We start from the raw sequence: 83891 nt of genomic DNA, 5'->3' as shown, positions 1-83891 counted from the left end.
ACCCGGCGCATGCTGCCTTCGGCGGCTACAAGAAGTCCGGGGTCGGGCGTGAGACCCACAAGATGATGCTCGATCACTACCAGCAGACCAAGAACCTGCTGGTCAGCTACGACATCAATCCGCTGGGCTTCTTCTGACCGCCAGCACAGCATCTGCTGCTGCATTGGCAGCAGGTCTCCGGCTCGCGGGATCGTGAGCCGGGCATGTACCCAGGGCGGTGCGCTCGCTCCGGCGCGCCGCCCCATTGCCAGGCGAGCAACCCTGTCCGGGTGGGTCTGCAGGCAGCCATGGGCCTGAACGGCAGCAGATCCTTATCGCAACGCGGCTTCGGCCGCGTTTTTTCTGCGCGCCGGTTGCCTGACCCCGGCGTTCCGCCGCTCGACCGTACCTACCAATGCCAGGCGAATCTCCTCCCAAAGTACCATTTGGCCACCTGCCTGGCGGGGGCTTAATGGGGTTGCCGGAATGCCCCGGCTGAATAACAAGAGGACCGCACCATGTGGACTAAACCCGCCTACACCGACCTGCGTATTGGCTTCGAAGTCACCCTGTATTTCGCCAACCGCTGATCGCTCCTGGCCCCGGCTCGACCGGGGCATCCCGCTGGTGACCCGTCATGCATATCCAGATTCTTGGCTCCGCCGCCGGCGGTGGTTTCCCGCAGTGGAACTGCAACTGCCGCAACTGCCGTGGCGTGCGCGCTGGCTCCCTGCGAGCGCAACCGCGCACGCAATCGTCCATTGCCATTTCCGATGATGGCGAGCGCTGGATCCTGTGCAACGCCTCGCCCGACATCCGCGCGCAGATCGAGGCCTTCCCGGCGCTGCAGCCGGCGCGCAAGCTGCGCGACACGGCGATCGCCGGCATCGTCCTGCTCGACAGCCAGATCGATCACTGCACCGGTCTGCTGACTCTGCGCGAAGGCTGCCCGCACGAGGTCTGGTGTACCGAGATGGTCCATCAGGACCTGACCACGGGCTTTCCGCTGTTCAACATGCTCAGCCACTGGAATGGCGGGCTGCAGCATCGCCTGATCGGCCTCGACGCCAAGCCGTTCAGCATTCCGGCCTGCCCGGCACTGAGCCTCACTGCCATCGCCCTGCGCAGCAGCGCACCGCCGTACTCGCCACACCGTGGCAACCCGCATCCGGGCGACAACATCGGCCTGTTCATCGAGGACCGGCGCAGTGGCCGCAGCCTGTTCTACGCCCCGGGCCTCGGCCAGGTGGACGAGCAGCTGCTGAGCTGGATGCGCCGCGCCGACTGCCTGTTGGTGGACGGCACGCTGTGGCGTGACGACGAGATGCGCGTGTGCGAAGTCGGCGACAAGCTCGGCAGCGAGATGGGCCATCTGTGCCAGAGCGGCCCGGGCGGCATGCTCGAGGTCCTCGAAGGCCTGCCGGCGGCACGCAAGGTCCTCATCCATATCAACAACACCAACCCGATTCTCGACCTCGACTCGCCCGAGCGCGCCGAACTGGATGCGCAGGGTGTCGAGGTCGCATTCGATGGCATGAGCATCACGCTGTAACAGGCCGATGACAACAAGACGGAGTGCCGATGAGCCAACCTGCCATGAGCCCTGCCGAATTCGAGCAGGCGCTGCGCGCCAAGGGCGCGCTGTACCACATCCACCACCCGTTCCATCGCGCCATGTACGAAGGGCGCGCCAGCCGTGAGCAGATCCAGGGCTGGGTGGCCAACCGCTTCTACTACCAGGTGAACATCCCGCTCAAGGATGCGGCGATTCTCGCCAACTGCCCGGATCGCGAGACCCGCCGCGAGTGGGTGCAGCGCATTCTCGACCACGACGGTGCCCCCGGCGAGGAGGGCGGCATCGAGGCCTGGCTGCGCCTGGCCGAAGCGGTCGGCCTGGATCGCCAGCAGGTGCTGTCGCAGGAACTGGTGTTGCCGGGCGTGCGTTTCGCCGTCGATGCCTACGTCAACTTCGCCCGTCGCGCCAGCTGGCAGGAAGCGGCCAGCAGTTCGCTCACCGAACTGTTCGCCCCGCAGATTCACCAGTCGCGCCTGGACAGCTGGCCGCAGCACTACCCGTGGATCGACGGCAGCGGCTACGACTACTTCCGCAAGCGCCTGAAGGAAGCGCGCCGTGATGTCGAGCATGGCCTGCGCATCACCCTCGAGCACTACCGCAGCCGCGATGCCCAGGAGCGCATGCTGCAGATCCTGCAGTTCAAGCTGGATGTGCTGTGGAGCATGCTCGATGCCATGAGCATGGCCTATGAACTGCAACGCCCGCCGTATCACACGGTGACCGAACAGCGCCTCTGGCATCGGGGGATCGCGCCATGAGCCAGATGATGACGGAGCCATCCATGACCGCCTCGATCCTGGCCAGCGTACCTGCCATCCGCCGTGGCTTTCGCCTGCAGTTCGAACCGGCCCAGGGCTGCCACGTGCTGCTCTATCCGGAAGGCATGATCAAGCTCAACGACAGCGCCAGCGAGATTCTCCAGCAGGTCGACGGCAAGCGCTCGGTGGCCGAGATCATCGGCAGCCTGCACCAGCGCTTCCCGGACGTACCTGGTATCGACGAAGACATCCTCGCCTTCATGGAGGTGGCCCATGCTCAGTTCTGGATCGAGCTTCGCTAAGCCGGACGTGCAGGTCGGGCCGCCGCTGTGGCTGCTGGCCGAACTGACCTACCGCTGCCCGCTGCAGTGCCCGTACTGCTCCAACCCGCTGGACTTCGCCCGGCAGGGCGCCGAGCTGTCCACTGCCGAATGGATCGAGGTCTTCCGCCAGGCCCGTGAACTGGGCGCTGCGCAGCTGGGTTTCTCTGGCGGCGAGCCGCTGGTGCGCCAGGACCTGGCCGAGCTGATCGCGGCGGCCCGTGGCCTGGGTTACTACACCAACCTGATCACCTCCGGCATCGGCTTGACCGAGGCGCGCATCGCCGAGTTCGCCGAGGCCGGGCTGGATCACATCCAGATCAGCTTCCAGGCTGCTGACGAGGAGGTGAACAACCTGCTCGCCGGCTCGAAGAAGGCCTTCGCCCAGAAGCTGGCCATGGCCCGTGCGGTCAAGGCGCACGGTTACCCCATGGTGCTCAACTTCGTCACCCACCGGCACAACATCGACAACATCGAGCGCATCATCGAACTGTGCCTGGAGCTGGAGGCGGACTTCGTCGAGCTCGCCACCTGCCAGTTCTACGGCTGGGCCGAACTCAACCGTGCCGGGCTGCTGCCGACGCGGGCGCAGCTGGAGCGCGCCGAGCGCATCACCAACCAGTGGCGCGACAAGCTGGCGGCGCAGCAGCACCCGTGCAAGCTGATCTTCGTCACCCCGGACTACTACGAGGAACGCCCGAAGGCCTGCATGAACGGCTGGGGCAACCTGTTCCTCGATATCACTCCCGACGGCACCGCCTTGCCCTGCCACAGCGCGCGGCAGCTGCCGGTGCAGTTTCCCAATGTGCGCGAGCACAGTGTCGAGCATATCTGGCGGCATTCGTTCGGTTTCAATCGCTTTCGCGGCGACGACTGGATGCCCGAGCCGTGCCGCTCGTGCGACGAGAAGGACAAGGACTTCGGCGGCTGTCGCTGCCAGGCCTTCATGCTCACCGGTGACGCCAGCAATGCCGACCCGGTGTGCAGCAAGTCGGCGCGGCATGACCTGATCCTCGCCGCCCGCCAGCAGGCCGAGGCCGCGCCGCTGGGGCTGGACGCCCTGCAGTTTCGCAACGAGAAGGCCTCGCGGATCATATGCAAGGCGTAGACGAGCGCGACCCCGACTCGATCTGGAGTGCCGAGCAGGCCGCTGCCGCCAGCGCCGACTTCGCCGAGCTGCAGGCGGCTCATGGTGGCCTGCTGTGGGTGGCCTTCGATCCTGAACGGGCGCGTTGTGGGCTGTTCTTCTGGCGCGATGGTGCGAGCCGGGAGCTGACGCCAGCAGGGTTCTCCGTGCGCAGCCGGGTCTACGAGTACGGCGGCGGCGCCTGCTGCGCCACCGATCAGGGTGTGGCGTTGGTCAATGAGGCTGATCAGCAGGTCTACCATCTGCCGCTGGCTCCTGCGCAAGGCGAGCCGCAGGCGCTGACGGCAAACGCCAGTTGCCGCTACGGCGACCTGTGCTTCGTGCCTGCCTGGCAGGCGCTGCTGGCGGTCGAGGAAAGTCATGAAGGCGATGCTGTAGTGCATCGACTGGTGCGCATCGGCCTCACCGGCAAGTGCGACGTGCTGGTGGAGGGCGCCGACTTCTACGCGGCGCCGGTGGCCGATGCCGATGGCCGGCGCCTGGCCTGGATCGAGTGGGACCGCCCCGACCAGCCCTGGATCGCCACGCGCCTGTGCCAGCGTGAGTCCGGCGAGCGCACCCGTGTGCTGGCTGGTCAGGCGGGGGATCGATCTCTGCAGCAGCCACGTTTCGACGCGCAGGGGCGGCTGTGGGTGCTGAGCGATCAGGCCGGTTGGTGGCAGCCGTCGTGCGTCGACGAGCGCATGACACTGGACGTCGCACCTGGCGATCACGCCGCGGCGCCCTGGCAGCTGGGCGGGCGCACCTATCTGGCGCTGGAGGATGGCGAGTTCCTGCTGAGCCGTTTCGAGCAGGGCACGGGCGTGCTGGTTGCCTGTGCGCTGGGCGCGAGCGCGACGGGGCATCACGCAGCCGGCGAGCGTCGGCTGGCCACGGGCTTCACGCGTTTCCGTGGCCTGAGCGCGGATGCCGAGTATTTCTATTGCATCGCCGCCGCGCCGGATCGGCTGCCGGCGGTACTCGCCATTCGCCGCTGCGATGGCGCCCCGCAGGTCCTTGCCGGTGGGGCGCAGCCCTTGCCCGCGCCGCTGCTTTCCCGCCCCGAGGCCCTGAGTTGCCCGGTGGGGCAGGGCGAGCAGTGCCACGGCTTCTTCTACGCGCCTGTCCCGGCCGTGACGCGTCCGCCGCTGGTGATCTTCCTGCATGGCGGCCCGACCTCCGCCTGCTACCCGGTATTCGATCCGCGCATCGCCTTCTGGACGCTGCGCGGCTACGCCGTGCTCGACCTCAACTACCGTGGCAGCAGCGGCTATGGCCGCGCGTACCGCCTGCGTCTGGCCGGTGGCTGGGGCGAGCTGGAGGTCGAGGACATCCGCGCCGCCATCGATAGCCTGGTCGACGCCGGGCGTGTCGACCCGCAGCGCGTGTTCGTGCGCGGTGGCAGCGCCGGTGGCTTCAGTGCGTTGCGCGCCCTGGTCGAGCTGCCGGCGCTGCGCGGCGGCGCCAGCCTCTACGGGGTCAGCGATCCGCTGGCCCTGCGCAGGCTGACGCACAAGTTCGAGGCCGACTACCTGGACTGGCTGATTGGCGACCCGCAGCAGCATGCCGAACGCTACCGCACGCGCACGCCCCTGTGGCAGGCCGAGCGCATCCGCGTGCCGGTGATCTTCTTTCAGGGCGCCCTGGACGCGGTGGTGGTGCCGAGCCAGACCGAAGCCATGGTCGAGGCCCTGCGCCAGCGCGGTTTGCCGGTCGAATACCAGCTGTTCGCCGAAGAACGCCACGGCTTTCGCCAGGCTGCCAATCTGGCCAGCGCATTGCGCGCCGAGCATGCCTTCTACCAGGGTTTGCACTGAACGCTGGTCGCATTGCATTAGCCGAGCAATGCAGTAGGCTGAGCGCCATCCATAACAAGAAACTTCAGGCCGTTGTATGAGCCACGATTTGAGTCAGCTGCGCAAGTTCGTTTCTCCCGAGATCATCTTCGGTGCCGGCTCTCGGCACAATGTCGGCAACTACGCCAAGACCTTCGGTGCGCGCAAGGTGCTGGTGGTTTCCGACCCGGGCGTGGTCGCCGCTGGCTGGGCGGGTGACGTGCAGGCGAGCCTGCAGAACCAGGGCATCGACTACTGCCTGTACACCCGCGTGTCGCCCAACCCCCGTGTCGAGGAGGTGATGGAAGGCGCCGAGCTGTACCGCAGCGAGGGCTGCAACGTCATCGTCGCGGTAGGGGGCGGCAGCCCGATGGATTGCGCCAAGGGCATCGGCATTGTCGTCGCTCACGGGCGCAGCATCCTAGAATTCGAGGGGGTGGACACCATCCGCGTGCCCAGCCCGCCGCTGATCCTGATTCCGACCACCGCCGGCACCTCGGCCGACGTGTCGCAGTTCGTGATCATCTCCAACCAGCAGGAGCGGATGAAGTTCTCCATCGTCAGCAAGGCCGTGGTGCCCGATGTGTCGCTGATCGACCCGGAAACGACGCTGAGCATGGACCCCTTCCTCTCCGCCTGTACCGGCATCGACGCCATGGTGCACGCCATCGAAGCCTTCGTTTCCACCGGCAACGGCCCGCTGACCGACCCGCACGCGCTGGAGGCCATGCGCCTGATCAACGGCAACCTGGTGGCGATGATCGCCAACCCGCACGACATCGCCCTGCGCGAGAAGATCATGCTCGGCAGCATGCAGGCCGGCCTGGCGTTCTCCAATGCCATCCTCGGCGCGGTGCATGCCATGAGCCACAGCCTGGGCGGCTTCCTCGACCTGCCGCACGGCCTGTGCAATGCGGTGCTGGTCGAACATGTGGTGGCGTTCAACTACAGTGCGGCACCGGAGCGCTTCAAGGTGATCGCCGAGACCCTCGGCATCGACTGCCGTGGCCTCAACCATGCGCAGATTCGCCAGCGCCTGGTCGAGCACCTGATCGCCTTCAAGCATGCCGTGGGCTTCCGCGAGACCCTGGGGCTGCACGGCGTCGGCACCTCGGACATTCCCTTCCTGTCCAGCCACGCCATGGACGACCCCTGCATTCTCACCAACCCGCGCGAGTCCACGCAGCGAGACGTCGAGGTGGTCTATGGCGAGGCGCTCTGACGAGGCGCTGGCCGGGCTGCTCGGTCTTGGCAGCCAGTCGGCGCGCAAGAGCCATTACCCGGAGCTGCTGGCGCGCCTGGAAGAGCTGGAAGTCGAGCGCAATCGCTACAAATGGCTGTTCGAACACGCCGTGCACGGCATCATCCAGGCCAGCCTGCAGGACGGTGTGCTGGCGGCCAATCCGGCGATGGCGCGCATGCTCGGCTATGACGATCCGCTGCAGGTATTGTGGGCACCGGACGACCTGGCCCGGCACCTGTTCGTCGGCGGCTTCGACGAGTTGGCGTTGATCCGCGACCGCCTGAGCCAGGGGCAGGCGTTGCTCGGCTACGAAACGCGCCTGCGCCGTCGTGATGGCAGCACCATCGACGTGCTGATGAACCTGTTGCTCAAGCCCGAGAGCGAAGGGGTCTTCGAGGGCTTCGTCGCCGACATCACCGAGCGCAAGCAGGCCCAGCAGCGTCTGCAGCTGCTCAACGACGAACTGGAGCAGCGCGTGGCTGCGCGCACCTTCGAACTGCTCGAATCCAACCGTAACCTGCAGCGCCAGATCGAAGAGCGCGAGCGCATCGAACTGGCCCTGCGCGAGGCACGCGATGCCGCCGAGACCGCCAATCGCAGCAAGGACAAGTACCTGGCAGCGGCCAGCCATGACCTGCTGCAGCCGCTGAACGCCGCGCGCCTGCTGATCTCCACGCTGCGTGAGCGGGCGCTGCCGAGCGCCGAGCACAACCTGGTCGAGCGCAGCCACCTGGCTCTCGAAGGCGCCGAAGACCTGCTGGCCGATCTGCTGGATATCTCCAAGCTGGATCAGGCGGCGATCAAGCCGGACGTCGACACCTATCGCCTGGAAGAACTGCTGGCGCCGCTGGCCTCGGAGTTCGAGGGCGTTGCCGGGGCCAGTGGTCTGCGCCTGCGCGTGCAGATCGCCGATTGCGCCGTGCACACCGATTTTCGTCTGCTGACGCGCATTCTGCGCAACTTCCTCAGCAACGCCTGTCGCTATACCGAGGCGGGCGGGGTGCTGCTCGGTTCGCGGCGCCGCGGCGACTTCGTCGAGCTGCAGGTCTGGGACAGCGGGCGGGGCATAGCCGCCGATCAGCTGGACAGCATCTTCCTCGAATTCAATCAGCTGGACGTCGGCCGCGCGGCGGAGCGCAAGGGGGTCGGCCTCGGCCTGGCCATCGTCGAGCGCATCGCCCGCATGCTCGGCTACCCGGTGCAGGTACGCTCGCAGCCGGGGCGCGGCTCGCTGTTCAGCATCCGCGTGCCGCTGGCCCGCCAGCATCCGCTGCGCCAGGTGCAGCCGGCGGCGCAGGCGGTGCTTGGCAATCCGCTGCCGGGGCGGCGCCTGCTGGTGATCGACAACGAAGCGGACATCCTCCACAGCATGGCGGCATTGCTCGGCCAGTGGGGCTGCGAGGTGGTCACCGCGCTGGATCTGCCCGAGGCGCTGGAGAACCTGCAGGGCAGGGCGCCCGAGGTGATCCTCGCCGATTTCCACCTCGATCACGGCGTGCTGGGCTGCGAGGTCATCCAGCAGTTGCGCGAGCGCTTTTCCCGGACGATCCCGGCGCTGATCATCAGTGCCGACCGCAGCGACGCCTGTCGTCACCAGCTGCAGGCGCTGGGGGCGCCACTGCTGAACAAGCCGGTCAAGCCGGGCAAGCTGCGCGCGGTGCTCAGCCAGCTGCTGCAGGAAACCTGAGCGGCGGCGGACTGGTGGTCTGAACCTGAGCGATTCGGATGCTGTCTATTGGCTACCTCATCCCTCAGGAGATAACCACAATGACAATTTCCATGAACCCCGCCATGCGTCGTCTGGCCGCTGTCACTGCGCTGTTTCATCTGCTGCTGGTCGCGCAGATCCCTGCGGCGAACGCCGCGATGATCGGCACTCAGGAGGTGATCGCCGAGCAGCAGCACCAGGTCGACCAGCAACAGCTGATGGCCATGCTCGATGATCAGCAGGTCAAGGACAAACTGGTCGCCATGGGCGTCGATCGCGAGCAGGTCGAGTCGCGTATTGCCAGCCTGACGCCGGCCGAACTGGCGCAGTTCAACCAGCAGCTCGATCAGGCGCCTGCCGGTGCCGGTGTGGTCGGCATCATCGTGCTGTTTCTGGTGATCTTCATCATCACTGATATGCTGTGCGCCACCAACATCTTCAGTTTCGTCAAATGCATCAATCGCTGATCCGCCTCTGCTGTATCGCATCCGTCGTTCTACTCGCAGCCTGCGCGCGGTCTCCGGTGTTATCGCCGGAGGCCCAGCGCCTGCCTGAACGCGTCGAGTTGACCGATGTGCCCTTCTTCCCGCAGGACGCCTATCAGTGCGGGCCGGCGGCGCTGGCCACCATGCTCAACCAGCGTGGCGTGCTGACGACGCCCGGTGCACTCAAGGACAAGGTCTACCTTCCCGGCCGCGAGGGCAGCCTGCAGGTCGAGATGGTCGCCGCTGCGCGCAACCATGAGCTGCTGGTCTACCCGTTGCAGCCGCGCCTGGAAGCGATACTGGCGGAGGTCGCGGCGGGCAACCCGGTGCTGGTGCTGCAGAACCTGGCGTTCGACTGGTATCCCCAGTGGCACTTCGCGGTGGTGGTGGGCTATGACCGCCGCGAACGCACGCTGGTCCTGCGTTCGGCCACCACGCGACGGCTCGAGGACAGCTTCACCAGCTTCGACAAGACCTGGGCGCGTGGCGGTCGCTGGGCGGTGCTGACGCTGCCGCCGGAGCGGCTGCCGGCGCAGGCCGACATGCACGCCTGGATGCAGGCGGCCAATGACCTGGAGCAGACTGGCAACGCTCAGCCGGCACGCCGTGCCTATCGCCGTGCGGCCGAGGCCTGGCCGGAGCAGGCACTGCCCTGGTTCGCCCTGAGCAACAGCCGCTATGCCGATGGTGACCGCAAGGGCGCCGAGCGGGCCTTGCGCGAGAGCCTCAAGCGCCAGCCCGACTTCGCCGCCGGCTGGTACAACCTGTCCCAGCTGCTGGGGGAGCGCAGCTGTGCGGGCGAGGCGCGCCAGGCCCAGGCATGCGCGCAGCGCCTGGCACCGCAGGACGTGCGCTTCGCCGCACCGCCAGAGGTCGCCGGTTCGGCCGGACAGTGCCAGGCCTTGCCGGCCTGTCCATGAGACAAACGAAAACGGCGCCCGAGTGCGCCGTTTTCGTCGATGGGCTGGATCAGACGCCCAGCTTGTCGCGCAGCGTGTAGTACCACGCGCCGATGGCACTGAACGGAACCTGGAACAGGCGGCCGCCAGGGAAGGGGTAGTGCGGCAGGTCGGCGAAGGCATCGAAACGCTCGGCCTGGCCGCGCAGCGCCTCGGCCAGCACCTTGCCGGCCAGGTGCGTGTAGGTCACGCCATGGCCGCTGCAGCCCTGGGAGTAGTAGATGTTGTCGCCGATACGACCGACTTGCGGCAGGCGCGACAGGGTCAGCAGGAAGTTGCCGGTCCAGGCGTAATCGATCTTCACGTCTTTCAGTTGCGGGAAGGTCTTGAGCATCTTCGGCCGGATGATGGCCTCGATGTTGGCAGGGTCGCGTGCGCCATAGACCACGCCACCGCCGTAGATCAGGCGCTTGTCGCCGGAGAGGCGGTAGTAGTCGAGCAGGTAGTTGCAGTCCTCGACGCAGTAGTCCTGCGGCAACAGGCTGGCGGCCAGCTCATCGGAGAGCGGCTCGGTGGTGATCACCTGGGTGCCGCACGGCATCGACTTGGCGGCCAGCTCCGGAACCAGGTTGCCCAGGTAGGCGTTGCCCGCGACCACGACGAACTTGGCCTTGATACGACCTTCCGGGGTGTGCACCAGCGGGTTGGCGCCGCGCTCGATGCGAATGGCCGGCGACTGTTCGTAGATCACGCCGCCGAGCGACTCGACTGCAGCGGCTTCACCCAGTGCCAGGTTCAGCGGGTGGATATGGCCGCCGCTCATGTCCAGCATGCCGCCGATATAGTTGTCGGTGGCGACCACTTCACGGATGCGCGCTGCGTCCATCAGTTCCAGCTGGGTGTGGCCGTAGCGCTCCCACAGCTTCTTCTGCGCTTCCAGGTGGCCCATCTGCTTGCTGGTCAGTGCGGCGAACACGCCGCCGTCCTTCAGGTCGCACTGGATGTCGTACTTGGCGATGCGCTCACGAATGATGCGGCCGCCCTCGAAGGCCATCTGCCCCAGCAGCTGGGCCTGCTTCGGGCCGACAGTGCGTTCGATGACATCGATGTCGCGGCTATAACTGTTGACGATCTGTCCGCCGTTGCGGCCGGATGCGCCGAAGCCGACCTTGGCCGCCTCCAGGATGCTGACCTTGAAACCGTTCTCCAGCAGGAACAGGGCAGTGGACAGGCCGGTGTAGCCGGCACCGATGATGCACACATCGGTTTCCACTTCTCCCTGCAGGGCGGGGCGTTGAGCGGCCTGGTTGGCAGAAGCGGCGTAATAGGATTGTGGGTATGCCGTGTGCGCCATATTGAACCTCTGTTCTTTATTTTTTACGAATGATCGGATGCTACCTGAGTTGCAAATAGCCGGCTAGTGGCTGTGCAAAATATTCAACGATCCTGCCGAACGTAAAAAATTGGACTATTTCAGTAAGTTAGCGAAAAAACTTGTTGACGCCCGAAAAGATCTGCGTAGAATGCGCACCCATCGAAGGCACATAGCTCAGTTGGTTAGAGCACCACCTTGACATGGTGGGGGTCGTTGGTTCGAGTCCAATTGTGCCTACCAAATCGATAAAAAGGGGTCGCCAAGCGACCCCTTTTTTATTGCCCGGATTTTTCGGGTGCTGCATCGCCTTTTGTGTTCTTTGTTGTTCGCGGCGGCTTGTCAGGGCTCAGGCTTTCTGAAAGCATCCGTACTCTTTACCTCCAGTGACTCTGGTTCGGTCTGGTTGGCCCTCGGGCTCCTGCCATTGTTAGGCAGATATACCGCCGAATCGCTTCCTGGCTCATCCCAACCCACGTGACCTTTGGTAGGGGTCACCACTAGGAGAGGAGGCGCCATGCCCATCATTACTCTTCCCGACGGCAGTCAACGTTCGTTCGATCATCCGGTATCCGTACTGGAGGTCGCTCAATCCATTGGTGCGGGTCTGGCCAAGGCCACCCTGGCTGGCAAGGTCAACGGCAGGCAGGTCGACGCCTGCGACGTCATCGATACCGATGCCACCCTGCAGATCATCACGCCGAAGGACGAAGAGGGGCTGGAAATCATCCGCCACTCCTGTGCTCACCTGGTTGGCCATGCGGTCAAGCAGCTGTATCCGAATGCCAAGATGGTGATCGGTCCGGTCATCGATGAAGGCTTCTATTACGACATCGCCATCGATCGTCCCTTCACGCCGGAAGACATGGCGGCCATCGAGAAGCGCATGGCCGAGCTGATCGACAAGGACTACGACGTCATCAAGAAGATGACGCCGCGCGCCGACGTCATCGAGCTGTTCAAGTCCCGTGGCGAGGAGTACAAGCTGCGTCTGATCGACGACATGCCCGATGAAACGGCCATGGGTCTGTACTTCCACGAAGAATACGTCGACATGTGCCGTGGTCCGCACGTGCCGAACACGCGCTTCCTCAAGGCGTTCAAGCTGACCCGGATTTCCGGTGCCTACTGGCGCGGCGACTCGAAGAACGAGCAACTGCAGCGCGTCTACGGCACGGCCTGGGCGGACAAGAAGCAGCTGGCTGCCTATATCCAGCGCATCGAAGAAGCCGAGAAGCGCGATCACCGTCGTATCGGCAAGCAGCTGGACCTGTTCCACCTGCAGGAAGAAGCGCCGGGCATGGTGTTCTGGCACGCCAATGGCTGGACTGTCTATCAGGTGCTCGAGCAGTACATGCGCCAGGTGCAGCGCGAGAGCGGCTACCAGGAGATCAAGACGCCGCAGGTGGTCGACCGCATTCTCTGGGAGCGTTCCGGTCACTGGTCCAACTACGCCGAGAACATGTTCACCACGGCCTCGGAAAATCGCGATTACGCGGTCAAGCCGATGAACTGCCCGTGCCACGTGCAGGTGTTCAACCAGGGGCTGAAGTCCTACCGTGACCTGCCGCTGCGTCTGGCCGAATTCGGTGCCTGCCACCGTAACGAGCCGTCCGGCGCGCTGCACGGCATCATGCGCGTGCGCGGTTTCGTGCAGGACGATGCGCACATCTTCTGCACCGAAGAGCAGGTGAAGAAGGAAGCGGCCGACTTCATCAAGCTGACCCTGGATGTCTACAAGGACTTCGGCTTCACCGACATCGCCATGAAGCTGTCGACTCGTCCGGCCAAGCGCGTGGGTTCCGAAGAGCTGTGGGATCGCGCCGAAGGTGCGCTGGCCGATGCGCTCAACGAATCCGGCCTGGAGTGGGAATACCAGCCGGGCGAGGGCGCTTTCTACGGTCCGAAGATCGAGTTCACGCTGCGTGACTGCCTGGGGCGTAACTGGCAGTGCGGCACCCTGCAGTACGATCCGAACCTGCCCGAGCGTCTGGACGCCAGCTATATCGCCGAAGACAACAATCGCAAGCGCCCGGTCATGCTGCACCGTGCGATCCTCGGTTCCTTCGAGCGTTTCATCGGCATGCTGATCGAACATTACGCCGGTTCCTTCCCGGCCTGGTTGGCGCCGACCCAGGCGGTGATCATGAATATCACCGACAAGCAGGCCGATTTTGCCCGCGAAGCGGAGAAAACTCTCAATCAAAGCGGTTTTCGTGCCAAGGTTGACTTGAGAAACGAGAAGATCGGCTTTAAAATCCGCGAGCATACCTTGCTCAAGGTTCCCTATCTCCTGGTTATCGGGGATCGGGAAGTCGAGACACGATCCGTTGCTGTGCGCACCCGCGAAGGCGTTGACCTGGGGTCAATGCCTCTCGAGCAGTTCGCCGTGCAGTTGCAGCAAGCGGTTTCCCGGCGTGGTCGCCAAGATTTGGAGTAAGAACTATTAAGCGTGATATGAGACAGGACAAGCGGGCCGCCCCCAAGGCGCCGATCAACGAAAACATTACCGCCCGCGAAGTGCGCCTGATTGGCGCAGATGGCGAGCAGATCGGTATTGTTTCGATCGATGAAGCATTGCGCGTGGCTGAAGAAGCCAAGCTGGATCTGGTAGAGATCTCGGCTGATGCAGTACCGCCAGTTTGCCGCATCATGGACTACGGCAAGCACCTGTTCGAGAAGAAAAAACAGGCTGCGATTGCCAAGAAGAACCAGCATCAGCAGCAGATCAAAGAGATCAAGTTTCGTCCAGGGACGGAAGAAGGGGATTATCAGGTAAAACTACGCAACCTGATACGTTTCCTTGAAGATGGGGACAAGGCCAAGGTATCTCTGCGATTCCGCGGCCGTGAGATGGCTCACCAGGAGCTGGGGATGGAGCTGCTCAAGCGGGTCGAACAAGACCTGATCGAGCTCGGCACCGTCGAACAGCATCCTAAGCTGGAAGGACGCCAGCTGATGATGGTCATCGCTCCCAAGAAGCGTAAATAACCTCCCGGGCACTGGCAGGCCTGATGGTTATCAGTTGTTAATGAATGCGGAGTACTAAACATGCCAAAAATGAAAACCAAGAGTGGTGCTGCTAAGCGCTTCCTGAAGACTGCTTCGGGTTACAAGCACAAGCACGCTTTCAAGAGCCACATCCTGACCAAGATGTCCACCAAGCGTAAGCGCCAGCTGCGTGGCAGCTCGCTGATCGGTCCGTCGGACGTCGCAAAAGTCGAGCGCATGCTGCGCGTTCGTTAATCGGTCAAGATACTTAGAGGTAATTACTCATGGCTCGTGTTAAGCGTGGCGTTATCGCTCGTGCTCGTCACAAAAAAATCCTGAAGCTCGCCAAGGGCTACTACGGCGCTCGTTCGCGCGTGTTCCGTGTTGCCAAGCAAGCGGTGATCAAGGCAGGCCAGTACGCCTACCGTGACCGTCGTCAGCGCAAGCGTCAGTTCCGTGCACTGTGGATCGCTCGTATCAACGCTGGTGCTCGCGTCAACGGCCTGTCCTACAGCCGTCTGATCGCTGGCCTGAAGAAGGCGTCGATCGAAATCGACCGTAAGGTCCTGGCTGATCTGGCAGTGAACGAAAAAGCGGCGTTTGCTGCGATTGTCGAGAAAGCTAAGGCCGTTCTGGCTTAAGTCCCCCGACAATCACCGGGTTCGCCCGGTGGCAACGTCAAAGATAGGGGAAGAGCCTTAACAGCTCTTCCCCTATTTCGTATCTGGAGTCTGTAAATGGAAAATCTGGATGCATTGGTCTCCCAAGCGCTCGAGGCCGTGCAACAAAGCGAAGATATCAACGCCCTGGAACAGCTCCGGGTTCAGTACCTTGGCAAGAAGGGCGAACTGACTGCCCTGATGCAGACCCTGGGCAAGTTGTCGGCCGAGGAGCGCCCGAAAGCCGGCGCCCTGATCAACACTGCCAAGAGCCAGGTGCAAGACGCCCTGAATGCCCGCAAATCCGTGCTTGAGCAGGCCTTGCTCGCCGAGAAGCTGGCGTCCGAGCGTATCGACGTGACCCTGCCGGGCCGCGGTCAGGCCTCCGGTGGCCTGCACCCGGTGACCCGCACCCTGGAGCGCGTCGAGCAGTTCTTCACCCATATCGGTTACAGCGTTGCCGAAGGCCCGGAAGTCGAAGACGACTACCACAACTTCGAAGCGCTCAACATCCCCGGCCACCACCCGGCGCGGGCGATGCACGACACCTTCTATTTCAATGCGAACATGCTGCTGCGCACCCACACCTCGCCGGTCCAGGTGCGCACCATGGAATCGCAGCAGCCGCCGATCCGCATCGTCTGCCCAGGCCGTGTCTATCGCTGCGACTCCGATATCACCCACTCGCCGATGTTCCACCAGGTCGAAGGCCTGCTGGTCGACGAGGGCATCAGCTTCGCCGACCTCAAGGGCACCATCGAGGAATTCCTCCGCGTGTTCTTCGAGAAGCCGCTGGGCGTGCGCTTCCGTCCGTCGTTCTTCCCGTTCACCGAGCCGTCGGCTGAAGTCGACATGCAGTGCGTGATGTGCTCGGGCAAGGGTTGCCGCGTGTGCAAGCAGACCGGCTGGCTGGAAGTCATGGGCTGCGGCATGGTGCATCCGAACGTGCTGCGCATGAGCGGCATCGACCCGGAAAAATACTCGGGCTTCGCCTTCGGCATGGGTGTCGAGCGCCTGGCCATGCTGCGTTATGGCGTCAATGATCTGCGCCTGTTCTTCGATAACGACCTGCGGTTCCTGGCGCAATTTCGCTAGCGCCGTGCCCTCGTCATCGAATTCGTTTAAGGAGAACAGACAGTATGAAATTCAGTGAACAGTGGCTGCTCGGCTGGGTCAGCCCTGATGTATCGCGTGACGACCTGGTCGCGCGTCTGTCCATGGTCGGCCTGGAAGTCGACGCCGTTCAGCCCGTCGCCGGTGCCTTCAGCGGCATCGTCGTGGGCGAGATCCTCAGCGCCGAGCAGCACCCGGACGCCGACAAGCTGCGCGTCTGCCAGGTAAGCAACGGCGGCGAGACCTTCCAGGTGGTTTGCGGTGCACCCAATGCCCGCGCCGGCATCAAGGTGCCGTTCGCCATGATCGGCGCCGAACTGCCGGGTGACTTCAAGATCAAGAAGGCCAAGCTGCGCGGTGTGGAATCACAGGGCATGCTCTGCTCGGCTTCCGAGCTGCAGGTCAGCGATGACAACAGCGGGCTGATGGAGCTGGCGGCCGATGCGCCGGTGGGCCAGAGCCTGCGTGATTATCTCGGCCTGGATGACGTGTGCATCGAGCTGGGGCTGACCCCGAACCGCGGCGACTGCCTGTCCATCGCCGGCCTGGCTCGCGAAGTCGGCGCCATGTACGGTGCTGCGGTCACGCCGGTGGCCATCGATCCGGTGGCGCCGGCGCATGATGAAGTGCGTTCGGTGGACGTGCTGGCCACGCAGGCCTGCCCGCGCTACCTGGGGCGCGTCATCCGCAACGTCGACCTGTCGCGTCCGACGCCGCTGTGGATGGTGGAGCGCCTGCGCCGTTCCGATGTGCGCAGCATCGATCCGGCTGTCGACATCACCAACTACGTGATGCTCGAGCTGGGCCAGCCCATGCATGCGTTCGATCTCGCCGAGATCAACGGCGGCATTCGCGTGCGCATGGCGGAAGAGGGCGAGAAGCTGGTGCTGCTCGATGGCCAGGAGGTCAGCCTGCGTGCCGATACGCTGGTGATCGCCGATCATCAGCGCGCCCTGGCCATTGCAGGGGTAATGGGTGGCGAGCACAGCGGCGTGAGCGGCAAGACCCGCGACCTGTTCCTGGAAAGCGCCTTCTTCGACAACATCGCCATCGCCGGCAAGGCTCGTTCCTATGGCCTGCACACCGATTCCTCGCACCGCTTCGAGCGGGGCGTCGACTCGCAACTGGCGCGCCAGGCCATGGAGCGTGCGACCGCATTGCTGCTGGAGATCGTCGGCGGTGAAGCCGGCCCGATCATCGAGGCTTGCAGCGAAGCCGACCTGCCGAACGTCGCACCTGTGACGCTGCGTGCCGAACGTATCAGTCAGATGCTGGGCATGGACATGGACGCGAGCGAAGTGGAGCGTCTGCTCACCGCGCTGGGTCTGGGCGTCAGCGCCCAGGGCGCCGGTCAGTGGCAGGTCAGTGTGCCGAGCCACCGCTTCGATATCAGTCTGGAAGTCGATCTGATCGAAGAGCTGGGCCGACTGTACGGTTACAACCGTCTGCCGGTGCGCTACCCGCAAGCCCGCCTGGCGCCGCAGGCCAAGGCCGAAGCGCGCGCCGAGCTGCCTGCGCTGCGCCGCCTGCTGGTCGCGCGCGGCTACCAGGAAGCGATCACCTACAGCTTCATCGATCCCAAGCTGTTCGAGCTCTTCGCCCCAGGTGTCGAGCCGCTGCAGCTGGCCAACCCGATTTCCGCCGACATGGCGGCCATGCGTTCGTCGTTGTGGCCGGGCCTGGTCAAGGCGCTGGAGCACAACCTGAACCGTCAGCAGTCGCGCGTGCGCCTGTTCGAGAGTGGCCTGCGTTTCGTCGGTCAGCTCGAAGGTCTGCAGCAGGAAGCCATGCTGGCCGGCGTGATCAGTGGCAGTCGCCTGCCGGAAGGCTGGGCCAACAGCCGTGACGGCGTCGACTTCTATGACCTCAAGGCCGATGTCGAAGCGCTGCTGGGCTATGCCGGTGCGGTCGATGCCTTCAGCTTCGTGCCTGGCGAGCATCCGGCCCTGCATCCGGGCCAGACCGCGCGCATCGAGCGAGAAGGGCGCCTGGTCGGTTTCATCGGTGCCCTGCACCCGGAGCTGGCCAAGACCCTGGGATTGGATCAGCCGGTCTATCTCTTCGAGCTGGTGCTGGCCGAGGTCGCTGCGGGCCGCATGCCGGCGTTCAGCGAACTGTCGCGCTTCCCCGAAGTGCGCCGTGACCTGGCGTTGCTGGTCGATCGCGAGCAACCGGCCGAAGCCGTGCTGGCGGCGATCCGCGAGACAGCGGGTGAATGGCTGACGGACCTCAAGCTATTTGACGTCTATCACGGTAAAGGCATTGATCCGCTTAGAAAAAGCCTTGCCGTCGGCTTGACCTGGCAACATCCATCGCGCACTCTTAATGACGATGAGGTGAGTACTACTACGCAAAATATCCTCACCTGCCTCGAACAAAGGTTCAACGCCACGTTAAGGAAGTAGCGTATGGGGGCTCTGACGAAAGCTGAAATGGCGGAACGTCTGTATGAAGAGCTCGGCCTGAACAAACGGGAAGCCAAGGAACTGGTGGAGCTGTTTTTTGAAGAGATCCGCCAGGCTCTTGAGCTGAACGAACAGGTCAAGCTTTCCGGGTTCGGCAACTTCGACTTGCGCGACAAGCGCCAGCGACCCGGTCGTAACCCGAAAACAGGGGAAGAGATTCCAATCACGGCTCGCCGTGTGGTCACTTTTCGTCCAGGGCAAAAATTGAAAGCCAGGGTCGAGGCCTATGCTGGAACCAAGTCATAACGACGAATTACCGGCAATTCCCGGCAAACGCTACTTCACCATTGGTGAAGTCAGCGAACTCTGCGCGGTCAAACCTCACGTTCTGCGCTACTGGGAGCAGGAATTCCCACAGTTGAACCCGGTCAAGCGGCGGGGCAACCGCCGCTACTATCAGCGCCAGGACGTGCTGATGATCCGGCAGATTCGAGCATTGCTGTACGATCAGGGTTTCACCATTGGCGGGGCGCGCCAGCGCCTCTCCGGTGACGAGGCCAAGGACGACACCACCCAGTATCGTCAGCTGATCAAGCAGATGATTGCGGAGCTCGAGGACGTTTTGCACGTCCTGAAGAAGTAAGGCCAAGAAAAAGTTGCCTTATTTCAAAAGCTTAATGTATAGTTCCTCCCGCTTTCGGTCACCCGGAAGCATCGTCGGGGCGTAGCGCAGCCCGGTAGCGCACTTGCATGGGGTGCAAGGGGTCGAGTGTTCGAATCACTCCGTCCCGACCAAAAAACCCTAAAAAATCCAGTCACTTAGCAGTGACTGGATTTTTTTATGGTTGATGATTTCAGGGTCTTCAGGATTTAGGGTCCGTATAGGGTCCATCGCCTGCTAGGGTCCGACTCCGGCAATCAGCGGCCAGCGATCATGCACCCATGCCTGAGCTTCAGGCGCTTCTGTAGTGATCACGTAGACCTTCTGTTGCTCACCTTCTCCAATCACCAATCCCTCTATCACCTCGCCCTTGGCCAGGTCGAACCAGTGGCTCACCTTGCTCTCGTCTTTTTCCATGAAACGTAGGGCAAGGATGCGGACACGCATCGGCCCGTACTTCTCCCACCTGCCTTCTTCGATTGAACTGAGCCTCGCCCAGCCGCCCTGCGGGCCTTTCCCAGGTTGTTCTCGACGCCGACCCCACGGCACCCACAAGACCTCCTGACCGAACTGCGCAACTGCGGCGTGCAGGACATTTTCGTCGCCTGCGTGGATGGCCTGAAGGGCTTCCCCGAGGCCATCGAGGCGGTGTTCCCGCACACCAGCGTGCAGCTGTGCATCGTGCACATGGTCAGGCACAGCCTGAACTACGTGTCCTGGAAGCGCCGCGCCGAGGTGGCGGCCGACCTGAAGCGGATCTACCAGTCCAGCACGGCGGACGAGGCGGAACTGCGCCTTGGCGAATTCGAGACCAAATGGGACGACGACTACCTGCCGATTGGTCAGTCCTGGCGGCGCAACTGGGCCCGGATCACGCCGTTCTTCGACTTTCCGCCGGAGATCCGCAAGGTCATCTACACCACCAACGCCATCGAGTCGGTGAACATGAGTTTGCGCAAGATCACCAAGAACCGGGGCTCGTTCCCCAGCGATGAGGCGCTGCTGAAACTCTTCTACCTGGCACTGCGCAACATCAGCAAGAAATGGACGATGCCGATCCGCGACTGGAAGGCGGCGCTGACGCGCTTTACGATCAGCTACGAAGACAGGCTGCCGCAGCAGTAACCCCAACCCCGGTTACACAAAATTCTGCACACCCTCCATTGAAGTGCTTGGACAGGCTGGCTCGAATGAGTCCTTCAAGCGCATCGCAAAAGCCGCTGGAAGTGACTGGCCGCTGCGCACTCACCAGTGCCGGCGAACCTATGCCCGTTGCTTCGTTGAGTCGCGGATGGGGCGCACCTCGCTCGTCTTCCTCAAGTGGCAGCTCAAGCACAGCAGTATGAGCATGACCCAGCTCTACGCCTCCAATCCGCTCCAGGATCTGACGCTGTTCGATGAGATCCTGCAGCAGATGACGGAGTTCAAGATCGACCTCATTGAGTCCTGGCTTGATGACCAGCCTTTGGCAGGTGGTGCCGGGAGCAAAATCGTTGAGTTGCGTGCGATTCCGGTCAAGGACAGGGCCGCCTTGCTGGCCCAAACGGCACCTCATGCGAACATTCGCGCAACCGGTCACGGATGGTGCATTGCCACTGAGCGTGGTTGCGGAGGCGCTGGGTTGTACGAGGCCACCAGGTGCCCTGGGTGCAAACACTCGGTGATCGATGAGACGTTTGCAGGCACTTGGCAAGGCATCTACTCCCAGCAACGGGAGCTAATGAAAATTGAGGACGCAGGGCCGGCAGTGAAACAGCGTGCAGAGCGCGACCTGCAGGTCGCCCTCGACGTGATCAATAGTCTTGGGTTGTCGCCGGATGACCAGGAGCTTGAGGAGGCTGTGAATGGCTAGCAAGTCGACCGAGCCGTCCAAGGGCCGCTCTCGCCCAAAGACTGCCGATGCGCTCAACAAGGTCATCGATAGGATGCTCGCCGGCAATGAGAAGCTCTCCATCTCCTCGGTCGCCAGAGCGGCAGGCGTCACCCCCGGGCTGATCCATAACACCTACCCGGCCGTGGCGGAGCGTATCCGCAGCCTCATAGGGAAATCGACGCGCGCTCAGCGTGATTCGAAGCACCAGGCGCTCATGAAGGAGAAGGATCTCAACAAAGCCCTCCGCGCAGAGAACAGCCTACTTCTGGAGGAGATCGCTCGCCTTGCCTCCGTGAATCAACGCCTCATGCTTGAGCTAGCACAGCTGAAAGGTGTTGCTCAAGGCAAGGTCATCGAGCTTGCGCCAAAACCAGGGGCAAAGTAGCTCCTGGGCATCACTCTGCAGTCCAGAGTTGATTTAGCCTGGTCGTGCAAGGGTGTACCGGACATTCTCTGACTACTCGATCAGCGGTAGCTTGACATCTCTCCGTTCGAAATCTAGTCTACCAACTAGTAGGTAGACAAACAGAGGGCATCACCATGCAGTTCAAAGGTCGCAAGCTTCTGGTAGTGGGTGGCACGAGTGGCATTGGTCTCGAAACCGCGCAGATGGTCGCCGAGCAAGGCGGTTCGGTTGTGATCGTGGGCAACCGCCCTGAGAAAGCCGAAGCTGCACGCCAACAACTGGCCGCCGTTGCCGGCGAAGACAAGGTCGTGGCCTATGCTGTAGATCTGACCGATTTCGCCAGCGTCCAAGCGCTGATCGAGAAACTGGCCGCAAGCCACAAGGACATTGATCTGATGGTCAATTCCGCGGGTATCTACTACCCGAAAGCATTCATCGAGCACTCGCTTGAGGATTACGACAACTTCCTGAATCTGAACCGCGCCATCTTCTTCCTAACCCGTCAAGTAGCGGCGGAGCTGGTAGCTCAGGGCAAACCCGGTTCGATCGTGAACGTCACCGCGGTAGCAGCCAGGCAGGCGGTCGAGGGTGTTCCGGCCTCGGCCTACTCGATGGCCAAAATTGGCCTGGACACCTTGACCACACACGCGGCAGCAGAGCTGGCCCAGCACGGTATTCGCGTCAACTCGGTCAGCCCGGGTATTGTGGAAACGAAGATCTTCGAGCGCTTCATCCCCGGCGATCAGTTGGCTGGTGCGCTGAATGACTTCAACAATTTCCACCCGCTGGGCCGTAACGGCACTCCGCGTGACGTTGCTGAGTCCATCGTGTTCCTGCTCTCCGACAAGACGTCCTGGGTGACCGGTGCTGTTTGGGACGTGGACGGTGGGGTCATGGCTGGCCGTAAGCAAGGTAAGTAAGATAACTGCGTAGTGGCCGGAATCGCTCTTTTCTGGTCGGGGCGATTACGGCAGGAGAAGTTATGGCACTGGCAACACGGGACGCGTTAATTCAAGCCGCTGAAGGGCTGATGCGCACTAAAGGGTATGCAGCGTTCAGCTATGCAGATCTTGCAGACGCGGTAGGTATTCGCAAGGCGAGCATTCACTACCACTTCCCTACAAAGGAAGACTTGGGGATCGCGATCGTCGAAGAGTACGTCTCGCGGGTGCAAGCCGAGTTCGAGCGAATCGAGATCAATCAGGCAGGTGCAGTTGAGAGGCTCAAGGCTTTCTTTGTGCTCTTCTACTCCAGCACCGAGGGTGGTCTGTTGCCATTGTGTGGTGCGCTAGCAGCTGAAATGGCTGCATTGCCCGACGGGCTTCAACGCCTGACACGACGGTTCTTTGATGTGCAGTTGTCTTGGTTGACCAGAGTGATGGACGAAGGCATTGCCGCTGGTGAGTTAGCCCGGGGGCGAGGGGCCAGAGAAAAGTCTTACTTGCTGCTCAGTATCCTTGAGGGATCGAGCTTCATCAACTGGGCCACCAGGGAAGGTGAGACTGTGAATATTGCTGTCATTCGGATGATCGCAGAGTACTGATCTCTGCCTACAACAGGGCCGATACGCGACCCGCGTCGGCCCTATTTTTGGCCGATCTTACCTATCAACTAGTAGGGTGGTAATCATGTCTAGTATGCCTAACTGGGAACAAACCATCACCGACGTCAGTGCCCGCCTGAAAGAGTTCGGCGCACATTCCCCCGACACCCTGCGTGGCGTGGCAATGCTCGGTAATGCAGGTAACAAAACCAATCGCCTTGATGCGAAGACCCGTGAGCTGATCGCACTGGCAGTTGCCGTTACCACGCGCTGCGATGGCTGCATTGCGTTCCATGCGGCAGAAGCCAGGAAGCTCGGCATTACCACCGAGGAAGTGGCGGAAGCTCTCGGCGTGGCCGTGAACCTGAACGCCGGTGCGGCAGTGGTTTACAGCACTCACGTCTTGGATGCGATGGATAGCAAACCTCAAAGCTGAGGTCCCTCCGCGGCTGATCCATACCAAAGTGCTCCGCGCCGCGATTGAAGAGCTTTCGAGTGATGAAGAGGCAATCAGTGCAACCAGCTGTTCGATTTCTGGCTGTTCGCACTGACAGGGTTATCGCCTTCGGGTGTTTCGTTTTTTTGATTTTTTATCCACGACTTTAAGAGGTTTTGAAAATGGACAAGCTTCTCAACGGTATCGACGTCGCTGCTCTGCAAGCCTTCGCACAGGGCGTTGCTGAAGATGCATCCAAGCGTCACGCACGCTTCAACGTGAAGACCAAGTGGGAGCATCAGACCCGCACCGTAGCCACCGTGAACCGTTTTCATCTGAGTGGTAACGACTACCCGCGTGACATCAAGATTGCGGCCGACGAGCCACTGGAGCTGCTGGGAGCAAACTCTGCCCCAAACCCGCAGGAACTGCTGATTGCCGCTCTGAACGCCTGTCTCTCCGTGGGCTATGTGGTGAACGCTTCGGTCATGGGCATCACCATCCACAACCTTGAAATCGAGACCGATGGTGAGTTGGATCTGCGCGGCTTCCTGGGCCTGGACGAGAGCGTCAACCCCGGTTTCGACGAAATCAGCTACGTCGTGCGCATCCACACCGATGCACCTGTCGAGAAGGTGGAAGAGCTACACCGCATCGTCACCAAGACTTCCGTGAATCTCGCCAACTTCTCCAAGGCCATTCGCATGGTGCCAAAGCTGGAAGTCGTTGTCGGCTAAGCCAGCCGATTGATTCAGGTATTCGTTTGAAGAGGTTGAATATGAAAAAGCTGTTTTCTCCATACAATCTGGACAGTCTGGAGCTGGCCAACCGGGTAGTTATGGCACCGATGACCCGCACCCGGACGGAAAACAATGTTCCGACCGAACTGACCGCGCTGTATTACGCGCAGCGGGCCTCGGCGGGCCTGATCATCACCGAGGGCCTGCCGATCTCCGACGAGGGACGTGGCTACCTGTATACCCCGGGAATCTACACGGACGAGCAAACCCGTGCCTGGCGAGAAGTGACTGATGCAGTGCATGCCAACGGCGGCAAGATCTTCGCGCAGCTCTGGCACGTGGGCCGCATGTCCCATGTGTCGCTGCAGCCAGGAAATTCTGCGCCGGTCTCGGCGAGTGCAGAGCCAGCAGTAGGTACTACTGTTTATGCTTGGGTCGAGCCTGGTCTCCCTGGCCCGGTCGCACCGAGTGTCCCCCGTGCACTGAGCGTCGATGAGATTCGCCGTGTCACCGACGACTTCGTTGCCTCCGCCCTGCGTGCGGTCGAAGCCGGCTTCGATGGAGTTGAGCTGATGGCCGCGAATGCCTTCCTGTTCGATCAGTTCCTGAGCAGCCAGATCAACACGCGTACAGATGAATACGGCGGATCGATCGAGAATCGTCAGCGCTTCTTGCTGGAGACCGTCGATGCCATTGCAGACGCCATTGGGAGTTTCCGTGTCGGCGTGCGCATCTCGCCATTCGGTCGGCTGTACGACCTGCGTCCCTACCCTGAGGAAGAGGCTACCTGGAAGAGCGTTGCAGCTGCACTGAATGAGCGCGAGTTGGCCTTCGTCCATCTCAACTACCAGCCAACACTGGATGCAGTACCGTTCCCGGAAGGCTTCTACAAGAGCTTCCGCTCGCTCTACAAAGGCACGGTTATCGGCGCCGGTGGCTTCACCGCGGAGCTGGCAGAGGCCGAGCTGCAGAACGGCAATCATGACTTGATCGCCTTCGGCACCCCGTACATCGCAAACCCAGACTTGGTCGAGCGGATGCAGAACGGTTGGCCTCTCGCACCAAGCGATCACTCCACCTTCTACGGCGTGATCGGGGCGAAAGGCTACACCGACTATGCGCCTTACCAGGAATAACCGTTTCGGCTGATCCACAGCGTAACTCAACTACTGAAGGTGTCTGGCTATGCCACTGGTAACTGTGAAAGGTATCGAAGGGGTTTTCTCTACCGAGCAAAAGGCCGAGATCATCAGCAAGATCACCGACGCCATGGTCTCTGTCGAAGGCGAGAAAATGCGTGGTGTGACCTGGGTCGTTTTTGAGGAAGTGAAGAGCGGCGACTGGGGAATCGGCGGTGAGCCCATCACCACCGAGAAGGTACGAGCTCTTCAGAACAGCTGATGGTGAAACTGGCCCGGCCTGAGCTTTGCGCGGGTCGGGCCAGCCAGCTCATTTCTTCGGCTTGTATACCTCTTTTTTTGCGTACTGGATCAACCAGTTCCTTGTTGACTCATTCGTTCCAAGGCGCTTCCAGCGCCTGTCGCCACATGGTGAATTTTCGTGCTGATAGGCGAAAAAAGTCGAAATTTGTTAGTCGGAAAAAAGCGTTATGAATCAGTGTGTTATGACCTACTAATTGTTAGGATCATTCAGATATAACTGTTGGCGCTGATGGAAAATTGACCCACCCTGCCGATTGAAATTTGACCCAGGGCGGATTGCTGATTTTGTTACCAGCAACTGTGGATAAGTCTACCAGCGCAGCTGCTTTTGAACCCACTCCCTCGCTGTCCCAGTTCAGCTGTTGAAGACCTGCCACATGCAGCCATGCAGCAGGCCGTCGTCGCCATGAAATCAGAACGGCTCATCGTCCTCCGGTTCCTGGCCGCCTTTACGCTTTCGCTCTCGTGATTTGATCTTGGCCTGGGCCGCCAAGCTACTGTGTTGCAGGCGATAGGACTCGTTACCGGTTTCGACGATGTGGCAGTGGTGGGTCAGCCGATCCAGCAGGGCGGTGGTCATCTTGGCGTCGCCGAACACGCTCGACCATTCGGCGAAGCTCAGGTTGGTGGTGATCACCACGCTGGTGTGTTCGTACAGCTTGGACAGCAGGTGAAACAGCAACGCACCGCCAGCCTGGCTGAACGGCAGATAACCCAGTTCGTCGAGGATGACCAGATCCATGCGCAGCAGTGTCTGGGCGATCCGCCCGGCTTTGCCGTCGTGTTTTTCGCGCTCCAGCAGATTGACCAGATCGACCGTGGAGTAGAAGCGCACGCGCTTGCCATGCCGGGTGATGCCGGACACGGCCAGCGCGGTGGCTAGGTGGGTTTTACCGGTGCCTGGCCCACCGATCAGCACCACGTTCTGCGCGGTGTCGGTAAAGGCCAGGCTGGCCAGCTCGCTGATCAGGCGTGCGTCGGCGCTAGAGGCGTTGAAATCGAAGCTGGCCAGATCGCGGTGCATCGGCAGCTTGGCCATGTTCATCTGGTGGCTCACCGAGCGCATGGCGCGATCTGTGTGCTCTTGTTCCAGCAGGTGTTCGAGCAGCCACTTGGACGAGGCTGTGTTCGACTCACCCTGTGCAGTTAACTCCGCCCAGGCCGTGGCCATGCCGTGCAGGCGCAGCTCCTTGAGTTCCGCCATCAAATCACGCATGACCGACCTCCTCGGCCTGGCCACGCAGGCGGTCGTAGCGCGCCGTGTTAGCGACGGGGGCTTCCTTGAGCGACAAGTGGGTTTCGACGCTGGGTGGTGGTTCGGTCGCGGCCAGGCGCGCCACGACATTGAGGATGTGTTCGGCGCTCAGGCTGCCGCTTTCCAGTACCAGCTCAACAGCCACCAGCACCGCATCGAGCCCGGCGACCGGTACGGCAGCCAGAACTTGCGCCATGATCCGGTCACCGCCGGCATGACGCCCCAGACCGTGCTTAAGCTGACGCAGCGGCGCCGGCAGATCAGCAAAGGGCGCGCCGTTGCGCAGCGCACCGGGCTTGCGTTCGATCAGCGGGAGGTAGTGCTGCCAGTCATAGCTGACCTGGTCGCGATCCAGCAAGCGGACATGGCTGGCGATCAGCGCGTCGTCAGCCACCACCTCGATTCGCGTCGGATACAAACGGCTGCTGACCCACTTACCCGCGTACTCACACGGCACCGAGTAGCGGTTGCGCCCGACGCTGACCAGGCAGGTACTGGAGACCCGCGCAGGCCGCTCGACGTAACCGTCGAATGGCGCTGGCACAGGCATCAGTTCAGCGCGCTCCAACTCCAGCACTTCGGCTACACTCAGCCCGCTGTATTGAGGGTGCGTCAGCTCGTTCCAAAGCGCGCGGCAGCGCTGGCCCAGCCAGGCATTGAGTTCCTCGAAGGAGTGAAACTGGCAGTCCTGGGCGTCTAGCCAGATACGCCTGCGGCTGTCTTGCACGTTCTTTTCAACGATGCCCTTTTCCCAACCAGCGGCGACGTTGCAGAAGTCCGGATCGAACAGGTAATGCGCGCACATCACCGCAAAGCGCGCATTCACCGCCCGGCCTTTGCCCTTATTGACCTTGTCGACGGCGGTCTTCATGTTGTCGTAGATGCCCCGGCGCGGCACGCCGCCCAAGGCGCCGAACGAGCGTGTATGGGCGTCAAATAACATCTCATGGCCCTGGCTCGGATACGCCACAAGCCAGAACGCACGGCTGGCACACAGCTTCAGATGTGCCACCTGCATACGCCGGTAAATGCCGCTGACCAGCAAGCCTTCCTCGCTCCAGTCAAACTGAAACGCCTCGCCAAGAGCAAAGGTCAGCGGCACAAAGGCCTGCGACGCCTTGCCCTGTCCCCCTCGCCAGGCACGGATAAACGCGGTGAGCTGGCTGTAGCCACCGTCATAACCTTCGGCTTTGATTTGCGCCAACAGCGCCTTGGCACTGCGCCGCTGTTGCTTGGGGCGCAGCGAATCGGCTTTTAGCGCCTGCTCTAGCGTGGCGTGAAAAGGGCTGAGTTTGTTAAAGATCGCGCGGCGTTGGTACACCGGCTGCTTGGCCTCAGGTGCTCTGACCCACTTGCGAATCGTGTTGCGCGCCAGCCCGGTGCGCTTGGCTATCTCATGCAGCGACAGCTTGTCGCGGAAATACATCCGGCGGATTTTGCCCATCATTTCCATACTGATCACCCTGTGTTCTCCTGCTCAATAATTGAGCAGAAGCAGTTGAACACCTGGGTCAGTTTTCAGTCGGCAGAACAGCCTCTACTGGGTCAGTTTTCTGTCAGCGGCAACAAGATATAACGACGGCTGCGTCATCGCTCGCACACGTGAAGCCAAGCAGCTTGGGATCGCTATGGGCGCTGCGTATTTCGAAATCCGAGAGGAGCTACGCCAGCTTGGCGTGCAGGCGTTTTCGAGCAACTACGCGCTATACAGCGACGTATCGAACAAAGTCATGCGCTGCATCCACGGCCAGGTGCCCGACATCGAGCAGTACAGCATTGATGAAGCATGGGCAGACCTAACGGGCCTTCAGGGCGATCTGACTGCAATCGGGAAAGCTATCAAAGAACGCGTCTGGAGCGAGTGCGCGATGCCCGTAGGTGTGGGTATAGGACATACCAAGACGCTCGCGAAACTGGCGAATTACGCAGCTAAGAAATGGCAGAAGGCAGGCGGGGTGGTAGACCTCACTGATCCCATTCGCCGCGACAAGCTGCTCCGGATTGCGCCTGTGGACGAAGTGTGGGGCGTCGGTCGCAGACTTACGAAGTCGCTCGAAATCATGGGTATCAAAACGGCCTGGGATCTCGCTCAAGCCGATCTAGCGATCATTAGGAAGACATTTGGCCGCGTTCTTGAACGAACAGCGAGAGAGCTACGCGGGGAAGAATGGCTGCGCATGCATCAAGCGCCGGATCTCAAGAAAGAGATCTGCTCATCAAAGATGTTTGGCACCAAGCTGCGGAAGATCGAGCCGATCCGAGAGGCTCTGGCGAGCTACGTCGCACGTGCCGCCGAGAAGCTGAGAGAGCAGGGCAGCCTGGCCGAGCACATGGTCATCAGCCTTCAAACCTCCGGCTTCGTCGAAGACCGGGAGCGCTACTTCAACAGCGTCCGCTGCATCCTGCCTCATCCTACTAACGACACCTTGCTCATGACCCAGGCCGCCACCCGTGCGTTGGAGCGCATCTTCAGGAAGGGCTACGCGTATTCGAAAGTCGGCGTTTTGCTAACAAACCTTTGCCCAGCAGATGGGTACACGCCGGATCTGTTTGCGGAGCCGCCTCGTAGAAATAGCGAGCGGCTGATGGCGGCTATTGACCAGCTCAACCAGAGGTACGGGAGAGGGGCTGTTCGTGTAGGGACGATCTGGCCAGGGGGCAGGGTATGGCAGATGAAGAGGGAGATGCTGTCGCCTTCGTATACGTCGAGCTGGCGTGAGCTGCCGAGGGCTGGCTAATCGCCTCGCCGCCCTTGCGGATCTGGATGAACAAGCAGAGACAGGAGGAATCGGCCGGTAAGCGCTTCGCCGATGCATAAATTGAACCGATTCAAGTATGCTGAGCACATTTTCAAGGAGCAGTTATGATCACTCCAATAGACGCCGAAAACCTAGTGAAAGCCAGCCAGGGTGCTTCTCTTCTCGCTGATGACCTCCGTAGTCTCGCCCAGTCGGCAGACCCTTTTCTCGCTGAGCTTGCTGTTGAAATGCTCAGAGCGGCAACAGAACTTGAGCTGAAGCTGAAGCGACTCACCACTGCGGTATCAGCATGACTAGTCTTATGTCATTGGATCACGTTGACTCCGTACGCCGCGAGGTCGCCCCAAAAACTGATCGAAAGCTGAAATCAGCTCTTGGTCAATTCATGACCCCTTCGAGCGTGGCACGATTCATGGCTAACATGTTTCCGGTCAGCTCTGTTGATACTTGCCGGCTGCTCGATGCCGGGGCTGGGGTTGGTGCGCTATCGTGTGCTTTTCTGGATCGCTGGAAAGCTGGTGATCATTGCTTCCAGCAGGTGGAAGCTACTGCGTATGAGATCGACGACAGGCTGAGGGCTCACTTAACCGATCACTTGGCTGGGTACGCTGGAGTAACTCCAAACGTCATTGCTGGCGATTACATTGAGCTGACGGCCAAACCGGACTTTGACTCTCCCGGCTACACGCATGCGATACTCAATCCGCCGTACAAGAAGATCAATACCGGTTCAGCGCACCGACTGGCACTGCGGAGTGTTGGCATTGAGACAGTAAATCTGTACTCGGCATTTGTTGCGCTTGCGGTCGCTCAAATGGCGCCAGGCGGGCAGATTGTTGCGATCATCCCACGGAGCTTCTGCAATGGTCCTTATTACAAGCCATTCAGGGAGTTTGTGCTTAAGCGCGCAGCTATTCGCCACATCCACTTGTTCAACTCGCGCAGCACTGCTTTCAAAGATGATGAAGTGCTGCAAGAAAACATCATCATCAGCCTTGAGTGTGGCGGCGACCAAAAGGATGTGACCATTACGACATCGACTGATGACAGCTTCAGCGATATCGCCAGTCATGTTCATCCGTTCAACAGAATCGTTTTTGAGGCTGACCCCGAGCGATTCATTCACGTGCCGACCTCGGCGGAAGAGGGCGCTATTGAGCGCTCCAGTGTGGTGTGCTGCTCTCCTGAAGAGGTTGGAGTAAAAATCTCCACAGGCCCGGTTGTGGGCTTCAGAATGCGATCCCAGCTCCGGGAGATGCCAGAACCTGGCACTGTCCCACTGCTATATCCGAACCACTTCAGTAGCAATGGCCTAGGTATCGTCTGGCCGGGAGAAAGCCGCAAAAAACCCAGCGCGATTCTGCGGAACGACGAAACAGAAAAGTGGCTATATCCGAATGGTTTCTACTGCTTGGTTCGCCGGTTCTCGTCGAAGGAAGAGAAACGCCGCATTGTGGCAAGGGTGCTTGACCCTAACGAAATTGGCGACAGTCCAATGGTAGGGTTGGAGAACTATTTCAATGTCTTCCATGACAAGAAAAAAGGGCTTCAGAAAGAGCTTGCGTACGGCCTAGCTATCTATCTAAACAGCACAGCCGTTGATCAGCAGTTCCGTAGATTTAACGGACATACCCAGGTTAACGCAACCGATTTGAAACTGATGAAGTATCCTGATCGCGATACTCTAATTAACCTCGGTTCCTGGGCGCTACAGCAGAATGAGATTACTCAGGAAAGTATCGATATGAAAATGGAAGAAACTTTATGAGTTCCAGGGAAGAAATGATCGAACAGGCTTTGCAAGTTATTGTGTCACTGGGGCTGCCAAGAGCCCAGCACAACGAGCGATCAGCTTTATGTCTACTTGCCATTTTGGATCTGACACCAGGCAAGTCCTGGAAGCAAGCATCGAACCCGTTGATCGGGATCACTCCGATCATGGATTGGATTCGAGATCACTTTGACAAGGACTACGCCCCAAACACCCGAGAAACCATTCGCCGCCAAACGATGCATCAGTTCTGCGATGCTGGTCTTGCGTTGTACAACCCTGATTTGCCCACACGCCCAGTGAACAGTCCCAAGGCTGTCTATCAGGTTGAACCATCGGCGCTACAGCTTCTAAGAACGTTTGGTACTGCGGGATGGCACGATGCTCTAGCTGAGTACATGGTTGAGCGCGAAACCCTTGTAGCTAAGTATGCAAAAGAGAGGGAGCAGAACATGATCCCGGTCGAGATTGCTCCCGGCCAGAAAATCAATTTGAGCCCTGGTGAGCACAGTGAGCTGATCAGAGACATTATTGAAAGCTTTGCTCCTCGCTTCGCCCCTGGCAGCGTTCTCGTTTATGCCGGTGATACCGGTGATAAAATGGGCTACTTCGACGCTGCGCTACTTGCCAAGCTCGGGGTTGAGGTCGATTCGCACGGCAAGATGCCTGATGTGGTTCTGTACTTCATAGAGAAGAATTGGCTGTTACTTGTCGAGTCGGTAACCAGTCATGGGCCGGTTGATGGAAAACGACATGAAGAGCTGGCGAAGCTTTTCAAAGGCTCTACAGCAGGTTTGGTATACGTCACGGCCTTCCCAAATCGAGCAGTGATGGGGCGCTATCTCGGAGTTGTTGCGTGGGAAACAGAGGTTTGGGTAGCTGATGCCCCGACGCACCTAATCCACTTCAACGGTGTGCGGTTCCTGGGGCCGTACGAGTAGTAAGGAATTATTGGGAGCCCGGCAATTTGCCGGGCTTTTCATTTGGGTTGAGTGACTAAACTTAACCAAGGCTCAGGTTGGATGAGCTTAGCTACGTCGATATTGAAAATGCCGTGTTTTTCTCGGACCTGGTAATTATCGTGTACCCACTCGCCAGATCCATAAAAACGCGCCCCTTCCATGAAACTATCTCGATCTATCCCGCCCAGCAACCACATGCGACGCTGATTGAAGTCGTAAGTCATGAAGAAAAAGTGGTCTATAGGTTCCTCTGCGTGTCGGGCTGTGATCTGCGCGGTATAGCCCTCACGAGGTGGTTTCTTGCGCTTCACCGTCTTCACGCCGATACGAACATTTAACGGGCTTATAAAATCCGGCTGGCCGGCTGCGTTATCGAGTATCCATTCGAAACCTGGGATGCCTGCATGGCTAATCCAAGATTTAAATACCCATTCCCCGAGGTCTCCTACCCATCGTAAATCGGAATCGGCCTCGATAAAGATATTTTTGTACTGGAGATCGCGTCGGGCTCGGAGTTGTTTTGCCCGATTTTCCTGTTGCGGATCAATTCCGACGGAAATCCAACCTTGCGGGTGGAGCTGCGAATTGCTCATGACTTCAGCCTTTGGTTGGCTGCTCTCTATTTGTTATTTAATTATATAAGCAGTTCAAATGGATAAGAGCCTAGAGATTACTAGGCTCTCTGAATTCGGATTACTGCACCCAGGATTCCACAGCCTCAGCACCGTACTGCTCTTTCCAGGCTTTCAGCACCTTGTGGTTCCCACCCTTGGTCTCGACGCGCTCTCCGTTGTTCGGATTAATGTAAACCTTTACAGCGCGTTCTTTGCGCTGGCCAGCTGCTGCTGGAGCGCGATCTGGACGAGCATGTGGGTCCAAGATGAGCTTTATTTCACGCAGCGAGAAGCTGTACTCAGCGAGCAAGCCACGCAGCTTTTGCTCGAACTCAATCTCTTTCTTCAGCTCGTTATCGTTCTTCATCGCATCGAGCTGCTTCAGCTGCTCAGCGAGCTGTGCTTCAAGCGCTTTGAATTCTGCGAGTTTGCTCATTGTTTTGTCCCCAAATTTTTTAATGGTCGGTGGTGAATTCGAGTGAGTCGAAGGCTTTGATTTTCTTTTCTACGGCGGTGCGGCGGGATTGTAGCTGAGAGTCGCTTAAGTCGGCTTGTGTTGCTTTGAAATCGCTGAGCAAGCCGGTCTCTACCTTGATTTGCTCTTCGATAACCGCGAGATCCAGCTTGAGGGTAACGAGCTGCGGGCTGTTTTTGTTGTTGATCTGAATGCGGAGGCGGGTGGCTTTGTCACGCAGGCGTTTGACGTAGCGCTGCTGGAGCTGAAGTAGGTCGAGGTCGCTTTCGCCTTTAGCGATTTCAGATCTGCAATGGTCGATTATGCTGGTGAAGTATGCGTAGCGTTCTTCATATGACTTTTGCGGTCGGCCAGACTCTTTCTGCTCTCGTTCAGGATCGAGATCTCGGCGCTTGTAGATCGCAATGTGCATTTGCTTGTCCAGCGTGCCGAGCATGTCTTTGCCAGGTCGGCCAACCGCTGTCTTGCCGAATCTGGCGCGCAGGGTTTCGATGTGAGTCTGCTCTTCACCGGCTTCCGCTTCCATCTCGCGCAGCTTCTGAAGCTCGTCGTCTCGCTCGATCTCGATGCGAGCTAGCTCTAGTTCCTTGGGCATTTTGGGCTTGCCTGGAGCCAGCTTTTTTTCGGAATCGGGCAGCGCATTCCACACCTCTTCAGTCATGCCTAATGGCCGAAAGAGATTGAGCTTCTGGCGTACAGCCTTTGCTTCGTCGCTCTTGCCCTGGTGCTCGAATTTCGCGGCTTCACGGGCGAAAGACATGCGTTGCATGAATGTACTGAGGAGGAGATGACGCTGGAGTTCGTCTTCTTCTGTCGAGTAGCCGGAGAGGCCTTCGATCTCCTGCTCAAGCTCCATGGTGTTCTCATGCAAGCGGGCCACCAGCCGGCGCTGCTTTTCGAGCGGACTGAGAGCGGGGCGGCCTTGAGATTTTTTCCTTGACGGAGCGTCATCCATGTGAATTACCTTGACATTTTCTATATTTTCCGGCATAATATTTGGCCCTTTGGAAGGGAATGTCAAGGATGACAATGGAGCTGTCAGGCAGCTCTCCCTGACCTGTGATGGGGCTGGAATTGGATGCCAAGCTCGATGGATCGGGCTTTCCAGTATTCGCGGCCTTTATGGACGAAGGTTGCGAGATCACCGGCCTTGTAATGGATTGCATGGCCATCGGTAAGGAACGGCAGAACACCAAGGAACTGGCGCTTGGAGCGCCAAATTTGCAGTGATGCTTTAGAAATACTGAAAGCAAGGGCAGCTTCTGCTGTCGTGAGCTTTGCTTGTAGATCAAGATCAGGAAGAGGAGCTTCTTTGAAAAGAATTGGAATGCGTGGGTACTCATGCTCCAGACGGGCTTTCGGCTTGTCTTTGTACGCGATTACGTCGTCTCTCTTATAAAAGATCTTTCCGCCCTGTTTGATGTGCGGAATAGGCTTTCCATTCGATTTAACTGTTCGAAGATTTCTCAGCGTTCCTACTGCAAGCTGGAGCATTGCTGCCGCTTGTGATTCGCTAACGTATTCTGCTGTTCTTGTGTTTACTTGCTCTTTAACAATGCGCATTTTTATTATTCTTTTTGTACTTGTCCATAACACTATTATAGCATAAAAGTAGTGTGTTATTGTTATGGTTAAGTTCTTTATAAATATTTTGCATCGCTTTAACCAGCTGCGCTGAAAGGGGCCACTGATAGTGGTTATCTGGCAGAGAGGTCAGGACACAACCGCTGGCTAATTTAGCCAAAGGCTGTTTTTGTAAATGTGATTGTCGGTCTGACCAGAAGTTAAATTTTATATATAAATAAACACGACTTTTGGTCAGCTGGTCAATGCTATTGACAATTTAATTTTTTAAAAATATTTGCACTTTTTTGGATTTAACGTTTAAGAGTTAAAAAATGGTGTTATTATAAAAATGTGCAAATAAGCACGCGCTTGCAGAGCGTAATAATTATAAAGGTATTCAAATGAACATTCTTTACAAAAACACCAAGCTGGAGCATGAGGCTAATGATATAAAAACGAAATACGTTTTTGTCGCTAGTGAAGATTTTAGGCTTGAATACGAAGTAAAAAAGGCACGGCCAGAAAATTTAGAAAATGTTGTCAGGTTCTACAAAGAAGAAAATAAAACAGTAATCGTATGTGTTACTGCTGGAACGTATGCTGAGCGAGTTCAGATCGCGCAATCGGCTAAAGCTGGTGTTCTCTTTGTCAATGAGTCTGCTCCTGAAGAAAGCGTATGTCTCGCCAGTTTGTCTGGTTACTCTAGTTACGAACTGGAAAAATTCGCAGCAGAAATTGGCGCTCAGATCGATATCAAGCGCTTCGTAATGAGCGTTGCTCGTGAAGTCCCATTCTCTATAGAAAGAGAGCATGCTCAAAAAATCGTTGCCCAAGCAGCTGGTTACGACTCTGACTCAGCGCTAGAGCTTCTCGATAAAGTGTTGGATAACGACATCATCAACCTCCAGCGCCTGAAGCAAGTCACATCAAGTGACCAAATTATTACAAGCAGGCTGAGCGCTAACCGTCCAGGGCCAGAAGCTACAGCAGAGCTATTGGCATACGCAGATAAAATCTATGCAGAAGGCGGTATTCACGTCCTTGAAGCAGGCCTGGGATTTGGTAAAACCCAGCACGCTATCCGTCCAATCATTCTGAAAGCTAAGGCTGATGCTAAGAAAACAACTATTCTAACTCACAGGGTCGCGATTTCTAGTTCATTCGATGACATCTGCGACAACTACAGTGACACGAAGATAGTGGGTAATGAAGACAAGCTCGACAGCCTATCTCTCGTAGTTAATTCGGCTAACCAGCAGCGTTTTAAGCTGCATACCGAAACGAGCGATGTGTTGATTATTGACGAGGGGTCGCAGGTGATTGCACACATCCTGCAAAAAGGATTTAAAGGCGACCGCCGTGGCGTGTTCCACGAGCTGCTAAAGCTGATCAAAGGGGCGCGTCTTGTTCTAATTGCCGATGCTTTTATAAGTAATATATTAATGAAATTCGTTGCCTTGGCTGGAAAGAAAATTCATTTCACAAGGGGTTCTGTTGATAATTCAAGTAATGAAATTGCTCTCGCTGAAGTGCATACAGCTCAGCGCATGATCATTGATGATGTAGCGGCAGGCAAAAAGCTAATGATCGGGCTCGACAGCAGAAAAGAAGCCGAAGCCATGGATTCATACATCTCAAAGCAACAGAAGAAAGTGCTGCTGGTTACTCAGAAAACACGCAGTCGTTCGGCAGTGGAAGATTTCTTTAAAAATCCAAATGCTGAAATTAAAAAGTATGATGCCTTGGTTTACAGCCCGTCGATGCAATCATCAATCAGTATCGTAGAAAAGCATTTCGATACGCATTATTGTCTATTCTTCGGTGTCATCGGTATTGACGACGCTAAGCAATTCACTCGTCGCGACCGTACCAATAACAAGGTTGTTGTTGGCGTTTCTCGCCAGGTGCGCATTCAGCTCGACAAAGAAAGTCTGATCAATGAGCTTTTTGCCAGTGATGATCATCTGTTTGACAGTATTGCTTTGCCTTTTTACAAAAATGACGCGAAAGAAAAAAATAACTTCCGCACCAATCTTGCTCTGAGTCTGAACTTTGATGGTTATAAGGTAACCAGAATCGAGCCATCCGCTGCTGACGAAATTGCTTTCACGACGTTTCAGAGCGAAAAGCGCGCAGTAAAAGAATACGTCATTAAGTCAACCATAATGGCTGCAAAAGAAATCGTTAACACAGCAAATTTCGAAGCTTGCGTAGAAGAAACAAGCGAAGAGCAGAGATTCCATAACGATGCTCTTTCGGCTGCTGAAATGCTTGGAAAAAGCGTCGCAGACTTGAATGAGGATGATATTGCATTTTACAAAGAGGGAAGCGGCGCTGCAAAGTTTTTGAATGCTCGTTGCTGCTTGCTTAACAACTTGGATTTCCACATGTTTGCTGAGTATGCGGAAAATGAAAGAGGCAGAGATTACAGATCGCTTGCCGGTCGTAGAGCTTTCTATACCAGATTTATGGATGCTTTAGGGATGGACAATGGAGATGAAATTCTTACTGACATAGCAATGAAACAGGCTGCTGAATTAGCCGTAAGGAATAAGGACTCGCTGATCGGTTACGGAATTTTGACAAAGAACGCTAAATGCAAAACTGCAAACGAGATCAACGCGACCATCAACGCTGTGCTCAAGTCAGTAGGATTGTCGAAAGTCAGAATTAGAAACGAAGGCGCATGGGCGTACAAGCTGTCGAAACCCGCATTTCTACGCATTATTTCGTACATTGACAGACGGCGCTATAAAGAGCTGGTGAATGGAAAAAATCTTGTAAAAGCTTTTAACGATCTGCCAATACTGATAATTAACGAAAATGCGTTGAAAAGGTTGAAAGAAAAAGAGGAAGGAAGCACTATTATCAATAAATAGTATAAAATATATGATATAATAATGGTGTAAGGGTGGTAAAGAGCCCTTGCACTCTGCAAGCAACACTGTAACGCCCCGCCTGGTTTATTCCATTATTCTTGGTGGGGTATTTTATTTGTCACAAAATAACCCACACTTAATGATTATTCTATATATTATATTCGATGGGCTATTGTAGGGATAGTTCCAGGGAAAATATGCAATCGCCATCTTAAGCGAAGATGACTTGATGCTGGATGTTAATGACATGTCGATGACTGAAAAGGGAAAAAGAGGGGTTGTCGACGCTCGACAGCTAATCGACATGTTGCGCGGGCGCTAAGGAAACGTGGTGATCGAAACTGTCGGTTACTTCCCTGGCGGCTGCTGTCTGGCGCCTTTAGTTTTGGTGAAGCAGCCGGCGTGGCTCGCGGCGTTATTGAGGCTCTTGAATTAGATTTTGCAATGCAAAGGCGCATCAGTAGCGGCACGGAATCACAGGTGATGATGACTACCTAGTGATCCAAGCGGCCCGCGATGTCAATCCCGCAGCGAACGTGCTGACGGGCCGGAAAGAAAGGACGGAAGACGCTTCAAAATGTGCCGAAAAATGCGTTCTAGTTCCTCGGCAAATTCAACCTGATATCGGACCTCCAGGTCGATGTATATGTATGCACTGATTATGGCGTTGCGATCACCGTTGAAGAGCTGAATGCGCTATCTAGAGCCCGCCAGATGGGCGATCTGAGCAACGACGACTACCACAAGCAGCTGAAGCGCCGAGGTATCCTGCGCGCTGATATCGACATCTCAGCGAACGATGCTCGACTGCTGCAAAAAGTGCCGTTAGCCAGCTGATCGAGGCGTGGACCATGGTCCAAATAGGCCAGGTCAGCGTTCGTGGGAATAGGGCGGTGGCCAGGGAAATGTGGACCGTGGTCCACCGAGCCCTGCCGCTGCGGATGACCCGAGAACCAAAGCCACACCCATATCGACACCCATAAATACACCCATTTCCGGAAATCCTTGTGTCATGGACCGTGGTCTAAAAAAGCCAGGTCAGAGGGTTGGAGTACAACGCAGAGGCCAGGGAAATGTGGACCGTGGTCCTACTTCTACGGTACTCCCGGCTCCAGGATTTATTGTCATCAAAGAAACCCGCCCATCCAGCAACCAGACTGTGGGGGCGATAGGGTTGGGCTCAAAAATGGCTGTTGATGACAAACACCAACTCCGCTGAATGGGGCCGGGGGTGGGCTTATTGGTTCTTGACGTCTTCAATGAGAGGCCACGGGTCTGTTACCTCTGTGTCAAAGTCTTCAAGAGTAATTTTTCTAGGCTCGTATTTGAACGGCACTGAAGACGTGGTGCTCAGCAGCGTTCTGACTGCTGCTAGGTGCTCTTTGGGAATGAGCATCATCTCAGCATCGAGACCCTCAACGATCTTGTCGAGTGTCCTAAGGCTTGGATTACCTGACTTCTCAATCTTCTCGTATTGCTGACGCTTGATACCCGCAAGCAGCAACATTGCTGAAGTCTTGATGCCAAGTTTTTCTCTGCGTTCCTTTATCTCTCTAAGCAGTTTGGTTCTCATTGTTTACGTCTCAACAATATTGATGACATAAATATAGCACTTTCCCAAAGAATTTTAATAAAAAGGAAGGGTGGTCGTTTTTGGCGGAAACTTGGTAGTTCTAAATTTGCATAAATTGCATGTCGTCAATATAATAAAAGTATGAACTAATAAATTAATTTAAAGTTCTAATCTTACAAGGAAAGAGTGTTATGGGTAATATGTTTGATGGGTACTATGTGGATGTAGTTAGAGATGGAGATGCTGTAGATATTTCGATATATCTGCTTGTTGATTGTCGCGGGTATGAGAATCGTTACAAAGTTGGGAGGCTGCTGTACTGGGTCGTTGATGGATGTCTAGAAGAAACACAGAGTAGTTTTAGTTCAGAGCTAGATGACGACTATGTAACCAAACTTTGTCATGTCGCATATGATGTCTGGGAAAAGATAGAGAATGATTATAATCCAGAGGAAGTAGAAGTTGAGGGTGAGGATGAAGAAGAGTCATCGTCTGGTGTTGAATTGACTGAATACTACTATTCATATGGCAGACGAATTTACTCTAAGAAACCGAAACTCAGGAAAAAAGTTCTAGATAAGATAGTTGAAGAAAATGCAGAGTGTAGCTTCTAAAATATAAAATAAATCTAGGTAATACGATGTTTATAGTTTTATTTGTGGTATAATAAGTTTATCTGGTAGGGGTAAAGGCTCATGGATGAGCCAATCGTCACGGATGATAAATTTGTAATCATGGGGGATTAACAATGATTGCAAGGAAGCAACACATAGGGGAGTGGATGCAAGGGCGGACTCAATCCAAACCTCATTACTTTAAGCCAACGGCTGACTCCGGCAGGTAAGGGAGCGGTGGTCAGGGAGGACAGCGTACGAAGACGACTAAAGAATGGCAATCGATGCTTGCTACTGCGAATGCTGAAGAGCAGAAGAAGTTGTTGGCAGCGATAGCTTCTAGTGAGTTGGAGATCACTCAATGATCGCAAAACTGCCAAAAGAACTTAAAGAAAAGATGAGTGATCCTGACTTTAAGAGAAATCAGGATAAGCTGCGGCTCAAACTTGAAGGGCAGCACATTAAACAATTCGGTAGAAATGTAAAATAACTAGCTGGCGGGTGTTCTCTCCCACCAATATTTTCAAGAGCTTGGGGCGCAAAGTGCAAAGAGGAAAGTAAGCTAAATCTTAGGTAAAGGAGTCAAAAATAATTACTATTGTAATTTATTAAGCTTGGCTTACACATGCACCGAGGTTGATCCTGCCGAACTAGCCGAGTCAGTCAAGGAGGCCGACAATGGTAATGACAAGCCTTGATTGGCATGGTGAGTCTCTCCAGACCGTGCGGCCCAACCGCGCCATAACCGCTGGCCCCATTCAGCTGCAAGCTGGTGTTTCTTTGTCGCCAACACAGCTGCTCCGGCCCGTCGCTGTGTATCTCTTATGCAAGTCTCTCATTCACGTTCGATTCTCCCGCGAAGGCGATGCAGCTGACTCTTGGTCTGCGCTCATCGATGCCCTTGCCGGCGCGGTGCTGGTCTGCGTTGCCGGTGAAAGGATTTCGGTGATGCTGATTGAGTCCATCAAGTTGTACTCTCCGAGTTGCTTTCGTCACAAAGGTTAGCAAGCAAGCTGGAAGCCAAGGGAGACGGGCGATTGGTTCGGTTTCCCCCAGAACCAAAAGCACACCCATTTACACCCATTTTTGGGGGGCTGCTTGGGTTGTGGACCATGGTCCACTTTCACCAGGTCACTGCGGCCGGGCCGTGGGAGAGGGGTTGGTCTATTTCGCCCATGGTCAAACTTCATCCGGCTCCGGGTTAGTTGTCATCAAAGAAACGCACCAATCCCCTGGGCGGTGCAGTGTGGCGATTGATTTGTACTCAAAAAGAAGGGTTGATAACAAACCCACACCAGCTCCGCTGAAGAGATCCAGTGGGTGTTTACTAGTCATCGTCACCTTCGATGAGCGCCCAGGGGTCAGCAACTCAATTGTCACAGTCGTCTAATGAAAGTTTATGGGCTCGTATTTGGCTGCTATGGTTTGTAACCGCCAGCATAGCCTCGATCTGGATCACCGTAACAGTTGATAAGAAACGAAGCGGCCCAATCCATCCATGTTTTTATTTGCTTAGTGCTTCCGCCTAGCACTCCAACTTTCATTCTCCTAGATTTTGAATCATAAATCTCATAGATAACAGATTTACCAAGAATTGCGGAAGCTTCGGAAAATTCTTTGAGTTTTATTCCTCGGGCGTCGATGAATTGTTCATTGTTGATTTCCAAGGTTGGTTGCTTGTGCAAGACAGATAGAGCTTTTTCAACTTCTTGCTCAATCGTTTCTATGGGTATTCGTTGAAAATCGGACCTTGTTTTGGCTCTCCATTTTCTCAAATCGGCTGGATTAACGCCCGGGCATTTACCTTTGTAGGCATGGCTTAGGCAGTGGTCCGCAGCTGCCACAATACTGAGTTCGTTAGTCTGTGGGTGACCAATTAGTTTGCAAACCTGACCGATACTGCTGCCTAGCCAATACTGCTCCGGTGGAAACCCAAAGCCTGGATCTCCCTGTTGATGGTGATCAACTATGACGTCGTGTAGGTTGAAATTATTCGAGCGGCATTCAACCCACACAGGTATCAAATCTTGATATTTTTTGAAGTTAATAGGATCTGCTACGTAAGCATTTCCAGCGTGAACGCGTCTTCCGTTTGAAAGGGCATAAGTGACTTCAAAATCATAAGATCGGCAAAGCCTTTCAATTGTAGCCATCTCTGGATCACTTGCGCCAAGTATAAATATGTAGCTCATAAGAATCTCCGTTGGTTAACGGAAACTTATGCTGATATTCGTTTTTAAGTTTTGCAAGTCTTTTTTGTGGGTTCTATCAGTTTATTCGGTTGCCTTTTCAGTAGGCAGGGGAGGTAGTTTTGCAGATTAAGTGTGGTAGTGAGTCTGTGATTGGTCTTGCAGAGGGGCTTTGCTTGGCGAGCCCTGGATTAACTAATGGTGATACCTAGTTTCGAGATAATTATTTGGACTTGAAGGGGGAGAGCCACTCCTTGAGTAGGTTCGACAGAGAGACCACTCCAGCCCCACGTGGCAAGAAAGCTGAAATAGCTCCGACTTCGTTCGTTCGAATGAACTCGGGATCACCAAGATTCTCTACTTCGCTTTCTCCTGGTAAAAGCAGAATGCAGCGATTGGGGTGTATGACGGTCTGACCACTTCGAAGACGAAGACTGTCATGGTATAGGTGAGCCGACTCCATTGCTTCCAGGATATTGCTCCTGCCGCTACGCCATTTAGCGTCGAGTATGAGTGAACGGCAGCAGGACTCGTTGTGCTCCACGATGACGATGTCAGGAACACGTTCGCGGGAGATACTCCAGCCACGCTTATTCGCGTGAGGAGCGGCAGCAGGAAACTTGGCCTGAAAAAGCACTTCCACCGCATGTCCGCTGCTAGTCTGAGCATGAAACGCGAGCTGTGCACCCACGACTTTTGATCTGATCGGTTCCAACTTGATGTTCAGCAGCTGCTCTAGGCAGACCATGACCTGGAGGAAACACCAGGTTTCGTAGATCCCCCATGAGGGGCTTACATGCAGCTGATCGAGTGATTGTTCACCCTCGATAGCTGAAGCCATTGCTGCACACCCGATTCGATAGGCCCGGTTGTACGCAGGGTGGGCTGCTATCTGAGTGAGGCCAGACGATCCGGTGAGGCCGGCTCTCACGGCGGTGAAAGGGTGGCGCTGGATCAGCTGGGTGACTTTTGTCTCCAAGTGGTCGAGCATTGCGAGTCGTCGAACGAGGCGTTTACGCTGTTCTTCCTGATCATTTCCGATCTGAAGAAGGGTGACTCGTCCCCGGATGGCCGTTACAGTTGCTCGAAATCGTTTCAGCAGGCAAAGCAGTACACGGTTAGCGGGTGTATCAACGGTGGGAGCCGAGGTCCACGCATGGACCTGAAAGGTGTCGAGTAACTCGACCGCTAACGAGTTGCTGTTGAGTAGAGCCGACAGCTGGCGTTCGCGCAGTGCAGTGGGGTGCAAGCGTCGGGCGCGTGCTAGAGGCAGCATCTGACGGTCGGCCGACAGTTTCTGATGCGGAGAGCGGATGAGGTCGGCCACGGTGGCCAAGAAAAGGTTGCCATATTGTCGAAGCCGGGCAAGCAGCACGTGGTCAGAGTGAAGGCTGGGACGGCCTGCGTTGCCAAAGGCCAAGGTGGCAGCTGACATGCCACCTAAGAGTGTTTGGTCGAAGGTACGAATCTCCGCAATCATCTCGGCGAATTTAGCGGTATCCGCCTTATTCGCCTTTGGGCTGACCTCTAAGCAATAGCTTGCTTGCGCGCCCGAGACATCGAGCACGTCAACACGCACCTGGCCGGCATAGAAACATGGGCGCCATTGGAACCAACCGGATGCCGCCAGAAGTTCAACATCATCGACGAACATCTGCTTTGTGGTTGGTGCTGGGCGGATGTCATAGTCAGTGTCTTCGTAGAAGCCGGTCGCCACCTCGCCAGCCGCGACCGCGATCCACTCCGCACTGTCCTCAACGCCTCGGCGGCGAACAGAAATCATGGCTTACCGCCAGAATCGCGCAGAGCCAGTCGCCACTAGGTCCTCTTGCATGCTCTTGACCTTCTGTTCGCAACGTTCCAGTCCGTGCTTGACCAGCACGGTGTGCACGGCATCCAGCGCGTGCTGAAAACGCTGGGAGGTTTCACCACGTAACTTGGGAAGAACTTTGGCATACACGACTTGGTCGAGTGCATTCAGATCGACTTGAGCGCTCGCATTTTGGAAGGCGAGATAGCTGAGCACGTCATCAATGGTCCTCCAGCCGAAATGCAAGCGTACGGGTTCCAACGCCTTAACCAGTTGTGAAAGCAGATCTTTCGCCGTTTGCTTTAGATCATCTGGGAGTGCGGTGGTTGCCCAGCCGGGGAAAGCGCCCACATCGATGTCCCAGAACTCCAGGGTGTAGGCCCGATCCAGGACCTTGTCAGAGAGGCCGTGAGTGGTTTCGTCCATGTTGAGGGTGCCGATGATCGCTAGGTTGGTGGGATAGCGGACCCGCATAGGTACGGGTGTGATGTCCTCACCTAACTGATGAAGGTCAATCCAGCCATTGGTTTCCATAGCCGACAGCACCGGTGCCAAGTACTGTTCCGGGTGCGACAGATTCATTTCGTCCAGGATGGCTACATATGGAGTTTCCGGATCTTCCGACGCCTGGATTAGCAGCTCAAGGAAGGGGGCACTCCGGTAATTGGCCTCCTGAAGCGGATTGACGTAGCCCAGTAATGGACTGGGGTCGTACCAGCCGGGCTGGACGGGAATGATGCGTATGTATGGCGATTCGTCGTGGGACGTGCCGTGGAGTGCATGCGCATAGTTCAACGCCAGTTGAGTTTTGCCAGAGCCAGAAATGCCGGTGAGTACGGCAAAGTGGCGGACCGGATGAAACCACAGTCCGGCATGTAGCTGGCTGACTAATGCAGGATCTAAGGACAGGCGATTACCTGACAGCGCCTGAAGGCGTATGTTGAGTTCGTTGGGGGTAGGTAGTTTTATCCCGCCCCCTGTCTCGACCTGTAGCTCCGCCACGGTTTGTGGGGGCTTAGGAAGGGACTCCAGCGGCCAGGTGACCAGTTCCGCCCAGCGCAGGCCTCGCTTAGATAGGTGCAGACGCTTATCGATACCTGACTCGATGACGCCCAGGTGATTTAGCCAGCCGATTAACGAGGAGGGCGCGAAACTTGTGGTCCAGCCCGGGTTGACGTCTTGCAGAAGCGCGATCAGTTCGGCTTTGGTAAGTGCGGAGATTCCTAAGGCTTTAACGACATGGTCGGTGCCCAAGATTCGGGTTAGGAGCTGGTCAGCCAGCTCATCGGGATCTTGGGTGTCCAGCAGATTAGTGCCGCGCGCGGACAGCCGGTAGGTATCCCCCTCGCGCCTGCATAAGTCGAAGTCGCGAGCGACCACGTTGATCATAGTGCCCACGCTGTTGGCAGCTAAATTCGGATTGTTTTGCTTCAGTAAGTCAGTGAACTCGTCGCGGCTCACGCCTTCATTCAGCTCGGGAAGCAATCCAAGCAGGGTCTGGAAGCCGCCGCCCAAGGAGGTCAAGCCTTTGCGGCGCAGACTGGCTGGAAAGGGTTTAAGGCCTAGCTCGGTTTCGTTCAGCGGTTCTGGGCTCTCCGGGGCGCTGTCGCTGTTGAGACGTTCGTACAGCAGCCAGGACAAGCAGATGCGTCGGGCTTGAGCTGTCGTGTCGTTCAGTGGCACAGGCTCTAGAACTGCATCGATGCGGGTACGAATGGAGCGGTGCATTTGCACTGGGTGGTCATGCCGGTTGCCACCCAATTCCACATGCAATTCTTTGAGCATGCCGACATTAGCGATCGTAGTGAAATGCGCCGGGTAAAGGGCACAGAGTACGCGGTTGAGCTTAAGGCGAGGAACACGATCACACAGCTGGCTGAGGCGACGTTGTAGCTCGTTGTAAAGCTCGATAAGGTGCGCCTCGGCCTCGGCGAGATCTTTCGGCAGCTGGGAGGAAACTGCGGTGGCAAACCAGTCCACGAAGGTCGAATCCGTCAGCGCTGGTTCTATCTTCACGTGACCGCTTCCGGCGGAGGCCACCGGGTTTTGATTCCACAGCCGGAGGAGAAACGAATATTCATGTATGCGGGAGGAAATCCCGCGCTGCACCTCGGCAAAAAACTGTTCCAGCTTGAGCGCCCAGGCTTCGACACTCTTCGATTTCAATGGTCCTGTCAGTAGGGCGTCCAGGTGCGCCTTCAAGGCGGCGTCACTTCCAACTTTTAGGCTCACAATATCCTCGGAATCGTCTGGCAAAATGGCATCGCGGAAGCATCCTAGGCTTCGGCTGGGCATACGACTAGTGGTTTTCGTTCTGAGCGGTTGAATCTTGGGAGTATTCCCGCCAGCTCTCAAGTGAAATGAGAGCTTGACAATTGATAATATATGATATAATATACAATTTAATCGGTGAGCAAGGATGAGACACTGGTCGTGAGGGTAAAAATACCTTCACAAACTGCCGAATAGGCAGTTGTTGCTGAAGGTGGCGTTCACTGCCGAATAGGCAGTTGTTGCTGAAGGTGGCGTTCACTGCCGAATAGGCAGTTGTTGCTGAAGGTGGCGTTCACTGCCGAATAGGCAGTTGTTGCTGAAGGTGGCGTTCACTGCCGAATAGGCAGTTGTTGCTGAAGGTGGCGTTCACTGCCGAATAGGCAGTTGTTGCTGAAGGTGGCGTTCACTGCCGAATAGGCAGTTGTTGCTGAAGGTGGCGTTCACTGCCGAATAGGCAGTTGCTGCTGAAGGTGGCGTTCACTGCCGAATAGGCAGTTGCTGCTGAAGGTAGCGTTCACTGCCGAATAGGCAGTTGCTGCTGAAGGTAGCGTTCACTGCCGGTTAGGGCAGGAGGGGGTGCATCCAGGATGGTTGTGCCCCTTTTTTATTTGCTAGAAAAAAGTGACTTGCTTCCAAACCTACCATAACAAAGCATTTCAATAAGCTGTGCGTTCTTTAGTTTGCTACCGGCATATTGTAAGGCCTTCTCAATGTTCCCTGCTGGATTCTGATTGAGTGATTTAATAGCATTGAGAGGCTTGTGTTGAGTTTCGAGATATTGCTCTAATTGTGCTCTAGATAAAAGTGATGAGAGATATGAAGTAGCCACACTACCAGCATTAATGTACGGTGGGCTGGCAGTGTGTCTTCCGTTATAAATATAAGACCAATATGTTTTGTCATCGAGATGGCTCTTTATAAGCTGTCCGAGCCGAGCAGTAGTAAAACGAACTGCTAGATTATTTGAGAAATAAGAAATTATTCCTCCTCTTAGTTCTCCGTCAAAAAAAGTTGGTCGACCATGGGAAAAAAAGACAGGGATTCCAGTGGTTTCTTGTAAATCGTGGGCTTTTTCTATTTCTATGGAGGTCGGATGAGGACCTTTTACTTCAAGATATAGATTTGCGTTAGGCAAATAGAAGTCGGGCTTATAAATACCGTGCCTTGTTAAAACCTGCTTTGGTTCATAAAGCCAGGCAATACCTAAAGCGTCAAGCATCGCAGCCCAGCGAGTCTCGGAGTAGGAGCGCATGTGATAGCTATTGTGATGAAATACAGTACGCCATTCATTCATAGAGTTATCTCAAGGATTTCGCAGTAGCTAGTCATTGATAGGTGTGGAAGTGTTCTGTCTTAATAGCGATACGTCGCGTCTGGTTTTTAAAATATAATCAATCCACTCGTTGTGGTTTGACGGCAAATAGATCATGCCAGAAACTCTTGTGATTGCAGTGTAGATTAGTGCAAGCTTTTTCGAGAAGCTTCTTTTGCTTGTTAGTGATGAGAAGTAATACAAGTCCTCAGATATTGCCAGTCGAGGCAATTCATAGTTCTTGCAAGAGAAAACAGTGGCTACAAGATAGCGAGAAGGAGTGCTTTGCATTAATTCATCTAACTCTGCGCAAGAGTAAAGTTGGGAGACACCAAATTTCGAGCCCACCTCTTCAAGCCATTTATCTACACGTGAGAAAGAGTCGCTCCAAGACATAGCTTGCCGCAGCTGCCCCCAAGTCTGATAGCCGGATATTGCTCCATGCGTCGGACGCTTGCCATGTACGAATAAGTTAAGGCAGTCTTCTATAAAGTCTTTAAATTGGCTGTTCCAATCAATTACAGCTACTGTCTTGTTTAGTTGGCGACTTTTGATGAGCCAATCAAAAATTCCCCATTCGTCGGCCGTCAAAATTACGCATTGATCTGGTGGGAATGAGCTTGGGTCATACTCTTCGACAACAGTCTCTTTGTTTTTGTCTGCCTGGAAAGGGTGGCTACGTGACTCTGGATAAGCTTCTACCAACTGATTGACATAATCGGTAAGCGAGGGGCCTGCTCGTAGTGATAAGGACATCTCACGATGACGTATGGATGCTTTGTGAGCTACGTACTGACCTTCTAAATTTTGCAAAGGGTCGCCCAAGGCAATAACTGGCTGTGGGGTCATATCAAGTATGTTGATCATTGGCTGGGACAAATCGTGACCTTCGTCAACGAGGATCACTTCTGACTGCTCAGGAATTTGTAGTCCAGCCAATGACATTTGCTTGATGCGGTGATAGCCGCGCACAGGAATGCATTCATCGCCGATCTCAAGGGGCGACATTTTAAACCAGAGTTTCGCCGACGCAGCGGCCACAATCTCTTGGTTAGCTTTAGAAAGGTAAGTGATGTAGTTCCGAGGTATGTGCTTGGTAGTAATTACTGAATCATCGGATTCACAAAATTTATACACAACCGCCCAACATAGCGAGGCCACCTGGGGGGGACTTAAATTCCCAATGGAACCAAACGCGAGCTGCTCTGCAAGCTTGTAATAATTAAGAGACACCCTTGAAGAGGTGACAAGATTGGCCTCAAGATTTTTGTTTCCTTTTGCGAGGACTCGCTCTGCCATGCTTTTGAACGTACTAGTCCAGATCTGACCCTTGAAACGCTTCTGAATGGGAAGGAGTTTGGCGCTAACATCCGCAAGAAAAAGAAATTTTCGATCCGGCATTAATTCCAGAATCTCTGCTAATACATAAGTTTTTCCTGTGCCGGCGAGGGCTTGGGCTTCGATTGATTCTTGCGGGTTTGCACGTACGGTATCTACAAAGCGCAGTTGTGGATCGCTCAATAGAACAATATGACCACTGGGTCTCCTGTACTCATGACGTATAGCTCCCGAAAATTTTGCATACTGCCGCGAGAAATCAAAATTCCATGATCCATCGGGGTGCAGAAACTGACGTTTATAAAGCGCATCGTGGTCCAGCAGACCCACTCCAGCCGCTGGAGCTAGAATAAGACCCGCTGTGAATGCCTGTTGTGAGTAGTCAGTGCTCAATACTGATCGCAAAGTGTCAGTTGAGTAACCAAGCAATTTAACGAAATTTCGTTCAAGCTCTAGTGAGCGAGTATTTTGTGAATGTAATTTCGGGAGTTGCTGAAGGAAAATGACAGCCGCAGCTTCGTATCGAGCTAGACTCGGAAAATCAGGAACTGTGCCGCTCGAAAGGGCGGCGCAGAAGCTTTCACTTAGGGGCAAGTACCAGTCCGGGCGATTCATAGCATTAGACATTGGCTCAAGAGGTGGCTCATCATGCCATTTCTAAGCTCGGAATACTACTGTGCCAACCTGTTGAGTAATACGCACTGATTGTGTTTTGTTCTTAGGCTAGCCTAAGGTAGTCACGGAATTCAGCTAAATGGTCTCATCAAGTAGAATACTTCCGCTATACAGTTTGATGTATAGGGTGAATTAGACAACATTAAGCTTGGGGTTTATCAGCTATTAAGCGGGAGTGGAGCAATATAGTGACAAAAAGGAAGGGGGTGGGTTCCCGTCCTCTTTATTGAGCGCGGGGGAAATAGTTATAGCTCAACAGTGGCTAGAGTTCGTACTGGGTCATTGAGCAAATTGCTCACAAGGTCGATTTTAGTGACCTGCATGACCACATATTTTATTTTGTAATCGTCATTTTTGTCTTGGGCAATTGAGTGAATAAAGCCATAGAGCTTGAAATTTACGTTCGCCGAATACTTGCCATTGTACTGGCTTATTTCGCGAGCAGCATCTTCTGGGATTTTTATGAGGTCAAAGTCCGATGCGTTTATAAAAGAAAGCTTGTGGTCAATGACGTCTGGGAAACGAATCGATCCGCGTTTGTATGGTGTAAAGTTATCTTCGTGTGACTCATCTTTGAAAGAATTGTTTGTTAAGAAACCCTGTCTCTCAAAGTCGTAGTCTCCAAGGCTCAAACCGCTAGAGATATCAATTGTAATATTCCTAACTCCCGAAACTTTAGAAATTTTATCATTCAAGATTGGTTTGATTAACTTGATGGTGTCTCTCTTAGAGAATTGATCTCCATCTCTGTATTTATCTATAAGGCTGGCTAGTTTCTTATCGCCCAGGTCGTCGCTTATTGGATATACTTTCGCGATAGCTGCTGCCGTATCAAACTCGCCATTGAAGTTATGCGCATAAAAATACAACAAATCCATTCCGCGAGTGATTTTGTAATAATCACCGTTAAATGAGCCTGTTTTCGGAAGTAATCGTACACCTAGGTCTTCCAATGATGGTTTAACAGGGGGCGCGAGAGATGGAGGAGTTTCTTGGTTTTGGGATTCGGTGTTTGCCGCTAGATTCGCACCTTGTTTTAGAGCGTCTTCATCTGAACAGCCAGTGATTAAGATACTTCCGAGTATAGATGCGCAAAGTGCTATGGCGCATTGAGTGTAGTTGGACTGCATTATGCTTTCCTTAAATGCTGTTTGTGGTATGAAACTAATGCTTAAAGACACAGACTGGTGTTTACACTGTCATAACCTTCAAGCTTGTATATATAGCCGACGGTTGACTTGTTCCCAAGAATTCCGTCTGTAGTGATTTTCACTTCTTGTGAGCCATGTAACTCGTTTAGTAGTCGGCTGCCTTGTGGAGCCTGTAATTCAGCTCTTTGCCAATCCAACGGCCAGCGCTCTTTAAATGCGGGTTTGTTATCAATGTAGAAAGTTAGATTGAACGTATCGTTTCTTCCATTAGCTAGCCCAAGCATATAAGGTAGCGCTTGTATTCGCATTGATCGCTCACCAGCAAAGCAATCAATTGTCATCCTGAATTTATCCTTGGTTCTGACTCCTAGGATGGTATAGGCTGGACTAGTCGCGGAAGAGAATATTGCTTTTTTTCCGGTACTTGCTTTGAAACCCTGCTCAGGTTTGATTTTCAACCAATTGCCGGTAATAGTTGCGCCACTGCTTTTGGCGTTAATTCGGCATGACGGTGCAGATTCGCGAGCCATGATTTCGCAAAAATCAGCAAACCCCATGGAAGGTACCAAAGCTAATATGCTTGCAGATAAAACAATAAAGTATTGGCGTACTGCTAGCATGTTCATCCCTTGTAGTTAATTGCAGTGTTATGCCAGGCGCTGTTTAATTCCATGGCGGCTCGTGCAAAATACTTTCTCTCGGTGCGTATCTTAATGATTTGCCCGGTCACAGTTACGAGCATCAGGACAGATGCCAAAAGGAAATAGTTCTTTACCATCTGTTCGCCACCACCTTTGTACATGGCTGGGAGCCAAGGAATGGCGCTCATTAATATCAAGAAGGCACTATAAGCCCTGTTTCCTTTCATTCTTTTGTAATTGCCGAGTATGTTCCCCCCGTTGAGAAAGAAATACGTGCCAGCGACCAGCCCGCCGATATATCCAACTACAGGTATGCTTAATAGTAAGGATACAAATGCAGCGCTTATAATTTCGGACGCTAAGCTCTTCTGATTGAGTGGGGATTCAACTGGGATGTCCCTAGAGCGCTTGAATGCAATAATCTCTCCGTGCAGAAAGGCTATTGCTATCTTTGCTCCTGGAACCAGAGGCATTTGAAAATTTGTCAATGTGACTTTAGCTACATTCTGCGTATTCAGATCTTTCAGCCAACCCAGTTTCGTATGGGTTGTATCAATTCCCTCGTAGTTACCGTGGACGTAGCTTGACTCGTCAGAGCTTAGAACTTCGTAAATACCTGTCTGTAATGCCATTTTTCACCAGATTTGCGTCATAAGCAGCTATCGAAAGCCATGCATCCGCTCTAGGTCCTCAGGGAGGGTTCCTTCGCCCTGGAGGAGGGGCTGGCGGTCTGCCATTAATCATTTCACAAACCTACTATGGGATAAACCCTTTTTGGGATAATCCTGGATTGGGATTACTAAAGCCGTCGTCCATCCTCACCGGCGACGCAGCTTTGACGTCTATCTACTCCGATTCATACCAGCTCTTGCTCGAGCTGCTGGTTACCGAACGCAAGACCTCAGGACTGACCCAGACTCAGCTCGCTGATCGCTTAGGCAGACCCCAGTCGTTTGTATCGAAGTACGAGCGCGGAGAGCGCCGGCTGGATGTCGTTGAGTTGCTCCAGGTATGTCGGGCGATAGGCGCCGACCCGCACCGGATTGTTCAAGTGCTTGTAGAGCGGCAGTCGCAAGGGTAGGGCCGGTAGGGAGGTACTGGGGCTCGTTCAGACCCTTTCCTTGAGGTCGTAGCTGACGTGGCACAGTCCGGGGGGGGCGGGTCACCAAGCCTCTGGTCGCTGGCGGCCAGAAGTAGACCTGCTGGTCACCTCTGAGGCCCACTAACCAGATCTGTCTGAGAGCGGGCTGTTGAGGTCACAAAAATGTGAAAGGCTGTTGGCTGGACACGCTGGTGGTGCTCATCTAAAGCGGTGCAGAACGGGAGTTTACCTGGCGGATTTCTATAGCCCCATCGGGCGCCCCTCGATAGATCCGGAATTGATGGTGCGTATGCTGGTCGTCGGCTACTGCTATGGCATCCTGCGGCCCTAGATACATCACATAGAAATTCACCAAGATTTGGAGTCTGAGTATATGAAGACTGTTTACCTGGATGAAACTCCCGCCGGCTACAGCATGGGAACCTCTCAAGGCGGCGGGGTCGTACAGGTTCAATATCGCGGGATTTCGCTCTCTTCAAATGGCAAGGATTTCATCAGAAAGGTCGAGGGATTTCCAAATAAAATTCTTCAGCTGGTAAGTGAGGACTTCCATGCTTCAGACATACGGTGCTTTGTAGCCATCATTCACGCCGATCTAAAAGTAGAAGTATATATAAATGAGCTGGAAATATATGGTGAGGCGCTGGCCGCGAAGAGTGTAAAGGCAGGCGAGCCGGTAAGAAAAAGCGATGTATATCACTTTCATAGGATTTCATTCAAGGATTTAGAGTTTCCTCCTGATAGCGCATATATTGTGATTCTTAACAATGGATGGGACAGAATCCTTTGCTATGATTTTGGTCCGATCAACGAGAAAGAAAATTACCGCCCAATAGACTATGATGTTGGCCGATTTATCGGCGCCGGACTTTCTGCATCTATTTTTTATGACATATTTGATTTAGATGAGAGCGAATGGGACAAAGTCATCTCCTCAGGATGGTTCCCTTTCTCATATCTTGGATATGAACAGCAAAAAACACTATTTGCCTACATAAAAGCAGGGTGGAACACTGACGAAATCGAGAAGACCATCGACGAACTATTTTGCAAAGGCAGTGAGGTATGGCTGGAGCAGATCGCAACCAATGAGAAAATAGCGCAGCACTACGGCATCATCGAAAGCGCGATGAAGTACCACATCAACAAGCAGTACGACGCGTCCATACACATTTTATACCCAAGGATTGAGGCACTACTGCGTGAAGACTTCATTCGCGCCAATCCAAGCAAAGAGGGACGCCGCCAAGAAGCACTCTCAGAGCACATTCCGACATCCATCACACAGCACACACACAGCATAACAAGATTATTTCCCGAGCAGTTCGGCGAATATATACGGGAGTACTATTTTAAAGATTTCAATGTTTCCTGCATGAGTGATTTTGTTAGCCGGAACACCCTCGGACATGGGGTCGCCACAGCCGCATCATTCACTCGAAAATCATCACTAATAGGCTTTTTGATTCTGGATCAAATTCACAGATATACTGACTTATCAAGCAAGCTTGAAATAAGAGGCATTGGTGAAATATGACCCCTATCTCCGAAATCCAAACTTTGTTAGGTGAAAGCCTACTGCAAGCTTCATTACAGCCTAACGCTCGCGTTCCTCATTACTGTATTCGCTTCGAAAGGCTTATTTTGGCCGGTAGCCGACCCTCACCCAGGGCAGCAATCAACCAGAAGAAAACATTTACCTAGGCTTCTTGTAGGTTACCATGGTATTCAAGCATTTGTCCTCCGCGTACGGGAGGACAAGGATGGTTAGCTCGCCCCCTCGGACGCGCACCGGCCATGTTCGACCATTCATGAACTACCGGCTCAAAGAGGAAAGCGAATGCTGCTTCGAGGCGCTCTATCCTACTAATGCAAAGCAATCGATGTAAGATACAGCACACTTGAGTCTAAAGGGATGCATACAGTGTTTAGGGGATTGCTAGAGCTTATCTGGTCGGTGGGCAGTACTTCAATTGAGGTCTATGAGTGGAATCAAGTCGACGTGCGGAAGAGGCGCCTGCCGAACGCCCCTAGACTAGACAAACTTTCTACCAAACACCGAGATTTATCATTCAGTGGATGCAGCCTAGCCCATGCAGTAGTAAAGGCTGACTACATGGATCGAAGAAATTTAACGATGCCTGGCTTAGGATTTCTCCTACAAGCTTGTAGCGTAATTGACTTTGATAAGTCGCCAATTGAACTCAAGTCGGGCGCATCAAAAGCGCTAAACGATTCTTCCCTATCAAGTATGTCTGGTCGAGTAGGCCAAGGTCTGGCCATCTTATATGGGCATAGACTGGGCTTAAAATTTACCGCTCACCTGCGCTCTCATGTCGAGTCATTACCGGCTGGGAATTCTGGACTGCTTCATAAGAACGAAGCTATGGCCGACTTTCTTTTCGCTGACGATCAGAAAACTGTAATCATCGAATCAAAAGGTAGTTTTTCCCTACGGGAAAACGATCCTAGCCCAATAAAAGCTGTGCTTAAAGCAGCGCTGCAAGATCAGGTTGATCCGTGGATGATTTACCTCCAGCCGACACCAAGTAATGGATATGTGACTTATTCATGCATTCGAGAAGCTGGCTCTGAGCCATCTGCGATGTTCGTCGTTGACCCCGAAGGAGGCAGCCTTGAATCTTCCGATGTTCCTCTTAGTGTCGAGCAGGTGATGAGGGAAAACTATGGTGCATGGCTTCGTGCAATGGGGATGACTGACAGTGCAGAGCGGCTGCTGAATTCACTATCTGATGTGAGGGGGGCAGTTGAATACAGTTTTCTGATTGTCGACGTTGAGGGTCGTAAATTTGCTTTCCCCGATGGCTCGCTCTCGTTTATGCCTTTCTACTACTCGCCGTGGCAATGGAAAGGAATTTGGATTGGGATTGGCCTCGACTTTTTGGTGCTTCAGGCAATTTCATCGGCTATTCAATCTAAGGACATTTTACTTCAGAAGTTGTTGGTTAGTTCTTCCGATATAAGGGAACTTAGCTATAGAAATGCCAGTGTTTTTCCTGACGGTTCAATATTTGGGCAGATTGAATTCGACGTAGTCGACTATGTGCAGGTCATGCTCTGAGCAGTTCCATCCCTGCTGCATCCAATAAATTTTGTATGCATCATTCAGTTTCCGCTCCCGGCAGATAGCGGCCCTCCACAACAGGCCGCTGTCGGCCAAAAGCGGACCCTGGCGGGCGGGCGCTGGACTGAGTTCGATCACTGCAATACTCATCGGGTAGACTAAGCGCTCGGTTTAATTCGCAATGGAGGCGAAGTGAAGATAAGAAGAATCGAAACCCTGAACTTCAGGGGGATCAAAAAACTCGCATGGAACCTACCTGATCAGCGCATCTTCTGCCTGATTGGCAAAGGGGACTCAGCTAAAACGACGATTCTCGAAGCGATTCGCTGTGCCTTCCACCCCCAGTGGAATCTCGCGTTCAATGACTCGGATTTTTATCTTTGTAAGACGGACGATCCGATAACGATTGAAATTCTTTTTGGTGATCTGCCAGATGAGTTCTGCTCAGCACAAAAATACGGCGCACATCTTCGAGGTTGGGACATAGCCGCGTTTAGCCTTCATGACGAGCCGGAGGACGATGACGAGTTGGTGCTTAGCGCCCGGCTTACAGTGGCAAGGGATCTGGAGCCAAAATGGAAGATCGTCACTGATAGAAACCCTGAGGGCGTTGACTTCAAGGCTGCGGACAGAGCAAAGGTAAATGTCGGGCTGATCGGTTCATATAGCGAGAAACAACTGACCTGGGCGGCTGGAACCGCGCTGGCCAGGATCACAGAGTCTGACAACCTAAGTGAATCTCTCGTGGACGCAACACGCGCTGCACGAAGTTCGCTCGATGGACAGCGTGCAGTTGCATTGAAGAGTTTTGATGCGGCAGCAGCCAAATCGGAGGGTGTAGCGAAGAGGCTTGGTGTTCCAGTCGACGACACATACAAGGCCCACCTGGACGTTGGCTCCATTAGCATTCGGGTCGGCGGACTGACGTTGCACGACGGTGAGATGCCACTACGCCAGCTTGGGCTGGGCTCTCGGAGAATGCTTCTTTGCGGCATACAAAAGGAAAACCTAGAGGAGAGGCACGTCACCCTCTTCGACGAACTGGAGCTTGGCCTAGAACCTCACCGCATTGCACGTCTGATCAAGCACATCAAAGGTGACGAAACAGGGCAGTATTTTTTGACTACCCATTCCCCGTCCGTCTTGCGCGAGCTGACAGTTGATCAACTTCACGTAGTTCACAAAATGGCCGGTGAAGTAAAGATAGTCGCCACGGTTGGTAAGGATCTTGATGGTTTGAACATTCAAGGTCAGCTTAGATCCAGCGCAGAAGCGTTCTTGTCCATGAAAGTAATTGTTTGCGAAGGCGCCACGGAAGTGGGATTCCTGCGCGGCCTAGATAATCATTGGATGAGATCTGGTCTTAATCCGTTCTCATACTTAGGTGCGGTACTGCTAGATGCTAACGGGGCAAGCAAGCTCAAAGGCCTCGCTACTGGCTTCAAAGCGCTTCACTACAATGTATGCGCTGTTGTGGATGGCGATGCACCGATACAGTTCTCACCTAAGGATGCAGAGGACTTAGGCAAGCAGGCCATTGAAGTGCTTATGTGGTCCGAACAGCTCGCCCTTGAACAGAGAGCAATGCTAGACCTGCCTTGGGTTAGCGTTCTCGCAAGCGTCAAGCTTGCCCAGGACTTGGGTTTTCCTGTACATGATAATGTGTGCTCGAAACTAGCCGTTGTACTCGATAAAGATGTCATGAACTGGGCTGAGTCAAACGACTTGCGCAAGGCTATCGGTAACGCAGCGAAGAGTTCGAATTGGTTCAAGTCCATCTCCGGTGGAGAAAGCTGGGTTGAAGTAATAGCTCCTGCTTTCGAGGATGCAGAATTCAGAAAGCGCGACTTAGGCATGAAGATTAGTCAACTCCGCGTATGGGTGGATCATGGATGACAACTTGCCCTTAGAGCTGGCGAACTTTAACGGAAAAGGCTACGTGATTGCCCCAGCGGGATATGGCAAGACGCATTTGATAGCTATGGCCGTCAAGGCTTCGATGCAACGACAATTGATTCTGACGCACACGTATGCAGGTGTTAATTCGATCCAGAAAAAAATGCAGACGTTGGCAGTGCCCTCATCGCGCTATCAGATTGATACCATTGCAAGTTGGTCGCTGCGGATGTGCCTGAGCTTCCCCAAAACTTCCAATTGGACGCAGGAATACCCAAACGGAAATGAATGGCAAAAGCTCTACGCGGCCTGTACCTCCTTGCTCGATAGGCCCTTTGTTGAGCGAATAGTTCGCAGTTCGTATTCAGGTGTATATGTCGACGAGTATCAGGACTGCTCGACTCAACAGCACCTGTTGGTCGAGGCTCTAGCGAGCCTGTTGCCTTGCCGTTTGCTAGGCGATCCCATGCAGGCAATTTTCGATTTTGCGGATCAGCCCGTGGATTGGGAGCAGCATGTCTATCCTAACTATCAAAAACTGGGTGAGCTAAGGACACCATGGCGTTGGCATTTAGCCGGCGCTGAAGAACTTGGAGACTGGCTCGACGGCGTTAGTAGGCGTCTTCGCGCCGGCGAAAAAATATCGATTCATGCGCCATTACCTAAAGGAGTCGAGAGGGTTGCGGTGGATCTGGAGGATTTCACCAACCCAGCGCGTCTCAACTTTTTCTACAAATTTCTAGACTATGAAGAAGCGGTGATTGCCATTTATTCGGGGGATCAAAGGTCCAAGAACAAGGCGCACAAGCTCGCGCAACTGCTCCGCGGTAAGTTCTCTAGTATCGAGGAGGTCGAGGGGAAAGACCTGTTCGGCTTCATCAAGAAGCTCGAAAGTGCGCCGACGCCGAGCAAGAAATTGCTCCTAGTCATCGAGTTTGCAAAAAAATGCTTCAACTCGATCGATGGAATTTTGACGGCTGCGACTAAGCGGGGGGAGGTCGCGAAACTGACTAAGGCGACCAAATACCCAAATGTCTTGGAAGCGGCAAACAACTTCCTTACTGAGCCGACGAGTCAAAAATTGTCGTACTTGATGGCGGCTATTCAGCTAAATCCGGAAACTTCTGCATATCGACGTGACCTGTTGAACAGGCTGGTGAAGGTTCTGCGTATACATGAAGAGAATAATGATTTAAGCCTCATGGAAAGCGCACAGCGTTTCCAGCGAGACTTCCGTCATGCCGGACGACCAATACGCCACAACAAACTTATAGGCACGACTTTGCTGGTCAAGGGGTTGGAATATCACCATGCGATCATTCTTGAAGCTGACGCCATGACACCGAAGGAACTCTATGTCGCGCTAACTCGCGGAGCCAAGAGCATCACGATCGTGAGCCTTAAGAGCGTCATTCCTACCTGATATTTGAGTCGGTCCATTTTTATGAACGCTCTCTGAACGTCCGCAATGGTCGACTGCTGCCGGCCGCGACAGGCCGGCGTCGACCCCAAGTAGCCGATAGGCACCAGCAGAAATCGGCCGACTTTGGTCGACTCCGTGGCATTCCCTAAGTCACGCAAGGTGTGGTGCTCGTATTCTTACACTCGGGCTTTGTCATTCCGTAGGGATGGCGGTTGCAGGAGCTGAGTACAGCCGCCGTTAAAAGACTCCATGATCTGTCTAGTTCTCGCGCCAAGGTGAGGATTCAAGTCCCTTCGGATCATAAGCCCAGTCTGATATAGGTACGACTCGCATCCTGGAAGGAACCGATTCGATCAAAGGAGAAGCCGCGTTCTTGCTGAGGTCGCCAAGCTTCAGCTGGACCCTCTCCAGGTTCGCGACATCCTCTGCTGTTAGGGATATTTCAGAGGCAGCAACTGCACTCTTTGGATCTGTCAATCCGAACACAAAGCGATAACGCTCCAATGAGTCGGCCTCTTCGGTTGAAAGCTTTAGGTTTTTTTTCAATACCCCAATGTCAGCCTTATCGAAGAGCAAGGCATTGCAGAACCTTGGACATGGGGGGCTCGGAAGAAATGGAAAGACATCACATCGACACTCGGTGGCAGCCGAAACAATCGATGAAATACCCAGTAGTAGCCCACCTACGGCAATCAATCTCACACTCATGATTTGCCCTCCTGGCGAAATATAACCCACCAAATCAAGTAAGCTGCAAGCCAGATCGAGCAAGCAATCACCCCCCAGAGCAGATAATTCAGCTGGGTTTCGTAGTGGGTGTTGATCTGGTCAAAAGCAAGTTGCTGAGCATCACCTTTAGTGAACAGAGTGGCAAGGTAGCTGCGTGCAAGCTCATTCCCCGCTCTGATAGAGATCAGTAAGGAAAACCACGCAAAGGCGAGGATGAAATAAAAGCTTCGCGCCCAGCGATTCCGGGGACTGAAATGCGATGATCCGATTACCACAGCAATTGAACCGCCCAGCATCGCCAGCGCCCAGGTAGTCAACTGCGCGGAGGTGGCTGCGACCTCCTTGAGCCCCGCCAAGAACGGTTCCATCTCCACCTCCCTGGTGGCAACCAGCTGGTCTCCTGAGGTTAGCCCCAGGCTAGGATTTCGCAATGTCACCACGCAGCGATCTTGTGAATGGCTGCTTGATGTCGATCCAGAAGGGGTGTGGCCCCTCTATTGCTTTAGGTGTCGAGCATGTCCCATTCATCTCCTAGTACCCAGCGGAGAGCGGAAAGCTTGCCGTTGAGCATGCCCCACTCAAAATCGTCCCAAGGGCCAGTGTCCTCGTACTGATTTCTCACCCTCTCAGCAGCGGCCAATGCACCTTTCCAGATGTGTTGGTGAATCTCACCATTGGAATTACGTTCAACTCCATCGGGGATGAGATTGATAGTTCCTTGCTCAATGTGGTGAGCGCGGCTCATATGCCTGTTGTACCAAACTTTATCGACCAGCTCGTCCATTGCCCCCAAGATTTCTTGTAGGCCGCGTGTCTGATCCTCCCAGGCCCAGTCGTACTCATAGTGGAACTCTTCGAGGTCGAGCAGAACCTCTACGGCCTGGCTTGTGGCATTGTAGAAATGGGTTTGGTCATCAAAGATTTCTGCAAAATCTTCGTGAGGTAAGCGGTGGTCTTTGGCTGAAAAATCATTGACGTTATGGGTGACGAACCGAAAGGAGTCGTACTCATCTGCGTGTTCTATCCGATACTCTTGGAATGCCTCAATAAGCACCGCGTCGGCAACACTATTTTTTTGCTTGTGGAACGGAGCCTTCTTCGCGATTGCACGCTCAGCTGCTTTAATTTTTGCCTTATCAGTTATTGCTACAACCAAAGCTGTGTCGAATAACCTCAGGACGCGCTTAACCGTGCCCTCGGTGGCTTCTGAAAGTATTGGCAGACGGTGATTCACGTCATCCAACGTCTGAAGCGCTACGTCCCTTCCGTCGCCGCCGAACGACTCAATGACACCTTTAACCACCCTGAATTCGTTCGCGAGGCGTTTGCGTGTGGCCTCGATCACCCTGTCTTTATTTCGCTCGTACTCAGTCCGTACCAAGTCGGGCAGCAGGATCTTGATAACGCCATCCTCGACTAGATGCTCTATCGCCGTGAGCATTGGCAGCTCTGACTTCTGGGATGAAATATCAAGCCATACGCATGTATCGAGCATTACCAGATGCATTGAAGCTCCTTTGGGGTTTCAGATCTCTATACTTGGCCTCGGCCAGAGACCCATTATGGTCTGCCCCAGTCATCTTGTGTGACTCGGGCAGGCGCCCATTGATGCGGCAGCAATTGGCCAATTTCTGCCTTTCAGGACCGGCAGCTGTCGGCTACAAGCGGACTATAAATTCCGAAAATGATCATCTTCGCGTTTGCACTGAGCTTCCGGCTTGCTGTAACGCTTAATCCACAGCAAATAGATGAGTATCGTGGAAAATAGAAGAACCTTTTTATGAACACACGCCGTGCTCAATCTGGCCTATCAGATTTAGTACATCAGCATTATTGGCTTCTACAGGCTTAACCCTTCCCAGCGCCAGTGCCGGTTTATTCAGCCAATTAATAGCCTCCGCTTCATTTTCGCCAAACAACTTAATAGCTGCTTCAAGAACTTCTTTATCTATCACTTTTTCTGCCACATCGTTCACCAGTATAGTTAATTAATATTAAATATGCGGTATAATAATAAAAAGCAACAGGATTTGCTATGTCTATCACTATAGAAGATTTCATCGTCGCGTTCGGAAGCGACTACATCCCGCTGAACGACCAAGGGCAGACGGATCAAGCCCAGGTGGACTGGGCTATCAATGCCGCTACGGGTACTGCGGATGCGTACCAGGCCGGTGATCTCATCTGTGTCGCACAAAGACCGGGCAACGAGCTTGGCTACACGCATACCGTCAATGTGATTGGCAGGTACAAGCTGCCAGTGCGTCCAGCAGGGGTGATGCTCAATGGCTGGTATTCCGGCAACAACGTGTCCAAAAGCTCGACGTACCAGATAAGGTGGTGCCGCCGCAGCAGCGATTACCGGGGCATTCTGCTCGACACCGACCCGCTTGACGTGCCGGAAGATGGGGTCACGTACAACGTGCGTTTGAAGCAGGGCGGCATCACCAAAGCGGTGAGTTATGGCGTAGATGGAAATGAGATTGACATGAGCGGATCGCTGATCCCGAAAGGTGAACTCTTAGTCGAGATCGAAGCAGTAGCAGATGCCGGAAATTCGATAGTGACAGATGTAGCCAAATTCAATATAACTGCTTGATATAAAAGGAGTTAATTGTCAATGTCATTTACACTTGAGAAGGCGCAGGCAGCACAGCCGAAGATTCTGGCGAACGGCATGAAGAGCTTCGATCACTTCAGAAATCTTGCCGGGAATCCGAAACTCGATGAGTTTTTTGTCGATGCCAATGCCTTGGCAGCCTTGCTGCCGGGGCTTCCGCTGGCAGGCGATTCAGCGCTAGAGAAGCTGTCGATGATCGCTGACAACAGCTACAAGACGTATGCCGTTTCTTTGAGCCGCTGGAACGAATGTGGCGCGCTTGATCGAAAAGCGGAAGTGTCGATTCCGCCAAGGATGAGGCGAGTTGATTTTTCAGGCTTAGCGCTCATTGAGGTCTGGGTAAAAGAGCCGCCGACTATCAAAGATATGTACGGCAATGTGGTTGTCGAACCAATGCATCTCGCTCTGACCTACAACGACCAGAAGCTCTTCTATGAAGAGCGAGTATCACTGGAACTCGGAAACATGCTAGAAGAGCTAGGCTACGAGTTCGAGAATCGCTGGTCCTGACCATCAATTTGATGGCCAGGCTGCTTCGATCACGTTGTCTTCGACAACTTTCAGCTTCACGCCGAATACCTCTCCAGCAGGCACCTGAATAGATATACCGGTTCTCTGGCTGACGAATGATTCGAGTTCGATCAGCTCGGCTTCCGTGATGCCTTCATTCACTGCACGAGCTGAGATCTTGCAGCATTCATCGAAAGCTTCGAATTCTTTGGTTGTCATGAAGTGATTAGCTGCTATGGCCATCGCTCGGCTCAGACGGATAGAAAAATCGCGTTCTTGAGATCTTGGGTGCATGATTAAGCTCCAACTACTTTAGCGAGAACTGGAGCGATTTTGGCTTCGTAGAGATCAAGATGTCGTTTGTTCATTGCTTCCTGTGCAGATGCGACGTTCTTGACACCTTTGTGCTCAGGCACCCAAGTGAACACGCCGATCAGTTCAAAGTCGAAAGTAAGCTTAATGGTTGTAAAAACATCATAAGTGCGAATCTTGAAGCTCAGATTGTAGTTGCTGGCTAGCTTAGAGAGGTGAATGTCTGAATAAAGACTAGAGCGTTCAGCTTTGAGGCTCTTAACCATTTTTTGAAGTATTGCTTCTGCTTTAAGTGTTATTTTAGTATCCATGCAATTTTTCCTTTTTTTGTTATTTTGTTTGCATAATTATATTATAACAGTATAAATTGCATTTTTAACATTGGCCGTTAAAATATTTAAAATAATATATAGGGACAGTAAATGAAAGCATTGGAAGAAGAGAAGGAGATGGCGCAGCAAGAGAAGCTGGATAAACTTAAAGAGTTAACAGCGGAAGAAGTGGAGCGGATTAATAAAGAGGGAGAGGCAGAGAAAACCAGGATATTAGAGAGATTTAATAAGAAGCCGCCACGAGGGCGGCGGGACTAGCTGAGTGATAGTTCGAGCCTTGGTTTTTCCGTTTCTTTTTCAAGAGAGTAGATTGGGCCAGGCGCGTCTTCTGGTGTATAGTCGATTTCGATTTTGCACCTGAAGATCGACAAGATTGCTTCGACTAGCTGCATTGCAGCTCTGGCCATTCTCAGTGCGCTCTCGTTCATGATCTTGAGTTGAAGCTGATCACGACGCAGTTTTTCTTGCTGATTGAAGACGTAGAAGAGCTTGTTGCCCTTTGTGTATGTTGGCTCCAGGATACGGCTTATAGCCGTACGTCGAGGCCGGTCAGCTTGTATGACAATGGCGAAAGTCTTTGTCCTCACTTTTGGTCTTTCGGTGCTGACGAAGAGCCCTCTGTGGGGTGTTGGTTGCGGTCCTGGCCGTTGCGCTGATTCTGCATCTCTTGTTCTAACAGCTTTCTGTAATTCTTGAAGCATAGATTCGTCATAGTGAATTCCTTCTCTTTTAATTAGATTTTGCCAAGTAAAACGCGATCTCTTAAGCTGGCGACCAGATATCGACTTCCCTTCGAACTTATAACTAATCCCAGTAGGCTTACCGGATTTGTCAGTCGTTAGTTCGACGCTAATTTGCGCTTTTTTCAGATGGGCGATGAAGTCGAGCATGTTTCCGCCGCGTTCTTGGGTACGTTCAAGAGCCGTAGCTACACGGGCAATGACTTTGTGCTTCCATGCGACATCCCCTGATTTCTGAGATGCTTCGACTTCATCACGGGTGAGGTTTACACCAAAAGTTTCGTGCGGCATCGGTACTACTTGTAGGCCGTATTCCTGCTCGATCTCTCTACACACGGCCATCAAGATCTCGTAGTCGTTGCTTTCTGAGAGCAGCTTGTAGTCACGCATGCTGATGCGGTTGGCGATTATGTGCATGTGCTGATGATCAGTGTCGTGATGCAGCATGCCGAAGAATTTATGGTCTTCTGTGTAGCCGAGTGCGCTCATTGTCTTATCCAGCACCTGCCGCCACTGGCTTGGGCTAAGGATCTCACCAGCAGCTAGGCTCAGTATGTAGTGCATGTGACACTTGCCCGAATCCTTCCCTGTAGCTGCTTTGCGTAAGTCGCATGGCATGTCCATTTCTTCAGTCAGTTCTTCAGGTGTTGAGCCAAATACGTTTCCACCAACAAATTCTACGTGCTCGCACTTGTGTTCGTGGCCTTTACCAAATACATACTCAACACGTGTTTTTGATGAGCCTTTTTCGTTTGCGAATTTTCTGGAGATCATGCTGATTCTCCCGTCATTGCTTTCATTAACAATTTTGCTTTGTGTGACAACTGCTCTCTCAGGATGGGCAGGTAGTTCTGATGCTCGGTAGGTGCGGCAAGGTATTTGTCGAGCAGCTGAACAGATGCGATAAGTACGCCATAAAAATTTTGGAGATTACCGGATACGATCCTTTTGGCCGGCAGTTCGCTGCGGAGTCCGGAACTGCGGAGGAAGACGGCTGGGCTATCGAACCCTTTCTCGTCCATAAGCTCTAGCAAGCGCTCATACTCTTCAGCATTAAGCGCGACGAGGATCTTGTTAGTTCTTTTCTTTGACTCTAGTAAGGCGGGTTTTCCCCTTTTGTTGTTTTTCATGATTTCACCTTTCTTATTATTATGGTTAATTGCTTTTGATTCTAATTGCGCAACACCCGCTGGGGTGTGAGCAGCCAGCGTATTAACGTTTACTACTTTGTCGATGAGGAACGAATAACGACTAAGTGGTAATAAGTTAATACATTGCTGGCTTAGAATTTCTTCTCTTAAATTGATTATATCACTAATTATTAACTTATTTTAATTGATCCATAACTTTTCGATTGATTGTTGAAAATATTTTTGCTAGAACAGATTGTTTTTATTGATTTGTTCTAGAGAACATTTTGCATGTTGTAAATCTGTTCTCTAGAGCAAATGAGGCAAGAAGATTTGTTCTAGAGAACAAGGAGTTAATTAAAATCTGTTCTAGAGAACATTTTTGCTAAGCTAATTTGTTCTAGAGAACAGATTGCTAAGTTTAGATTTGTGCTAGAGAACAAATCTTGTACTAGAATTCTGTTCTCTTTGTTAACACCAGCTTCGCTGAATGAAGCCAGTGGTAGCCTTGTTCGAGGGAGGAGTGGGGAAATGGACGTTCGAAAACCGGGAAGTCTGGGTGAGTTCTATATGGGCTGGCAGCAATACGCTGATGCGTTTCTTGTTGCATGCAAAGAATCAGGAGTGAAGCCGGCAGGGATTAAGCCTTCTAACGGCTATCTACGTATAGATTGCAGTGGGTTGCCCGAACACTTAGTCATTCTTGCTGATGCTGTAGAGCGAGCGACTGACGGTATATGTCAGTTTTGTGGTGCTACGAGCGCCATTGAACGAATAGAGCAGGGCTGGGTATGGAAGCTCTGCAAGCCATGCATCAATGCCAGGGGGCAGAAAACACGCCCTGAGTGCGTGCTGGATCACTGAACATTCAGGCCTGCCAAGCCCGACTTTTCTCAGTTAGCCACAGCCTTTTCAGGAACAACTTGTTTACACATTCACATAAGTGTACGCACATTGTTCTGCATGACCACCAAGCAACCACCACTGGATTTTTTAGCCGAAGGCTGTAAAAATATTTGACACAAGTGCCTAATTCTGAAATTTCTCGTTATTTGCATGTTATAATATAAGCATGCAAACATAATAATAAGAAGAAGAGGCTATTATGGAAGATGTAGAAAAAGGATGGCTATGGATAAGAGAGCTAAAGAATTCAGTATGCTTTTATCGCGTAGTGTTTGGTGAAAAGAGAGAGCGTGTTCTTGCAGTGCCGTACACTGAAGTAATGGCTCGTCAGCGCGAGATTCGCAATCACTTTAAAAGTTTGAAGAGCGCTGCAAAGCTAAATAAGTATTTCAGCACATTCGAATTCAGACACAAAGAAAAGCTCGTAGATAAAAAAGCTTATCTGACGCCGGCACAGATCATTGAAAACATGGTGTTGATCGAAGAGTCACTTGCTGAGCTAGTAAAAGCAGATCCGAAATGCAAAAAACCTGAAAACAGGCAGGCTGGCTATGAGACATGGCGACAATGGTCAAAGATCAGACCGTATCTCAACACTCTCGGCGGCTGGAACATCAAAGAATCTGACTCACAAAAGGCCCTTGGTTGGGGCACCGCAGGGAGGAGAAATCAGGGTGGACAAGAAACCTAACCGCACTGGCTTCCTCGCCGGCCAGCTCACATTTGGCGACGACTTCGACACCCTCGGCCAGGCCGAGATCGAAGCTGGCTTCTTCGGCGAGCCAGATCCCGCCCCCGCCACTGCATCCGAATTGGCAACAACAGAGGAGGAGAGCCAGCGCTGCCAGGTCTGTGGCTTCCCAGCCATCGCTGGCCACGTCCAGGGCGAGGTTAATGGTGAGCGATATAGTCTGCTGATCTGCCCAGGCTGCCTGAAGCACGCTGTTCTGTGTTTGAGAGACAGCCACCGGCAGTGCCGCCTATTTGATGACGATTTCGAGATTGAGGAGCTGTGCCGTTTTGGCAAGGCTCCAGAAATCCTGGAGGGTGAGGCCAAGGACTGGGAGCGGATGAAGCCAGTGGGGCGAGAGTTCGGAGCTGGAAGCGATGAGTAATATGCCTCGTCGCATCATGCGATTGAAAGAAGTTATGCATGTGAGTGGGCTTGGCCGAAGCTCTATCTATAGTTACATCGCGTCTGGGAGGTTTCCGAAGTCCAGGAAGCTCGGCGGCGGAATTGTTGGCTGGGACAGCTTGGAGGTTCAGCGGTGGGTTGATGCTGTGCTTGATGGGCAAGAATGGAAGCCGCTAGAGACTGATCTCGCTGTACAGAAATGAAAAAAGGCACCGGGTGAGGGTGCCTTTTCATAAGTCGGCGGCCATAGGACCTCCTTCCAGATTCTATCGAGATGACATCCAGTCATTCAGGTCGCTTAGCCTCCAGGCTACGCTTTTGCTGCCAAGCTGGACGCGTTTCGGGAATTTCCCGTCCTGCTCCAAGCGCCAGATCGTGCTCCTGCTGAGGCCGATCATTTCTGCTACCGCGCCGAATCTCAAAAATTTATCTTGTTGTTGTACCGCTACTGCTGCTCCCATCGTTGCCCTCCCTTTGGCATATAATATGTCATTAATTATATTGCTAGCAGTGGTTATGGTCAATAGCGTCCTGCTTTGTCAATCCCTATTTTTTACGTTCCAAGACGCCCAATAGGGATGACAAATGCATTGTCGGGCTGGAGGCTAGGCTCTATGCTGGCTCTTGCCGTTCGTCTGGTCTTTTGTAGTATTTTTTCACGAGACCAAGCATGCCAATCTCGTCGTCGGGCTCTCGCAGATAGTCCTTGTCCAGCTCTTTCAGGAACTCCTCTCCATCAGGGCCTGTGATTACAGAAAGCGCTTCGCTGAGCAGATACCATGCCCTCTTCATTTCTTTCTCATAATCGTGGTGATGGTAGGTTGCTTTAGTCTTGTTCCCCTCGGCGTGATTAAGGCATCGCTCAGAAACCTCGGTCGGAATGCCAAGCTGCTGCATGAGCGTTGAGCCTGACCGGCGAAGATCATGCGTTTTCCACTGTTGTCCGCCAACGAGGAGCGACTGTGTCTCAATCGTCCGGCCTGTTGCAGCCTCCTTCCCATCAGGGAGCTGGCGGTCGCGAGCATGGTTCGTTGCGGCTTTTCGGTTGATCGGTTTCTCGGGATCTCGGCCTGGGTAGCACCAGGCAGTTTGGCCGGTCAGAGTTTTCAACTCTTCAAATAGGCCGATTGAATAAGCGGAAAGATTTACGGTGATCTGGCGCCCCGATTTTGTGCGTGCAGCAGGAATGGTCCAGGTGCGCTTACCCCAGTCAAACTCAGACCAAGCAGCTTGACACAGCTCGTTAATGCGGCATGTCATTGAGATCTGAAGCATGTAGATGATGTGTGTCACACGATTGAGGCTAGATGCCCAGAGAGCTTGATTAAGCTCCCTTATCTCACGCGGGGTTAGTACACGGTCACGTGGCTTCGACGCCTTGCCGATGTCTTTCTTGCTTATCGCTTCGGCAGGGTTGACGCTGATCACCTTGCGTTTAACAGCAAATGCAAACATCTGTTTCATGTCACTGAAAATTGACTGAGCCATCCTGTTCACACCGCGTTCAAGGATAGTGTCGGTCACGTGATGAATTTCAGCAGCAGTGATGTCCTTCATCTCCATTGCTCCTAGGAGGGGTAGAACATCTTTTTCAAATTGCCGGCGCAGCTCTTTGCCGCCATCTTTGCGGCCCTTGGGCAGAGCTGATTTCATCCATCGGTCGAAGAAATCGCTGACCGTTACGCGAGAAGCCTCTTCTATTGCTTTTGCCTTGGCAGCTTCGACCTTGCGTTCTGCCTCGGCTTTCTTCTCTGCGACCGGATCTGCTCCACGAGCAACATCTGATTTCACCTGTTGCGCTGCCTTTCTGGCTTCGGTGACGGTGACTTCCGGGAAGAGGCCCAGGGGAAGTCTGTTTTTGACCAGATTTTCACCGGAGCCAACACTGTATCTCAGCGCCCAAGCCTTCTTGCCGCTTGGGTTGACGCGAAGCTGCAAACCAGGGATCTTGGAGTCGATCAGCTCGTACTGCTTTTCTTCCGGCTTCGCATTTCTGCAAAACGTCGCAGCGCGCTCAGCGTGTTCCGGAATCCTCTCTCTAGCCATGCCACCTCCGAGTTTATTGGAGGCTAATTCTAGGTTACTACCCCGCTATCTCCAAAAATAGGGTCCGTATAGGGTCCATTGGATGTCACGAAACCGGGTGATTCGTAGTGAAACAAGAATCTCCTAGAGCCTACGGTGCGCAGCCTTCTAGGCCCCGTGGCGCTTGGTCAGGATGGGCTTTTATGATCAGTCGTGAACAGATAGAAGCCTTGCATGGGGTGCAAGGGGTAGAGTGTTCGAATCACTCCGTTCCAACCAAATAACGCCAACGAAAACAGCCAGTTGAGCAATCACTGGCTGTTTTCGTTTTTGAGCTACGAGCATTCCTGGCGATTGAGGTGATATCCAGATCGACGCCGCTTCAGGTCAGATTTGCGTACTCGGAAAATGAGTCAGCGAGCGTCTGGCTGGCAGCAGACGTTGAAGGACGCAGGATAAAAACCTCGCCAGCAAGCGAGGCTATGACGGGGCCCTCAATCAACCGCTTCCTTGCGTGCCGGCGATAGCGAAAAGTCCAGGGCTTCGGCGAGCAGTTCCTGGTCGCGCTCGCCGGTGAGTTGACCGACCAGCTCCCACTGCTGGTCCAGTTCCTCGTTGATGGCTTGCATGCGTTCGATCATGCGTTTGGCAGACTTCTGCACAGTGGCGTCCTGGCTCTGCAGCTGATCGAAGGCCATGGCCGTCAGGGAGGCCGTCATGTGGGTCATGCTGCGAGCCATCAGGCCCAGTAGCTGCAGTAGCTGCTCTTCCTTGGCAGACATTGCGTGCTCCTATCGAGTCCAGGCTCCAGCTTAGCTGAATGGCCCGGAGTTCAGTTACGCATGTGTGTAAGCCTATTTCCATAGTTGAGGTACTACGTTGGCCCCAGTCTATTCGGACTTGTCTGGCGGGGCCGAGGTGTCCGAATAGCCCAGCCCTGATCAGCTCGAATCGACTCGCCGTGGATACGCGGTGTGCAGCTCTGCTTGCCGGCAATAGCGGCTCAGACCCGGCCTAGAAGGAGGCCAGCCTCTTTTCCATGGGCTGGAAAATCAGCCCGGCGAACTCGCCAACTTCGCCGGTCAGGATGAATCCATAGCGCTCGTAAGCTTTCACCGAAGACAGCGCAGCTCTCACCGTCAGCACGTCGCCTCTGGCATGTTCCATTGCCGCGTCGATCAGGCGTCTGCCGATGCCTTTGCGCTGGCAATCCGGCGCCACGAACAGCATCGCCACATGGCGTCCTTCCTTGAGTTCGATCAGTCCCGTCAGTGCGCCATCTTCCAGGCAGCCGAGCATGAGGTTGTCACCGGCCATGCGTTCGGCGAACGCCGATGCGTCTGCCAGCTTGCTGAAGGTCTCCACGCCCTGGGGTGGCAGCGAGGGCGCGACCGCCAGCATGAATGCGTCCATGCACAGGGTGCTGGCGCTGGGGAGGTCGTCGCGGGTCAGTTCACGGATCTGCATCCTGTTCATCCTTGTCCGGGCAGGTCTGGTTTCAAATACGGGGGCGCTGCTGGCGGGAAGCGGGGCTTGCTGTTCCCGGCGCCTTGCGATTGCGCTCAAGTCGACGTCTTGCCCGCCGACTAAACGGTGTAACGCCGTGCCTGTTCATCTATAACTCAGGGTAGGCATCTGGCGCGGGTATCCTGGCCAGGGCGCTTGTACGCAGATTGCACAGGCGATGGAGTATCGCAGCAACTGATCCTGCTGGTGGAACTAGGAGCGTTCGTAAGCAGTTCTGGTAGCCCCTTGTAGTGTCCCTCCCAAGTAGGAGTAATCGCATGGCTTTGGTCCCCGTTAGACTGTCCCAGCGCTTGACCCTGGGTTGCATCGTGCTTCTGATTCTCACCGCGCTGGCGGTGTTCTCGGTAATGGCCTTGCGTGGGCAGCCCCGTGTGGTAGCGGCCAGTGGTGAGCTGATCGAGCAAACCGGCAGCGCCATCGTGCGCCAGTTGGCGTTGCAGCTGGCGCGTATAGAGGGGGTGACGGCCAGCCTCGCGCATCTGGCCGAGGTGCTGCCGCGTGAGGAGGCGCTGTATCGCGATAGCCTGCCCAATCTGATCGACAATCAGGGGGACCGGGCGATCGCCGGTGGTGGCGTCTGGCCCGAGCCAAATGCCTTCAGTGACGGCGTCGAGCGCCGCAGTTTCTTCTGGGCGCGTGGGGCTGATGGTCGCCTGAGTTACTCGGACGATTACAACGCGGCAGACGGGCCTGGCTATCACAACGATGCCTGGTACACCGGCGCCCGTAGCAGCAAGCTCGGCCAGTGCCTCTGGTCGGAGGCCTATCAGGATGCGGTGACGGGTGTGCCGATGGTCACCTGTAGCGTGCCATACCAGCTGAGTGGCCGCTTTGCCGGCGTCGCCACGCTGGACCTGTTGCTGGATGATCTGGCGCGCTTTCTGACCGAGCAGGGCAAAGTCACCGATGGCTATGCCTTCGCGCTCGATCAGGCCGGCAACGTGCTGCATTTTCCGGGCATGACCGGCGGCAAGGGTGGCGCGATGGTCAAGTTCGCCGACCTGGCGCAGCAGCACGGCTGGCTCAAGCCGATTCAGGATGCGTTGAGCGGCGGCAGCGCCGGGGGCATTCGCAACATTGATCTCGAACAGGATGAGCAGCTCAACCAGGCCAGTCGCGTCAGTCTGTTCGTGATGCCGGACACCGGCTGGGTCATCGGCCTGGCGACGCCGCAGGAGCGGGTCACGGGCCTGGCCCATGCGCTGACCTGGGAAATTCTGCTGTTCCTGTTGCCCTTGCTGGCGGTGCTGCTGGCACTGGCCTGGCTGGCAGGGCGCAAGTTGATCGGCCAACTGGAGGAAACCACTGCGCAGATCGATTCGCTGGGGCGCGGCTCGGCCAGCCGTGATGTCGAGTTGAGCGTGGAGCGCGAAGACGAAATCGGCGCACTGCGCCACGCGGTCAACCGCTACGCCGGGCAGTTGCGCACCATGCTCCAGCGCATTGCCGAGGAAGCCGATCACCTGCAGGCCGAGGCCGCGCAGCTGGGCGGCCTGAGCAGCACCCTGGCGGGGCGTGCCGAACAGCAGCGGCAGGAGAACACCCAGTTGGCTGCCGCGATCACCGAGATGTCGTCGAGTGCGCAGGAGGTGGCGCAGAACACCAATGACTGCGCCGACACCGCGCAGAGTTCGTTGGTCGTCGTGCAGCAGGGGCAGCAGAAGGTTGCATCCAACAGTGCGGCGATCAAGGCACTGTCCACGGAAATGGCAGGTGCGGCCTCGGTGATCAGCCAGCTGGAGAAAGACAGCCAGCAGGTAGGGGCGGTGCTGGATGTGATCAAGGCCATTTCCGAGCAGACCAATCTGCTGGCCCTGAACGCGGCCATCGAGGCTGCGCGTGCCGGTGAGCAAGGCCGTGGATTCGCGGTGGTGGCCGATGAGGTGCGCACCCTGGCGGGCAAGACTCAGTCATCGGCCAATGAAATCGGCACCATGATCAGTGCGCTGCAGCAGGCGTCACGCCAGGCGGTGCAGGCGATGCAGGCGGGGGAGGCGCGCACGGAGCATGCGGTGGTCGAGGCCGAAGGCGCCGCCTCGGCGCTCTCCAGTTCGGTACAGAGCTTCGACGATATCTCCCAGCGCGCCCAGCAGATCGCCGTGGCGGCGCAGCAGCAGAGCCACGTCACTCAGGAGATCAACGAACTGGCGGTGCGCATCCACAGCATCAGCGAGGAGAACGCTCGCGATGCCCAGGCGCTGGATGAGGTCAGTAGCGCCATGCAGGCGCTGTCGTCCCGCTTGACCGGGTTGAGCCGGGGCTAGCCAGTCGCGTTTCGGGGCTCGGCGCCGGTCCGCAGCCCTGAAGCTCCGCCGAGCTTTCTGAAAAAAGCGCGACTTGGGCAAAGACCCTCTATTCTTAGAGTGATGCCACCTTAAGGGAATGGCTCAGCAGCGGTGGGCTGTCAGCAGTGATCGTCGGCATCTAGGGAAACGCGCTTCATTCGGGCAGCTCTTTCCTGATCGACAACGGTTCTGTGGCCTCGCTATTGGTACGTCCAGATGGACCAGATCCTATCCCTCCTGTCGGAAACCGTTCCCCAGGCCCGCTCCCTGGAACAGTTGGCTCGCCCTCTGCTGGCGCTGCTCGGCCAGCTCACGGGCATGGAGTCGACCTACCTGACGACCATCAACCTTGAACAAGGCTTTCAACGGGTCGAGATCGCCCGCAACACGGGGCCGATGGTCATCCCCGAAGGGCTCGTGGTGCCCTGGGCTGACACCCTGTGCAAGCGGGCTCTGGAAGAGAATCGTCCGTACTCGGACAACGTTGCGGAGTGCTGGGGCGATTCCGACGCCGCCCAGGCGCTGGGGATCAAGACCTACCTGAGTGCGCCCATCCGTTCCCAGGCCGGCCATGTGCTGGGTACGGTCTGCGCGGCAAGTTCGCAGCAGGTCGCCTGTTCGCCCAAGGTCGAACCGGTGCTGCGCTTGCTGGCGACGCTGCTGGGCTACTTTCTGGAGCGCGAGCTGCTGGTCGAGCAACTCCAGGCCGCCAACGCCGAGCTGGCCACGCTTGCCCTGATCGATCCTCTCACCGGCCTCGCCAATCGGCGCGCCATCCTGCGCGACCTGGAGCATCTGTATGCCCTGGCGCAGCGGGATAACAGGTACGTGCTGATCGGGGTCATCGACCTGGACGGGTTCAAGCTCATCAATGACGTCTATGGCCACCAGGCCGGCGACCACTTTCTCCGGGGCGTGGCCAGCCAGCTCAAGCGCAGCCTGCGCAACAGTGACAGCGTCGGCCGCGTTGGCGGTGACGAGTTCATCGTCATCGCCCAGGGCGCATCGCCGGAAAGCGCGGCCCTGGACCAGGAGCTGAGTAGCGCCGCCAGCCTGATGCAGGAGCGCCTGAGTCGCGCGACGATCGGGCGCTACCCGTTGGGCGATGGCGTGGAAGCCCTCGACTATCAGGGCGCAAGCGTCGGGGTGGCCGCCGTGATGCCCGCCGAGACCAGCGCCGAGGAGGCCATCATCCTGGCGGATGGCGAGATGTATCGCGTCAAGCAGCAACGCAAGCGTCAGCGCTCATAGGCGCGGCGCACCGAGCGACTCCTGCAGCCATCGCGCACCTTGTCCGAAAATGCTGGCAAACTTGCGCTTCGATTCTCGACAGGAGTTAGTCGATGTCCGTCAGCCCGGAGCTGTCGCCAGGCCTCATTGTGATTCACGGTAACCACCTCGAAGAGCTGCGTGCGCTCTCGGTGGCGTGGATGCGCCGCTATCCGCTGCGGCCGCTGGAGAATGAGGTGCTGCTGGTGCAGAGCAACGGCATCGCGCAGTGGCTCAAGCTGGCGCTGGCCGAACGCGATGGCTGCGGGATCGCGGCGGCGCTGGATGTCGACCTGCCTGCGCGCTTTCTCTGGCAGGCCTATCGCAGCGTCCTGGGGCGTGATGCGATTCCCCAGCAGTCGCCGCTGGACAAGGCGCCGCTGACCTGGCGCCTGATGCGTCTGTTGCCGCAGCTGCTGAATGACGACGCGTTCGCTCCGCTGCGGCGCTTTCTGGCCGATGACCAGGACCTGCGCAAGCGCTACCAGTTGGCCGAGCGCCTGGCGGATCTGTTCGACCAGTACCAGGTCTACCGCGCCGACTGGCTGGAAGACTGGGCCAGCGGCCAGGATCGTCTGCGCACGTCGCGGGGCGGCGAGCGCCCCCTGGATGACGCGTCGCTCTGGCAGCCCGCATTGTGGCGTGCGCTGCTGGCGGATGTCGGGCAGGAACACCTGGCCGAAAGTCGCGCCGGGGTGCACCCGCGCTTCGTCGCCCGCCTGGGGGAACTGGACAGCCGGCCTGCGGGCCTGCCCCGGCGCATCACGGTATTCGGTATTTCCTCGTTGCCCGCGCAGATGCTGGAGGCGCTGGCGGCCATGGCGCGCTTCAGCCAGGTGATGCTCTTCGTGCACAACCCCTGTCAGCATCACTGGGGCGATATCGTCGAGGACAAGGACCTGCTACGCCACGAGTACCGTCGCCAGCGGCGCAAGGGCAATCCCGCCGGGCAGATCGGCCTGTTCGACGAGGCGGAGATGCACCAGCACGCCCAGCCGTTGCTGGCCGCCTGGGGCAAGCAGGGGCGTGACTACATCAACCTGCTGGATCAGTACGACGAGCCGCAGCGCTACCGCGAGCAGTTCGAGCGCATCGACCTGTTCAGCCCCGCTGCGCAAGGCGGCCTGCTGGGCCAGGTGCAGAACGACATCCTCGATCTGCGCCCGCTCGAGGAAAGCCGGCGCATCTGGCCGGCGCTGCGGCCCGGAGAGGATCAGTCGTTGCGTTTCCACGTCGCGCACAGTGCCCAGCGCGAGGTCGAGGTGCTGCACGACCAGTTGCTGGACCGCTTCAGCAGCGACCCGAGCCTGCGTCCGCGCGATGTGATCGTCATGGTGCCCGACGTCAACACCTACGCCCCGCACATTCAGGCGGTGTTCGGCCAGTTCGCCAGCGACGATCCGCGTTTCATTCCCTTCACCCTGGCCGACCAGGGGCTGCGCGGCAAGGAGCCCATGGCGATCGCGCTGGAGCACCTGCTGCGTTTGCCGGAGAGCCGCTTCAGCGTCAGCGAGGTGCTGGACCTGCTGGATGTGGCGGCGCTGCGTGCGCGCTTCGCCATCAGCGAGGAAGCGCTGCCGACCCTGCGCCGCTGGCTGGAGGGCGCCGGCATCCGCTGGGGGCTGGACGCCGCGCAGCGCGAGACGCTTGGCGTGGGCCACGGCCTGGAGCAGAACACCTGGCGTTTCGGCCTGCGTCGCATGCTGCTGGGTTACGCGGTCGGGCGTGGCCAGGCCTACGCCGACATCGAGCCGTTCGATGAGATCGGCGGGCTGGATGCCGCGCTGATCGGCCCGCTCAACCGCCTGCTCGATGCGCTCGACGCGTTGCTGGAGAACCTGCGCGAGCCGGCCAGTCCAGGCGCCTGGGGCGAGCGTTTGCGCAGTCTGCTCGAGGCGTTCTTCCTCGCTCAGGACGAGCGCGACGAGGTGCTGCGCAATCAGTTGCTGGAGGCGCTGGACACCTGGCTCGAGCTCTGCGAAGGCGCCGCGATGGAAGAGCCACTGCCGTTGGCGGTGGTGCGCGAAGCCTGGCTCGCCGGGCTGGACCAGGGGCGGCTGAGCCAGCGCTTCCTTGCCGGCGCGGTGAACTTCTGCACGCTGATGCCCATGCGCGCGATTCCGTTTCGTCACGTCTGCCTGCTGGGCATGAACGACGGCGACTACCCGCGCAGCCAGACGCCGCTGGATTTCGATCTGATGGCCGGCGACTACCGCCCTGGTGACCGCTCCCGGCGTGAGGACGATCGCTATCTGTTGCTGGAGGCGCTCCTCGCCGCGCGTGACCACCTCTATATAAGCTGGGTGGGGCGCAGCGTGCGTGATAACAGCGAGCGACCGCCCTCGGTGCTGATCGGCCAGCTGCGTGATCACCTGGCCAGCGCCTGGCGCCTGGAGGACGGTGGCGATCTGCTGCACGCGCTGACCACCGAGCATCCCTTGCAGCCTTTCAGCCGTCGCTACTTCGCCGGCGACGCGTCGCTCTACAGCTATGCCCATGAATGGGCGGCGCTGCATGGCCAGCTGCCGGAGGCGCAAGGCGCTGATGCGCTGCCGGCCTGGGAGGAGGGCGGCACGCTCACGCCCGAGCTGTTGCAGAGCTTCCTGCGCGACCCGGTCAAATGCTTCTTCACGCGCCGGCTCAAGGTGCACCTGGATGAACAGGCCCAGCGTCAGCTGGACACCGAACCCTTCGCCCTGGACGGCCTGCAGCGCTACCAGTTGCAGGAGCACCTGCTCAAGGCGGCGCTGCTGGCCGAGGAGGAGGCACCCGAAGCGGCACTGATGGTCGCGGCCGAGCGCTTGCGCCGCAGCGGGGTGTTGCCGCTGGCAGGCTTTGGCGAGCAATACCGGCAGGCGCTCCTGGCGCCACTGCCTGCGCAGGTTCTGCGATATCGCGCGCTGGCTGAACGCTGGCCGCATGCCCTCGAGTCGCCCTTGCCGCTGCATTTCGTTCAGGCCGATGTGCTGCTGGACGGCTGGTTGAACGGCCTGCGCCGCAATGCTGACGGCGCCCTGGCCAGCCTGCAGGCAGTACCGGGGGCGCTGGCCAAGGAGGGCGCGTGGAAGTGGCACCGCCTGCTGCGGCCTTATGTGTTGCATGTGATCGCGGCAGCCTGCGAGCTGCCGCTGACCACCTTGCTCGTCGGGGAAGACCGTTCGCTGGCCTTCGACCCTGTACCTGTCGAGCAGGCTCGCGAGATCCTCACGGCCTGGCTGCAGGGCTGGGGCGAGGGCATGCGCGCGCCGCTGCCGGTCGCGCTGAAAACCTCGCTGGCCTGGCTGCATGACGGCAACGAGGACAAGGCGCGTGCGGTGTACGAGGGGGGATTCAACATGACCGGTGAGGTGGCGGGTAGCGCCAGTCTGACGCGGCAGTTCCCCGACTTCACCTGCCTGACGGCCGATGGCGCGTTTGCCGAGTGGAGCGAGCGCCTGTACCGGCCTCTGCTCGACAGTGCCCCGCGCGCGCTCGAGGAGGTGCAGCCATGAGCGCCGTTCAACGTCCGCTGGCCCTGCGCTTTCCGCTGCACGGCAGTCGCCTGATCGAGGCCAGTGCCGGCACGGGCAAGACCTACACCATTTCCGCCCTGTACCTGCGGCTGATTCTCCGTCATGGCGATGACGCGGCGTTCGCCGAACCCTTGCTGCCGCCGCAGATCCTGGTGGTGACCTTCACCGATGCCGCCACCCGCGAGCTGCGTGACCGCATCCGTGCCCGCCTGGTGGAGGCGGCGAGTGTGTTCCGCGGTGACGGCCAGGGCGATGCCTTGCTGGCTACGCTGCGCGATGACTTCGACGTCGCCCTGTGGCCCGATTGCGCCCGGCGCCTGGAGCTGGCCGCGCAGTGGATGGACGAGGCGGCCGTCTCCACCATTCATGGTTGGTGCCAGCGCATGCTGCGTGAGCATGCCTTCGACAGCGGCAGCCTGTTCAGCCAGACCCTGGAGACCGATCACAGCGAGCTGCTGGCCGAGGTCGTGCGCGACTACTGGCGGCAGCATTGCTACCCCCTGCAGGGCGCGGCACTGAACTGGGTCGCACAGCAGTGGGGCACGCCGGACGGGCTTGGCGTGCGCCTGCGTCCGTTGCTCGGGGAGACGGCCGAGGTTTCCCCGCAAACGCTCGGCGCCTTGCTCGACCAGGCATTGAGTGCCCGCGAAGTTGAGCTGGCGGCGCTGAAGGCGCCCTGGCCGGAATGGATCGAAGAGCTGCAGCTGTTGCTCGACCAGGCCGTCGCCGACAAGCAGGTGGACGCGCGCAAGATCCAGGCGCGCTACTACAACCCGTGGCTGCACAAGCTGCGGGAGTGGGCGAGCGGTGAGGAGGCCGTGGTCGATCTGGGAACCGGCTTCAAGCGCCTGACGCCCGATGGCCTGGCGGAAGCCTGGAAGGGCGAGGCGCCGCAGCATCCGGCACTGCTGGCCATGGCCGAGCTGGAGGCGCGCCTGGGCGCACTGAGCGATCCGGGCGAGGCGGCGTTGCGTCATGCCGCCGCCTGGGTGCACGCGCGTTTCGACTGGGAGAAACACCAGCGCGCCGAGATGGGCTTCGACGACATGCTCACCCGACTCGATGTCGCCTTGCAGGGCGAGAACGGGCCGCGCCTGGCGGAGGTCATCCGCCGCCAGTTCCCGGTCGCGATGATCGACGAGTTCCAGGACACCGATCCGCTGCAGTACCGCATCTTCGACACCCTCTACCAGGTCGAGGCCAACCGCGAGGACTGCGGGCTGTTCATGATCGGCGACCCCAAACAGGCCATCTATTCCTTCCGCGGCGCCGACATTCACACCTACCTGCGCGCACGCCGCGCGACCCACGGGCGCCACTACAACCTGGAAACCAACTTCCGCTCCAGCCAAGCCATGGTCGATGCGGTCAATGCGCTGTTCCTGGCAGCGGAGCGACGTGAGACCGGCGCCGGCGCCTTCCTGCTGCGTGATGATCTGCCGTTCATCGAGGTCGGTGCGCAGGGGCGCAAGGAATGCTGGACGGTCCAGGGCCAGGAGCAGCCGGCGCTGACACTGTGGCACCTGAGCACGGATGAGCCGCTGTCGAAGAAGGCCTACGTGGAGGCGCTGGCGGGTGCCGCCGCCAGCGAGATCGTCGCGCTGCTCGACCAGGGGCAGAAGCAGCGGGCCGGCTTCCTGCGCGGCGGTGAATTGAGCGCGCTGCAGCCCAGTGACATCGCCGTGCTGGTGCGTGACTTCAGCGAGGCGCAGGCGATTCGCGGTGAGCTGGGCGCGCGCGGGGTGCGCAGCGTTTACCTGTCGGACAAGGATTCGGTATTCGCCGCCCAGGAGGCGCGTGACCTGCTGCTGTGGTTGCGCGCCTGCGCCGAGCCGGATCAGGACCGCCCGCTGCGCGCGGCCCTGGCCAGCGCCACGCTGGGCTTGCCACTGAGCGAGCTGGAGTGCCTCAACCTCGATGAGCGCAGCTGGGAGCGGCGCGTCATGCAGTTTCGCGGCTATCGCCAGTGCTGGCAGCGCCAGGGCGTGTTGCCGATGCTGCGCCTGCTGCTGCAGGACTTCAGCCTGCCGCAACGCCTGATGGGGCAGGACGATGGCGAGCGGGTGCTGACCAACCTGCTGCACCTGGCCGAGCTGTTGCAACAGGCCTCCAGCGAACTGGACGGCGAGCAGGCGCTGATCCGCCACCTCGGCGAGCTGCTGGCCGGCGAGGGGCAGGGCGCTGACGAACAGGTATTGCGCCTGGAAAGCGACGAGGCGCTGGTGCGGGTGGTGACCATCCACAAGTCGAAGGGCCTGGAGTATCCCCTGGTATTCCTGCCATTTATCTGCGGCTTCCGTCCGCTGGATGAGAAGAAGCCGCTGCTGGTGCAGGACGGCGAACGCCGCCGCGTGCTGCTCAAGGCGGACGAGGAGGCCTTCGAGCGTGCCGAGCGAGAGCGTCTGGGCGAGGACCTGCGCCTGCTCTACGTGGCGCTGACCCGCGCGCGGCATGCCTGCTGGCTGGGTGTGGCGGATCTGAAGATCGGCAACGCCAGGAAGTCGCGGCTACACCAGTCCGCACTCGGCTATCTGCTGGGCGGTGGTGAGGCGCTGGCGCAAAGCGCCGATCTCGAGGGCTGGTTGCGCGCCTTCGGCAGCGCTGCCGGCACTCGTCTGCAGGCGCCGCCCGAGGTGAGCGACACGCGCTATCAGCCACAATCAGCCGCTGCCTTCCAGGCGCAATGGCGAACGCCGGCTCGGCGTGCTGCCGAGCACTGGTGGATCGCCTCGTACAGTGCACTGCGCCTGGACGAGGGCGAGCAGCGCAGCGCCCAGCGTCACGAAGATGCGGCGCCGGACAGCGCGGCCATCCAGAACGCCACGGATGATGAAGGCGCGGTGCTGGAGCAGCCCGGCATGCCGGTGTCTGCGCAGGGCTTGCACCGTTTTCCGCGCGGGCCCAGCCCAGGCACCTTCCTCCACGGATTGCTCGAGCTGGCCGCCAGCGAAGGGTTCGCGCACTGCCTCGAGCAGCCCGAGGTCATGCGTGACCTGCTGGCCCGACGCTGCCAGCGACGAGGCATGCAGGGCTGGATCGAGCCGTTGCAGCACTGGCTGGCGCAACTGCTGGCGCAGCCCTTGCGCCTGGCCGAAGGCCGCGTGGCCAGCCTGGCGCAGCTGGATGACTACCAGTCGGAGCTGGAGTTCTGGTTCGAGGCGCGCCAGGTCGATGTGCGACGCCTCGATGCGCTGGTGCAGCGCTTCGAGCTGCCCGGCCTGGCCCGCCAGCCGCTGCGGGCCGACACGCTCAATGGCATGTTCAAGGGATTCATCGACCTGACGTTCGAGTATCAGGGGCGTTATTACGTGCTCGATTACAAATCCAACTGGCTGGGCGCTGACGACAGCGCATACACCACCGAGGCGATGGCCGAGGCGGTGGCCAGTCACCGTTACGACCTGCAGTACGTGCTTTATGTGCTCGCCCTGCACCGGCAGCTGCGTTTGCGGTTGGCCGACTACGACTATGACCAGCATCTGGGCGGCGCCCTCTATCTATTCCTGCGCTCGCCGCACAACGGGCAGTACCTGGCCCGTCCGCCACGGGCACTGATCGAGCAGCTCGACGCGCTCTTTGTCGGCGATGCCGGGGAGGTGCCGGCATGAGTGCGGTATTGCAGACGCGGGAGGCGCTCTTCGAGATGCTGGCCCGCTGGAGCGAGCAGGGCTGGCTGCGCGAACTGGACCGTTCACTGGCGCAGTTCTTCGGCGGGCTGGATGAAACGGCTTCGCCGCTCATGTTGCTGGCCACCGCGCTGGCCAGCCATCAGCTGGGCCAGGGGCACGTGTGTCTGGACCTGGCGGTCACCCTGAACGATCCGGACTTCGCACTCTCGCTGCCGCCGGAGGGCGAGGAGGCCGAACAGGGGCTGGCGTTGCCATCGCAGGTGCTGCAGTCGGTAAGCCTGGAGCAGTGGCTGGATGCTTGCCGGGCCAGCGCGCTGCTGGCGCCGGAGCTGGCGGCGCCACTGGTGTTGCGGGGGACCTGCCTGTACCTGCGGCGCTACTGGGACTACGAGCAAAGTGTCGCCGCGCATATCCGCAAGCGCCTGCAGGCCACGGCGCAAGAGCCGGAGCGGCTGGCCGAGCGCCTGGCCCGGTTGTTCCCGGAACCCTTGCAGGTGGCCGGTGAGCGCCAGGCGGACTGGCAGAAGCTGGCCTGCGCCCTGGCTGCATGCGGACGCTTCACCCTGATCACTGGCGGTCCGGGGACTGGCAAGACGACCACTGTCGTGCGCCTGCTGGCCCTGCTGCAAGAGGCTGCGGTGGCCGAGGGTGCTGCGCTGCGCCTGAGCCTGGCGGCGCCGACCGGCAAGGCTGCGGCACGGCTGACCGAGTCCATCGGTGGCCAGGTCGCGTCGCTGCCGCTGGATGACGCCATCAAGCAGCAGATCCCGACCACGGTGACGACCCTGCATCGCCTGCTGGGAAGCCTGCCGGACAGTCGTCATTTCCGCCACGACGCGAGCAACCCCTTGCCGCTGGACGTGCTGGTGGTGGACGAAGCCTCGATGATCGACCTGGAAATGATGGCCAACCTGCTCGATGCGCTGCCGCTGCATGCGCGACTGATTCTTCTGGGAGACAAGGACCAGCTGGCCTCGGTGGAGGCGGGGGCCGTGCTGGGCGATCTCTGCCGAGATGCCGAGCAGGGCGGCTACAGCGCGCAGACCCGGGCCTGGTTGCAGGCGCGCACGGGAGAGCAGCTGAATGATGCGTCGCTGGTCGAGGGGCAGCAGGCGCTGGCGCAGCATATCGTCATGCTGCGTCATTCCAGGCGCTTCGGTAGCGACTCCGGCATCGGCCAGCTGGCACTGGCGGTCAACGCCGGTGACGCGAGCCGTGCCAGGGGCGTGCTGGAGGCGGGGCATGACGATCTGCAGCGGCTGAAACTGGCTGGCGAGCAGGATGCCGCACTGGAACGCTTCATGCTCGATGGCGTCGCTGGCCTGGCACAGGGCTACAGGCACTATCTAGATGTGTTGCATAGGCAGCGCCCGGCCACTGACGCCCCCTCGCCGCAGTGGGACAGCTGGGCCAGGGCGGTACTGGGTGCATTCGACCGTTTCCAGCTGCTCTGCGCGGTGCGCAAGGGAAGCTGGGGCGTCGAGGAAATGAATCTGCGCATCGCCCGGGCCCTGCAGCGAGCTGGTCTGCTGGTTGCCGACCACGGCTGGTACGAGGGGCGGCCGGTGCTGGTGACGCGCAACGACTACAGCCTGGGCCTGATGAATGGCGACATCGGCATTGCACTGAACCTGCCGGATGATGAGCTGGGGCGCCAGGTACTGCGCGTGGTCTTCCCGCGCAACGATGGCAGTGGCGAGTTGCGCCATATATTGCCCAGTCGACTGAGCAGCGTGGAGACCGTGTTCGCCATGACCGTGCACAAGTCGCAGGGCTCGGAGTTCGAGCATTGCGCGCTGCTCATGCCGGATGCGCTTAACCCGGTATTGACCAAGGAGCTGGTGTACACCGGCATCACCCGTGCCCGACGCTGGTTCAGCCTGATCGAAAGCCGTGGCGGTATTTTCGAGCAGGCGGTGCTGCGCCGTGTCGAGCGTCGCAGCGGCCTGCGCGAAGCGCTGGAGGCGACCGAGTAATAAAAGTGCAATTTAAGCTTGACGCGCGTTCTGTGGGTTGTAGAATGCGCGCCACTTCAGCGATGAAGCTCTTCGAAAACTTCTTGTTAATCAATAAGTTAAGTTTAAAAGAGGGGTTGCAAAGCTGGATCTGGCGTGTAGAATGCGCGCCGGTCGACAGGGTGGTGGTTGAGTCCTGTTGGTGATTCGGTCAAGTGGATCGAAAGCGGTAGAAAAGAGGTGGTTGACAGCGGTTTTGAACGCTGTAGAATGCGCCTCCCGCTGGAGAGAAGAAGCTCTGATCGAAAGCGCAAGTGGTTGAGTAGAAAGAAAAAATTCTT

Annotated in this window: 80 protein-coding genes, 2 tRNA genes and 2 pseudogenes; 55 read left to right on the top strand and 29 right to left on the bottom strand. The window is 56.3% G+C overall.

From position 1 onward, the window contains the following. From EPK82_RS22135 to EPK82_RS22085, 11 genes are all read left to right on the top strand, one after another. The coding region (locus EPK82_RS22135; RefSeq protein WP_074968520.1) for an aldehyde dehydrogenase family protein at nt 1-137 on the top strand (137 nt) is incomplete at its 5' end. A 360-nt stretch (nt 138-497) separates the two neighbouring features. Further along, nucleotides 498-569, top strand: coding sequence for a pyrroloquinoline quinone precursor peptide PqqA (gene pqqA, locus EPK82_RS22130; protein ID WP_080756929.1), 72 nt, complete (start codon nt 498-500; stop codon nt 567-569). 47 nt (nt 570-616) lie between these two features. Next, nucleotides 617-1531: a pyrroloquinoline quinone biosynthesis protein PqqB gene (gene pqqB / locus EPK82_RS22125; protein WP_134678045.1), complete on the top strand. Its 915-nt coding sequence runs from the start codon at nt 617-619 to the stop codon at nt 1529-1531. Nucleotides 1532-1560: 29 nt separating this feature from the next. Beyond that, nucleotides 1561-2313 (top strand): pyrroloquinoline-quinone synthase PqqC, encoded by a 753-nt coding sequence (pqqC, locus tag EPK82_RS22120; protein ID WP_037055083.1) that lies wholly within the window; start codon nt 1561-1563, stop codon nt 2311-2313. A gap of 23 nt (nt 2314-2336) precedes the next feature. Further along, nucleotides 2337-2615 carry a pyrroloquinoline quinone biosynthesis peptide chaperone PqqD gene (gene pqqD, locus EPK82_RS22115; RefSeq protein ID WP_134678044.1) on the top strand — a complete coding sequence of 93 codons (279 nt, stop codon included), beginning with the start codon at nt 2337-2339 and terminating at the stop codon, nt 2613-2615. Next, nucleotides 2587-3741, top strand: coding sequence for a pyrroloquinoline quinone biosynthesis protein PqqE (pqqE, locus tag EPK82_RS22110; protein WP_037055086.1), 1155 nt, complete (start codon nt 2587-2589; stop codon nt 3739-3741). Before pqqD ends, pqqE begins: the two co-directional genes overlap by 29 nt. Continuing rightward, entirely contained in the window at nt 3729-5576 is a 1848-nt protein-coding gene (locus EPK82_RS22105; protein ID WP_134678043.1) for an alpha/beta hydrolase family protein, read from the top strand. The genes pqqE and EPK82_RS22105 overlap by 13 nt, the downstream gene beginning before the upstream one ends. Before the next feature lie 76 nt (nt 5577-5652). Continuing rightward, on the top strand, nt 5653-6816 hold the full coding sequence (gene ercA / locus EPK82_RS22100; RefSeq protein ID WP_134678042.1) for an alcohol dehydrogenase-like regulatory protein ErcA: 1164 nt from the start codon (nt 5653-5655) through the stop codon (nt 6814-6816). Further along, nucleotides 6800-8524, top strand: coding sequence for a hybrid sensor histidine kinase/response regulator (locus EPK82_RS22095; RefSeq protein ID WP_134678041.1), 1725 nt, complete (start codon nt 6800-6802; stop codon nt 8522-8524). The genes ercA and EPK82_RS22095 overlap by 17 nt, the downstream gene beginning before the upstream one ends. 80 nt (nt 8525-8604) lie before the next feature. Next, nucleotides 8605-9012 (top strand): PA2779 family protein, encoded by a 408-nt coding sequence (locus EPK82_RS22090; RefSeq protein ID WP_037055091.1) that lies wholly within the window; start codon nt 8605-8607, stop codon nt 9010-9012. After that, nucleotides 8997-9950, top strand: a complete 954-nt coding sequence (locus tag EPK82_RS22085) for a PA2778 family cysteine peptidase (RefSeq protein WP_244230083.1) — start codon at nt 8997-8999, stop codon at nt 9948-9950. The genes EPK82_RS22090 and EPK82_RS22085 overlap by 16 nt, the downstream gene beginning before the upstream one ends. A 49-nt stretch (nt 9951-9999) precedes the next feature. Here EPK82_RS22085 and EPK82_RS22080 read toward each other — a convergent pair whose 3' ends face one another. Further along, the gene (locus tag EPK82_RS22080) at nt 10000-11283 is read right to left on the bottom strand and encodes an NAD(P)/FAD-dependent oxidoreductase (protein WP_037055095.1); all 1284 of its coding nucleotides are present in this window, start codon (nt 11281-11283) and stop codon (nt 10000-10002) included. Between the two features lie 184 nt (nt 11284-11467). On the opposite strand from EPK82_RS22080, the gene EPK82_RS22075 reads away from it, so the two are divergent. The 10 genes from EPK82_RS22075 to EPK82_RS22030 all read left to right on the top strand — a co-directional run bounded on the left by EPK82_RS22075 (nt 11468) and on the right by EPK82_RS22030 (nt 19264). Next, a tRNA-Val gene (locus EPK82_RS22075) sits at nt 11468-11544 on the top strand. Nucleotides 11545-11818: 274 nt separating this feature from the next. Then, the gene (gene thrS, locus EPK82_RS22070; RefSeq protein WP_134678039.1) at nt 11819-13741 is read left to right on the top strand and encodes a threonine--tRNA ligase; all 1923 of its coding nucleotides are present in this window, start codon (nt 11819-11821) and stop codon (nt 13739-13741) included. Nucleotides 13742-13758: 17 nt separating this feature from the next. Further along, nucleotides 13759-14292 carry a translation initiation factor IF-3 gene (gene infC, locus EPK82_RS22065; RefSeq protein WP_037055100.1) on the top strand — a complete coding sequence of 178 codons (534 nt, stop codon included), beginning with the start codon at nt 13759-13761 and terminating at the stop codon, nt 14290-14292. Between the two features lie 60 nt (nt 14293-14352). Next, the gene (gene rpmI, locus EPK82_RS22060) at nt 14353-14547 is read left to right on the top strand and encodes a 50S ribosomal protein L35 (RefSeq protein ID WP_003243407.1); all 195 of its coding nucleotides are present in this window, start codon (nt 14353-14355) and stop codon (nt 14545-14547) included. A gap of 29 nt (nt 14548-14576) precedes the next feature. Then, complete coding sequence (gene rplT, locus EPK82_RS22055; protein WP_003243409.1) at nt 14577-14933, top strand: 50S ribosomal protein L20; 357 nt, start codon at nt 14577-14579, stop codon at nt 14931-14933. Nucleotides 14934-15029: 96 nt separating this feature from the next. After that, nucleotides 15030-16046, top strand: coding sequence for a phenylalanine--tRNA ligase subunit alpha (pheS, locus tag EPK82_RS22050; RefSeq protein WP_134678038.1), 1017 nt, complete (start codon nt 15030-15032; stop codon nt 16044-16046). 44 nt (nt 16047-16090) lie between these two features. Continuing rightward, nucleotides 16091-18469, top strand: a complete 2379-nt coding sequence (gene pheT, locus EPK82_RS22045) for a phenylalanine--tRNA ligase subunit beta (protein ID WP_134678037.1) — start codon at nt 16091-16093, stop codon at nt 18467-18469. 3 nt (nt 18470-18472) lie between these two features. After that, nucleotides 18473-18775: an integration host factor subunit alpha gene (ihfA, locus tag EPK82_RS22040; protein ID WP_003243414.1), complete on the top strand. Its 303-nt coding sequence runs from the start codon at nt 18473-18475 to the stop codon at nt 18773-18775. Then, nucleotides 18756-19112: a MerR family transcriptional regulator gene (locus EPK82_RS22035; protein ID WP_013716019.1), complete on the top strand. Its 357-nt coding sequence runs from the start codon at nt 18756-18758 to the stop codon at nt 19110-19112. The genes ihfA and EPK82_RS22035 overlap by 20 nt, the downstream gene beginning before the upstream one ends. A gap of 75 nt (nt 19113-19187) precedes the next feature. Then, a tRNA-Pro gene (locus tag EPK82_RS22030) sits at nt 19188-19264 on the top strand. 103 nt (nt 19265-19367) lie between these two features. On the opposite strand, the gene EPK82_RS22025 is transcribed toward EPK82_RS22030, so the two are convergent. After that, on the bottom strand, nt 19368-19577 hold the full coding sequence (locus EPK82_RS22025; RefSeq protein WP_208651172.1) for a hypothetical protein: 210 nt from the start codon (nt 19575-19577) through the stop codon (nt 19368-19370). A 111-nt stretch (nt 19578-19688) separates the two neighbouring features. On the opposite strand from EPK82_RS22025, the pseudogene EPK82_RS22020 reads away from it, so the two are divergent. The 9 genes and pseudogenes from EPK82_RS22020 to EPK82_RS21975 form a co-directional block, all read left to right on the top strand. Further along, a pseudogene (locus EPK82_RS22020) lies at nt 19689-20255 on the top strand (IS256 family transposase); the annotation flags it as partial. Between the two features lie 223 nt (nt 20256-20478). Next, nucleotides 20479-20982: an integrase gene (locus EPK82_RS22015; RefSeq protein ID WP_234426409.1), complete on the top strand. Its 504-nt coding sequence runs from the start codon at nt 20479-20481 to the stop codon at nt 20980-20982. Beyond that, entirely contained in the window at nt 20975-21388 is a 414-nt protein-coding gene (locus tag EPK82_RS22010) for a hypothetical protein (RefSeq protein WP_015060171.1), read from the top strand. The genes EPK82_RS22015 and EPK82_RS22010 overlap by 8 nt, the downstream gene beginning before the upstream one ends. Before the next feature lie 155 nt (nt 21389-21543). After that, the gene (locus EPK82_RS22005) at nt 21544-22329 is read left to right on the top strand and encodes an SDR family NAD(P)-dependent oxidoreductase (protein ID WP_003125309.1); all 786 of its coding nucleotides are present in this window, start codon (nt 21544-21546) and stop codon (nt 22327-22329) included. Nucleotides 22330-22391: 62 nt separating this feature from the next. Continuing rightward, entirely contained in the window at nt 22392-22952 is a 561-nt protein-coding gene (locus EPK82_RS22000) for a TetR/AcrR family transcriptional regulator (protein WP_015060170.1), read from the top strand. A 94-nt stretch (nt 22953-23046) separates the two neighbouring features. Then, the gene (locus tag EPK82_RS21995) at nt 23047-23388 is read left to right on the top strand and encodes a carboxymuconolactone decarboxylase family protein (RefSeq protein WP_003125308.1); all 342 of its coding nucleotides are present in this window, start codon (nt 23047-23049) and stop codon (nt 23386-23388) included. A 182-nt stretch (nt 23389-23570) separates the two neighbouring features. Beyond that, complete coding sequence (locus tag EPK82_RS21985) at nt 23571-24125, top strand: OsmC family protein (protein WP_003125306.1); 555 nt, start codon at nt 23571-23573, stop codon at nt 24123-24125. 41 nt (nt 24126-24166) lie between these two features. Then, entirely contained in the window at nt 24167-25264 is a 1098-nt protein-coding gene (locus EPK82_RS21980) for an alkene reductase (protein WP_003125305.1), read from the top strand. 49 nt (nt 25265-25313) lie between these two features. Beyond that, entirely contained in the window at nt 25314-25529 is a 216-nt protein-coding gene (locus EPK82_RS21975) for a tautomerase family protein (protein WP_003159697.1), read from the top strand. A gap of 453 nt (nt 25530-25982) precedes the next feature. Here the strand turns inward: EPK82_RS21975 and istB are convergent, their stop codons facing one another. Both istB and istA read right to left on the bottom strand, forming a co-directional pair. Further along, the gene (gene istB / locus EPK82_RS21970) at nt 25983-26786 is read right to left on the bottom strand and encodes an IS21-like element ISPst3 family helper ATPase IstB (protein WP_125940584.1); all 804 of its coding nucleotides are present in this window, start codon (nt 26784-26786) and stop codon (nt 25983-25985) included. Next, on the bottom strand, nt 26779-28278 hold the full coding sequence (gene istA / locus EPK82_RS21965; protein ID WP_134678048.1) for an IS21-like element ISPst3 family transposase: 1500 nt from the start codon (nt 28276-28278) through the stop codon (nt 26779-26781). The genes istB and istA overlap by 8 nt, the downstream gene beginning before the upstream one ends. 100 nt (nt 28279-28378) lie before the next feature. On the opposite strand from istA, the gene EPK82_RS21960 reads away from it, so the two are divergent. From EPK82_RS21960 to EPK82_RS21945, 4 genes are all read left to right on the top strand, one after another. Then, entirely contained in the window at nt 28379-29563 is a 1185-nt protein-coding gene (locus EPK82_RS21960) for a Y-family DNA polymerase (RefSeq protein WP_134678036.1), read from the top strand. Nucleotides 29564-29688: 125 nt separating this feature from the next. Next, complete coding sequence (locus EPK82_RS21955; RefSeq protein WP_134678035.1) at nt 29689-29877, top strand: hypothetical protein; 189 nt, start codon at nt 29689-29691, stop codon at nt 29875-29877. 119 nt (nt 29878-29996) lie between these two features. After that, nucleotides 29997-31352 carry an Eco57I restriction-modification methylase domain-containing protein gene (locus EPK82_RS21950; RefSeq protein WP_244230079.1) on the top strand — a complete coding sequence of 452 codons (1356 nt, stop codon included), beginning with the start codon at nt 29997-29999 and terminating at the stop codon, nt 31350-31352. Beyond that, nucleotides 31349-32296: a BsuBI/PstI family type II restriction endonuclease gene (locus tag EPK82_RS21945; RefSeq protein ID WP_134678034.1), complete on the top strand. Its 948-nt coding sequence runs from the start codon at nt 31349-31351 to the stop codon at nt 32294-32296. Before EPK82_RS21950 ends, EPK82_RS21945 begins: the two co-directional genes overlap by 4 nt. 38 nt (nt 32297-32334) lie before the next feature. Here the strand turns inward: EPK82_RS21945 and EPK82_RS21940 are convergent, their stop codons facing one another. The 4 genes from EPK82_RS21940 to EPK82_RS21925 form a co-directional block, all read right to left on the bottom strand. Beyond that, nucleotides 32335-32910 (bottom strand): hypothetical protein, encoded by a 576-nt coding sequence (locus EPK82_RS21940; protein WP_134678033.1) that lies wholly within the window; start codon nt 32908-32910, stop codon nt 32335-32337. A 100-nt stretch (nt 32911-33010) separates the two neighbouring features. Continuing rightward, a complete protein-coding gene (locus tag EPK82_RS21935; protein ID WP_134678032.1) occupies nt 33011-33367 on the bottom strand; it encodes a histone-like nucleoid-structuring protein, MvaT/MvaU family in 357 nt (118 codons plus the stop codon). Between the two features lie 19 nt (nt 33368-33386). After that, nucleotides 33387-34361 carry a hypothetical protein gene (locus tag EPK82_RS21930; protein ID WP_134678031.1) on the bottom strand — a complete coding sequence of 325 codons (975 nt, stop codon included), beginning with the start codon at nt 34359-34361 and terminating at the stop codon, nt 33387-33389. An 83-nt stretch (nt 34362-34444) separates the two neighbouring features. After that, nucleotides 34445-34969, bottom strand: a complete 525-nt coding sequence (locus EPK82_RS21925) for a helix-turn-helix domain-containing protein (RefSeq protein WP_134678030.1) — start codon at nt 34967-34969, stop codon at nt 34445-34447. Nucleotides 34970-35373: 404 nt separating this feature from the next. Between EPK82_RS21925 and EPK82_RS21920 the strand changes: the two genes are divergently transcribed. Together EPK82_RS21920 and EPK82_RS25150 are read left to right on the top strand one after the other, a co-directional pair. Continuing rightward, on the top strand, nt 35374-37851 hold the full coding sequence (locus EPK82_RS21920) for a hypothetical protein (protein ID WP_134678029.1): 2478 nt from the start codon (nt 35374-35376) through the stop codon (nt 37849-37851). A gap of 714 nt (nt 37852-38565) precedes the next feature. Further along, nucleotides 38566-38688 carry a hypothetical protein gene (locus EPK82_RS25150; RefSeq protein WP_279635005.1) on the top strand — a complete coding sequence of 41 codons (123 nt, stop codon included), beginning with the start codon at nt 38566-38568 and terminating at the stop codon, nt 38686-38688. Between the two features lie 400 nt (nt 38689-39088). Here EPK82_RS25150 and EPK82_RS21915 read toward each other — a convergent pair whose 3' ends face one another. Next, on the bottom strand, nt 39089-39424 hold the full coding sequence (locus tag EPK82_RS21915) for a helix-turn-helix transcriptional regulator (RefSeq protein ID WP_134678028.1): 336 nt from the start codon (nt 39422-39424) through the stop codon (nt 39089-39091). A 191-nt stretch (nt 39425-39615) separates the two neighbouring features. Here EPK82_RS21915 and EPK82_RS21910 point away from each other — a divergent pair, with 191 nt between their 5' ends. Then, complete coding sequence (locus EPK82_RS21910; RefSeq protein WP_134678027.1) at nt 39616-40038, top strand: hypothetical protein; 423 nt, start codon at nt 39616-39618, stop codon at nt 40036-40038. 1418 nt (nt 40039-41456) lie between these two features. Here the strand turns inward: EPK82_RS21910 and EPK82_RS21905 are convergent. From EPK82_RS21905 to EPK82_RS21870, 8 genes are all read right to left on the bottom strand, one after another. Then, nucleotides 41457-42230: a hypothetical protein gene (locus EPK82_RS21905; protein ID WP_134678026.1), complete on the bottom strand. Its 774-nt coding sequence runs from the start codon at nt 42228-42230 to the stop codon at nt 41457-41459. Between the two features lie 220 nt (nt 42231-42450). Further along, a complete protein-coding gene (locus EPK82_RS21900; protein WP_134678025.1) occupies nt 42451-44010 on the bottom strand; it encodes a DUF2357 domain-containing protein in 1560 nt (519 codons plus the stop codon). Between the two features lie 3 nt (nt 44011-44013). Next, a complete protein-coding gene (locus EPK82_RS21895) occupies nt 44014-46239 on the bottom strand; it encodes an McrB family protein (RefSeq protein ID WP_134678024.1) in 2226 nt (741 codons plus the stop codon). A gap of 676 nt (nt 46240-46915) precedes the next feature. Continuing rightward, a complete protein-coding gene (locus tag EPK82_RS21890) occupies nt 46916-47605 on the bottom strand; it encodes a PDDEXK family nuclease (RefSeq protein WP_134678023.1) in 690 nt (229 codons plus the stop codon). A gap of 27 nt (nt 47606-47632) precedes the next feature. Beyond that, a complete protein-coding gene (locus EPK82_RS21885) occupies nt 47633-49576 on the bottom strand; it encodes a hypothetical protein (protein WP_134678022.1) in 1944 nt (647 codons plus the stop codon). 305 nt (nt 49577-49881) lie between these two features. Continuing rightward, nucleotides 49882-50766, bottom strand: a complete 885-nt coding sequence (locus EPK82_RS21880) for a hypothetical protein (protein WP_134678021.1) — start codon at nt 50764-50766, stop codon at nt 49882-49884. 41 nt (nt 50767-50807) lie between these two features. Continuing rightward, on the bottom strand, nt 50808-51407 hold the full coding sequence (locus EPK82_RS21875) for a hypothetical protein (RefSeq protein ID WP_134678020.1): 600 nt from the start codon (nt 51405-51407) through the stop codon (nt 50808-50810). Between the two features lie 2 nt (nt 51408-51409). Further along, nucleotides 51410-52060, bottom strand: coding sequence for a hypothetical protein (locus EPK82_RS21870; protein WP_134678019.1), 651 nt, complete (start codon nt 52058-52060; stop codon nt 51410-51412). Nucleotides 52061-52218: 158 nt separating this feature from the next. Here EPK82_RS21870 and EPK82_RS21865 point away from each other — a divergent pair, with 158 nt between their 5' ends. The 6 genes and pseudogenes from EPK82_RS21865 (at nt 52219) to EPK82_RS21840 (ending at nt 58934) form a co-directional block, all read left to right on the top strand. Beyond that, nucleotides 52219-52509, top strand: a complete 291-nt coding sequence (locus tag EPK82_RS21865; RefSeq protein ID WP_341870012.1) for a helix-turn-helix domain-containing protein — start codon at nt 52219-52221, stop codon at nt 52507-52509. 247 nt (nt 52510-52756) lie between these two features. Further along, nucleotides 52757-52849, top strand: a pseudogene (locus EPK82_RS21860) (transposase); the annotation flags it as partial. A gap of 54 nt (nt 52850-52903) precedes the next feature. Beyond that, complete coding sequence (locus tag EPK82_RS21855) at nt 52904-54067, top strand: hypothetical protein (protein WP_134678018.1); 1164 nt, start codon at nt 52904-52906, stop codon at nt 54065-54067. Between the two features lie 579 nt (nt 54068-54646). Next, the gene (locus tag EPK82_RS21850) at nt 54647-55612 is read left to right on the top strand and encodes a hypothetical protein (RefSeq protein WP_134678017.1); all 966 of its coding nucleotides are present in this window, start codon (nt 54647-54649) and stop codon (nt 55610-55612) included. A 195-nt stretch (nt 55613-55807) separates the two neighbouring features. Then, nucleotides 55808-57511 (top strand): ATP-dependent nuclease, encoded by a 1704-nt coding sequence (locus EPK82_RS21845; RefSeq protein ID WP_134678016.1) that lies wholly within the window; start codon nt 55808-55810, stop codon nt 57509-57511. After that, nucleotides 57504-58934: a UvrD-helicase domain-containing protein gene (locus EPK82_RS21840; protein WP_134678015.1), complete on the top strand. Its 1431-nt coding sequence runs from the start codon at nt 57504-57506 to the stop codon at nt 58932-58934. Before EPK82_RS21845 ends, EPK82_RS21840 begins: the two co-directional genes overlap by 8 nt. A 258-nt stretch (nt 58935-59192) precedes the next feature. Here EPK82_RS21840 and EPK82_RS21835 read toward each other — a convergent pair whose 3' ends face one another. The 4 genes from EPK82_RS21835 to EPK82_RS21820 form a co-directional block, all read right to left on the bottom strand. After that, nucleotides 59193-59642 (bottom strand): hypothetical protein, encoded by a 450-nt coding sequence (locus tag EPK82_RS21835; protein WP_134678014.1) that lies wholly within the window; start codon nt 59640-59642, stop codon nt 59193-59195. Beyond that, nucleotides 59639-60031, bottom strand: coding sequence for a hypothetical protein (locus EPK82_RS21830; protein ID WP_134678013.1), 393 nt, complete (start codon nt 60029-60031; stop codon nt 59639-59641). Before EPK82_RS21830 ends, EPK82_RS21835 begins: the two co-directional genes overlap by 4 nt. Nucleotides 60032-60165: 134 nt before the next feature. Continuing rightward, nucleotides 60166-61170: a PIN domain-containing protein gene (locus EPK82_RS21825; RefSeq protein WP_134678012.1), complete on the bottom strand. Its 1005-nt coding sequence runs from the start codon at nt 61168-61170 to the stop codon at nt 60166-60168. A 271-nt stretch (nt 61171-61441) separates the two neighbouring features. After that, the gene (locus EPK82_RS21820; RefSeq protein ID WP_208651168.1) at nt 61442-61639 is read right to left on the bottom strand and encodes an antitoxin Xre/MbcA/ParS toxin-binding domain-containing protein; all 198 of its coding nucleotides are present in this window, start codon (nt 61637-61639) and stop codon (nt 61442-61444) included. Between the two features lie 59 nt (nt 61640-61698). Between EPK82_RS21820 and EPK82_RS21815 the strand changes: the two genes are divergently transcribed. Together EPK82_RS21815 and EPK82_RS21810 are read left to right on the top strand one after the other, a co-directional pair. Further along, nucleotides 61699-62262, top strand: a complete 564-nt coding sequence (locus EPK82_RS21815) for a hypothetical protein (RefSeq protein ID WP_134678010.1) — start codon at nt 61699-61701, stop codon at nt 62260-62262. 21 nt (nt 62263-62283) lie between these two features. Continuing rightward, the gene (locus tag EPK82_RS21810; protein WP_134678009.1) at nt 62284-62793 is read left to right on the top strand and encodes a hypothetical protein; all 510 of its coding nucleotides are present in this window, start codon (nt 62284-62286) and stop codon (nt 62791-62793) included. A gap of 3 nt (nt 62794-62796) precedes the next feature. Here the strand turns inward: EPK82_RS21810 and EPK82_RS21805 are convergent, their stop codons facing one another. Both EPK82_RS21805 and EPK82_RS21800 read right to left on the bottom strand, forming a co-directional pair. Continuing rightward, nucleotides 62797-63087: a hypothetical protein gene (locus EPK82_RS21805; protein WP_134678008.1), complete on the bottom strand. Its 291-nt coding sequence runs from the start codon at nt 63085-63087 to the stop codon at nt 62797-62799. 2 nt (nt 63088-63089) lie between these two features. Next, the gene (locus EPK82_RS21800) at nt 63090-63416 is read right to left on the bottom strand and encodes a hypothetical protein (RefSeq protein ID WP_134678007.1); all 327 of its coding nucleotides are present in this window, start codon (nt 63414-63416) and stop codon (nt 63090-63092) included. 111 nt (nt 63417-63527) lie between these two features. Here EPK82_RS21800 and EPK82_RS24835 point away from each other — a divergent pair, with 111 nt between their 5' ends. Continuing rightward, entirely contained in the window at nt 63528-63695 is a 168-nt protein-coding gene (locus EPK82_RS24835; RefSeq protein WP_167494394.1) for a hypothetical protein, read from the top strand. On the opposite strand, the gene EPK82_RS21795 is transcribed toward EPK82_RS24835, so the two are convergent. After that, complete coding sequence (locus EPK82_RS21795) at nt 63692-64951, bottom strand: relaxase/mobilization nuclease domain-containing protein (RefSeq protein WP_134678006.1); 1260 nt, start codon at nt 64949-64951, stop codon at nt 63692-63694. The genes EPK82_RS24835 and EPK82_RS21795 overlap by 4 nt on opposite strands. Continuing rightward, nucleotides 64948-65307, bottom strand: coding sequence for a hypothetical protein (locus tag EPK82_RS21790; protein WP_134678005.1), 360 nt, complete (start codon nt 65305-65307; stop codon nt 64948-64950). Before EPK82_RS21790 ends, EPK82_RS21795 begins: the two co-directional genes overlap by 4 nt. A gap of 531 nt (nt 65308-65838) precedes the next feature. Between EPK82_RS21790 and EPK82_RS21785 the strand changes: the two genes are divergently transcribed. From EPK82_RS21785 to EPK82_RS21770, 4 genes are all read left to right on the top strand, one after another. Then, complete coding sequence (locus tag EPK82_RS21785; RefSeq protein WP_134678004.1) at nt 65839-66171, top strand: hypothetical protein; 333 nt, start codon at nt 65839-65841, stop codon at nt 66169-66171. 241 nt (nt 66172-66412) lie between these two features. After that, a complete protein-coding gene (locus tag EPK82_RS21780) occupies nt 66413-66904 on the top strand; it encodes a hypothetical protein (protein ID WP_134678003.1) in 492 nt (163 codons plus the stop codon). Further along, entirely contained in the window at nt 66888-67328 is a 441-nt protein-coding gene (locus tag EPK82_RS21775; RefSeq protein WP_134678002.1) for a hypothetical protein, read from the top strand. Before EPK82_RS21780 ends, EPK82_RS21775 begins: the two co-directional genes overlap by 17 nt. Further along, on the top strand, nt 67321-67551 hold the full coding sequence (locus EPK82_RS21770) for a helix-turn-helix transcriptional regulator (protein WP_134678001.1): 231 nt from the start codon (nt 67321-67323) through the stop codon (nt 67549-67551). The genes EPK82_RS21775 and EPK82_RS21770 overlap by 8 nt, the downstream gene beginning before the upstream one ends. A gap of 63 nt (nt 67552-67614) precedes the next feature. Here EPK82_RS21770 and EPK82_RS21765 read toward each other — a convergent pair whose 3' ends face one another. The 4 genes from EPK82_RS21765 to EPK82_RS21750 form a co-directional block, all read right to left on the bottom strand. Then, nucleotides 67615-67809, bottom strand: a complete 195-nt coding sequence (locus tag EPK82_RS21765) for a helix-turn-helix transcriptional regulator (RefSeq protein WP_134678000.1) — start codon at nt 67807-67809, stop codon at nt 67615-67617. A 151-nt stretch (nt 67810-67960) separates the two neighbouring features. Next, nucleotides 67961-69394, bottom strand: a complete 1434-nt coding sequence (locus EPK82_RS21760) for a tyrosine-type recombinase/integrase (RefSeq protein WP_134677999.1) — start codon at nt 69392-69394, stop codon at nt 67961-67963. Between the two features lie 473 nt (nt 69395-69867). Then, entirely contained in the window at nt 69868-70155 is a 288-nt protein-coding gene (locus tag EPK82_RS21755) for a hypothetical protein (RefSeq protein ID WP_037055160.1), read from the bottom strand. A 232-nt stretch (nt 70156-70387) separates the two neighbouring features. Beyond that, on the bottom strand, nt 70388-70840 hold the full coding sequence (locus EPK82_RS21750) for a GNAT family N-acetyltransferase (RefSeq protein ID WP_134677998.1): 453 nt from the start codon (nt 70838-70840) through the stop codon (nt 70388-70390). 317 nt (nt 70841-71157) lie between these two features. On the opposite strand from EPK82_RS21750, the gene EPK82_RS21745 reads away from it, so the two are divergent. The 5 genes from EPK82_RS21745 (at nt 71158) to recD (ending at nt 83571) form a co-directional block, all read left to right on the top strand. Then, nucleotides 71158-73164 (top strand): methyl-accepting chemotaxis protein, encoded by a 2007-nt coding sequence (locus EPK82_RS21745; RefSeq protein ID WP_134677997.1) that lies wholly within the window; start codon nt 71158-71160, stop codon nt 73162-73164. A gap of 237 nt (nt 73165-73401) precedes the next feature. Then, complete coding sequence (locus EPK82_RS21740; RefSeq protein ID WP_134677996.1) at nt 73402-74436, top strand: sensor domain-containing diguanylate cyclase; 1035 nt, start codon at nt 73402-73404, stop codon at nt 74434-74436. Between the two features lie 92 nt (nt 74437-74528). Next, nucleotides 74529-77945, top strand: coding sequence for an exodeoxyribonuclease V subunit gamma (recC, locus tag EPK82_RS21735; RefSeq protein ID WP_134677995.1), 3417 nt, complete (start codon nt 74529-74531; stop codon nt 77943-77945). Continuing rightward, nucleotides 77942-81574, top strand: coding sequence for an exodeoxyribonuclease V subunit beta (gene recB / locus EPK82_RS21730; protein ID WP_134677994.1), 3633 nt, complete (start codon nt 77942-77944; stop codon nt 81572-81574). The genes recC and recB overlap by 4 nt, the downstream gene beginning before the upstream one ends. Next, nucleotides 81571-83571 (top strand): exodeoxyribonuclease V subunit alpha, encoded by a 2001-nt coding sequence (gene recD / locus EPK82_RS21725; RefSeq protein WP_134677993.1) that lies wholly within the window; start codon nt 81571-81573, stop codon nt 83569-83571. Before recB ends, recD begins: the two co-directional genes overlap by 4 nt. The last annotated feature ends 320 nt before the right edge of the window (nt 83572-83891 follow it).

This window comes from Ectopseudomonas khazarica, from assembly GCF_004521985.1.
In the GTDB taxonomy this organism is placed as follows: Bacteria; Pseudomonadota; Gammaproteobacteria; order Pseudomonadales; family Pseudomonadaceae; genus Aquipseudomonas; species Aquipseudomonas khazarica.
This window is presented reverse-complemented; position numbering and strand designations above follow the sequence as displayed.

What these genes read in the sequence shown, in the direction of transcription:
- ercA (WP_134678042.1), top strand. Translation starts at nt 5,653, where the DNA reads ATGAGCCACGATTTGAGTCAGCTGCGCAAGTTCGTTTCTCCCGAGATC.
- EPK82_RS21840 (WP_134678015.1), top strand. Translation starts at nt 57,504, where the DNA reads ATGGATGACAACTTGCCCTTAGAGCTGGCGAACTTTAACGGAAAAGGC.
- EPK82_RS21825 (WP_134678012.1), bottom strand. Translation starts at nt 61,170, where the DNA reads ATGCATCTGGTAATGCTCGATACATGCGTATGGCTTGATATTTCATCC.
- EPK82_RS21955 (WP_134678035.1), top strand. Translation starts at nt 29,689, where the DNA reads ATGATCACTCCAATAGACGCCGAAAACCTAGTGAAAGCCAGCCAGGGT.
- EPK82_RS21795 (WP_134678006.1), bottom strand. Translation starts at nt 64,951, where the DNA reads ATGATCTCCAGAAAATTCGCAAACGAAAAAGGCTCATCAAAAACACGT.
- EPK82_RS22005 (WP_003125309.1), top strand. Translation starts at nt 21,544, where the DNA reads ATGCAGTTCAAAGGTCGCAAGCTTCTGGTAGTGGGTGGCACGAGTGGC.
- EPK82_RS22105 (WP_134678043.1), top strand. Translation starts at nt 3,729, where the DNA reads ATGCAAGGCGTAGACGAGCGCGACCCCGACTCGATCTGGAGTGCCGAG.
- EPK82_RS21835 (WP_134678014.1), bottom strand. Translation starts at nt 59,642, where the DNA reads ATGAGTGTGAGATTGATTGCCGTAGGTGGGCTACTACTGGGTATTTCA.
- EPK82_RS22035 (WP_013716019.1), top strand. Translation starts at nt 18,756, where the DNA reads ATGCTGGAACCAAGTCATAACGACGAATTACCGGCAATTCCCGGCAAA.
- EPK82_RS22095 (WP_134678041.1), top strand. Translation starts at nt 6,800, where the DNA reads ATGGCGAGGCGCTCTGACGAGGCGCTGGCCGGGCTGCTCGGTCTTGGC.
- infC (WP_037055100.1), top strand. Translation starts at nt 13,759, where the DNA reads ATGAGACAGGACAAGCGGGCCGCCCCCAAGGCGCCGATCAACGAAAAC.
- EPK82_RS21920 (WP_134678029.1), top strand. Translation starts at nt 35,374, where the DNA reads ATGAACATTCTTTACAAAAACACCAAGCTGGAGCATGAGGCTAATGAT.
- EPK82_RS21985 (WP_003125306.1), top strand. Translation starts at nt 23,571, where the DNA reads ATGGACAAGCTTCTCAACGGTATCGACGTCGCTGCTCTGCAAGCCTTC.
- EPK82_RS21830 (WP_134678013.1), bottom strand. Translation starts at nt 60,031, where the DNA reads ATGGAACCGTTCTTGGCGGGGCTCAAGGAGGTCGCAGCCACCTCCGCG.
- EPK82_RS21755 (WP_037055160.1), bottom strand. Translation starts at nt 70,155, where the DNA reads ATGTCTGCCAAGGAAGAGCAGCTACTGCAGCTACTGGGCCTGATGGCT.
- rpmI (WP_003243407.1), top strand. Translation starts at nt 14,353, where the DNA reads ATGCCAAAAATGAAAACCAAGAGTGGTGCTGCTAAGCGCTTCCTGAAG.
- recD (WP_134677993.1), top strand. Translation starts at nt 81,571, where the DNA reads ATGAGTGCGGTATTGCAGACGCGGGAGGCGCTCTTCGAGATGCTGGCC.
- recB (WP_134677994.1), top strand. Translation starts at nt 77,942, where the DNA reads ATGAGCGCCGTTCAACGTCCGCTGGCCCTGCGCTTTCCGCTGCACGGC.
- EPK82_RS21950 (WP_244230079.1), top strand. Translation starts at nt 29,997, where the DNA reads ATGGCTAACATGTTTCCGGTCAGCTCTGTTGATACTTGCCGGCTGCTC.
- EPK82_RS22090 (WP_037055091.1), top strand. Translation starts at nt 8,605, where the DNA reads ATGACAATTTCCATGAACCCCGCCATGCGTCGTCTGGCCGCTGTCACT.
- recC (WP_134677995.1), top strand. Translation starts at nt 74,529, where the DNA reads ATGTCCGTCAGCCCGGAGCTGTCGCCAGGCCTCATTGTGATTCACGGT.
- EPK82_RS21810 (WP_134678009.1), top strand. Translation starts at nt 62,284, where the DNA reads ATGTCATTTACACTTGAGAAGGCGCAGGCAGCACAGCCGAAGATTCTG.
- EPK82_RS21765 (WP_134678000.1), bottom strand. Translation starts at nt 67,809, where the DNA reads ATGGGAGCAGCAGTAGCGGTACAACAACAAGATAAATTTTTGAGATTC.
- pqqE (WP_037055086.1), top strand. Translation starts at nt 2,587, where the DNA reads ATGCTCAGTTCTGGATCGAGCTTCGCTAAGCCGGACGTGCAGGTCGGG.
- EPK82_RS21800 (WP_134678007.1), bottom strand. Translation starts at nt 63,416, where the DNA reads ATGGATACTAAAATAACACTTAAAGCAGAAGCAATACTTCAAAAAATG.
- EPK82_RS21740 (WP_134677996.1), top strand. Translation starts at nt 73,402, where the DNA reads ATGGACCAGATCCTATCCCTCCTGTCGGAAACCGTTCCCCAGGCCCGC.
- EPK82_RS21770 (WP_134678001.1), top strand. Translation starts at nt 67,321, where the DNA reads ATGAGTAATATGCCTCGTCGCATCATGCGATTGAAAGAAGTTATGCAT.
- EPK82_RS21745 (WP_134677997.1), top strand. Translation starts at nt 71,158, where the DNA reads ATGGCTTTGGTCCCCGTTAGACTGTCCCAGCGCTTGACCCTGGGTTGC.
- EPK82_RS21750 (WP_134677998.1), bottom strand. Translation starts at nt 70,840, where the DNA reads ATGCAGATCCGTGAACTGACCCGCGACGACCTCCCCAGCGCCAGCACC.
- EPK82_RS21945 (WP_134678034.1), top strand. Translation starts at nt 31,349, where the DNA reads ATGAGTTCCAGGGAAGAAATGATCGAACAGGCTTTGCAAGTTATTGTG.
- EPK82_RS21785 (WP_134678004.1), top strand. Translation starts at nt 65,839, where the DNA reads ATGGACGTTCGAAAACCGGGAAGTCTGGGTGAGTTCTATATGGGCTGG.
- EPK82_RS22080 (WP_037055095.1), bottom strand. Translation starts at nt 11,283, where the DNA reads ATGGCGCACACGGCATACCCACAATCCTATTACGCCGCTTCTGCCAAC.
- EPK82_RS21850 (WP_134678017.1), top strand. Translation starts at nt 54,647, where the DNA reads ATGGATCGAAGAAATTTAACGATGCCTGGCTTAGGATTTCTCCTACAA.
- EPK82_RS21815 (WP_134678010.1), top strand. Translation starts at nt 61,699, where the DNA reads ATGTCTATCACTATAGAAGATTTCATCGTCGCGTTCGGAAGCGACTAC.
- EPK82_RS21805 (WP_134678008.1), bottom strand. Translation starts at nt 63,087, where the DNA reads ATGCACCCAAGATCTCAAGAACGCGATTTTTCTATCCGTCTGAGCCGA.
- EPK82_RS21760 (WP_134677999.1), bottom strand. Translation starts at nt 69,394, where the DNA reads ATGGCTAGAGAGAGGATTCCGGAACACGCTGAGCGCGCTGCGACGTTT.
- pheT (WP_134678037.1), top strand. Translation starts at nt 16,091, where the DNA reads ATGAAATTCAGTGAACAGTGGCTGCTCGGCTGGGTCAGCCCTGATGTA.
- EPK82_RS21790 (WP_134678005.1), bottom strand. Translation starts at nt 65,307, where the DNA reads ATGAAAAACAACAAAAGGGGAAAACCCGCCTTACTAGAGTCAAAGAAA.
- EPK82_RS21885 (WP_134678022.1), bottom strand. Translation starts at nt 49,576, where the DNA reads ATGAATCGCCCGGACTGGTACTTGCCCCTAAGTGAAAGCTTCTGCGCC.
- EPK82_RS21870 (WP_134678019.1), bottom strand. Translation starts at nt 52,060, where the DNA reads ATGGCATTACAGACAGGTATTTACGAAGTTCTAAGCTCTGACGAGTCA.
- EPK82_RS21900 (WP_134678025.1), bottom strand. Translation starts at nt 44,010, where the DNA reads ATGATTTCTGTTCGCCGCCGAGGCGTTGAGGACAGTGCGGAGTGGATC.
- EPK82_RS21935 (WP_134678032.1), bottom strand. Translation starts at nt 33,367, where the DNA reads ATGAGCAAACTCGCAGAATTCAAAGCGCTTGAAGCACAGCTCGCTGAG.
- rplT (WP_003243409.1), top strand. Translation starts at nt 14,577, where the DNA reads ATGGCTCGTGTTAAGCGTGGCGTTATCGCTCGTGCTCGTCACAAAAAA.
- EPK82_RS21975 (WP_003159697.1), top strand. Translation starts at nt 25,314, where the DNA reads ATGCCACTGGTAACTGTGAAAGGTATCGAAGGGGTTTTCTCTACCGAG.
- ihfA (WP_003243414.1), top strand. Translation starts at nt 18,473, where the DNA reads ATGGGGGCTCTGACGAAAGCTGAAATGGCGGAACGTCTGTATGAAGAG.
- pheS (WP_134678038.1), top strand. Translation starts at nt 15,030, where the DNA reads ATGGAAAATCTGGATGCATTGGTCTCCCAAGCGCTCGAGGCCGTGCAA.
- EPK82_RS22010 (WP_015060171.1), top strand. Translation starts at nt 20,975, where the DNA reads ATGGCTAGCAAGTCGACCGAGCCGTCCAAGGGCCGCTCTCGCCCAAAG.
- EPK82_RS22000 (WP_015060170.1), top strand. Translation starts at nt 22,392, where the DNA reads ATGGCACTGGCAACACGGGACGCGTTAATTCAAGCCGCTGAAGGGCTG.
- EPK82_RS21995 (WP_003125308.1), top strand. Translation starts at nt 23,047, where the DNA reads ATGCCTAACTGGGAACAAACCATCACCGACGTCAGTGCCCGCCTGAAA.
- EPK82_RS21915 (WP_134678028.1), bottom strand. Translation starts at nt 39,424, where the DNA reads ATGAGAACCAAACTGCTTAGAGAGATAAAGGAACGCAGAGAAAAACTT.
- pqqD (WP_134678044.1), top strand. Translation starts at nt 2,337, where the DNA reads ATGACCGCCTCGATCCTGGCCAGCGTACCTGCCATCCGCCGTGGCTTT.
- EPK82_RS21925 (WP_134678030.1), bottom strand. Translation starts at nt 34,969, where the DNA reads ATGCGCATTGTTAAAGAGCAAGTAAACACAAGAACAGCAGAATACGTT.
- thrS (WP_134678039.1), top strand. Translation starts at nt 11,819, where the DNA reads ATGCCCATCATTACTCTTCCCGACGGCAGTCAACGTTCGTTCGATCAT.
- EPK82_RS21910 (WP_134678027.1), top strand. Translation starts at nt 39,616, where the DNA reads ATGGGTAATATGTTTGATGGGTACTATGTGGATGTAGTTAGAGATGGA.
- EPK82_RS21880 (WP_134678021.1), bottom strand. Translation starts at nt 50,766, where the DNA reads ATGCAGTCCAACTACACTCAATGCGCCATAGCACTTTGCGCATCTATA.
- pqqB (WP_134678045.1), top strand. Translation starts at nt 617, where the DNA reads ATGCATATCCAGATTCTTGGCTCCGCCGCCGGCGGTGGTTTCCCGCAG.
- EPK82_RS21875 (WP_134678020.1), bottom strand. Translation starts at nt 51,407, where the DNA reads ATGCTAGCAGTACGCCAATACTTTATTGTTTTATCTGCAAGCATATTA.
- EPK82_RS21930 (WP_134678031.1), bottom strand. Translation starts at nt 34,361, where the DNA reads ATGGATGACGCTCCGTCAAGGAAAAAATCTCAAGGCCGCCCCGCTCTC.
- EPK82_RS21780 (WP_134678003.1), top strand. Translation starts at nt 66,413, where the DNA reads ATGGAAGATGTAGAAAAAGGATGGCTATGGATAAGAGAGCTAAAGAAT.
- EPK82_RS22085 (WP_244230083.1), top strand. Translation starts at nt 8,997, where the DNA reads ATGCATCAATCGCTGATCCGCCTCTGCTGTATCGCATCCGTCGTTCTA.
- EPK82_RS21940 (WP_134678033.1), bottom strand. Translation starts at nt 32,910, where the DNA reads ATGAGCAATTCGCAGCTCCACCCGCAAGGTTGGATTTCCGTCGGAATT.
- istA (WP_134678048.1), bottom strand. Translation starts at nt 28,278, where the DNA reads ATGGAAATGATGGGCAAAATCCGCCGGATGTATTTCCGCGACAAGCTG.
- EPK82_RS21890 (WP_134678023.1), bottom strand. Translation starts at nt 47,605, where the DNA reads ATGAATGAATGGCGTACTGTATTTCATCACAATAGCTATCACATGCGC.
- EPK82_RS22015 (WP_234426409.1), top strand. Translation starts at nt 20,479, where the DNA reads ATGACCCAGCTCTACGCCTCCAATCCGCTCCAGGATCTGACGCTGTTC.
- pqqC (WP_037055083.1), top strand. Translation starts at nt 1,561, where the DNA reads ATGAGCCAACCTGCCATGAGCCCTGCCGAATTCGAGCAGGCGCTGCGC.
- EPK82_RS22025 (WP_208651172.1), bottom strand. Translation starts at nt 19,577, where the DNA reads ATGCGTGTCCGCATCCTTGCCCTACGTTTCATGGAAAAAGACGAGAGC.
- istB (WP_125940584.1), bottom strand. Translation starts at nt 26,786, where the DNA reads ATGCGTGATTTGATGGCGGAACTCAAGGAGCTGCGCCTGCACGGCATG.
- EPK82_RS25150 (WP_279635005.1), top strand. Translation starts at nt 38,566, where the DNA reads ATGGGCGATCTGAGCAACGACGACTACCACAAGCAGCTGAAGCGCCGA.
- EPK82_RS21855 (WP_134678018.1), top strand. Translation starts at nt 52,904, where the DNA reads ATGAAGACTGTTTACCTGGATGAAACTCCCGCCGGCTACAGCATGGGA.
- EPK82_RS21905 (WP_134678026.1), bottom strand. Translation starts at nt 42,230, where the DNA reads ATGAGCTACATATTTATACTTGGCGCAAGTGATCCAGAGATGGCTACA.
- EPK82_RS24835 (WP_167494394.1), top strand. Translation starts at nt 63,528, where the DNA reads ATGAAAGCATTGGAAGAAGAGAAGGAGATGGCGCAGCAAGAGAAGCTG.
- EPK82_RS21980 (WP_003125305.1), top strand. Translation starts at nt 24,167, where the DNA reads ATGAAAAAGCTGTTTTCTCCATACAATCTGGACAGTCTGGAGCTGGCC.